Here is a 112,243-nt window from a genome sequence, read left to right on the forward strand (position 1 = left end):
CGTCACCGAGGTGGTCACGGGCGTCCTGCTCATCGCCGGCGCACTCGGCGCCGCCGTCGTCCTCACCCGCCGCCGCGACGCCGACGGCCGCGCCTGACGGCCCGGAGCCGGGGGGCCTGAAACGGCCCCTCCGTCCCGGTGTGACGAGGACCGGGACGGAGGGGCGCCACGAAGCGCGCGGGCTGGGCGGCGCGAGGAGGAGGGCGGACGTGGGGCGACCGGACGCGACGGGACGATGGGGCGACGCGGGGACTTCCGGTACGGGACGGCAGGACAGCGCCGACAGACCCGGCGGGGGCCGGCACGGCGCTTGGGGCGTCATAGCCGTCGTCCTCCTCGTCGGCGTACACCTCGTACGCGGCGGTGCGGAGGAACTCCGGGCCGAGGGCCCGCCGCAGCCCCTCTCCGCGGCAGCCCCCGACGGCAGCCGGGCGGCCGCCGCCGCACTCGCCACCGGCCCCGTACCCGATCCGCTGCCCCCGTCGGCCCCGGTCCGGGTGCGCGTACCGGCCGTCCGGATCGACGCGCCCGTCACGGGCGTCGGGCTCGACACCGACGGCTGGATCGAGGCGCCGCCGCCCGAGGACGACCGGCTCGCGGGCTGGTTCACGGGTGCGGTCACCCCCGGCGAACGCGGCACCGCCGTCGTCGTCGGCCACGTCGACACCCCGAGCGGACGGGCCGTCTTCTACGACCTCGGCGCCCTCGCCAAGGGGCACCGCGTGGAGATGACGCGCCGCGACGGACGGACCGCCGTCTTCGCCGTGTACGGGGTCGAGGTGGTGCCCAAGGAGGGTTTCCCCGCCGAGCGGGTGTACGGCGACGCGGGCGTCCCGGAGCTGCGGCTGATTACCTGCGGCGGCACGTTCACCGAGGAGAACGGCTACGCGGGCAACGTGGTGGTCTCGGCCCGCCTGGTCGAGGTCCGCTGACCACCGCCACCGTGCCGCACCTCTTCTCGCAGCCGACCCTTCTCCCCTCAGCGCCCCGCCTTTGTCCCCATCCGGGAAAAAGTGGGGGTCGATTCATGCGTAACTTCTTCCCAGCCCGGTACGCCGCTGCTACGTTCCCCTCGAAAGCCCGCAGACGAGCGTGTGCGAGAGGGAGGGGCGCGTGAGACGCATGACGGCACGACCTGCCAACCGGCATCAGGCGCGGCTCCTCAGGCTGTTGCGCGACGGAGGACCCAACTCCCGTGCCCAGCTGGGAGATCAGATCGATCTCTCCCGTTCGAAGCTCGCCGTCGAGGTCGACCGGCTCCTGGAGACCGGTCTCGTGGTCGCCGACGGTCTCGCCGCATCCCGTGGCGGCCGTCGCTCGCACAACATCAGGCTCGCGCCCGAACTCCGCTTCCTCGGCATCGACATCGGCGCCACCTCCATCGACGTCGCCGTCACCAACGCCGAGTTGGAGGTGCTCGGGCACCTCAACCACCCCATGGACGTCCGCGAGGGCCCCGTCGCCGTCTTCGAGCAGGCCCTGTCGATGGCGGCGAAGCTCCGCTCCACCGGACTCGCGGAAGGCTTCGACGGCGCCGGCATCGGCGTCCCGGGCCCCGTCCGCTTCCCCGAGGGCGTCCCCGTCGCGCCGCCCATCATGCCCGGCTGGGACGGCTTCCCCGTACGGGAGGCGCTCAGCCAGGAACTCGGCTGCCCCGTCATGGTCGACAACGACGTGAACCTCATGGCCATGGGGGAGCAGCACGCCGGCGTCGCCCGTTCCGTCGGCGACTTCCTCTGCGTCAAGATCGGCACCGGCATCGGCTGCGGCATCGTCGTCGGCGGCGAGGTCTACCGCGGTACGACGGGCAGCGCCGGCGACATCGGGCACATCCAGGTCGAACCCGACGGGCGTCCCTGCGCCTGCGGCAACAACGGCTGCCTGGAAGCCCACTTCAGCGGCGCCGCACTCGCCCGCGACGCCGAGGACGCGGCACGCGCGGGCGGTTCGCAGGAGCTCGCCGCCCGGCTCGCGGCGGCCGGGCACCTCACCGCCGTCGACGTCGCGGCGGCCGCGGCCGCCGGCGACGCCACCTCGCTCGCCCTCATCCGTGCGGGCGGCAACCGGGTCGGGCAGGTCATCGCCGGGCTCGTCAGCTTCTTCAACCCCGGTCTGGTGGTGATCGGCGGCGGTGTCACCGGCCTCGGTCACAACCTCCTCGCCAGTGTCCGCACCCAGGTCTACCGGCAGTCCCTGCCCCTGGCCACCGGCAACCTTCCCATCGTCCTCGGAGAACTGGGCCAGACCGCCGGGGTCACCGGCGCGGCCCGCCTCATCAGCGACCACCTCTTCTCCCCGGCGTAACCCGCCGGCTCAACCCGTCGGCCCGCCCGGCCGTCGTGCGTCGACCCGTTGCTCGTCGGCCGTCCGCTCGACGGTGGTGCGTGGGCATTCGCTCCGCTGGGGGTCCCCCCTGGACGCAGTCCTCGGGGGAGGAACGGGTCGGCACACACCACCCACCGGCCCGCACCGCCGGGCCCACCCAGCCACACCCGCACCCGCCGAGGGGACTTCCGTCATGCCCCAAGAAGAACGGCCCCAGGACCAGCCACCCCTGCTCACCATGGAACGCATCACCAAGTCCTTCCCCGGCGTCCGCGCCCTCGACGGCGTCGACCTGGAGGTCGCACCCGGCGAGGTCCACTGCCTCCTCGGCCAGAACGGCGCCGGCAAATCCACCCTCATCAAGGTCCTCGCCGGCGCCCACCAGCCCGACGACGGCCGCATCACCTGGAACGGCGAACCCGTACGACTCCGCTCCCCGAGCGCCGCCGTCCGCCTCGGCATCGCCACCATCTACCAGGAACTCGACCTCGTCGAAGGCCTCACCGTCGCCGAGAACGTCCACCTCGGCCACGAACCCACCACCGCCGGATTCGTCCGCACCAGGGCCGCACGGGCCACCACCGCCGCACTCCTGAAGCGCCTCGGCCACCCCGAGATCGACCCGGCCCGGCGCGTCGGCGAACTCTCCGCCGCCCAGCGGCAGATCGTCTCCATGGCCCGCGCCCTCTCCCACGACGTACGCCTCATCGTCATGGACGAGCCCTCCGCGGCCCTCGACCCCGACGAGGTCGCCAACCTCTTCCGGATCGTCGACGACCTCACCGCCGACGGCGTCGCCGTCGTCTACATCTCCCACCGGCTGGAGGAGATCCGCCGCATCGGCGACCGCGTCACCGTCCTCAAGGACGGCCGCGCCGTCGCCCGGGGACTGCCCGCCGCCACCACCCCCACCCGCGACGTCGTCGCCCTCATGACCGGCCGGGACGTCCCCTACGTCTTCCCCGAACGGCCCGCCGGCCCACCCGCCGCCGCACCCGTCCTGCACGTCCAAGGACTCGCCAGGAAAGGCGAGTTCGAGGCACTCGACCTCGAACTGCGCCCCGGCGAGATCGTCGGCCTCGCCGGGCTCGTCGGCTCCGGCCGCTCCGAGATCCTGGAGACCGTCTACGGAGCACGCAAGCCCACCGCCGGCCGGGTCCTCGTCGACGGACGGCCCCTGCGCCCCGGCAGCGTCCCGGCCGCCGTCGCCGCCGGGCTCGGCCTCGCCCCCGAGGAACGCAAGGCACAGGGCCTCCTCCTCCTCGAATCCGTCACCCGCAACGTCTCCGTCTCCTCCCTCGCCCGCTTCTCCCGGGCCGGCTGGATCGACCGCGCCACCGAACACGACACCGCGAGGACCGCCACCCGCGCCCTCTCGCTCCGCCCCGACCTCCCCGACGCCCCCGTCCGCACCCTCTCCGGCGGCAACCAGCAGAAGGCCGTCCTCGCCCGCTGGCTGCTGCGCGGCTGCCGCGTCCTCCTCCTCGACGAACCCACCCGCGGAGTCGACGTCGGCGCCCGCGCCGAGCTGTACGCCGTCATCCGCCGCCTCGCCGACGAGGGGCTCGCCGTCCTCCTCGTCTCCAGCGAGGTACCCGAGGTCCTCGGCCTCGCCGACCGCGTCCTGGTCCTCCGCGAGGGCCGGGTCGTCCACCAGGCACCCGCCCGCGACCTCGACGAACACCGCGTACTCGACCTCGTGATGGAAGGGAGCCCGGCCGCATGACACTCACCACACCGGCCAAGGCGCCGGCCGGGGAGGGCCCCCGGCGCGCACTCGGCCTCAGGGCCGACGTCCGCAACCTGTCCCTGCTCGGCGTGCTCGCCGGCCTGGTGCTCGTCGGCGGACTCACCCGGCCCGCCGAGTTCCTCGCCACCTCCAACCTGCAACTCGTCCTGACCCAGGCGTCCGTGATCGGTGTCGTCACCGTCGGCATGACCTTCGTCATCACCAGCGGCGGCATCGACCTCTCCGTCGGCGCCATCGTCGCCCTCGCCTCCGTGTGGGCCACCACCGTCGCCACCCAGGAGTTCGGCTTCACCGGCATCCTCTTCACGGCGGTCGCCGTCGGTCTCGGCTGCGGCCTCGTGAACGGCGTCCTCGTCGCCTACGGCGGAATGGTCCCCTTCATCGCCACCCTGGCCATGCTCGCCTCCGCCCGCGGTCTCGCCCTCCAGATCACCGACGGCAGGACCCAGATCGTCACCGTCCCGTCCGTCCTCGACCTCGGCCTCCCCGACGCCTACGTCCTCGGGATCCCGCCGCTCGTCCTCGTCTTCGCCGCCGTCACCGCCGCCGGATGGCTGCTGCTCAACCGGACCACCTTCGGCCGCCGCACGATCGCCGTCGGCGGCAACCCGGAGGCCGCCCGCCTCGCCGGCATCGACGTACGCCGCCAGCGCCTGTTCCTCTACCTGCTGTCAGGACTGTGCTGCGGCATCGCCGCCTTCCTGCTCGTCGTCCTCGCCGGCTCCGGCCAGAACACCAACGGCAACCTGTACGAGCTCGACGCCATCGCCGCCGCCATCATCGGCGGCACCCTCCTCAGCGGCGGCCGCGGCACCATCGTCGGCTCCGTCCTCGGCGTCCTCGTCTTCACCACCATCACCAACATCTTCGCCCTCAACAACCTGCAGAGCGACGTCCAGCAGATCGCGAAGGGCGCGATCATCGTCGCCGCGGTCCTGGTCCAGCGCCGCACCGCACGCGACGGCTGAGACCCGACGCCCGACACCGGTCGGGACGGCCCGACGGGCCTGCCCGTCCCGTCCCGCCCCGTCCCGTCCCCGAAAGCCCCCCTTCACCACCACCCCCTCGGAAGGGATCCACCGCCATGCCCGAAACCAGCCGCAGACACCTCCTCCTCGGCGGCGCGGCCGTCTCCGCCGGCGCCGTCCTCACCGCCTGCACCAGCAACGAACCGAAGAACGCCGGGAACACGGCCCCCGCCGGGAGCGCCGCCCCCGCCGCCGACGACAAGCCCGGCACGCCCGTCACCATCGGCTTCGCCGGCCCCCAGGCCGACCACGGCTGGCTCAACGCCATCAACGAGAACGCCGAACGGCGCGCCAAGAAGTACTCCGAGGTCACCCTGGAGATCACCGAGGGCTCCAACGACACCGCCACCCAGATCGGCCAGGTCCAGACCCTCATCAACAAGAAGGTCGACGTCCTCGTCATCCTCCCCGCCGACGGCAAGGCCCTCACCCAGATCGGCCTCCAGGCCATGAAGGCCGGCATCCCCGTCATCAACCTCGACCGGATCTTCGCCTCCCCCCAGGCCTACCGCTGCTGGATCGGCGGCGACAACTACGGCATGGGCCTCAACGCCGGCAACTTCATCGGCGAACAGCTCAAGGACAAGCCGAACGCCACCGTCATCGAACTCGCCGGCATGGACAGCCTGGAACTCACCAAGCAGCGCACCCAGGGCTTCGACGACGCCCTCAAGAACTACCCCAACATCCGCAAGGTCGCCCGCCAGGCCGCCGACTTCACCGTCGAGTCCGGCCAGGCCAAGATGGCCCAACTCCTGCAAGCCCAGCCAAAGTTCGACGCACTGTGGAACCACGACGACGACCAGGGCGTCGGCGCCCTGCGCGCCATCGCCCAGGCCGGCCGCAAGGACTTCCTCATGGTCGGCGGCGCCGGAGCCAAGTCCGCCATGGACGCCATCAAGGCCGACACCAGCGTCCTCAAGGCCACCGTCCTCTACCCGCCGACCATGGCCGCCTCCGCGATCGACCTCGCCCGCGCCCTCGGCCAGAAGAAGGGGATCGGCGGCATGTCCGAGCTGGAGATCCCCGCCTCGATCACCCTCTACTCGGCCGTCGTCACCAAGGACAACGTCGACGAGTACCTGCCCACCGGCTTCAGCTGACCGGCCCCGGGGGCCCGACCGGCACCGGGGGCCCGACCGCCCCCGGCCCCGCCCGGTCCCCGGCAGCAGCACCTCGCCGCACCACGAAACGGAGGAACCGTATGGAACAGACGGAGAGCGGGGCCGCACCGCCGACGCTCGGCGTCGGCATGGTCGGCTACGCGTTCATGGGAGCCGCCCACTCACAGGGCTGGCGCACCGCGGGCCGCGTCTTCGACCTGCCGCTGCGGCCCGTCCTCGCCGCCGTCGCCGGCCGTGACGCCACCGCCGTCCGCGCCGCCGCCCGCCGCCACGGCTGGGCCGCCGCCGAGACCGACTGGCGCGCCCTGATCGCCCGCGACGACGTCCAGCTCGTCGACGTCTGCACCCCGGGCGACAGCCATGCGGAGATCGCCGTCGCCGCCCTGGAGGCCGGCAAACACGTGCTGTGCGAGAAGCCGCTCGCCAACTCGGTCGCCGAGGCCGAGACGATGGCGGCCGCCGCCGAAGCGGCCGCGGCCCGCGGCCAGATCTCCATGGTCGGCTTCAACTACCGCCGGGTACCCGCCCTCTCGTACGCGCGCAGCCTCGTCGACGACGGACGGCTCGGCACCCTGCGACACGTCCGCGTCAGCTACCTCCAGGACTGGCTGGTCGACCCCGCCTTCCCGCTGACCTGGCGCCTGGAACGCGAACACGCCGGCTCCGGGGCCCTCGGCGACCTCGGGGCGCACGCCGTCGACCTCGCCCAGTACCTGACAGGCGAACTCCTCGTCGGCGTGTCGGCGCTCACCGAGACCTTCGTACGCGAACGGCCGCTGCTCGCGGGCACGGCGCCCGGCGGTCTCGGCGGGGGAGCGGCATCGGAGGCGTACGGGCAGGTCACGGTCGACGACGCGGCCCTGTTCACCGGGCGGCTCGCCTCCGGGGCGCTCGCCTCCTTCGAGGCCACCCGGATGGCCGCGGGCCGCAAGAACGCGCTGCGCCTGGAGATCAACGGGGAGCGCGGCTCCCTCGCCTTCGACCTGGAGCGGCTCAACGAACTGTCCTTCCACGACCACACCGAACCGGCCGTCTCCGCGGGCTTCCGCCGCATCCTCGTGACCGAACCCGGCCACCCGTACCTGGAGGGCTGGTGGCCGCCCGGCCACGGACTCGGCTACGAGCACACCTTCGCCCACCAGGCCCGCGACCTGGTCCACGCCGTCGCGAGCGGCGTCGCCCCCGCACCCTCCTTCGCCGACGGCCTCCAGGTCCAGCGCGTCCTGGCCGCGGTGGAGGACAGCGCCCGGAACAGCGCCGTCTACACGCCCGTACCCGTACCCGTACCGGCCCCTGTCCCCGTACTCGACTCCGCATACTCCCCCCACTCCGCACCCGATTCCGTACCGCGCTAGGAGGCGCCCGACGTGCCCCGACCCTTCACGCTCTTCACCGGCCAGTGGGCCGACCTCCCGCTGGAGGAGGTCTGCCGGCTCGCCCGCGACTTCGGTTACGACGGCCTCGAACTCGCCTGCTGGGGCGATCACTTCGAGGTGGACAAGGCCCTCGCCGACCCCGCGTACGTCAAGGGCAGGCGCGAACTGCTCGACGCGTACGGCCTGAAGTGCTGGGCGATCTCCAACCACCTGGTGGGGCAGGCGGTCTGCGACCATCCGATCGACGAACGCCACCAGGCGATCGTGCCCGCCCGCATCTGGGGCGACGGCGACGCCGAAGGGGTGCGGCAGCGGGCCGCCCGTGAGCTCGCGGACACCGCGCGGGCCGCGGCCGCGCTCGGCGTCGACACCGTCATCGGCTTCACCGGCTCCTCCATCTGGCATCTGGTGGCGATGTTCCCACCGGTCCCCGAGCGCATGATCGAGCGCGGCTTCGAGGACTTCGCGGAGCGGTGGAACCCGATCCTCGACGTCTTCGACGCCGAAGGCGTGCGCTTCGCCCACGAGGTGCACCCCAGCGAGATCGCGTACGACTACTGGACCACCCAGCGGGCCCTGGAGGCCGTCGGCCGGCGCCCCGCCTTCGGGCTCAACTTCGACCCCAGCCACTTCGTGTGGCAGGACCTCGACCCGGTCGGCTTCCTCTGGGACTTCCGCGACCGGATCTACCACGTGGACTGCAAGGAGGCCCGCAAGCGGCTCGACGGCCGCAACGGGCGGCTCGGCTCCCACCTCCCCTGGGGCGACCCGCGGCGCGGCTGGGACTTCGTCTCCGCAGGGCACGGCGACGTGCCCTGGGAGGACGTCTTCCGGATGCTCCGGTCGATCGGCTACGCCGGGCCCGTCTCCGTGGAGTGGGAGGACGCCGGCATGGACCGGCTGACCGGCGCCCCCGAGGCGCTGTCCTTCCTGAAGCGGTACGACTTTGACCCTCCCGCGACCTCCTTCGACGCCGCCTTCGGGAACGGCGACTGACGGTCCCCCCGCTTCCACCGCGGGAGGGCCTCGGACAGCTTTGTCCTCTCGCGGTGGAAAGTTCGACGGAAGCGTGCACAAGGGCTTCACGGCGTGGACGAACCTCGCTACGGTCCCTGATGTGTGCATGACGTAACTGGCCCGTATGACCAGCGTGACGGCGCACGCCGGTCCCCGGACACCCGCACACCCGGCCCAACTCCGGAGGACAACCGTGCACAGACAACGACTCCGAGCCAGGAACACACTCGCCCTCATCACGGTCGCACTGCTCGCCCTCGGCGCCCCCCAGGGCCTCGCCGCCGACACCGACACCGCCACCGGCTCCGCGGCCGGGACCGGCACCGCGACCGACGCCGCCGCCGAGGAGTTCCAGCAGGTCACCCTCGCCAAGGGCGGCGAAGAAGTCGGCGAACCCATGTCCCTCGCCGTACTCCCCGACCGCAGCGTCCTGCACACCGACCGCGGCGGCGAACTCCGCCGCACCGACGCCGCCGGCAACACCACCGTCATCGGAACCGTCCCCGTCTACTCCCACGACGAGGAAGGCCTCCAGGGCATCGGACTCGACCCGGACTTCGCCCAGAACAAGGCCGTCTACCTCTACTACGCCCCACCGCTCGACACCCCCGCGGGCGACGCCCCCAACGACGGCACCCCCGCCGAACTCGCCCCGTACGAAGGCGTCAACCGCCTCTCCCGCTTCACGCTGAAGGCCGACGGCACCCTCGACAACGCCAGCGAGAAGAAGGTCATCGACATCCCCGCCACCCGCGGCATCTGCTGCCACGTCGGCGGCGACATCGACTTCGACGCCCAGGGCAACCTGTACCTGTCGACCGGCGACGACTCCAACCCCTTCGCCTCCGACGGCTACACCCCCATCGACGAACGCCCCGGCCGCAACCCCGCCTTCGACGCCCGCCGCACCTCCGGCAACACCAACGACCTCCGCGGCAAGATCCTCCGCATCAAGGTCGCCGACGACGGCACCTACACCGTCCCCGAAGGCAACCTCTTCGCCCCCGGCACCGACAGGACCCGCCCCGAGATCTACGCCATGGGCTTCCGCAACCCCTTCCGCTTCAGCGTCGACAAGCCCACCGGCATCCTCTACGTCGGCGACTACGGCCCCGACGCCGGCGCCGCCGACCCCCAGCGCGGCCCCGCAGGACAGGTCGAGTTCGCCCGCGTCACCAAACCCGGCAACTTCGGCTGGCCCTTCTGCACCGGCGACAACGACCCCTACGTCGACTACGACTTCGCCACCAGGACCTCAGGCGCCACCTACGACTGCGGCGCCCTCAAGAACGACTCCCCGCACAACACCGGCCTCGTCGACCTCCCGCCCGCCGAACCCGCCTGGATCCCCTACAACGGCGGCTCCCTCCCCGAGTTCGGCACCGGCTCCGAATCCCCCATGGGCGGCCCCGTCTACCGCCACGACCCCGCCAACACCTCCCCGGTGAAGTTCCCGGAGGCGTACGACGGAGACTTCTTCGCCGGAGAGTTCGGCCGCCGCTGGATCAAGCGCATCGACCACGACGCCACCGGCACCGTCCAGTCCATCAACCCCGTCCCCTGGACCGGCACCCAGATCATGGACATGGCCTTCGGCCCCGACGGAGCCCTCTACGTCCTCGACTACGGCACCGCCTGGTTCGGCGGCGACCACAACGCCGGGCTCTACCGCATCGAGAACGCCACCGGAGGCCGCTCCCCGGTCGCCGAGGCGAGCGCCGCCAAGACCTCCGGCATCGCACCCCTCAAGGTCACCCTCTCCTCGGCCGGCACCACCGACGCCGACGGCGACCCCCTCACCTACAGCTGGGACTTCGGCGACGGCACCCCCGCCTCCACAGCCCCCCACCCCACCCACACCTACCGCCAGAACGGCACCTACACCGCCACCGTCACCGCCAAGGACCCCACCGGCCGCACCGGCTCCGCGTCCGTCCGCATCGTCGTCGGCAACACCGCACCCAAGGTCACCCTCCAACTCCCCGCCGAAGGAGCCCTCTTCGACTTTGGCGACGACATCCCCTTCAAGGTGACCGTCACCGACCCCGAAGACGGCGCCACCGCACCCATCGACTGCGCCAGGATCAAGGTCACCTACGTCCTCGGCCACGACAGCCACGGCCACCCCGTCACCACCGCCAACGGCTGCACCGGCACCATCAAGACCTCCGCCGACGGCGGCCACGACGACGACGCCAACATCTTCGCCGTCTTCAACGCCGAGTACACCGACGCCGGAGGCGGCGGACAGACCGCCCTCACCGGCAACGACCAGGCCAAACTCCAGCCCCGCCACCGCCAGGCCGAACACTTCGACACCCAGCAGGGCGTCACCGTCATCGACAAGACCACAGCCAACGGCGGCCGCACCGTCGGAAACATCGACAACGGCGACTGGATCGCCTTCAAGCCCTACAACCTCACCGGCTCCACCAAACTCACCGCCCGCGTCTCCTCCGCCGGCGCCGGAGGCTTCCTCGAAGTCCGCACCGGCTCACCCACCGGCACCCTCCACGGCTCCGCACCCGTCCCCGTCACCGGAGGCTGGGAGACCTTCCAGGACATCGACGTACCGCTCCGCAACCTCCCGCGCCGCACCACCGAGCTCTACCTCGTCTTCAAGGGCGGCAACGGCGCGCTCTACGACGTCGACGACTTCACCCTCTCCAACACTCCCGTGAACCCCGCCGCCAAGCGCGTCCTCGTCTTCTCGAAGACCGCCGGATTCCGGCACGACTCCATCGGCACCGGCGTCACCGCGCTCAAGGAACTCGGAGCCGGCAGCGACATCACCGTCGACGCCACCGAGGAACCCGGCCAGTTCACCACCGCCAACCTCGCCCGCTACGACGCCGTCGTCTTCCTCTCCACCACCGGCGACGTCCTCAACGCCGAACAGCAGACCGCCTTCGAGAACTACGTCTCCAACGGCGGCGGCTACCTCGGCGTCCACGCCGCCGCCGACACCGAATACGACTGGACCTTCTACGGCGGACTCGTCGGCGCCCACTTCCAGTCCCACCCCCAGATCCAGCCCGCCACCGTCCGCGTCGAGGACCACGACCACCCCGCCACCGCCCACATCGACGGCCCCTGGCAGCGCACCGACGAGTGGTACAACTACCGCACCAACCCCCGCGGCCAGGCCCGCATCCTCGCCACCCTCGACGAGACCACCTACCAGGGCGGCACCATGAAGGGCGACCACCCCATCGCCTGGTGCCAGACCTACGGAGGCGGCCGCTCCTTCTACACCGGCGGCGGCCACACCAAGGAGTCGTACGCCGAACCCGCCTTCCGCCGACACCTGTTGGGCGGCCTCCAGTACGCCACCGGCCAGACCAAGGCCGACTGCCGGCCCCGCACCGGCTACCGCGACCTCTTCAACGGCGTCACCACGGAAGGCTGGAAGCAGGCCGGACCCGGCAGCTTCGACATCACCGACGGCGAACTCCACACCGTCGGCGGCATGGGAATGCTCTGGTACCAGGCCAAGGAATTCCGGTCCTACTCCCTCACCCTCGACTGGAAACTCACCGGCGACGACAACTCCGGCATCTTCGTCGGCTTCCCCGCCTCCGACGACCCCTGGTCGGCCGTGAACAACGGCTACGAGATCCAGATCGACGCCACCGACACCCCCGACCGCACCACCGGAGCCGTCTACGGCTTCAAGTCGGCCGACCTCCAAGCCCGCGACCAGGCCCTCCGGCCCCCTGGCCAGTGGAACACCTACGAACTCCGCGTCCAGGGCGAACGCCTCCAGGTCTTCCTCAACGGCATCAAGATCAACGACTTCACCAACACTGACCCGGCCCGCAGCCTCACCAGCGGCCACATCGGCATCCAGAACCACGGAGCCGGAGACCAGGCCGCCTTCCGCGACATCCGGATCAAGGAACTCCCCTCCTGACGGGAGCCCACCCAGCCGACGGTGGGCGGGGCGGCGCCGTACCCCCCGCCCACCGTCACCCCACCCGCTTTTCCGCTTCACGTACAGGGAGGCCGACGCCATGACCCCCGCACCCCGCACCGGAATCTGGCTCATCGGCGCGAGAGGCTCCGTCGCCACCACCACCGTGGCCGGCTGCGCCGCCCTCGTCGCCGGACTCCACCCGCCCACCGGCATGGCCACCGAGACCCCCGAACTCGCCGACGCCGGCCTTCCCCCACTCGCCTCCCTGGTCTTCGGCGGACACGACACCACCGACTGCCCGCTCCCCAAACGCGCCGAACAGCTCACCACCGCCGGAGTCCTCCCGTACGGCCTCGCCCACGCCGTCACCGCGGAACTCGACGCCGCCGACCGCGAGATCCGCCCCGGCGGCCCGGCCCACGGCGACACCCGCACCGACGAACAACTCGTCACCGCCTTCACCGACGACCTGACGAACTTCCGCAGCCGCATTGGCCTGGACCGCGTCGTAGTCGTCAATGTGGCCTCCACGGAGCCGGCGTCGGGGGGCGCCGGGCTCCCACCCAGCAGCCTCTACGCCGCCGCGGCACTCCGCGCCGGCTGCCCGTACGTCAACTTCACGCCGTCCACCGGCCTGCGGCACCCCGCCCTCACCACGCCGCTCGCCACGAGCGGACTGCCCCACGCAGGCCGCGACGGCAAGACCGGACAGACCCTCCTCCGCGCCGTACTCGCCCCGATGTTCCACCAGCGGGCCCTGACCGTACGCGCCTGGTCCGGCAGCAACCTCCTCGGCGGCGGCGACGGAGCCTCCCTCGCCGACCCTGCGGCCGCCGCCGCCAAGAACGCCGGCAAGGAACGCGTCCTCACCGACACCCTCGGCCCCGGCGTCGAAGGCCAGGTCCACATCGACGACGTCCCCGCACTGGGGGAGTGGAAGACCGCCTGGGACCACATCGCCTTCGACGGCTTCCTCGGCACCCGCATGATCCTCCAGACCCTCTGGCAGGGCTGCGACTCCGCCCTCGCCGCCCCCCTCGTCCTCGACCTGGCCCGCCTCACGGCCCGCGCCCACGAGAGAGGCCTCACGGGCCCCCTCGAAGACCTCGCCTTCTACTTCAAGGACCCGGAAGGCACCCCACCCGCCTCCCTGGCCGACCAGTACACCCGCCTGCTCGCCTTCGGCCGCGCCCTGGGCACGAGGCAGCCCCCGAACCGGACGGCCCCTGACCCGGAGACCCCCCGATGACCGGTGGCCGCGCCGGGAAGGCGCGCGCCTGGGCGGAACTCCTCCGCGTGTCGGCCCTGCTGTCCGTACCCGGCGACGCCCTCGCCGGCGCGGCGGCCGCCGGAGCCCGCCCCGGACGGGGCACGCTCCACGCGCTCGGAGCCTCGCTGTGCCTGTACGAGGCCGGTATGGCCCTCAACGACTGGGCCGACCGCACGGAGGACGCCGTCGAACGCCCGCACCGCCCGCTCCCCTCCGGTCGCATCACCCCCGGGGCCGCCCTCGCCGCCTCGGTGGCCCTGACGGCGACCGGCCTCGGCCTGGCCGCCCGCGCGGGCCGCCCGGCCCTGGCGGTCGCGACGGCCCTCGCCACCACGGTCTGGGCCTACGACCTCGGCCTCAAACACACCCCTGCGGGCCCCGCCACCATGGCCACGGCCCGCGCCCTGGACTTCCTCCTCGGCGCGACGGCCTCGACACCCGGGCCAGTCGGACCGGGCAGATCCCCCGGGGCCGGCACCACCACGGCGACCGGCAGGGTCACCGGGCCGTCCGGCACCACCACGGCGACCGGCAGGGTCACCGGGCCGTCCGGCACCACCACCGCGACAGGCACAGTCACTGCGACCCGCACGGCCCCAGGGGCCACCCCGACCGCACTCCGTGCCGCCCTTCCCTCCGCCGTTCTGCTCGGGGCCCACGCCTACGCCGTCACCGCCGTCTCCCGACACGAGACCCAGGGCGGTTCCACCCGCACCCCCCTCGCCGCCCTCGGCGTGACCCTGGCCGTGGCCGGCGCGGCATCCGGTGCGGCATCCGGTGCGACGCCCAGGGCCATGGCGGGACGCCGGCCAGCCCCCGCCGCCACTTCCTCCCCCTCCGGGGGCCCCGCCCCCCGCCCCCGCCCCGCCCGCCCCTCCCGTGGACCCCACCCCTCCCGTCACCTCGGCCCACTCCTCGCCCTGGCTTATGCCCGTACCCCCGCCACCCTCCTCCTGCACGCCGCGCTCAACCCGTCGGCAGTGCTCACCGAGCGGGCCGTGGGCGGCGGGATCCGGGCCACGATCCCGCTGCAGGCCGCGCTCGCAGCCCGCGCCGGCGCACCGGGAACCGCGCTCGCGCTGCTCGGTCTCGTCCCGGCTGCCCGCGCCCTCGCCCGGAAGGTGAACCCCACATGACCACCGCGGGCCGTGCCACCACTCCCCGCACCACCTCCTCCGACGCCGAACCCGACCACGACCACGACCCCGACCCCGACCAGGACCACGAGCTCCGCACGAGGCGACCCGCCTCCCGGCCCACCGTTCGCCCCCGCCTGGGCTACGGCACCAACGGCCTCACCGATCTCCGGCTCGACGAGGCCCTCGGGCTCCTCGCCGACCTCGGCTACGACGGAGTCGGGCTGACCCTCGACCACATGCACCTCGACCCGCTCGCCCCCGACCTGGCCGCCCGTACCGCCAGGGTCGCCAGACGCCTGCGCGAACTGGGCCTCGGCGTCACCGTCGAGACCGGCGCCCGTTACGTCCTCGACCCGCGCCGCAAGCACGGCCCGTCCCTGCTCGACCCCGACCCCGAGGACCGGGCCGCCCGGGTCCGGCTGCTGCTCCGGGCCGTCCGGGTGGCGGCCGACCTGGGTGCGCACGCCGTGCACTGCTTCAGCGGCACCCTTCCCGCCGGCACCCCGCCCGACGAGGCCTGGAAACGGCTCGCCGCAACCCTCACCCCCGTCCTGGAGGCGGCGGAGGCCGCCCGCGTGCCGCTGGCCTTCGAACCCGAACCCGGCCACCTCCTCGCCACCCTCGACGACTTCCACCACCTGCGCGGACTCCTCGGCGGCCCGCCCCCCGCCGTACTCGGCCTCACCCTCGACATCGGCCACTGCCAGTGCCTCGAACCCCTCCCTCCCGCCGACTGCGTACGCGCCGCCGCCCCCTGGGTGCACCACGTCCAGATCGAGGACATGCGCCGCGGTGTCCACGAGCACCTGCCGTTCGGCGACGGAGAGATCGACTTCCCTCCGGTGCTCGCGGCCCTCGCGGAACTCACCGCCGCGGGCTACCCCGGGCTGACCGTCGTCGAACTGCCCCGGCACTCCCACGCCGGACCCGAACTCGCCCGCACCTCCCTCTCCTTCCTGCGCCGGGAGACTCCGCCATGCTGACCGACACCTCCCGAGCGTGGCTGGACGCCGCACTCAGGGACGCCGCCGACCGCACCCCGGTGTGGGAGGAGCGCTTCGTCACCGCCGGCCGGCACTGCGGCCCGTCGGACGCGGACGAGGCCCGCACCCTTCTCCTGCGGGCGGCCGGCGCCGACCCCGACACCCTCAGCCGCCTCTACCACCACGGCACCACCGCCGAACGGCGTGCCGTCCTCCTGGCCCTCCCCGCCCTCGTCACCGGCCCCGAGGCCGTTCCCCTCGTCGAGGACGCCCTCCGTACCCACGACACCACCCTGATCGCCGCCGCCCTCGGCCCCTACGCCGCCGCCCACCTCCCCCCTCACGCCTGGCGGCACGGACTCCTCAAATGTCTCTTCACCGGTGTCCCCGTCACGGCCGTCGCCGGACTCGCCGAGCGCGCCGCCGGTGACACCGAACTCGCCCGGATGCTCGCCGACCACGCCGCCGAACGCACCGCGGCCGGCCGCCCCGTCCCCGCCGACCTCTCCCGCGTCCTCGCCCTCACCGCCCCCGCCGAGGAGTCCTGATGCGCATCTTCGACCCGCACATCCACATGACCTCGCGCACCACGGACGACTACCGGGCGATGTACGACGCCGGGGTCCGCGCCCTCGTCGAACCGTCCTTCTGGCTCGGTCAGCCGCGCACCTCGCCCGCCTCCTTCCTCGACTACTTCGACGCACTCCTGGGCTGGGAGCCGTTCCGCGCCGCCCAGTACGGCATCGCCCACCACTGCGCCCTCGCCCTCAACCCGAAGGAGGCCAACGACCGCCGCTGCGCCCCCGTCCTCGACGCCCTGCCGCGCTATCTCGCCAAGGACGGGGTGGTCGCCGTCGGCGAGATCGGCTACGACTCCCTGACGCCGGCCGAGGACACCGCTCTCGCCGCGCAGCTCCAGCTCGCCGCCGACCACGGTCTCCCGGCCCTCGTCCACACCCCGCACCGCGACAAGCTCACCGGCCTGCGCCGCACGATCGACGTCGTGCGCGAGTCCGCGCTCGCCCCGGACCGGGTCCTCCTCGACCATCTCAACGAGACGACCGTCAAGGAGGCCGCGGACAGCGGCGCATGGCTCGGCTTCTCCGTCTATCCCGACACCAAGATGGACGAGGACCGGACGGTCGCGATCCTCAAGGAGTACGGAACCGGACGCGTCCTCGTGAACTCGGCCGCCGACTGGGGCAACAGCGACCCCCTCAAGACCCGCGCGGTCGCCGAGGCCATGCTGGCCGCCGGCTTCACCGACGACGACGTCGACCAGGTCCTCTGGCGCAACCCCGTCGCCTTCTACGGCCTCAGCGGACGCCTCCACCTCGAGGTCGCCGCCTTGCCCGACCTGCACGAGGGCAACTCCGTCCGCCGCGGCGGGGAATGAGGCGCCGCCATGCGCTTCCGCCACCCCGACGGATCCACCGTCCACCTCTCCTACTGCACCAACGTGCACCCGGCCGAGACCCTCGACGGCGTCCTCGCCCAGCTCCGCGACCACTGCGAGCCGGTCCGCCGCCGCCTCGGGCGGGACCGCCTCGGCATCGGACTCTGGCTCGCCCGGGACGCCGCCCGCACCCTGACCACCGACGCGGCCTCGCTGCGCGCCCTTCGCGCCGAACTCGACCGTCGCGGCCTCGAAGTGGTCACTCTGAACGGCTTCCCGTACGAGGGCTTCGGCGCCGACGAGGTCAAGTACCGCGTCTACCAGCCGGACTGGACGCACCCGGAACGCCTCGCCCACACCACCGACCTGGCCAGGATCCTGGCCGCGCTGCTCCCCGAGGACGTCACCGAGGGGTCTGTGTCCACCCTGCCGCTCGCCTGGCGCACCCCGTTCGACGCCCGGGCCGCCGCCCTCGCCCGTGCCGCCCTGACCACCCTCTCCGGGCGCCTCGACGCCCTGGAGGACCTCACGGGAAAGAGCGTCCGGATCGGGCTGGAACCGGAGCCCGGCTGCGTCGTCGAGACCGTCGCCGACGCCGTCACGGCGCTCGACCCCCTTCCCGGCCCCCGGATCGGGGTCTGCCTCGACACCTGTCATCTCGCGACTTCCTTCGAGGACCCGCGCACCGCGCTGGACGCCCTCGCCGCCGGCGGTATCCCGGTGCCCAAGGCGCAGCTCTCCGCCGCGCTCCACGCCGAGCACCCCCACCTCCCCGACGTGAGGGCGGCGCTCGCGGCGTTCGCCGAGCCCCGCTTCCTCCACCAGACCCGCACCAGGACAGCCGCCGGCCTCCGCGGCACCGACGACCTGCCCCAGGCCCTCGGCACCGCCGCCCGCGCAACGGCCCCCGGCCTTCCCGAAGCCCTCGCCGCCGCCGGCGGCGGTCACGACGTCGGCCCTGGTCTGCCCGACGGGACTCCGTGGCGCGCCCACTTCCACGTACCCCTGCACGCTCCCCCCGCTCCTCCGCTCACGTCCACACTCCCCGTCCTCCGGGACGCCGTCGCCCTCCTCGTCGGCGGTGCGTGTCCGCGCACCCACCATCTGGAGGTCGAGACGTACACCTGGCAGGCCCTTCCGCCCGACCGGCGTCCTCGCACCCGGGCCCGGCTCGCGGACGGCATCGCCGCCGAACTGATCCTGGCCCGTGACCTGCTGACCGACCTCGGCCTCAAGGAACTGCCATGAGCGACCCCGCACCCGCATCCGCGCCCAACCCCCTCCTGGTCCTCGACGTCGTCGGTCTCACCCCGCGGCTCCTGCCGCACATGCCCCATCTGGCCGCCCTCGCCCGCGACGGCTCCCACGCGCCGCTGTCCACCGTCCTGCCCGCCGTCACCTGCACCGCCCAGACCACCTTCCTCACCGGCACCCTCCCCGCCGAGCACGGCATCGTCGGCAACGGCTGGTACTTCCGGGACCTCGGCGACGTCCTGCTGTGGCGCCAGCACAACGGCCTGGTTTCCGGCGACCGCCTCTGGGACGCCGCCCGCCGCACCCACCCCGGCTACACCGTCGCCAACATCTGCTGGTGGTACGCCATGGGCGCCGACACCGACGTCACCGTCACACCCCGCCCCGTCTACTACGCCGACGGACGCAAGGAACCCGACTGCTACACACGGCCGCCCGCGCTGCACGACGAACTCACCGAGAAGTTCGGCACCTTCCCCCTCTTCCACTTCTGGGGCCCCGGAGCCGACCTCGTCTCCAGCCGCTGGATCGTCGACGCCACCCGTCACATCCTCCGCACCCGCCGTCCCGACCTCGCCCTCTGCTACGTCCCGCACCTCGACTACGACCTGCAGCGCCACGGCCCCGACGACCCGCGGTCCTTCCGTGCCGCCGCGGCGCTCGACACCGTCCTCGCCCCGCTGCTCGCCGAAGCCCGCGCCGAGGGCCGCACGGTCGTCGTGCTGTCCGAGTACGGCATCACCCGGGTCGAGCGGCCCGTCGACATCAACCGCGCTCTTCGCCGGGCCGGGCTCCTGGAGGTCCACACCCAGGACGGCATGGAGTACCTGGACCCCATGACCTCGCGGGCCTTCGCCGTGGCCGATCACCAGATCGCCCACGTCTACGTGAGGCGCCCCACGGACCTGCCGGCCGTCCGGGAGGCCCTCGCGGACCTGCCCGGTCTGGAACGGCTCCTCGACGACGAGGGCAAGAAGGAACACGGCCTCGACCATCCGCGCGCGGGGGAGCTGGTCGCCCTCGCCGAGCCCGACGCCTGGTTCACGTACTACTACTGGCTCGACGACGCGCGCGCCCCCGACTTCGCGCAGCTCGTCGAGATCCACCGCAAGCCCGGCTACGACCCGGCCGAGCTCCTCATGGACCCGCTCGACCCCTACGTACGGCTGAAGGCGGCCAGGGAGGTCGCCCGCAAGAAGCTGGGTATGCGGTACCGGCTCGCGGTCGTTCCCCTCGACCCCTCACCTCTTCGCGGCAGCCATGGCCGCCTTCCCACGAGCGATGACGAAGGTCCGCTCATCCTGTGCTCCACCCCCCGCGCCCTGGACGGCCGCGTCGCGGCCACCGATGTGAAGAACCTGCTGCTCAGGCTGGCCGGAGTCGCGTGAGAGCCCGACTCGATTCCGTCCTGATCCCCCCAGCTGGATCCAGCTGAACCAGCTGAATCCAGTGAAGCAGGCCCCGACGACAGTCAAGGAGTTATCCACAGATGAGTCGCGTCCGCCGTACCGAAGCCGCCACCGATCCCGAACTCGTCCACAGGCTCAGCAGGCGGAACATGCTGGGCGTCGCCGCCGGCGCGACCGCCGCCGCCCTCCTGGGAGCGGCGGCCACCCCGGCCGCCGCCACGGCGGGGGCCTCCGCCGGCACGAGCCCCGAGACGCGGGGCAACGGGCACGGCCGTCCCGTGCTGCCGCCCGGTCGTCTGGGCATCCAGCTCTACTCGCTGCGCGACAAGGTCGCCACCCTCGGCTTCGCCGCCGTCTTCGCCGAACTGCAGAAGTACGGCTACGACGAGGTCGAGTACGCCGGCTACGGCCAGGGGGCCGCGGGCCCCCTCAGCCTCGCCGAGCTCAGGAGCCTCACCCGCGACCACGGGCTGCGCGGCATCGGCAGCCACGTCGGTTACTACTCCGCCGACCCCAAGGCGTACACCTTCGCCCAGAACCTCGACCGCGTCCTCGACGACGCCGCGGCCCTGGGCCTTCCCCACATCGGCACCGCCTCCGGGCCCTGGCGCTACGGCTCCACCGTCGACGGGTGGAAGCGCTGCGCCGAGGAGTTCAACCGGTTCGGCGCCGCGGCGAGGGAGCGCGGCATGAAGTTCTACCAGCACAACCACTCGGAGGAGTTCTCCTTCGCGACCGACCGGCCCGACGTGCGGCTCTACGACGTTCTGCTCGCGGAGACCGATCCCGACCTGGTGCACCTGGAGATGGACGTCTTCTGGGCGTACGTCGGGCAGCACCGCTACTCCACGCGTCCTGACGGCACACCCGCCCCGTTCGACCCCCTCGACTACGTCCTCGCCCAGCCCCACCGGTTCCCGCTCTTCCACGTGAAGGACGGCGACCGCGACGACTCCGTCGTTCCCTACGGGTACCGCATGACCGACGTGGGGGACGGCGACATCGACTACCGGCGCTTCATCTCGGCGGTCAATCGCACGCACCACGGCAGGAACGCCCACCACTGGCAGACCGAGCGCGACAACCCGGTCGACTCCCTGAGCTTCGCCCAGAGGTCCAGCGCCCACCTCCACTCGCTGCGCGAGAAGGGGCACTGAGCCGGCGGCGGCCCCGTCTCCCCACGCCGAGGGGAACGGGGCCGCCGCCCTCCGCTGTACACGGTGCGCACACGGTCCGTACACGTAAGCGGACCCCCTGTATGCCGCTTGTCGACACGCACCCGATCGAGGGAGTCAGAAGGCGGGCGGCACCCCACTGACCACGGGAAACGCTGGTGAAAGGCACCTCTAACCCCTGGTAGAGTTACATCTGTCGCCGCGAGGGAAACCACGAAGCGACAGCACCTTGTCCGGGTGGCGGAATGGCAGACGCGCTAGCTTGAGGTGCTAGTGCCCTTTATCGGGCGTGGGGGTTCAAGTCCCCCCTCGGACACCAGCGAGAATGCCGGTCGATCTTCGGATCGACCGGCATTCTGCGTTGTCCACAGGGCTTCTGCGGGCCGGGGCGGCAGGGTGGCAGAGCGCCTATCCTGGGGAGGTGATCGAGAACCTTCCTGCCTGTCCCCAGTGCTCGAGCGAGTACACCTACGAGATGAACAATCTGGTGGTGTGCCCCGAGTGCGGCCACGAGTGGGTGCCGGCCGCCGACAGCGGCACGAGCGCGGGCGACGAGGCCGGGGAGCGCGTGATCAAGGACGCCGTCGGCAACGTCCTCAGCGACGGCGACACGGTGACCGTCGTCAAGGCCCTCAAGGTCAAGGGCAACCCCTCCGGGATCAAGGCGGGCACCAAGGTGCGCAACATCCGCCTGGTCGACGGCGTCGACGGCCACGACATCGACTGCAGGATCGACGGCTTCGGCGCCATGCAGCTCAAGTCCAGCGTGGTCAAGAAGGCCTGAACCCGTGCGACGGTGGTGATCGCTGCCGGCGCGCGAGCGGCGGAGGCGAGTCATGGCCGAAGGACCCACTCCCGGCCCGTAGCCGGGCGGCCTACTTCTTCCGCGCCAGCACCAGCCTGCAGTTCGGGCTTCCGTCGTCCCTGCGGCCCAGGGTCTCGACCGGGGTGAGGGAGACGTCGAAGCCGGTGTCCTCCAGGCGGCGGCGTACGTCCGCGAGGCGGAAGGTGCGGTAGTACATGACGAAGGGCGGGCGCCAGACCGCGTTGCGGACGCGCATCGCGGCGTCGAAGCCCCAGAGCATCCAGTAGAGGCGGGAGCCGACGCGGGGTGGGGCGCCCACGGGGAAGGCGAAGGTGCCGCCGGGGCGTAGGGAGGCGTGGACCTGGGCGAAGAGGGTGCGCTGGGCGTCCGGCAGGAAGTGGCCGAAGGCTCCGAAGCTGACCGCCAGGTCGAAGACCGGGCCGAAGGGCAGGGCCAGGGCGTCGGCGCGGACCAGGTCGGCGGTGGGGTGGGCGTCGCGGGCCCGGGTCAGCATCCCCGTACTGAAGTCGACCCCGGCGATCCGGCCCGCGCAGACCGCGCGGAGGACGCCGAGGCCGGCCCCGGTGCCGCAGCAGACGTCGAGTCCCGAGTCGAAGGGGCCGAGGGGCTCCAGGGTGCGGGTGACCGCGGTGAGGAGCCGGTCGGAGGTGCGGAAGGGGGTCGCGTCGAAGCTGCTCGCGAGCAGGTCGTAGCCGTGTTCCACGGAGGAGAGGGCCTGGACGGTCAGCTCGCGGAGGCTGGGACCCTGCGGGGTGAACATGCTGCCGACCCTATGCCGTGACGGCCCGTGGGCGTCAGAGCGCGCTGCCCACCGGTGGTGCCGTCCAGGACGGCGCGGTTCCCGTCAGCTGGCAGGCCAGCAGGTACAGGGGGATCGGCGGGGTGTAGGGGGAGGAGCCGTCGGGGTGGTGGATCAGGCGGGGGGCGCGGTCCGGGATCTCGGCGCCGGGTGCGTAGCAGGCGGGCAGCGGCCAGACGACGTCGAGGTCGGAGCCGGCCGGGACCAGCCACCACCACCAGTCGGAGTCGGCGTAGACGCAGCCCTTGGCGGGGAGCCGGGAGAGGATCTTGAAGCCGAAGCGGGCGGGGACTCCGACGGCGTCGCAGCCGAGTCCGGTGTGGAGTCCGACGGGGACGGGGAGGCGGGTGGCGCCCAGTTCCCGGGGGCCCGTGGCGCCGCGGGTGCCTGCGAGGAGTTCCGGGGCGCGGCGGGGCTCCGGCACGCGGCCGGAGGTCCTGCGGGTGCCCGGGAGCAGCGGGATCATGAGGGTGGCGATCGACCTCAGCACGGTTCCCCCATGCCGTGGGCCAGTTCCGCCCAGACGACCTGGGCGGAGCCGAGTCCGGTGCGGTCGGCGCCCCAGGCGGTGCAGAGGGCGTCGACGATGAGGAGTCCGCGGCCGCGTTCGTCCTCGCCGCAGTCGCGTATCCGGGGTCCGGCCGGGCCGCCTTCGTCGCGGACCGCTATGCGGAGTGTCTCCTCGCCCTCGCGGAGTTCGCAGATCACCCGGCCGCTGGCGGTGTGCACGACGGCGTTGGTGACGAGCTCGGAGACGACCAGGGCCACCGTGTCGCGTATGTCGGGGCCGCAGCCCCAGAGGATGAGCCGTTCCTCCGCGAGTCTGCGGGCCCGTGCGACCGAGGCGGTGAGGGCCGGGAGCTCGAAGGCGAAGCGGCGGACGGTGTCCGTATCGGTCTGCGGCTGTGGGCGCTGGGCCATGACCCGTTGGGCTCGAGGGCTCATGAGACCTGAAGGCTGCGCGTTACCAGAAGCCACGACCGGTTCCTCACAACAGTGGGCAGGACTGCCGTACGGCGCTGTCGCCGTGGCTCGGTGGCGCACGGCGGCAGCGTGTACTGGTTCACCGGAACACTGTCCTCCTGAGTCGGACACTTGGCAAGTGGCACTCTGGAAATTGCAGAGTGCTGTGTTCTCTCTGGCCGGGCTTCGTGGCACACTCAGTCAAAACAGTGCGTCGGGGAGGTCTGAGAGTGAGCGAGCCGCGGTCCGCCCCCACGGTGGGACAGGTCGTTCTCGGCAGGCGCCTGCAGGATCTGCGGGAGCGGGCCGGCCTGAAGCGGGAAGAGGCCGCGAAGATCCTCCGCGTGGCCCCGGCCACCGTCCGGCGGATGGAGACCGCCGAAGTCGCACTGAAGATCCCGTACGTACAGCTCCTGTTGAAGGAGTACGGGGTCACGGACTCCGAGGCGGAGGCGTTCATCGCCCTCACCGAGGAGGCCAACCTCCCCGGCTGGTGGCAGCGGTTCCACGACGTGCTGCCCGGCTGGTTCTCCATGTACGTGAGCCTGGAGGGGGCCGCCAGCCTCATCCGGGAGTACGAGCCCCAGTTCGTCCCCGGTCTGCTCCAGACCGAGGGATACGCCCGCGCCATTCTGCGCAGCGGGGCGGTCGGTGGCGGCAGTGATGCCGAGAAGGACGAGGAGACCGAACGGCATGTAGCCCTGCGGATGGAGCGCCAGTCCCTGCTGACCAGGGAGGGCGCCCCGAAGTTGTGGGTGATCATGGACGAGACGGTGTTCCGCCGACCGGTCGGTGACGGGCCCGAAGTGATGCGCGACCAGCTCGACCGGCTGCTGGAAGCGGCCGAGCTGCCGAACGTCACCCTGCAGATCGCGGAGTTCGCGTCCGGCCACCATCCCGGCACCTACGGACCGTTCGTCCTCTTCCGCTTCGCCATGCCGGAACTTCCGGACATGGTGTTCAGCGAGTACCTGACCGGCGCCGTCTATCTCGACGCGCGCCCCGAGGTGGCATCCCACCTCGAGGTCATGGACCGCATGGCGGCTCAGGCCGCGACTGCACAACGCACGAAGGAGATTCTCCGGGATCTCCGCAAGGAGCTGTGAATGGATCGCATATACAACGGCATGCCCGCCGCTGAGCTCGGTGCCGAAGGCTGGCACAAGCCGTGGAGCGGCGGGAACGGGGGCAACTGCGTGGAGGCCATGAAGCTGGCCGACGGCAGGGTCGCCGTGCGACAGTCCGCAGACCCTGAAGGACCCGCGCTCATCTACACCCACGGGGAGATCGCCGCTTTCATCCAGGGGGCCAAATCCGGTCAGGCAGATTTTCTGCTCACCTGACCCTTCCGTCTCACCCCGCACGTCACGTAACTCTTGCTGTAGCGCAGCCCGTTCATCCCGACCAGGAGAGCCGATGACCCAGGACCCCGCAGCCCCGCGGAGTGAGATACGCATCGACACCAGCACGCCGCACCCGGCGCGCATGTACGACTGGTTCCTGGGCGGCAAGGACAACTATCCGGTCGACGAGGCGATGGCCCGCCAGCTGTTGACCGTCGACGCCCGGGGCCGGGACATGGCCCGCGTCAACCGGGCCTTCATGCACCGCGCCATCCGCTGGCTCAGCGCCCACGGCGTCCGCCAGTACCTGGACGTCGGTACGGGCATCCCGACCGAGCCCAACCTGCACCAGATCGCGCAGGAGGCCGCGCCGGAGTCCCGCATCGTCTACTGCGACAACGACCCGATCGTGCTCGCGCACGCGGCCGCCCTGCTGCGCTCGACCCCGGAAGGGGCCACCGAGTACATCCAGGCGGACGCCCGCGACCCCGAGATCATCCTCGAAAGGGCCGGAAAGGTCCTTGACTTCGACCAGCCCATCGCGCTGTCGATGCTCGCCCTGCTGCACTTCGTCGGGGACGAGGACGGCGCGTACGAACTGGTCGCCAAGATCGTCGAGAAGCTCGCGCCGGGCAGCTACCTCGTCCTCTCGCACGTCACCGGGGACTTCGACCCCGAGGGCGCGGCGAAGGCGGCCGCGATGTACAAGGCGCGCGGGCTGACCCTGCGGCCCCGCTCGCGGGACGAACTGGCCGCGTTCTTCGACGGTATGGAGTTCGTCGAGCCCGGGGTCTCGCTCACCGCCGAGTGGCACCCGGAGCTGGGCGAGCCCGTTCCGGTCCAGGGCGACGACCCGATCCCGGGCTGGGCCGGGGTCGCCCGCAAGCCCTGACCCGCCCCGGATCCCCGTACGTGAGGAGGCCCGCCGACCCGTCGGCGGGCCTCCTCACGTACCACGACAGGCTCTAGCCTCCTCACGTTCCACGACAGGCTCTAGCCTCCTCACGTTCCACGGCAGGCTCTAGCCTCCTCACGTTCCACGACAGGCTCTACGGCTCCACCAGCGTCACCAGGAAGCCCCGCGCCGGGCCGATGTTGCCGGCCGCGTCGATCGTGCGGTACTCGATCCGGTGCGTGCCGTAGTCGGGGGTCGCGTCGTCCCACGGCACCGCCCGGCTCCGGCCCAGCTTCCCGTACACGAGGTCGTCGATCACCGTGCCGCCCGGCGTGAAGCGGAACGGCGCCTCCGCGTCCGTCGGCCAGCCGTAGTACGTGTACCAGCCGTCGCCGTCCACCCGGAACTGGCTCACCACCGCGCCCTCCTGGTCGTCCCGCGCGGTCAGCCGCATCGTGAACGGGCCGTCGTAGACGTACTCCACGGGCTGTCCGGGGCGCCGTACCGTGCGCAGCGGTTCCGACAGTTCGTACGCGGCCGTGGCCGGCCGGGCGTCGACCGTCCAGCTCAACTCCTCGACGGAGCCGCCGAGGTGGGCCGTCAGCGTGTGGGTGCCCGGGGTGATCCGCAGGGAACGGAGGTCGAGGTCACGGTCGTTGGGTCCGGTGGACACGGGACGGCCGTCGAGGCGCCACCGTACGTCCGGCGTGCGGTCCACCGGATGCGTGGTGTCCGCGTGGACGACGGTCCTGGCGCCGACGGGCGCACCGAGGGGCGTGTGACCGGTGAAGGCCGCCCGGGTGTCGTCCCGGGCGGTGGTGAGGGAGGGGTCGACCGTCCAGCTGACGGTCCTGGTGAGGGCGGCGGAGGCCCGGACGGCGGGATCGCGGACGAAGGGCGTCGGGTCGGTGACCGTCGCCGTGAGGCTGTGCGGGCCGGGGGAGAGCCGCAGCCTGCGAAGGTCGACCGTGCGGGCGCCGTCCGTGGGCAGGGTCCGGCCGTCGAGGCGCCAGGTCACGGTGAGCGCGCCGCCCACCGGGTGCAGGGTGTCCACCCACACCGTCCGGTCGGCCCCGAGGGGCGCCGTGTTCGGCGTGTGGTCCTGGACGAGGTTCACCTTCGCGGAGATGGCGCGGACCATGACCTCGCGCTCCACCTGGTCGAAGGAGTAGCCGAGGGTCTTCATGAGCGAGTGCCGGCTCGGCCGCCAGACGCCCGCGGTGCTGTACAGGCCGCCCTCGTGACGGCCTATGACCCCGCCCGACTCGCTCTCCTCGCCCAGCCAGCGCCACCACTTGGTCCGCTGCTCCAGCATCTGACGCTCGGTGAGAAGGGTGTGGTGGACGGAGGAGGGCTCGGGGCCCGAGTAGGCGCCGCCCGGCACCCCGCGCGCGTAGTAGTCGTACTCGTCCTGCAGACCGCCGAGGGAATGGCCTATCTCGTGCGGGGTGATGAGCGAGGAGAGCGCGTTGCCGCCGGACGCGGTGGCGTATCCGCCGCCCGCGCCGCCGTAGGTGGAGCTGTGGGCGAGGGCGACCACCTGCCGGTTGGCGCGGCTCGTGCCGGGGACGAGGTCGGCGAGCGCGGCGGCCTTGCGGCTGTCGACGGTGAGCAGCCGCTGCACGCTGTCCGGGTTGCAGCCGCCCCAGAAGCCCATGTCGAGCGCGGTGTCGCGGGCGGGGGCGTCCAGACCGGGGTCGCAGTCCACGCCCGACTCCGCCGAAGGCGTCTCTATGGCCCATACGTTGATGTACGAACGGTACGAGGCGAAGGGCTCGATGCTCCACAGCGTGTTCAGGTGCCGTTCGAGGTCCGCGCGGAACGCCGGCATCTCCGCCGCCGTGTAACCGTCACCCATGAAGACCAGGTTGAACCGCCGGTCGGTGGGCCCGGTGGTCTGGACGGGGACGACGATGGGACCGTCACCGGGCGTCGGTGTCTCCGCCGCCGCCGGCGCGGTACCCACCAGGCCGGCGGCCAGCAGGCAGGCGGTGACGAGGCGGCCCACCTCTCGTCGAACACCCTTGTTCTGTGAGGTCATGGGGCGCGAGCCTAGGCCGCGCCCCCGGTCCCGTAAAGATGTTCGTCAGCCGTACAGGAGGCCGTCGGCTCAGGGGCGTAGGTACGCCAGACCCGGGTGCTCCGCCGTGTAGCCGTCGACGAGCCGGCGGGCCACCGCCACGGAGTCGACCAGCGGATGCAGCGCGAAGGCCTTCACGGCCGTCGTCCGCGAGCCGCTCTCCGCCGCCGCGAGGACCTCCCGTTCCACCGACTTCACCGCCGTCACCAGGCCGACCGCGTGGTACGGCAGCGGGGACACAGACAGCGGATGGGCGCCGTTCGCGTCCACGAGACAGGGCACCTCGATCACCGCGTCGGCGTCGAGCGCGGCGAGTGTCGTGCCGTTGCGCACGTTCAGGACGAGGGTCGCCCGCTCGTCCCGCGCGATGGCCCGCATGAGGGCGAGCGCCACCTTCTCGTAGCCGCCCGACTCCAGGTCCTCCTCGTCACGCTCCCCGATCCCGGCGGCCTCCCGGTTGGCCGCCATGTAGGTGGCCTCCCGGTCGGCGAGCGTGCGGTGCCAGGCGTCCAGGGCGGGGGTGTCCGGCTTCGCCATCTCGGCGTAGAAGCCCGCCTGCTGATCGCGGAGGTAGGCGCCGCGCGTCCGCTCCGCGGTCCGGTAGGCGTGCACCGCCTCCCGGTTGAAGTAGTAGTAGTGCAGGTACTCGTTGGGGATCGCGCCGAGGGAGCGCAGCCACTCGGAGCCGAAGAGCCTGCCCTCCTCGAAGGAGCCGAGCGCCTCGTCGTCCGCGAGCAGTCGCGGCAGCTCGTCACGGCCGCCGATCCGCAACCCCCGCAGCCAGCCGAGGTGGTTGAGGCCCACGTAGTCGATCCAGGCCTCGTCCGGGTCGGCGCCCAGGACGCGGGCGACCCGGCGGCCGAGCCCGACGGGGGAGTCGCAGATGCCGACGACCCGGTCGCCGAGGATCCGGGACATCGCCTCCGTGACCAGGCCCGCCGGGTTGGTGAAGTTGATGACCCAGGCGTCCGGTGCGAGTTCGGCGATGCGGCGGGCGATGCGCACCGCGACGGGAACGGTCCGCAGCCCGTACGCGATGCCGCCCGCGCCCACCGTCTCCTGTCCGAGCACGCCCTCGGCGAGCGCGATCCGTTCGTCGGCCGCCCTGCCCTCCAGGCCGCCGACCCGGATCGCGGAGAACACGAAGTCCGCCCCGCGCAGCGCCTCGTCGAGGTCCGTCGTCGCCGTCACCCCGGGCGCGTCCGGCACTCCCTCGCCCTGCTCGGCGAGGACCCTGGCGATGGCCGAGACCCGCCCCTCGTCGAGGTCGTACAGCGTGACGTGGGTGACCCGTCCCTCGGCGTGGTCGCCGAGGAGCGCCCCGTACACCAGCGGCACCCGGAACCCGCCGCCTCCGAGAATCGTCAGTTTCATGCTCGTACGCTACTCGGAGGGACCCTCTGAGCAGCGGGATTCCCGACCGGCGTCCACCGGGGCGTCCACATGCCGGGCGCCGTCGCGCGTTCCCCGTGGGGGACAATGGCGGCATGTCCCGACGCAAGACCCGCCCCCGTACGACCGCCGCCGCGGCCCCGGCCGTGACCGCGACCTCGCCCTGCCCCTGCGGCCTCGACGCCCCGTACGGCGCGTGCTGCGGCCGGTTCCACGCGGGCACGGGCGGTACGGCGCCCACGGCCGAGCTGCTCATGCGCTCCCGCTACAGCGCCTTCGTCGTCCGCGACGAGGCCTACCTGCTGTGCACCTGGGCGCCGGCGACGCGTCCCGACGGGGTCGACTTCGATCCGGGCATCCGCTGGACCGGCCTGGACATCGTGGAGACCACCGAGGGCACGGCCTTCCACCAGCGCGGCACCGTCACCTTCACGGCGCGTTACGTTCACGCCGGCGAGCCCGGCGAGCAGAGCGAGCGGAGCCGCTTCGCCCGCCACGAGGGGGCCTGGGTGTACGTGGACGGGGACGTGGCGCAGTAACGCGGTGCGGGGCGGTCGTCGAGCGCTGACACCGCCCGCTCAGCGGACCCCCGCCGGGACCGTCTGCCGGCCGGCCGGGAAGCCGCCCGCGAGGTCCTCGGCGACGATCTTCTTCGCGATGGCGTCCGTCGCCACCCGCAGTGCGGGGCCGCTGGGCCTGCCGCCCTCCTGTTCGATCCGGTCGGCGAGCCACGCGCCCCACGCGTGGGTGATGAGGTCGGCCTCGCGTTTGCCGGCGGGCGTGTGGGAGAGCAGGTTGCCGTCCCGGGTCAGGAACCCCTCGTCGACCATCCGGTCGAAGGCCGGAAGCAGTACCTCGGGCGGGATGCGCCGACCCGCCGAGATCAGGCCGAGGCTCGCGTGTCCGACCGCCCGGGTGAAGAGTTCGACCTGCATCACCGCCCAGGCGCCGGCGGTGTCGAGCCGGGTGTCGGACGTGGCGATGATCCGCCGGACGGTGTCGAGGTCGGTGCGGTGCAGGATCCGTCCGACGGCCAGTTCGAGGAGCTTCGCCGAGTCGCCCGCGGTGGTGGGGGAGCCGAAGCCCTCTCCCATGTCGGGGGCGGCAGCGCGCGCCGAGTCGCGGAGCTTCACCTGCTTGAGGAAGAGCGCGACGACGAAGCCGATGGCGGCGACCGGCACGGTCCAGAGGAAGACGGTGTGGAGGGTGTCGGCGTAGGCGTTGACGATCGGCTCCGCGACGGCGTCCGGCAGTCCGTGCACTCCGGCCGGGCTCTGCGCGGCCTCCGCGAGTCCGGCCGGGTCCACGCCGAGGCTGCCGGCGACTACCGCGGCCTCGTCGACCCCGGCGGTCAGGTTGGGGGTGAGGGAGTTGACGTAGATCGTGCCGAAGACGGCGGTGCCGAAGGAGCTGCCGAGGGTGCGGAAGAAGGTGACGCCGGAGGTGGCGGTGCCGAGGTCGGTGTAGTCGACGGTGTTCTGCACGGCGATGGTGAGGACCTGCATGCACAGCCCGATGCCGATGCCGAGCACGAACATGTAGAGCGACGAGAGCCAGGTGCTGGTCTCCGGCCCCATCAGCGACAGCAGGTAGAGACCGAGCCCCATGACCAGGCAGCCGACGATCGGGAAGATCCGGTATTGGCCCGTCTTGCTGACCACGTTGCCGCTGAAGACGGAGGCGATGAGCAGGCCGACGACCATGGGGAGGGTGCGGATGCCGGAGACGGTGGCCGAGTCCCCGTCGACGTACTGGAGGTAGGTCGGCAGGAAGGTCATCGCGCCGAGCATGGCGAAGCCGACGACGAAGCTCAGCACGGAGCAGACGGTGAAGACGGGGTTCCCGAACAGCCGCATGGGCAGCATGGGTTCAGCGGCCCGCGTCTCCACCCAGCAGAACAGGGCGAGGGAGAGCAGACCGCCGGCGAAGAGGCCGATGATGACCCCGGAAGTCCAGGCGTACTCGTTGCCGCCCCAACTCGTGGCCAGGATCAGGGCGCTGGCACCGGCGGCGACGAGCGCGATGCCCGTGTAGTCGATGACGGGTCGGCTCGCCGAACGCACGGAGGGGATCGTGCGGGCGGCGGCGATGACGACGAGGATCGCGATGGGGACGTTGACGTAGAAGGCCCAGCGCCAGCTGGCATGGTCGGTGAACAGGCCGCCGAGCAGCGGGCCGATGACGGTGGAGACGCCGAAAACGGCCCCGATCGCGCCCTGGTACTTGCCCCGTTCGCGCAGCGGGATCACGTCGGCGATCAGCGCCATCGAGGTGACCATCAGGCCGCCGGCGCCGATGCCCTGGAGGCCGCGCCAGACGATCAGCAGCGTCATGTTGGTGGCCAGTCCGCAGAGGAACGAGCCGGTGATGAAGATGACGGCCGAGATCTGGAAGATGACCTTGCGGCCGAAGAGGTCGCCGAACTTGCCGACGAGGACGGTCGCGACGGTCTCGGCGAGCAGGTAGGCGGTGACCACCCACGACATGTGGGCGGCGCCGCCGAGGTCCGAGACGATCGTGGGCAGGGCGGTGCCGACGATCGTCTGGTCGAGGGCGGCGAGGAGGACGCCCAGCATGATCGTGCCGAAGACGATGTTGCGTCGGCGGCGGTCGAGCACGGGCGGCTCGGTGGCGGCCGGGGGCGCGGGCGCTGCGTCGCTGATCGTGGTCACTCTGGCAGCGTCACACCGGCCCCGCGCGGCTGCATGCGGGGGACGGCCGAACGGGCGGGCCGGTCGGGGGTGACGTATGGCGGGCCGGTCAGGGGTGCGACGTACACCGGCCGTCACGCAGGAACGGGAAACGGGTCGTCAGGGGGTGACGGGCAGCTTCGGGTGGTGCTTGGCGAGGACCTTGTTGGCGCGGGCGAGCGCGGCGAGGGCGTGCTCGCGGTCCGCCCGGTCCTCGGCGCACAGCGGTCCCCGGAACCGGTAGACCTCGCGCGCCGCGCAGTCCGCGTCGACCTCGGCCTGGAGGACGTGCAGCGGCAGGCAGGAACCGATCAGCGCGGCCACACGGTCGGGAATCGGGACGGGAACGAGGCGCGAGGGCGAGGTGATCACGGTTCAGTCCTAGCGGGTCGGGGAAGGGTACGGAAGGGTCTGCTCTCCATACGTACCGGATCGTCGTACTGGTTCCGGCACGGCGATGTCCCGACGGAGCAACGACGCGGGGGCGCCGCGGCGCGGCGCACGGGCACCACGGCGGGGGAGCGGGTGAGGACCCCGGACGGTCGCGGGTGCGTTCTCGCAGGTGCGAGGGCGGATGGCCGTCAGGGGATTGCGCACCGTCCCTGCGTATCGCTCGCGCGTGCGGTGAACGCATGCTCGATGCGGGGCTGTTGGGCGCGCGTCGACCCCTGTGGAATGTGAAGCATCTCACTCCCCGGACCGGTGTCTTCCGGCATGCCCCGTGCCAGACCGAGGCGAAGGGTGGTCTAGGCCAGGACCTCTGACAGGTCGTAGGAGACGGGCTCGTCGAGCTGTCCGTACCCGCAGGACTCCGGCGTCCGGTCGGGACGCCACCGCTTGAACTGCGCCGTGTGCCGGAAGCGGTCGCCCTCCATGTGGTCGTACCCGACCTCGCAGACCCGCTCGGGTCGCAGGGCCACCCACGACAGGTCCTTCTTCCCCGACCAGCGGCTCGGCGCGCCCGGCAGTCGTGCTCCCTCGTGCGCGGCCTCCTCCGCCCACGCGGCCCAGGGGTGCCCGTCGGGCGGATCCATCCGGAGCGGCTCCAGCTCCTCGACCAGCTCGGCGCGCCGCTGTGCGGTGAAGGCCGCGCAGACGCCGACGTGCTGGAGGACGCCCCTGTCATCGTGCAGGCCGAGCAGCAGCGAACCGACCACGGGGCCGCTCTTGTGGAAGCGGTAGCCGGCCACCACCACATCGGCCGTCCGCTCGTGCTTGATCTTGTACATGAGGCGGGCGTCCGGCCGGTACGGCAGGTCGAGGGGCTTGGCGATCACCCCGTCGAGGCCCGCGCCCTCGTACTGCTCGAACCAGCGGGCGGCCAGCCCGGCGTCCCGGGTCGCCGGTGCCAGATGGACCGGCGCGTCGACGTCGGCGAGCATCCGCTCCAGCGCCTCCCGGCGTTCGCCGAGGGGGGTGTCGAGCAGCGAGGCGTCGCCGAGGGCGAGCAGGTCGAAGGCGATGAACAGGGCCGGGGTGGTCTCGGCCAGCATGCGGACCCGGGAGTCCGCAGGATGGATCCGCTCGCTGAGCCGGTCGAAGTCGAGCCGCCCGTCGTGCGCGATGACGATCTCCCCGTCGACCACGCACCGCTCGGGCAACCGGGCCGCCAGCGCCTGGGCCAGCTCGGGGAAGTAGCGGGTGAGGGGCTTGCCGGTACGGCTGCCGATGACGAGCTCGGGCCCGTCCCGGTGCACGATCGCGCGGAAGCCGTCCCACTTGGCCTCGTACTGCATCCCGGGCGGGATCCGTTTCACGGACTTGGCGAGCATCGGTTTCACGGGCGGCATCACCGGAAGATCCATGAGCCGATTGTCCGGTATGCGGGAGTTGTCGGCGAGCCCTAGGCTGACCGGCATGGCAGGCAAGGCGGCAGCGGTGGAACTGGAAGTCGGCGACCGGACCGTACGCGTGTCCAATCCGGACAAGGTGTACTTCCCCGAACCGGGCTACACCAAGCTCGACATGGTCAGCTACTACCTCGCCGTCGGCGACGGCATCACCCGCGCCCTGCGCGACCGCCCCACCACCCTGGAGCGCTATCCGGACGGGGTGACCGGCGAGTCCTTCTTCCAGAAGCGTGCCCCCAAATACCTGCCCGACTGGATCCCGACCGCGCACATCACCTTCCCCAGCGGCCGGTCGGCCGACGAGATGTGCCCCACGGAACCGGCGGCCGTGCTCTGGGCGGCCAACCTCGGCGCCGTCACGTTCCACCCGTGGCCGGTACGGCGGGACGACACCGACCACCCCGACGAACTGCGCATCGACCTCGACCCGCAGCCCGGCACGGACTACGCCGACGCCGTCCGCGCCGCCCACGAGCTGCGCTCCGTGCTCGACGAGCACGGACTGCGGGGCTGGCCGAAGACCTCCGGCGGACGCGGGCTGCACGTCTTCGTGCCGATCCTGCCCCGCTGGACCTTCACGCAGGTCAGGCGTGCTGCCATCGCCTGTGGCCGGGAGCTGGAGCGGCGGATGCCGGAACGGGTCACCATCAAGTGGTGGAAGGAGGAGCGCGGCGAGCGGATCTTCGTCGACTACAACCAGACCGCCCGGGACCGCACGATCGCCTCCGCCTACTCCGTACGCCCGCACCCCCATGCCCCCGTCTCGGCGCCGCTGCGGTGGGAGGAGGTCGACGACGCCGTGCCGCAGGACTTCGACATCAAGAAGATGCCGGCCCGGTACGCCGAGGTCGGCGACGTCCACGCCGACATGGACGACGAGCGGTTCAGCCTGGAGTCCCTGCTCGAACTGGCCCGGCGGGACGAGGCGGAGCACGGCCTGGGGGACCTGCCCTATCCGCCGGAGTACCCGAAGATGCCGGGCGAGCCGAAGCGCGTCCAGCCGAGCCGGGCGAAGAAGGAGGAGACCGGCTGAACGGCAGTTCCGGCGGTCCCGTTCAGTCCTCGACGGGAAACCGGGGGCGGGTCCAGAGGGTGAGGTCGCCGCTGGTCGCGACCGCGAGGGTGAGGCCGGTCGGGGAGAAGCCCGCGGCGCGCAGTTCCGAGTGGTCGGAGTGGAAGACGTGCCACCAGGTTCCTCCCGCCGCTCCTCTGTTCGCTCCGCCGTCGGCGGAGAGGATGACGCGGTCGTGGGGCCAGTCGGGACTGACGACGTCGATCGTCCAGCCGTCCGGTGTGGTGGTGTGCAGGCCGCCGCCGAAGAGGCCGGCGATGCGGATCCCGGTGCCGGCGACGGGGCCGAGGCCGGGGCAGGTGAGGTCCGGGTGTGCGTCGGGGGTGCTGGTGGCGGGGTCCGGATCCCGGTCGCGTGCGATCTTCTCGCCGGTGACCGCGTCGAAGAGTCCGTGTCCGGCGCGTGTCCGGTGTCCGGATGGACCGCGAAGCCGATGCCGAGCAGGCCGCCGACGGGGGTCCCGCGGTCCAGGACCGGCCGCCAGGGCGCCGGGGCCGCCGCGACGGGGGCGGCGAGGTACTGAGCGCGCCGGCGCTGCTGGTACTCCGTGATCAAACCTGCCTCCTGGGTGCGTGACCGGGTCAGCCTAGGGGGCCGGGATGCCTTCTCCTCCCCCTGAAACAACACGAACGATCGTGCTAGCATTTTTGCACGCCAGGACGACCGAGGAGATCCGGCATGTACCCCATGGCTCCGCTCATCCGCACCGCCCTCAACGCCACCGCCCGCGTCGCCCCCGGACCCGCCGGGCGCTGGGCCTTCCACCTCTTCGTCCGCCCACTCGGCCGGGCGCGGGTCAGACCCGGGGAGCGGAAGCTCCTCGACGCGGCGCGCACCGGTCACCTGCGGATCCGGGGCAAGGACGTCGTCACCTACGCCTGGGGCGACGGCCGCCGGCCCGTACTGCTCGTCCACGGCTGGTCCTCGCGCGGCTCACGGCTCACCGCCTTCGCCGAGGCGCTCCTCGCCCGCGGCTACAGCCCGGTCGCCTTCGACGCCCCCGGCCACGGCGGCTCCTCGGGGCAGGCCAGTAACATCGTCGAGTACCGCGAGATCATCCGGGAGCTGCACGCCCGGCACGGTGACTTCGACGCGGTCGTCGCCCACTCCTTCGGCGTCCTCGCCGGCCTCTTCGCCCTCCGGGACGGCGTCCGTACCGCCCGCTTCGTCGGCCTCGGCGGAGTCGGCTCCTTCGAGCTGCTGCTCGCGGGCTTCCGGGAGGGTCTCGGCCTCGACGAGCGGGTCATCCGGTGCATGCGCGACCACGTGGAGCGGCGGATCGCTCCGGACGAACCCGGGATCTGGGACCGCTTCGGTGCCGACCGGGCCCCCGGCGAACTCGGCGCGCCCGTCTTGCTGTTCCACGACGAGGGCGACGACATGGTGCCGCCCGCCCAGTCGCGACTGCTCGCGCGGGCCCACGGGGACCGGGCCCGGCTCGTCGTCACCCGGGGGCTCGGCCACCGCCGCATCCTGTCGGATCCGGCGGTCGTGGCCGAGGCGGTGGAGTTCCTGACGGCTCCGGCGGAGGAACGAATGGCGACCGGGTGAGCGGAAACCTGCGAGCCGGCCCACGGGGTGTCCAGGGCCTGTCCGGCGGATCATGGCCGGGTCCGCCGGACACGACCTAGGAAGCGTCGTCGGCCAGGCCCGTCAGACCGCGGTCCGTGGCCGAGGCGCGCAGGCGGGAGACGACGCCCCGCTCGGCGCGGGCGTAGGGCGCGGTGTCGCCGAGCAGGACGGACTGCGCGTTCGCCGCCTCCATCAGTGCGATCACCTCGAACGCCAGCTGCTCCACGTCCAGGTCCTCGACGAAGTCCCCCACCGCCAGGGCCTCCGTCAGGGCCTGTTCCATGTAGGCGGTCCAGTCGAGGCGGGTCCGGGCGACGGCGTCGTGGACCGGCCCCGTACGGGCGTCGAACTCGGCCGAGACCGCGTAGAAGAAGCAGCCGCCCGCGAAGACCCGGTCCGAGGAGTACGTCAGCCAGTTCCGGCACAGTGCGCGCACCCGCCCGGCGCCCGGCGGTACGTCCTTGAGAGGGGTGACGACGCTCTCGGCGAAGACGGCAACGGCGGCCCTGATGGTGGCGAGCTGGAGCTCTTCCTTGGATCCGAAGAGGGCGAAGACGCCGCTCTTGCTCAGCTGCAGCTCGGTCGCGATCCGTCCCAGGGACAGACCTTCGAGCCCCTCGATCGAGGCGATGTCCATGGTCCGGCCGAGCACGAGGCGCCGGGTCTGGTTCCCGCGCTCGACGCGCCCGTCGGTCTTGGTCCCGGTGCCGCTTCCGGTGCTGCCGTTCATCCGCCCATGGTACTGACCGCACGACCGTACGGAAATCTTCGCCACCCGCCCTGGAGTCTTCGCTAACCGGCCTGGACCCCGGGCGCGCGCCGTTCCCCCGGGGCGAGCAGCAGCACTTCCAGGGCGAGGGCACAGGACCGCGCCTGCGCCAGGAACCAGTCGAGCCGCGCGTCGGTGATGAGCTCAGGGGCCGCGCGGACCGCGAGCGCGAACCGTGTGTGGCCGGCCCGCTCCAGGACCGGTACGGCCACGGTCCGCACCCCGACGCCCGGCTCTCCTTCGTCGAGCGCGTACCCCGCCTCCCGTACGCGCGCCAGCTCGGCGGGCGAAGTGGAGGGATCGGCGACGGCCCGCTCGGTCACCGCGTGCTGCGGCGGCGCGTGCGGGCCGCCGTCATCGGCGCGGGGCCACGCGAGCAGAACCATGCCGAGCGCGGTGGAGTGCAGGGGGCGGCGCAGTCCCACCTTCGGTGTCACCGGCCCACCTGCCACGACCACCGCGTGCGGTCCGCTGCGCAGCGCCAGCTCGGCGGTCGCTCCGGTCCGCTCGGCCAGATCGGACAGCTCCGGCGCGGCCAGGTGGAGCCCCCGCTGGTGGTACGCGAGCCGACCCAGCTCCGTCATCGCCGGACCGAGCCGGTAGCGGGCGGTCCGGGCGTCCTGCTCCAGGAAGCCCGCGCCGAACAGGGTCCGGGCGAGGCGGTGTGCCGTGGAAGCGGAGAGCCCGAGGCGCCGAGCGAGGTCGGAGGCGCTCAGATCGGGCCCGTTGTCGTGGAAACAGTGCAGTACGTCCAGAGCGCGGCGGACCGCCTGGGCGCCCGCCGGGGGTCGGACGATGCCGGCCTCGGTCGTCATGGGTTCGCTCCCCGTGGGTGATCGGGTTCCCACGTTCCCACGTGACGGGACCCGAATGAGCGGTCCCGTGAGGTCGGAAACAGTCCGTTCACAACCGGTCCCACGGGGTGGGAGGCGAAGGCGGGGGCGGGACCGGCAGCCGCACCGTGTGTCGGGTATCCGCCATTGATCGAACGTTGATGGCGCGTTTACGGCAGTGCGGCAGCGTGTCGGTCATGCAGATGGACATGCAGATGGACATGCGGACGGACATGCGGATGAACATGCAGAGGGATGCCGACGTGCTGACCGCCCCCGCCCCCGGCCTCGTTCCCCGCCTCGCCGCCGAGCTCGCTCCCGACCTCTCCTGGCGTGAGGACGCGCTGTGCGCCCAGGCGGGACCGGAGTTCTTCTTCCCGGCACCCGGGTCGTCGACGCGCGAGGCGAAGCAGCTCTGCGGGGCGTGCGAGGGGCGCGTGGCGTGCCTGGAGTACGCGCTGCGTCACGACGAGAGGTTCGGGGTGTGGGGCGGCCTCTCCGAGAAGGAGCGTGTGCGGCTCAAGCGGCAGAGCCGCTGAGCCGCCGGGTCCGCCCGCCCCCGGTCGGTCGGGCTCAGCCGGCCGCGCGCGCGGCCATCCGGGCCTTGCGGGCCGCGAGCCTCTCGTCGAACTTGCTCGCCTCGGAGTCCAGGCCGTTCATGTACAGGCCGAGCTCCTCCTGGGCGCGCAGGCCGTCCGGGCCGAGGCCCTCGATCTGGAGGACCTTGAGGAAGCGCAGGACGGGCTGGAGGACGTCGTCGTGGTGGATGCGCATGTTGTAGATCTCGCCGATCGCCATCTGCGCCGCCGCCCGCTCGAAGCCGGGCATGCCGTGGCCGGGCATCCGGAAGTTGACCACGACGTCCCGCACGGCCTGCATGGTCAGGTCGGGAGCGAGCTCGAAGGCCGCGCCCAGCAGGTTGCGGTAGAAGACCATGTGCAGGTTCTCGTCGGTGGCGATGCGGGCGAGCATCCGGTCGCAGACCGGGTCGCCGGACTGGTGGCCGGTGTTGCGGTGCGAGATGCGGGTCGCGAGCTCCTGGAAGGCGACGTACGCCACCGAGTGCAGCATCGAGTGCCGGTTGTCGGACTCGAAGCCCTCGCTCATGTGCGACATCCGGAACTGCTCCAGCTTGTCCGGGTCGACGGCGCGGGAGGCGAGCAGGTAGTCGCGCATCACGATGCCGTGGCGGCCCTCCTCGGCGGTCCAGCGGTGCACCCAGGTGCCCCAGGCGCCGTCGCGGCCGAAGAGGCTGGCGATCTCGTGGTGGTAGCTCGGGAGGTTGTCCTCGGTGAGCAGGTTGACGACGAGGGCGATCTTGCCGATGTCGGTCACCTTGGACTGGGACGGGTCCCAGGCCTCGCCGTCCTCGAAGAAGCCGGGGAAGTTCCGGCCGTCGGACCATGGCACGTACTCGTGCGGCATCCAGTCCTTGGTGACCTTGAGGTGCCGGTTGAGCTCCTGCTCCACGACCTCTTCGAGCGCGTGGAGCAGGCGCGCGTCGGTCCACTCCGCCGAGCTGCCGAGGTGGGGAGAGGTGAGTGTCACGGGAACTCCTGGGGACGGAGAGAAGGGCATACGGGATTACCTACGGATTCGTAGGTTACGAGACCGTAGGTTAAGGCTCCGTAAGGCGTCGGCCAAGCCCGTCCCGGCGATGTCCGGTTACGTTCCGTTATGTGTGCTGCTCGGTGGGGGGCCGGAGATGCAGGTCACGTCCCGCCCGCTCGGACCGGTTCGCCCGGGCGACTACTCAGAGCAGATGGTCGGCCTCGCCGGCCTTCACCGCGGAGATCAGGGCGCGGAGCGCCTCCACCGAGTCGCTGACGTACACCCCTGGGGCGAGCGTCGAGCCGATGTAGGCCTGCCCGGCGTCGTCGACGCCGAACCGGAAGCAGTTGGCGCCCTCGCTGCAGAAGGCCTCGCTCCAGTCGATCTCGACGGTGGGGGCGGACGGGGCGACGGCGGTGCCGGTGCCGGTCGTGACGTTCATGTGGGGGTCCCTCACAGATCCTCGGCGATGGTGCGGACGAAGGCGCGTGACGCGTCCACGGGCAGGGCCAGCCCGCGCAGTCGGTCCAGCAGCCCCCGGTAGCGGCGCAGTTGCATGTCGGCGTCGAGGAGCAGGGAGCCGTGGGAGGAGTCGAGCTGCACGGTGTCGAGCTGCGCCACGGGCGCGGTCACATAGGTGAACGACTGGCCCGCCCCGGGGAAACCCCCGGCGGCGAAGGGTATGACCCGCACGGACACGGTGTCGCGTTCGGAGCGGGCCAAGATGTGTTCCAGCTGCGCCCGTGCGACCTTCGGGCCGCCGAACTGCATGCGGAGCGCCGCCTCGTGGATCACGGCCTCGTATCCGACGGGCCGGTCGCGCTCCAGGACTTCCTGGCGGCGCAGGCGCAGGGCGAGCCGGGCCTCCAGGTCGGGGCCGGGCAGTGGGGGGACGGCGGTGTCGAAGACGGCCCGCGCGTGTTCCTCGGTCTGCAGGAGTCCGGGGATGTGGGTGGTGACGGCCGTGTGCAACTCGGACGCGTGGTACTCGAGTTCGGCGATGTCGATGAGTGCGGGCGGCAGGAGCCCGCGGTGCTCCTCCCACCAGCCGCGGTCCCGCTCGTGGGCCATGCCGGCCAGCAGGTCGACGAGGCCGGTGTCCGGGCAGCCGTAGTTGAAGGCCAGGGTGCGGACGCGTTCGGCGCTGATCCCGAAGCGGCCCGACTCGATGTTGGGGATGCGGGTGCGGTCGACGCCCAGGAGGGCGGCGGCCTGCTGGGCCGACATCCCCGACTGTTCGCGCAGTTTGCGCAGTTCGCTCCCCAGCCGCTGCTGGCGCGCGGTCGGGCTGCTCCTGGGTGGCACGCGTCGTCTCTCCTTCAGTCCGGGACGTCGATATGGCCGGAATGGCACGAGTACCCGCAAGTAGTAGCACTGTGCTCCACTCGTGCGCTACGTTCGGTAGCGCAAGTCTCACACGGCGCTACCGGTCGTGTGGAGCTACCCCCCTGCACAGGAAATGTGAGCAACCCGATGAAGGGCGCCCTGCGTTGCCTCCCGTCCGCTGTCGCGGCCGGGCCCATACCCCCTGCCACGGAGAACCTCAGCTACTCGATGCTCCTGCCCGGAGGCGCCTACTGTGCCGGACTCGCCCGTCAGGCGGTCGAGTCGCTCCTCACTCGGCACGGGCTCTCCGAGCTCTGCGAGACCGCCACCCTCGCCGCCTCCGAGCTGGTCTCCGCCGCCTACCGGTTCACCCCCGACCGGGAGATGATCCTGCGCGTCCGCTGGCAGTACGAGGCGCTGCGGATCGTGCTCTACGACCAGCATCCGGCCCACACCTCACCCGCCGCGGCCGAGGAGTGCCGCGACCGCCGCAGCCGCAGCATGTGGCTGCTGGCCGCGGCGGTCGACGGGCACGGCGGGGACTGGGGACTCGCCCCCGTCCTCACCCCGGGCGGGGGCACCAAATCCTGGGCGTTACTGCATCGCTAGGAAAGCCCCGGTGGTGTCGGGGAGGTCCCGGTGGTGTCGGTGAGGCCCCGGTGGTGCCCGACGGCGCGCTAGCGCGAGCTCGCCGTCGTCCCGCGCACCTCCTCCACGGTCGTCGGCCGCAGCTCACCGTCGAGCAGCAGCCAGCGGGTGATCCCCAGCGACTCCAGGAACGTCACGTCGTGGCTCGCCACGATCAGCGCCCCCTCGTACGCGTCGAGGGCCGCCGTCAGCTTCCGTACCGACGCCATGTCCAGGTTGTTCGTCGGCTCGTCCAGCATCAGCAGTTGCGGAGCCGGCTCCGCGAGGAGCAGCGCCGCCAGCGTCGCCCGGAACCGCTCCCCGCCCGACAGGGTGCCCGCGGGCTGATCGGCCCGCGCCCCCCGGAACAGGAACCGTGCCAGTCGCGCCCTGATCGCGTTCGCCGTCGCGGTGGGCGCGAACCCGGCCACGTTCGCCACCACGCTCAGCTCGTCGTCGAGGACGTCGAGCCGCTGCGGCAGGAAGCGCAGCGGCACCCGTGTCTCCACCTCGCCCGACAGCGGCGGCAGCTCCCCGGCGATCGTCCGCAGCAGCGTCGTCTTCCCGGCGCCGTTCCGGCCGACCAGCGCGATCCGCTCCGGGCCGCGCAGCTCGAACCCGCCGGCGACCCGGGCCCCGTACCGCAGCTCCAGATCCCGCAGGAACAGCACCTCGCGGCCCGGTGGCACCGAGGTGCGCGGCAGTTCGACGCGGATCTCGTCGTCGTCCCGCACCGCCTCCACGGCCGCGTCGAGCCGCTCCCTGGCCTCCGAGAGGCGCTCCGCGTGCAGCGCGCGGTGCTTTCCCGCGGCGACCTGAGCGTTGCTCCTGAGCCCGTTCGCCACGATCTTCGGGACGACCTTGTTCTCGAAGCTCTTCTGCGCGTACCGCTTCCGGCGCGCCAACTTCGCCTGAGCGTCGCCGAGTTCGCGTTTCTGCCGCTGGACGTCAGCTTCGGCGACCCGCACCATCCGCTCCGCCGCCTCCTGTTCGGCCGCGAGCGCCTCCTCGTAGTCCGACCAGGCGCCGCCGTACCAGGTGACGGAGCCGTCCCGCAGATCGGCGATCTGGTCGACACGCTCCAGGAGTTCACGGTCGTGGCTGACCACGACCAGGACGCCGGACCAGTTCTCCACCGCCTCGTACAGACGGGCGCGGGCCTGCCGGTCCAGGTTGTTGGTCGGCTCGTCGAGCAGCAGGACGTCGGGCCGGGCGAGCAGCAGTGCCGCGAGCCGCAGCAGCACGGACTCGCCGCCCGAGACCTCGCCGACGGTCCGGTCGAGACCGACGCCGCCGAGACCGAGCTGGTCGAGGGTGGCGCGGGCCCGCTCCTCCACGTCCCAGTCGTCGGCGAGGGCGGTGAAGTGCTCCTCCGCCGGGTCTCCCGCCTCGATGGCGTGCAGCGCGGCGCGCTTCCCGGCGATCCCGAGGATCTCGTCCACCCGCCGCGAGGTGTCCAGGACCAGATTCTGCGGGAGGTAGCCGAGTTCGCCCGTGACCCGGACGGTGCCGGAGGCCGGGGTGAGTTCGCCCGCGATCAGCTTGAGGAGCGTGGACTTGCCGGACCCGTTGAGCCCGACGAGACCGGTGCGGCCGGGGCCGACAGTGAGCCGGAAGTCGTCGAGGACCTCGGTGCCGTCCGGCCATGAGAAGGAAAGGGAAGTGCAGGTGATGAAGGTGGGGTGATGCGCCATAGGGGCCTCCCGGTCGCGCGAGCGTGAAATGGAGCAACGCGTGAGACACCGGGGCGCGGGCAGTCGAGAGAACGGCTCGTACGCCGAGGTCGAGAACGGCACACGCGGCTCAGGGGCACGCGCGGCTCGGTGTCTCGCAACCTCAGACGAGCAACGTCCTTCTCCGATCAGGTGACGACAAGGTCGGTGACGACGGTACGACGGGGCCCGCGGAGCGGCAAACGATTTACCGGGCGACCCGCCTCGCCGGGTGCCCCGCCGGGGCACGGGTCACGGACGGTCGCGCAGCAGCTTCGCCAGGTTCTGGTCCCAGTCCAGGTACTGGTGCTCGCGTCCCTCGGGCACCAGGTGCTGCGAGCGCTCCAGGAAACGGCGCAGCTCGGAGGTGCGGACGTGGACCATGGCCACCCCCTCGGGGGCGTGGAACTCGACCACCGTGCGGTCGTACCCGTACGGACGCAGACGGACGTCCCCGACCCCGGCCGGGCGCTCGACGCCCTGGACGAGCAGCTCACGCGCGAACGCCCAGGAGACCTCGACGCCTTCCAGGGTCGCGGGTGGAGGGAAGGCCATGCTCACGGCGTACGGATCCTCACGGTCATACCTCAGGGTGGCGGGGACGGTCTCCATCCGAGGAGCGGATGCGACCAGACGGGCCTGGACGGCTTGCTCGATGACGGCGGACAAGACCGGCTCCTCTCACGCGGGTTTCGGATCCTGTGCGTCTCCCCGACACCAGGGCCCCTGACACCTCGCAAGACGAGCGAGACGGCCGGAACGTGCACTCGGGACCCACGTGAGCTACGTCACCGAATCCGAGGGACGGTGTGTCCCGGCGGGCTCGGCGCAGGTCAGCGTCGTTCGGGGACGTCGTCGTCGTCCTCGGCGCACGGCCCGGAGCGGGCGCGGTACGGCTGGTGCCGAGGGGGACGCACCCTGGACGGGGAGCCGCCCGGGGGACTAGCTTCCGGCGCCATGACGTCCATGGGGAAGACGAGACGAATGATGTCGGTGGGGCTGGTCGGGGCGGCGTTGGCGCTGACCCTGGCCGCTCCGGCGCGGGCCGGGGAGACCCCCACGGCCGCGCACGACCGGCGGGCGACACCGAAGGACACGGCGGCGACCGCGAGCCGTCACGACGGAGGGACCGACACGACGGCGACCACGAACCTTCGCGAACCAGAAGCCGAAGCGACCGGAGTCGGCTGGCAGTTGACCCCGACCGGTACCGACGCCCGCTTCCGGGGCCTCGCCGCGGTCGACCGCCGCACCGCCTGGGCCGCCGGCTCCAGGGGCACGGTGCTGCGCACCACCGACGGCGGCCGGAGCTGGCGCAACGTCTCGCCGCCCGGCGCGGCCGAGCTGGAGTTCCGTGACGTGGAGGCCTTCGACGCCCGCCGGGCCGTCGTCCTCGCCATCGGAGAGGGCGAGGCCTCGCGCGTGCTGCGGACCGAGGACGGCGGAGCCACCTGGACCGAGTCCTTCCGCAACACCGACCCGCGCGCCTTCTACGACTGCATGACGTTCTTCGACCGCCGTCACGGACTCGCCATGAGCGACCCCGTCGACGGGAAGTACCGCATCCTCTCCACCCGCGACGGCGGCCGTTCCTGGCAGGTGCTGCCGAGCGCCGGGATGCCGGACGCCCTCCCCGGGGAGGCGGGCTTCGCGGCGAGCGGCCAGTGCCTGGTCTCGGCCGGTCCCCGTGACGTGTGGCTGGCGACGGGCGGCGGGGCCACCGCGCGCGTGCTCCACTCCGGCGACCGCGGGCTGACCTGGACCGCCACCGTCACGCCCGTCCCCGCAGGCGACCTGGCGCGCGGAGTCTTCGGGCTCGCCTTCCGTGACCGGGCGCACGGCATCGCCGTCGGCGGCGACTACCGCAAGGACCAACCGTCCCCGCAGGCCGCGGCGGTCACCGGCGACGGGGGCCGCACCTGGCGCGCCTCGGCCACGCCCCCGCCCGCGTACCGCTCGGGCGTCGCCTGGCTCCCGCACAGCAGGAGCGCGGCACTCGCCGTCGGGCCGACCGGCACGGACCTCACCACCGACGGCGGCAACACCTGGCGCACGGTCGACACCGGCTCGTACGACACCGTGGACTGCACACCCGACGGCTCCTGCTGGGCCTCGGGAGAGAAGGGCCGGATCGCCGTGGCGCCGCGACGGTAGAGCCGTCCGGGTCACGGACTAGGAAGGCAACTGCTCCCGGTACGGGGCGAGTTCCTCGGCCGTCTTGGTCGCGTAGAACTCCGTGATCCGGTACGCGCACACGCCCTCGACGCTGAACGGGTCGGCCGCCGCGATCCTCTCGATCTCCGCGCGGTCGACCCCGGCGGCCAGGATCACCCCGCCGTCGCGCGGGTTCTTGCGACCCGAGGCGATGAACACACCGGCGGCGTACTGCGCGTCGAGCCACTCGACATGGGCGGCGAGCAGGGCGTCGGCCCGCTCGACGGGCGCGGTGTAGGTCAATTCCAGTACGAACATGATCGCCAGGCTACCCGGTGCCCCCGCCCCGGGCCGGGGGCGTCCCGACCCCTGGGACCGCCGCACTCCCCGCGCGGTCCCCGATTTCCGCGACCCGGGGCTGGGAGCCCCTCCACGGGCGACCGTAGGGTGGCCCGCATCATGACGATCATCGAGATTCCGGCGGGCTGGCCCGTCGACGAGACCGCCGCCCGGGCCGTCCAGCAGGAGCTGCGCGGGCGCCTCGTACGCGACGAGGAGGGGCCCGAGGCCGGCGAGGGACACGTCACGGGGCTCGACGTGGCCTACGACGACGAGCGCGATCTCGTCGCGGCGGCGGCCGTCGTCCTCGACGCGCGGACCCTGCGGGTGGTGCAGGAGGCCACGGCGGTCGGCAGGGTCTCCTTCCCCTACGTGCCCGGGCTCCTCGCCTTCCGTGAGATCCCGACGGTCCTCGCCGCGCTCGACCGCCTGACCGTCGACCCCGGCCTTCTCGTCTGCGACGGCTACGGCCTCGCCCACCCCCGCCGCTTCGGCCTCGCCAGCCACCTCGGGGTGCTCACCGGCCGGCCCTCCATCGGCGTCGCGAAGAACCCCTTCACCTTCACGTACGAGCAACCCGGCTCCGCGCGCGGCGACTTCGCCCCGCTCCTGGCCGGCGGCGAGGAGGTCGGTCGGGCGCTGCGCACCCGCGACGGGGTGAAGCCGGTGTTCGTCTCCGTCGGCCACCGGGTCTCCCTCGCCAACGCCTGCGCCCACACCCTCCACCTCACCCCGCGCTACCGCCTCCCCGAAACCACCCGCCACGCCGACTCCCTGTGCCGCCGCGCGCTGAACAGGGCGCTAGGGGGTGTCTTGTAGGTCGGGCCAGACCCCGCGAGCCCGGCCTGATCGACAAGACACCCCCTAGGGGAGGAGTGAGCGTCCCGGGCGGGGCGAGGGCGGCGCCCGGACGGCGGGGGCAAGCTGAGTATCTGTACGGATACCGGGCCGTGCTCCCGCTTGGAAAGGTGGGGCCCATGACAACACCCCTCTCCGCTCCGGCACGTTCCCACGGGCGTGGCCTGAACCTGGTCCTCGCCGGGGCCGGGCTGCTCGCCCTGGGCTGGGTCTGCGCCATGTCCTACGTCCTCCTCGTCTGGACCCTGTCGTGATCGGGCGGCTGCGCTGCCTCGTCCTCGACTGCCCGGACGCCGAGCGACTCGCCCAGTTCTACCGGCAGTTGATCGGCGGAGAGGTGGAGAGCCCCGACCCCCGGTGGGCCGTCGGCGAGGGTTCCGCCGTGCTGCGCGGGGACGGCGGCCAGGCCCTCGCCTTCCAGGGCGTGGCCGACCACCGTCCGCCCGTCTGGGGCGCGCCCGAGCAGCAGTTCCATCTCGACGTGCGGGTCGACGACCTGGACGTCGCCCACGAGTCCGTCCTGGCGCTCGGGGCCGTACCGCTGGGCAGCGGAGGGGTCGACGACGGGGGAGGCGACCCGGCCTGGCGCGTCTACGCGGACCCGGCCGGGCACCCGTTCCGTCTCGTACGGCCCTGATCCGTCACATCCGTCACACCGCCATATCCGTCACGTCGCCGCCCGACCGCCCCGCTCGCCGAGCCCCGCTCAGCCCCGGTCAGCCGCGGTGCGCCACCCTGAAGCGGATGCCCGCCGCCGTCAGCCGGGTCGTGAGCGCGTCGCCCATCGCCACCGCCGTCGTCACCTGCCCTGCCGTCTTCGGCAGCGGGTCGAACGCGAGGCAGAGGGCCGACTCGGCAAGCATCTTGGCCGTCTCGTCGTACCCCGGGTCACCGCCCGAGACCTCGGTGAAGACCCGGCGTCCGCCGCCCTCGCCGACGAAGCGCACCGAGAACCAGCTGCGGGCGCGCCGCTCGGCGGAGGGCCCCTGGCCGGCCCGGTAACGCTCCATCAGCCACCCCCGTACGGGCGGGACTTGGGCCGCCGCCACGCTGGCGCCGACGGCCGCCGCGCCCCCGACCGCCATCGGGAGCGTCTTCACGGAGGCGTAGTGCCGGTAGCGGAAGTCAGGTCCGTACCGTTCGAGGGCCGCGGCCGAGCGGGCCACCACCTGCGGGTCGAGCGTCGGCAGCGGCAGCGCCCAGGTCCCGGTCTCCCGGCTGAACCTCGGCACGCCCAGCGGTGCGCGGGCGCGTCGGCCCACCAACCGCGGTTCGTGCAGGCGCCGTTCGTGCGCGGCCCGGAGGATCTCCCGGCCCCGGCCGAGCGCGGTCAGGGCGGAGGCGAAGGTGCCGCCGGAGAAGGTCGCACCGGCCCGCACGAAGCCGTCCACGGTGAGCGGTACGCCCTCCGGGAGCTGCCGCACGGTGAAGTACACGCCCAGGTCGTGCGGGACGGAGTCGAAGCCGCAGGCGTGCACGATACGGGCACCGGTCTCCCGGGCGCGGGCGTCGTGCCGGACGTACGTCAGGTCGACGAACTCCGCCTCACCGGTGAGGTCGACACAGTCCGTGCCCGCCTCGGCGCAGGCGGCGACGAGCCCGTCGCCGTACCAGACGTACGGGCCGACGGTGGTGGCCACGACCCGGGTGGACTCGGCGAGTTCGCGCAGCGAGCCGGGGTCGGCGGCGTCGGCGACGACGAGCGGGAGCGTGGCGCAGTGCGGCCAGCGGGCGGCGAGGCGTTCGCGCAGGGAGCCGAGCCCGGCCGCGTTGCGGCCGGCGAGCGCCCAGCGGCACCCGGCGGGGGCGTGCTGGGCCAGGTACGCGGCGGTGAGTTCCCCCACGAAGCCGGTCGCCCCGAACAGGACCAGGTCGTACGGCCTGCCGCTCGGGTCGCGACGGGCCTCGGTCACGGCCTCGGCCCCACTCGCAGCCTCGGGCCCGACCCCGCCTCCCGCCCCGGGTCCCGTACCCGCGCCGCTGTCGCCGCCGCGCCCCATGCCCGCCCCTGTGTCCATCCAGCCCCTCGTTTCGGCCGTACCGCGCCGCCGCGCGCGGTTGTCGTCGTCGGCGGAGGATAGCGGGTCCCGGCCCGGTCCCCGCCCCACCCCGGCCGCCGTAATTTCCAAGCGCTTGCTCGGCCGGGGGGCTTGTGCCGAGTGGAACACGTTCCTAGCATCTCCGGTGTTACATCATTGGTGTCACACACGCCTGGGGGCTCGATGACCACGACGCACACCGCCGGGAACGGCCCGCTCACCGGGGTACGCGTGGTGGAACTCGCCGGCATCGGCCCCGGCCCGTTCGCCGCGATGCTCCTCGCCGATCTCGGCGCCGACGTCGTCCGCGTCGACCGCCCGGGCGGTCCCGGCCTCGGCATCGACCCGGCCCGCGACCTCACCAACCGCAACAAGCGCTCCGTCCTCGTCGACCTCAAGGCCGACGGCGGCCCGGCCACCGTCCTCGACCTGGTCGAGCGTGCCGACATCCTGATCGAGGGCTACCGGCCCGGCGTCGCCGAGCGCCTCGGCGTCGGACCCGGCGCCTGCCTCGCCCGCAACCCGCGCCTCGTCTACGGACGGATGACCGGCTGGGGCCAGGACGGTCCGCTCGCCGCGACCGCGGGACACGACATCGGCTACATCGCGATCACCGGCGCCCTCGGCATGATCGGCCCGGATCCGGACGGCCCGCCCACCGTCCCCGCCAATCTCGTCGGCGACTACGCGGGCGGCTCCCTCTACCTCGTCATCGGCGCCCTCGCCGCCCTCCAGCACGCCCGCGCGCACGGCGAGGGCCAGGTCGTGGACGCCGCCATCGTCGACGGCACCGCGCACCTCACCACCATGATCCACGGCATGCTCGCGGCCGGCGGCTGGCAGGACCGGCGGGGCGTCAACCTCCTCGACGGCGGCTGCCCGTTCTACGGGGTCTACGAGACCTCCGACGGCGGCCACATGGCGGTCGGGGCGCTCGAGGAGCAGTTCTACGCGGAGTTCGTCCGCCTCCTCGGCGTCGAGGAGGCCGCCCCCGCCCGCCGTGACCTTGCGCGCTGGCCGGAACTGCGCAAGGCCGTCGCGGACCGTTTCCGGAGCCGTACCCGCGAGGAGTGGACCGCCGTCTTCGACGGCAGCGACGCCTGCGTCGCGCCCGTCCTCTCCCTGAGCGAGGCCCCGTCCCACCCGCACCTCGCCGCCCGCGGCACCTTCACCGAGCGGGACGGGATCGCCCAGCCCGCCCCCGCACCCCGTTTCTCCGCCACCCCCGGCACCCTGCGGACGGGCCCCGCCCGGCCCGGCGCCCACACCGCCGCCGTCGCCCGCGACTGGGCGGTACCCGCTCTGGAGAGCCGGCAGAAGACCCAGGAGACCGAAGTATGAAGCGTCAGCTCTACACCGCCGACCACGAGGCCTTCCGGTCCACGGTCCGCACCTTCCTGGAGAAGGAGGTGCTGCCCCACTACGAGCAGTGGGAGAAGGACGGCATCGTCTCCCGTGAGGTCTGGCTCGCCGCGGGACGCCAGGGGCTGCTCGGCCTCGCCGTCGACGAGGAGTACGGGGGCGGCGGCAACGCCGACTTCCGTTACAGCGCCGTCCTCGCCGAGGAGTTCACCCGGGCCGGCGCCCCCGGGCTCGCCATCGGCCTGCACAACGACATCATCGGCCCCTACCTCACCTCGCTCGGCACCGAGGAGCAGAAGCGGCGCTGGCTGCCCGGCTTCTGCTCGGGCGAGACCGTCACCGCCATCGCCATGACCGAACCCGGGGCGGGCTCCGACCTCCAGGGCATCCGTACGACGGCCGAGGACCACGGCGACCACTGGATCCTCAATGGCTCCAAGACCTTCATCTCCAACGGCATCCTCGCCGACCTCGTGGTCGTCGTCGCCCGCACCACCCCCGAGGGCGGCGCGCACGGCCTCTCCCTGCTCGTCGTCGAGCGCGGCGCGGAGGGATTCGAGCGCGGCCGGAACCTGGACAAGATCGGCCAGAAGTCCCAGGACACCGCCGAGCTGTTCTTCAAGGACGTCCGCGTCCCCAAGGAGAACCTCCTCGGCGAGCTCAACGGCGCCTTCGTCCACCTCATGACCAACCTCGCCCAGGAACGCCTCGCCATCGCCGTCGCCGGCATCGCGGGCGCCGAGCACCTCCTGGAGATCACCACCCGGTACGTCAAGGAGCGCGAGGCCTTCGGCCGCCCGCTCGCGCGGCTCCAGCACATCCGCTTCGAGATCGCCGAGATGGCCACCGAGTGCGCCGTCACCCGGACCTTCGTCGACCGGTGCGTCAGCGAGCACGACGACGGAGGGCTCGACGCCGTCCACGCCTCCATGGCCAAGTGGTGGGCGACCGAACTCCAGAAGCGGGTCGCCGACCGGTGCCTGCAACTGCACGGCGGATACGGCTACATGAGCGAATTCCCGGTCGCGCGCGCCTACACCGACGGCCGGATCCAGACCATCTACGGCGGTACCACCGAGATCATGAAGGAGATCATCGGCCGATCCCTCCTCGGCTGACCTCCCGCCGCCCCACGAACACCACCCTCATCGCGAAAGGCTTTCCGTGAGCACCGAAGCGTACGTGTACGACGCGATCCGCACCCCGCGCGGACGCGGCAAGGCCAACGGCTCCCTGCACGGCACCAAGCCGATCGACCTGGTCGTCGGCCTCATCAGGGAGATCCAGGCCCGCAACCCCGGCCTCGACCCGGCGGCCATCGACGACATCGTCCTCGGCGTCGTCGGCCCGGTCGGCGACCAGGGCTCCGACATCGCCCGCATCGCGGCCATCGCCGCCGGGCTTCCCGACACCGTCGCGGGCGTCCAGGAGAACCGCTTCTGCGCCTCCGGCCTCGAAGCGGTCAACATGGCCGCGATGAAGATCCGCTCCGGCTGGGAGGACCTCGTCCTCGCCGGTGGAGTCGAGTCCATGTCCCGCGTCCCGATGGCCTCCGACGGCGGCGCCTGGTTCGCCGACCCGATGACCAACCTGGAGACCAACTTCGTCCCCCAGGGCATCGGCGCCGACCTCATCGCCACGATCGAGGGCTTCAGCCGCCGGGATGTCGACGAGTACGCCGCCCTCTCCCAGGAGCGCGCCGCCGCCGCCGTCAAGGACGGCCGCTTCGCCCGCTCGATCGTGCCCGTCAAGGACCGTGCGGGCCTCACCGTCCTCGACCACGACGAGTTCCTGCGCCCCGGCACCACCGCCGACTCCCTCGCCCGCCTCAAGCCCTCCTTCGCCGACATCGGCGAACTCGGCGGCTTCGACGCCGTCGCGCTGCAGAAGTACCACTGGGTCGAGGAGATCGACCACGTCCACCACGCGGGCAACTCCTCCGGCATCGTCGACGGCGCCTCGCTCGTCGCCATCGGCTCCAAGGAGGTCGGCGAGCGCAACGGCCTGACCCCCCGCGCGCGGATCGTGGCGGCCGCCGTCTCCGGCTCCGAGCCGACGATCATGCTCACCGGCCCCGCCCCCGCGGCCCGCAAGGCGCTGGCCAAGGCCGGCCTCACCATCGACGACATCGACCTGATCGAGATCAACGAGGCGTTCGCCGCGGTCGTGCTGCGCTTCGTCAAGGACATGGGGATCACCCTGGACAAGGTCAACGTCAACGGCGGCGCCATCGCGCTCGGCCACCCGCTCGGCGCCACCGGCGCGATGATCCTCGGCACCCTCGTCGACGAGCTGGAGCGGCAGGACAAGCGCTACGGCCTGGCCACCCTCTGCGTGGGCGGCGGCATGGGCATCGCCACCGTCGTCGAGCGCGTCTGACCGTCCCGTCCGCACCCCTCTTACGGAGAAGCAGCAGCCATGAGCGAGAGCACCACCATCCGCTGGGAACAGGACGAGACCGGGATCGTCACCCTCGTCCTCGACGACCCCAACCAGTCCGCCAACACCATGAACCAGGCCTTCCGGGCCTCCATCAGCGCCGTCGCCGACCGCGTGGAGGCCGAGAAGGACTCCATCCGCGGCATCATCTACACCTCCGCCAAGAAGACCTTCTTCGCGGGCGGCGACCTCAAGGACATGATCCAGGCGGGCCCCGAGCACGCCCGGGACATCTTCGAGGCCGGCCGGGAGATGAAGAACGCGCTGCGCCGCATCGAGACCCTCGGCAAGCCGGTCGTCGCCGCGATCAACGGCGCCGCGCTCGGCGGCGGCTACGAGATCGCCCTCTCCTCCCACCACCGGGTCGCGCTCGACGCCCCCGGCTCCAAGATCGGCCTGCCCGAGGTCACCCTCGGCCTGCTCCCCGGCGGCGGCGGTATCGCCCGTACCGTACGCCTCATGGGCATCACCGACGCCCTGCTCAAGGTGCTGCTCCAGGGCACCCAGTACGCGCCGAAGCGCGCCCTGGACAGCGGCCTCGTCCACGAGGTGGCCGCCACCCCCGAGGAGATGATGGCCAAGGCCATCGCCTTCATCGACGCGCACCCCGAGTCCCGCCAGCCCTGGGACGTCCCCGGGTACAAGATCCCCGGCGGCACGCCGTCGAACCCCAAGTTCGCCGCCAACCTGCCCGCCTTCCCGGCCAACCTGCGCAAGCAGCTGAACGGCGCGCCCTACCCGGCGCCCCGCGCCATCATGGCCGCCGCCGTCGAGGGCTCCCAGGTCGACTTCGAGACCGCCCTGACCATCGAGTCCCGCTACTTCACCGAGCTGGTCATCGGCCAGACCGCGAAGAACATGATCCAGGCGTTCTTCTTCGACCTCCAGGCCGTCAACTCCGGCGCCAGCCGCCCCCAGGGCGTCGAGGCCCGGCCGGTCCGCAGGGTCGCCGTCCTCGGTGCCGGAATGATGGGCGCCGGCATCGCGTACTCCTGCGCCCGCGCCGGCATCGACGTCGTCCTCAAGGACGTCTCCGCCGAGTCCGCCGCCAAGGGCAAGGCGTACTCCGAGGCGCTCTGCGCCAAGGCCGTCTCCCGCGGCCGCACCACCCAGGCCAAGGCCGACGCGCTCCTCGCCCGGATCACCCCGACCTCCGAGGCGGCGGACCTGGCGGGCTGCGACGCCGTCATCGAGGCGGTCTTCGAGGACACCGCGCTCAAGCACAAGGTGTTCCAGGAGATCCAGGGCGTCGTCGCGCCCGACGCGCTGCTCTGCTCCAACACCTCCACCCTGCCGATCTCCGTCCTCGCCGAGGGCGTGGAGCGCCAGAGCGACTTCATCGGCCTGCACTTCTTCTCGCCCGTCGACAAGATGCCGCTCGTCGAGATCATCAAGGGCGAGCGGACCGGCGACGCGGCCCTGGCCCGCGCCTTCGACCTCGTCCGGCAGATCAACAAGACGCCGATCGTCGTCAACGACTCGCGCGGCTTCTTCACCTCCCGGGTGATCGGCCACTTCATCAACGAGGGCGTCGCCATGCTCGGCGAGGGCATCGAGCCCGCCTCGATCGAGCAGGCCGCCGCCCAGGCCGGCTACCCCGCCAAGGTCCTCTCCCTCATGGACGAGCTGACCCTCACCCTCCCGCGCAAGATCCGCAACGAGAGCAAGCGGGCCGTCGAGGAGGCCGGCGGGACCTGGACCACGCACCCGGGCGAGGCCGTCATCGACCGCATGGTCGACGAGTTCGGGCGCCCCGGACGGAGTGGCGGCGCGGGCTTCTACGAGTACGGGGAGGACGGCAGGCGCGGCAAGCTCTGGCCCGGTCTGCGCGAGCACTTCGCCAAGCCCGGGTACGAGATCCCGTTCCGGGACATGCAGGAGCGGATGCTCTTCGCCGAGGCCCTGGACACCGTCCGGCTCCTGGAGGAAGGCGTCCTGACCTCGGTCGCCGACGCCAACATCGGCTCCATCATGGGCATCGGCTTCCCGGCCTGGACCGGCGGCGTGCTGCAGTACGTCAACGGATACGAGGGTGGTGTCGCCGGATTCGCGGCACGCGCGCGTGAGCTGGCGCAGACATACGGCGAGCGCTTCACTCCGCCGGCCCTCCTGGTGGAGAAGGCCGAGCGGGGCGAGGTCTTCACCGGCTCCTGAACGCCGTCCTCAGCTCCTCGCTCAGCGAGCGCTGGAAGGCCGTGAGGAGGGCCTGGACCACCATCGGCTGCATGTGGGCCGAGAGCGACTTCATCGCGCTCAGGTGGTCCGGGTCCTCCCCGCTCTCCCGGTACGGGCTCCACACCTCGTCCCGGAAGAGCCGGGACAGCTCCTGGGCGGCAGCGCGCGCGTGCTCCAGGAGAACGGTGCGGGAGGCGAGGATCGTCTCGTGCTCGATGGGCACGTCGAGCAGCTCGACGCCGAGCCGCAGCAGCGCCCCGTCGAGGCGGTACGTGTCCTCGTCGGCGGTCCGGTCGAGCACCCCCATGGCGGCCAGCCGGTCCACGTCCCGCTCGGTCAGCGCCCGCCCGGCCCGCCGCTCCAGCTCGCGCCGCGTGATGGACTCGGCGGACTCGGGCGCCCAGGAGGCCACCAGGGCGCGGTGGACCGCGAGGTCCTGGGCGCTGAGGTCGGCCGGCAGCTGCTCGAAGTACCGCTCGATCGCCGCGAGCGTCATCCCCTGCCGCTGGAGCTCCTCGATCAGCGCCAGCCGGGAGAGGTGGTCCTGTCCGTAGTGCCCGACCCGCCGCGCGCCGATCACGGGCGGCGGCAGCAGCCCCCGGGTCCCGTAGAACCGCACGGTCCGCACCGTGACCCCGGCCCGCGCGGCCAGCTCGTCGACGGTGAGACTGGTCCCGTCCCCCTCGCCACTCCCGACGCCCATCCGAGGTGCCTCACTTCCCTGCCACCGACCCGCCGGTCCGGATCGCTTGAACAGTATTGCTGTCTCACCAGCCGTGTAAAAGAGTGGCGGTGTTGTCGGTGGCGGCGCGTAGCGTGATCGACATGAACGGGATCACCTACGTCCAGGGGGACGCGACCTCGCCGCGCGGCAAGGGTGTCAAGATCATCGCGCATGTCTGCAACGACCTCGGCGGCTGGGGCAAGGGGTTCGTCGTGGCGGTCTCCCGCCGCTGGCCCGAGCCGGAGGCGGCCTACCGCCGCTGGCACCGGGAGCGGGCGCGCAACGACTTCGGCCTCGGGGCCGTCCAGCTGGTGCGGGTCGAGCCGTACGTCTGGGTGGCCAACCTGGTGGGGCAGCGGGGCATGCGCACCGGGCGGAGCTCCGGAGTGCCCGTGCGGTACGAGGCGATCGACGCCGCGCTCGGGCTGCTCGCCGACAGGGCGACCGGACTGGGGGCCTCCGTGCACATGCCGCGCATCGGCTGCGGGCTCGCGGGAGGGCGCTGGGACCGGGTCGAGCCCCTGGTCGTCGGGCGCCTGGTGGACCGGGGGATACCGGTCACCGTGTACGACTTCGGCGCGTAAGGGGCGCAGGGGTGGGGTGTGGTGGGGCCCGCGGAGGGCTGGAGCTAGAGTCTGCCGCTGTTCGGAGCGGGGCAGGGGAACAGGGGAGTCAGATGTACACGCAACTCAGGGAGACGGCCACGGAATTGGCCCGACTCCTGTGGCGGGAGCACACCGTCTACCGGGAGCGGGGCGGCGGTGTGGTGATCCGCGGCGAGCACGTGGGCCGCTGGATCAGTCTCGGTCCCACCGGGGGCAAGGACCAGGCGCTGCTGCGCGCCGGGCGGCTCCTCGACGGCGGGACCACCGCCCCGGCCAGGACCGAGGTGGTCGTCGACCTGACCGCGGGGACGACCGAGCTGGCGGCGGTCTGCCGCAGCCTCCTCGCCGATGTGGCCGCGGCCGCCGAGCCGGCCCCCGCACCGTCGGGGCGGCGGCAGGTGGCCGGGAGGAAGCAGGAGAGGCCGGACCGGGCGGCGCGTGCCGCCCGACCCGGCCGGCCCCGTAAGGAGCGGCACACGAGCCTGGGCTCCTTCGTCGTGCTGCTCTGTGTCGCCGGGGTGTTCGGTGTCTGGCTCTACAGCCTCTTCGGCAGGTCCGGGTACTGAGCCGCGCCCGCCGCCGCCCGGCTAGAAACCGGTGACGGGGTAGTGGTCGGAGAGGTTGGTGTACGTGTAGCGCGTGCCCCAGCTGGAGACCGACCAGGGAGCGCTCTGCTCCAGGACCACGTGGTTGGTCCAGCCGGCGGGGCGGGCGTTCCCGGCCCGGAAGAGGACGTAGTCGAGGTCCTCGCGCGGGTCGTCCGGGTAGCGCTCGGAGGCGATCGAGTTCAGCTCGGTGTCGAAGGAGTACGGGTGGCCGGTGCGGGCGTCGGCCCCGGCCAGGCCCGCGTCGGCGAGCATCGTGGCGTACTCGGCCGTGCGCGAGTCGACGTTCATGTCGCCGGCGACGATCACCTGCTCGTTCGCCGGGATGTTCTTGGCGTCGAGGAAGGCGTCCATCGCCTTGAACTGGCGGCTGCGCATCTGCGCCGCCTCGCCCGCCGAGCAGCCCGGGTCGGTGGACTGGGCGTGGGTGCCGACGACGTGGACCCGGCTGCCGTTCACGTCCAGGACGCTGTAGACGAAGCCCTTGTTCGAGTACCAGTCGGCGCCGCAGGCGTCCTTGTAGACGTACTGCTCCTTGCGGACGATCGGCCACTTGCTGAGGATCGTCACGCCGCCGTCCTCGGGCGTGGTCGCGGAGTAGGCGCCGCCGGTGGCGTCCCAGCCCGTCTTGCTGCGGCCCATGACCGGGGTCTGGTGCGGGTACTGCGCGGCGGCGTTCGCCTTGAGCGCCTCGGAGGAGGAGTTGTCGAAGGCCTCCTGGAGGACGACCACGTCCTGACCCTGGAAGAAGGAGGCGGCGGGGATCGCCCGGGCCCGGTGGTCCTGGCCCCAGTTCGGGTAGAGCGTCTTGGAGAACAGGAACGTGTTGTACGCGAGGACCTTCAGCCGCGGGGTCTCGGCGGCCGTGCTGGAGGCGGCGGTCGCGCCCGGCGCGGTCGCGGCCAGGGTGGCGGCGGCGAGCGCGAGCGAAAGGACGGCGCCGGGGGTACGGCGGAGCGCGGCGAACGGCACGTGAACTCCCATGAGGGTGTGGGGGGTTGACCTGGCGCCGCACATACAATCAGCCGTGGTTACCTTCCGGTAGCCTTTGGGTGCCGGGAATCTTGCCGGGTCCGCACAAGCGCGCCAACTCTCTTCCCGCTGTCTGATTTGGATCGTTTTGATCCAGGTAGAATGCGCGCATGACCCTCGCGAGCAACTCAACGATCTTCAAGATGGACCTCGGTCCGCTCAACCCCGTCTGGGCCGAGCTCATCCTCGGCCTGGTGCTGTTCGGACTCACCTTCCTCATCATGGCGAAGGGCATCCTGCCGAAGATCCGTCGCACCCTCGACGAGCGCGAGGACGCCATCGACGGTGGCACCGGGCGCGCCGACGACCTGCGCGCCGAGGCCACCCAGATCCGTGAGCAGTACGAGGCCGAGCTCGCCGAGGCGCGTCACGAGGCCGCCCGTATCCGCTCCAAGGCCGTCGAGGAGGGCTCGGTCGCCATCGCCGCCGCCCGCGCCGAGGGCAACGCCGAGCGGGAGGCCATCCTCGCGGCCGGTGCCGAGAAGATCGCCACCGAGCGCGCCGCCGCCGAGCGCGAGCTCACCGCGGACGTCGACGCCTGGGCCCACGCCCTCGCCGCCCGCATCGTCGGCGAGCCGGTCGGCGCCGACCGCGCCTGACCCGTACTCCCCGGAAGGGGCCGTCACCAGGGCCGCAGCGCCCGGGTGACGGCCCCTTCGTCGTGGGTGGCAGCCTGGAGTGTGAGGAGAAGCCCCATGGAACGCGTGAACCCGGTGAACCCAGTGGATCCCGTCGATCCCGTCGAGGCGGTCGACCGCGCCGATCCGGTGCCGCCGCCCGTCGGCGGAGTGCTGTGGACCGTCGCCGGCGACATCCGGGCGCTCCTGATGCTGCCCGCCGCCCTCACGATGCAGGTCGCCCATCCCGCGATCGGCGCCGGCGTGGACGCGCACTCCGTCTTCAGGACCGACCCCTGGGGCCGCGGCGAACGCTCTCTGCGCTCGCTCCAGCTGTGGATCTACGGCGGCGAGGAGGCCGCAAGCGAAGGACGCCGTCTGCGGGAACTGCACCGCACCATCCAGGGCACCGACGCCCACGGCCGCCGCTACCACGCCCTCACCCCCGCCTACTACTCCTGGGTGCACGCGACCGGCTTCCCCGTGTACACCTGGGGCCTGCGCCTCCTCGCCCGCCCCCTCACCGAGGCGCAGGAGCGGCAGCTGTACGCCGAGTGGCTCCAGGTCGGACGGATCCTCGGCATCCACGACCGGGACATGCCCCCGACGATCGAGGAGTTCTGGCCGTACTACCGCAAGGTCCTCGCCGAGGAGCTGGAGGCGACCGTCGTCGTCCGGGAGCTGCTCGACCCCGACCAGCCGGTGCCGGCCCCCGACCGGGGCCCGCTGGCGCTGCGGCTCGCCCTCCGGCTGCTCTGGCCCGTCCTGCGCCGGCCGTTCCTGCGGCTGCGCGCGTTCCTCACCGTGGGCCTGATGCCGCCGGACGCCCGGGAGGCCATCGGGCTGGAGTGGACGGACGCGCAGGAGCGCACCCTGCGCCGGTTCGCCCGGGTGGTCAGGGTCGTGGTTCCGGTCCTGCCGGAGCGGCTGCGCTATCTGCCGCTCGCCCGGAAGGCCCGCGAGGCCGCCCGCCGCGCGAAGCGCTGACGGACGGCCCCGGTCACCGGACCGCTCAGTGCGTGTGGCCGTGCTCCCCGGTCTCGTGGACCGTGTTGGTCGCCGCGATCTTCTTCCACGACTTGGGCTGCACCTGCTTCGACCGCGCGCCCTTCGGCTGCGTGGTCTTCGGCGCGGCCGCCGTGCCCGCGGCGGCCGCGGCTCCGGCCTCGGCCGCCGCCACCGTCGGCGCGGACGGCTTCGAGGGCTGGTACAGCCAGGTGTCGAAGAGCCCGGCCAGAGGCTTGCCGGAGACCCGCTCCGCGTACCGGACGAAGTCGGCGACCCGCGCGTTGCCATAGGCGAACTCCTGCGGCCAGCCCTTCAGGATCGCGAAGAAGTCCTCGTCGCCGATCTCGTTGCGCAACGCCTGGAGCGCCAGCGCGCCCCGGTCGTAGACGGCGATGTGGAACTGGTTCTCGGCACCCGGGTCACCCGGCTTCACCGTCCAGAACGGGTCCTCGGCCGCCCGGGTGGCGTACACGTAGTCCGCCAGCTCCTGTGCGGTGCCCTCGCCCTCCTTCTCCGACCAGAGCCACTGGCTGTAGCGGGCGAAGCCCTCGTTGACCCAGATGTCCTTCCAGTCCTGCACGGACACGCTGTCGCCGTACCACTGGTGCGCCAGCTCGTGGACGACGACGGACACGTTCGCGCCGTTGGCGAACTGCCGCGGGCTGTAGAACGGCCGGGTCTGCGTCTCCAGGGCGAAACCGCTGGTCACGTTGGGCACGTAGCCGCCGAGCGAGTCGAAGGGGTAGGGCCCGAAGATCGACTCCAGCCACTCCGCGACCTCGGTCGTGCGCTCGATCGAGGCGCGCGCGGCACCCGCGTTGTCGCCGAGGTCCTTGCTGTACGCGTTGAGGACCGGCAGCCCGTTCGCCGTCTTGTCCGTCGTGATGTCGAACCTGCCGACGGCGAGCGTGGCCAGATAGGTCGCCTGCGGCCTGTTGGAGCGCCAGTTGAAGCGGGTCCAGCCCAGGCGCGAGGACTGCGACTGCAACACGCCGTTGCTGATGGCCTGGTGGCCGTCCGGCACCGACACCGAGACGTCGAAGGTGGCCTTGTCGAGCGGGTGGTCGTTGGACGGGAACCACCAGACGGCCGAATCCGGTTCCTGCGCGGCGACGCCGCCGTCCGGGGTACGGGCCCAGGCGGTCCAGCCGTCGACCTTCACCTCGGAGGGCTTGCCCGCGTAACGGACGACGACCGAGATCGGCTTGTTCCTCTCCAGCGGGGTGGCCGGGGTGACCTCCAGCTCGTGGTCGCCCGTGGCGGTGAACTTCGCGAGCCGGCCGTTGACCCGTACCTCACTGACCTTCAGACCGAGGTCGAGGTTGAACCGGGACAGGTTCTGCTTCGTCGTGGCGAGGATCGTCGCCGTGCCTTCGAGCAGGTCGGTGGCGGGCTGGTACTTCAGACGCAGGTCGTAGTGGGAGACGTCGTAGCCGCCGTTGCCGCTGGTGGGGTAGTAGGAGTCGCCGATGCCGGGGGCCCCGGGCACGAAGTCGGCCGCCGATGCCGGGATCGCCAGCAGCAGGGAGGCCGCGAGGGCGCTCGGAACGATGATTCTGCGGTGCACAGGAACTCCCCAAGTCATGAGACACGTAGGACAGGTAAGACGCGCGGGTGGTCGTCGGTCCTTAGTTCGGACCCTATTCAGCACCCGACGCACCGTCACGTCCAGAGGACCCCCTGTCACACGATCGCCATTCGGCCGACACGAACCCGTCCGTCCCTGGGATCACCCCGAATCACCCCTGATTCCCTCCGGCGCTCTTTTGCACCGGAGTTGACCGGGGTACGTTCCCGCCCATGCCGATGCGAACGCGGAGAACCCGCGGAGCCCGACTGCCGTACGGAACCCTCCTGGCCGCGGCCACCGCCGCCCTGCTCGCGACCCTGGTCCCGCCCGCCGTCGGACAGCCGGAACCGGCCGCGCCGTCACGGGCCGCCGCACCCGCCACCGCCGCCGCGCGGGAGTCCCTGCCCGTCCACTCGTACGCCGGCGCCATCCGCGAGTCCGTCTGGGTCGACACCGGTCTCGACGGTGACGGCGACGGGCGCACGGACCGGGTCGCCGTCGACATCGTGCGCCCGCGGGAGACCGCCGCGGCCGGGCGGAGGATCCCGGTCGTCATGGACGCCAGTCCGTACTACGCCTGCTGCGGACGCGGCAACGAAGGACAGAAGAAGACCTACGACGCCGAAGGGAACCCCGTCCAGTTCCCGCTGTTCTACGACAACTTCTTCGTCCCGCGCGGCTACGCCTTCGTCGCCGTCGACCTCGCCGGCACCAACCGCTCCGACGGCTGCGACGACGTCGGCGGCCGCTCCGACGTCCAGTCGGCCAAGGCCGTCGTCGACTGGCTGAACGGCCGCGCCCGGGGCTACACCTCCCGTACGGGCAGCGCCCCGTCCCGCGCCACCACCTGGAGCACGGGGAACGTCGGCATGATCGGCAAGAGCTGGGACGGCACCGTCGCCAACGGCGTCGCCGCCACCGGCGTCGAGGGCCTGAAGACCATCGTCCCCATTGGCGCCATCTCCTCCTGGTACGACTACTTCCACTCCCAGGGCGCGCCGCTCTACGACGCCGACCCGAGCTGGCTCTCCGACTACGTCAACAGCACCGAGGCGCGGGCCCGCTGCGGCGCCGTCCAGGACCGCATCACCGCGGGCACCCCGTACAGCGGCGACCGGACCGCGGCCTGGACCGAGCGCGACCACGTGCGGAACGCGGCCAAGGTCAGGGCGAGCGTCTTCGTCGTGCACGGTCAGCAGGACCTCAACGTGCGCGCCAACCACTTCGGCCAGTGGTGGGACGCCCTCGCCGCCCACGGCGTCGAGCGGAAGATCTGGCTCTCCCAGACCGGCCACGTCGACCCCTTCGACTTCCGGCGCGCCGACTGGGTACGTACCCTGCACCGCTGGTTCGACCACTACCTCCTCGGCTACGACAACGGCATCGACCGCGAGCCGGTCGCCGACATCGAGCGCGCCCCGAACCGCTGGACCACCGACCGGCACTGGCCGCCGGCCACCACAGCGACCACCACCCTGCGCCCCGCCCCCGGGGCCGCGGCGGGACCCGGCGTCCTCGGCCGCGCCCCGGCGGCGCCCGGCTCCACCGCGACCTTCGCCGACGACCCGGGCCTCGGCGAGCTCGACTGGGCGGCCCGGATCGACAGCGCCACCCCGGAGAAGGCCGGGTTCGTCACCCGCCCCCTCTCCCGTGATCTGCGGATCTCCGGCTCCTCGAAGGTGACCGTGACCGCCACCCCGACGACCGCCACCGCACATCTCTCCGCCGTCCTCGTCGACCTCGGACCCGACACGATCCGCGACTACGGCGCACCCGGCGAAGGCATCACCACCCTCACCGACCGCAGCTGCTGGGGTGCGAGCACGCCAGGGGACAGCGCCTGCTTCAAGGAGACCGAGGCCCGCACGACCGCCGTCGGACACACGGTCGTCAGCCGGGGCTGGGCCGATCTCGGCACCTGGGCCGACCCGGGCCGGGAGCGCCCGCTGACCCCCGGCAGGGCGTACACGATGACCCTCGACCTGGCCGCCACCGACCACGTCGTCCCCGCCGGGCACCGGCTCGCCCTGATCGTCGGCGGTACGGACAAGGACCTGCTCGACCCTCCCTCGACCACCCCGACCCTGACCCTCGACCTCACCAGGACCTGGGCGCGGGTGCCGCTGGTCGGCGGCGGCGCCGCCTTCGGCAAGGCCACATCGGGCCACTACCCGGCCCTGCCGCCCACCACCGCCGTGCCGTCCCTGAACGGCGCCGCACCGCCGGCCGGCGTCGCAGGCCCCCGCCTCCCCGGATCAGGAGCAGCCCGATGAGCCGCCCGTCGACTCCCCGTACCGCGCACCGCGGTTCGCGCCGCGCCCTCGCCCTCGTGGCGGGTGCCGCCGCCCTCGCCCTGCCGCTCGTGGCCGTCCCCGCCGGGGCGGCAGGCAGCGCCCCCGTGAAGCCCCTCCCGCGCACCGGATTCGAGGTGAGCGGGGGCGCCCGGTGGACCACCGAGACCGAGGAGCGGGACTTCCTCGCGGCCGTCGACCGGGCGAGCGAGCGGGTGTCGCTGCGGGTCATCGGCACCACCGCGCAAGGCCGTCCGCTGCGCCTCGCCACACTCGGGACGGGCCGCACCACCGTGCTGCTCGTCTGCAGCCAGCACGGGGACGAGCCCGCGGGCCGTGAGGCCTGTCTGAGCGTGCTGCGGGACCTCGCCCACGCCCAGGACCCGGAGACCCGGCACTTCCTCGCCCGGACCACCGTGCTCGTCGTTCCCACCGCCAACCCCGACGGCCGGGAGGCCGACACCCGGGGCAACGGCGACGGCGTCGACGTCAACCGCGACCACATCGCCCTGCGGACCGCCGAGGCGCGGGCGGTCGCCGCCGTCATCCGTGACCAGCGGCCCGAACTCGTCTACGACCTGCACGAGTACGGTGCCACACCCCGCTACTACGACAAGGACCTGCTCGCCCTCTGGCCGCGCACCCTCGACGCCGACCCGCACGTCCACGACGAGTCCCGGACCCTCTCCGAGACCTACGTCCGCCCCACCGCCGCGCTCGCCGGCTACAGCAGCGGCATCTACGGCATCTGGACCGATCCCCTCACCGGCCGCCCCCTCAAGCAGGTCGCGGGCGACGGCCAGGAGCGGATCCTGCGCAACACGGCGGGGATCAAGCACTCCGCCGGCCTGCTCGTCGAGACCCGGGTGGACGCGCTCGACGAGGCCGAGCAGAACGATCCCGCACGCAACCACCGGCGCCGGGTCGCCACCCAGCGGGCCGCCCTGGAAGGCGCCTTCGCCTACGTCGAGGAGCGCCGCGGCCCCCTCACGGCGGCCACCGCAGCGGCCAGGAGCGCCGGATTCGCCGACCGGGGACCGGTGTTCCTCGGCGGCGCCGACAACGATCCGCCGGAGCCCGGGGAGATCATCGCCGACCCGCCGTGCGGCTACCGTCTGGACGCGGCGCAGTACGCCGAGACGGCGGACGAACTGGCCCTGCACGGCGTCACCGTCCGGCGGGAGGGCGCGGGTGCGTTCGTACCGCTGGGCCAGTCACGGCGCGCGCTCGTCGCGCTGCTCCTGGACGCGCGGGCCACCTATCACCTCGTCAGTGGGAGTCCTGTGAAGGAGTGTTGACGCCCCCGTGCCGTGGGGGCCGCTTGGCGGGAAGCAGTGGTTTGCCGGTGTAAAGTTACCCACTGGTACTGACCATGCCTCGAACAGGTCCCCACGGCCTGGAAGTTGGAGAACCACCATGCGCCACACGAAGTCCGTACGCCGCGTCCTGCCGGCCCTGATCGCCACCACGCTGCTTGCCGGAAGCGTGCTGATCGGCCAGACGGTGACCGCCGAACCGGCGGCCGCCGGCACCATCACCTGCAACATCGAGAAGCTCCGGAGCGACGCCCACAAGGAGCGCAACCGGGCCGCCCAGCTCAAGCGCCTCGGTGCCACGACGGAGGCGCGCAAGGCCCTCGCCCGCGCCGACGCCCTGGAGCGGCGCGCCCGCCAGTGCGCCGACGCGGACAACAACAACCGCCCGCCGCTCTGGAAGTAGCCACACGTGCGGGGCGGGTGCGGTCCGAAAGGGACCACACCCGCCCCGCGGCGTCCCGCCCCGTTCGTCCCCCTGGGCCCCACCCGCGGTTCAGCAGGCCTCCACCAGCTCCGCCGCCCGTGCCGCGCAGCCCCAGGCCACCGTCACCCCCGCGCCCCCGTGCCCGTAGTGGTGCACCAGGCGCCCGCCGCCCGGCAGCGGCACCGCCTCGATCCGCACCCCGCCCACCCGCGCGGGCCGCAGCCCCACCCGGTGCCCGAGCACCCGCGCCCGCGCTATCTCGGGACGCACCCGCGCGCACCGCGCCACGATCGCCGCCGCCGTCGCCTCATCGGGCGCGAGCCGTTCGTCGTCCTCCTCGGCCGTCCCGCCGAGCACCAGCCGCCCCGGCTGCGGGAAGAAGTACGTCGTCTCGCTCGACCCGGCGTCCGCCGAGGTGAACCACTCCTCGATCCCCGGGTTCTCCACGATCACCAACTGCCCCCGCACCGGCCGGAGGCCGGGATCCGGTACGAGCTCCCGGGCAGCCGCACCGGTGCAGTCGACGACCACCCGCGCCAGGGCCGCCGCAGCGTCGAAGCCGGTGACCGTCCGGCGCTCGAAGACCCCGCCCGCCGCCAGGAACCGTTCCCGCAGCCACGCCAGATGGACCGGCATGTCGATCAGCGGCAGGCGCGCCGCCAAACCCACGTCGTAGGGGCCCGGCACCTCATCCGCCGCCAGCTGCCGAAGGCCCGGCACCTCCCGGGCCCAGGAGCCCAGACGATCCAGGGCGGTGTCCGCGTGGATCCCGGCCACCCACCGCACCCCCGTCCGCTCCGGCTCGGCGGCCAGCTCCCCGTACACGCGCAGCGAGGCCAGCGCCCACGTCCCGGCGTCGGCCTCCGGCTCGATCCGGTACGGCCACCACAGCGCCCCCGCCACGGCCGAGGTCGTCGCCGTCACCTCGTCCCGCGACCAGACCCGTACCCGCAGCCCTCGCTCCGCGAGGGTCACCGCCGTCGTCAGACCGACGACCCCGCCACCCACCACGATCACGTCGCTCCCCATGCGAGGACCGTACCGGGACCGGGACATATCCGGTACGGCTCAGCCATGGAACAGGGCCCCTGACCGGGGAATGCTTGGCTGCATGCCGGCCGCGTACACGACTCTCGACCTCGCCCCCGCCGCCCTCCCCGGCGGCACCCCGCCAGGGGGCCTCGCCCATCCCCGCTCCGGCGCCCTCGACCTCGTCGTCGACGGCAGGCCGTTGCTCCACCGGCTCGACGAGGCCGACGGCGCCGACGTGGTCTCGCCCCTGGCGGCCGACCTGCCGCCCGCCCTGCGCGCCGCGCACGTCCGCCGGCTCCTCGACCCGGCGCCCTCGCTCGCGGACGGCCGCCAGGTGATCTACTCCTGCCCCGACTGCGACGACCTCGGCTGCGGAGCCGTCACGGCCGTCGTCGAGCGCGACGACGAGAACGGGAGCGGAGGCGAGGACGGTGACGACGGCGGGAGCATCGTCTGGCGCGACTTCGCCTGGCAGACCGGCCCCACCGCGGACCCGTCCCGCGAGGGCTACCCCGGCGTCGGTCCGTACCGCTTCCACGGCCCCGCCTACCGCGCCGTCCTGCTGCGCCTCGCCGCGGGTTCCTGACGCCACGCGACCGGAGCTCCGGCTGAGGCCCGGCCCCCCACCCGGCCCCCGCCCGGCCCCGGCCCCGCGCCCCGCGCCCCGGGCCCGTGGGCAGGTCCTCCCGTCGCCTAGGATTCGTACCCTGATGACTGCAACCCTCGTCGCCAAGGACCTCGCCGCCGGCCACGGCGAACGCACCCTCTTCGCCGGGCTCGACCTGGTCGTCGCCCCCGGCGACGTCATCGGCCTCGTCGGCGTCAACGGCGCCGGCAAGTCGACACTGCTGCGGCTGCTCGCCGGCATCGACGCCCCGGAGGAGGGAGAGCTCCGGCTCTCCCCGCCCACCGCCGCCGTCGGCCACCTCCCGCAGGAGCCGGAGCGCCGCGCGGGCGAGACCGTGCGCGAGTTCCTCGCCCGCAGGACCGGTGTCGCCGCCGCGCAGGCGGCCATGGACGAGGCCACCCAGGGCCTCGTCGACGGCACCCCCGGCGCCGACGACGCGTACGCCCTCACCCTGGAGAGCTGGCTCAACCTCGGCGGCGCCGACCTGGACGAGCGCGCCGAGGAGGTCGCCGACTCCCTCGGCCTCACCGTCGGCCTCGACCAGCCGATGACCTCCCTCTCCGGCGGCCAGGCCGCCCGCGCCGGTCTCGCCTCGCTCCTCCTCTCCCGCTACGACGTCTTCCTGCTCGACGAGCCCACGAACGACCTGGACCTCGAAGGCCTGGAACGCCTCGAATCCTTCGTGAAGGGACTGCGGGCCGGGACGGTCGTCATCAGCCACGACCGCGAGTTCCTCACCCGTACCGTCACCAAGGTCCTCGAACTCGACCTCGCCCAGCAGCAGATCACCCTGTACGGCGGCGGTTACGACGCGTACCTGGAGGAGCGGGACAGGGCCAGGCGGCACGCCCGCGAGGACTTCGAGGAGTTCGCGGGCAAGAAGGCGGCCCTCGAAGCGCGCGGCCACATGCAGCGGTCCTGGATGGACAAGGGCGTCAAGAACGCCCGCCGCAAGGCCACCGACGGGGACAAGCTCGGACGCAACGCGCGCAGCGAGGCCAGCGAGAAGCAGGCCGCGAAGGCCCGCCAGACCCAGCGCATGATCGAACGCCTCGACGTCGTCGACGAACCCCGCAAGGAGTGGGAGCTGCGCATGGAGATCGCCGCCGCGCCGCGCTCCGGCTCGGTCGTCGCGACCCTGCGCGAGGCCGCGGTGCGCCGCGGCGACTTCTCCTTCGGCCCCGCCACCCTCCAGATCGACTGGGCCGACCGGGTCGCCGTCACCGGTGCCAACGGTGCGGGCAAGTCGACGCTGCTCGCCGCCCTGCTCGGCCGGCTGCCGCTGGACTCCGGTGACGCGTTCCTCGGCTCGGGCGTCGTCGTCGGCGAGGTCGACCAGGCCCGCAAGCTCTTCCACGGCACGGAGACGCTCCTGGAGGCGTTCTGCGCGGCCGTGCCCGAGACGGAGCCCGCCGAGGTCCGCACCCTGCTCGCCAAGTTCGGCCTCAAGGCCGTCCACGTGATGCGGCCCGCGACCACGCTGTCCCCGGGAGAGCGGACCCGCGCCGCACTCGCCCTGCTCCAGGGCCGCGGCGTGAACCTGCTCGTGCTCGACGAGCCGACCAACCACCTGGACCTGCCGGCCATCGAGCAGCTGGAGTCCGCGCTCGACTCGTACACCGGCACGCTGCTGCTCGTCACCCACGACCGGCGGATGCTGGACGCGGTCCGCACCACCCGCCGCATCGAGGTCGCGGACGGAAAGGTGACCGAACTCTGATGACGGTCTCCTTCGGCTGGGGCCCCGTGGAGGCGGAGGTCCTCGCCGCGCGGGCCGCCTGCGTGGTCGTGGTGGACGTGCTGTCCTTCACCACGGCAGTGGGCGTCGCCGTCGAGGCCGGCGCGGCCGTGCACCCGTACCGGTGGCGGGACGCGACGGCCCTCGCGTACGCGGAGAGCGTCGGAGCCGTACTCGCCGTGGGCCGCCGTGAGGCGACCCCCGAGCATCCCTGGACGCTCTCCCCGGCCGCGCTGCGCACCGCCCCGATGCCGGAGCGACTGGTCCTGCCGTCCCCGAACGGCTCCACGATCGCGGCCGGGGCCGCCTCGTACGGCGCGACCGTCGTCGCGGCCTCCCTGCGCAACCACACGGCCGTCACCCGGCTGCTTGCCGACCGGGGCTACGGCACGGCGGACCGCCCGCTCGCCGTCGTCGCCTCCGGCGAGCGGTGGCCCGACGGATCGCTGCGCCCGGCCCTCGAAGACCTGCTGGGCGCGGGAGCGGTGCTGTCCGCCCTCGCCGGGACGCACACCCTGACCCCGGAGGCGACCGCGGCGGCCACGCTGTGGACGGCGACCGAGGACCCGGTCGCCGCCTTGCACGGCTGTGACTCGGGCCGTGAACTGTACGAGTACGGCTTTCCCCAGGACGTGACCGTGGCCGCCGAGGTCGACAGCTCGACGACCGTCCCCGTTCTCGTGGACGGCGCTTTCCAGGAGGCACCATGACCGACCTACTGACCCGGCTGACCGAGATGCTCGACGATCTCGACGCGGACGTCGACGAGACGATCGACCTCGCCGACGAGATCGCGGCCTCGGGCGACGCCGGTCTCCTGCCCCGCCTCCAGGCCGAGCTGGACCGCGCCCTCACCGAACGGAACGCCTACGCCAGGGAGCTCCTCGGCGGGGTCGTCGCCGCCATCGGCGGCCCGGACGCCCTCCCCACCCTGATCCGCGCCTCCGCCGTCGATCTCGGTGACGACCAGGACGGCCTGGCGGCCGAGATCGTCGACCTGGTCCAGGCGGACCCCGGGACGGCCCGCGGCCTCCTCCAGCCGCTCACGGAGGACGACGACCTCTCCGTCGCCAACCGGGCCGACTGGGCGCTGCGCTTCCTGCCGTAGCCGGTACGTACGCGAAGAGGCCGACGCGAAGAGGCCACGGCCCGGTGGGCTGTGGCCTCGTTCACGCGGACGCGGGGTCGGCGGTCTACCAGAAGGTGCTGCAGTCGACGTGGTTCGTACCGGAGTCCTTGATGCAGACGCGGTAGTAGTAGCTGCTGCCGCCGAGCATGTTCGACCAGTCGCTGCCCGGGTTGGGGAAGGTGACACTGAGGCTGCGTATGAAGCCGGTGCCGGCGCCTGACCACTTCTCGATGTAGCCGTACTTGGGCCACCACTGGCCGCCGGACGAGTCGGTGACGCGGACCCAGCCGGCCTGGCACGTGGAGGACCAGCGCAGCTCGGCCTTGAGGCCGCCGTCGGCGGTGGCGGTCCGATACGTCACGGCGCCGGCGTCGCAGCCCTGCGAGACGGGGCCGAGGTTGTCGCAGCCGGAGCCGGAGCAGCCGGCGGCGTACGAGGTGCCCGCGAGCGGGACCAGGGCCATGGTCATCGCGGCGGCCGAGACCGTGGCCATCTTCGCGATCATGCGCTTCATCTGGTGTCTCTCTTCTTCCGGGGGTGAGAAGTGGCTACGCGGACGCGGGGTCGGCGGTCTACCAGAAGGTGCTGCAGTCGACGTGGTTCGTACCGGAGTCCTTGATGCAGACGCGGTAGTAGTAGCTGCTGCCGCCGAGCATGTTCGACCAGTCGCTGCCCGGGTCGGGGAAGGTGACACTGAGGCTGCGTATGAAGCCGCTGCCGGCGCCCGACCACTTCTCGATGTAGCCGTACTTGGGCCACCAGGCGTTGGGGCCCGACGGGTCGGTGACGCGTACCCAGGCCGCCTGACACGCGGGCGACCAGCGCAGCTCGGCCTTGAGGCTGCCGTCGGCGTAGGCGGTCGCCTTGGTGACGGCGTCGCCGTCGCAGCTCTGGGAGACGGGGCCGAGGTTGTCGCAGCCGGCGCCGTAGCAGCCGGCGGCGTACGAGGTGCCCGCGAGCGGGACGAGGGCGATGGTCATGGCGGCGGCCGAGACCGTCGCCATCTTTGCGAGGGCGCGCTTCATGGTTGCTGGAACCTCCAGGAGCAGGAACACCGTGCGCCTCCCCCGTGGAGGCCGAAGATGATCATGGTGGCTTGTCCTGTGCGCGTCAATGGGTAAAACGGGCGACTCCGCGCGATGACCCGTTCACAGCAAGTCGTCCCCGTCGCCCTGTCGGGGCGTACGGGGACGACTCAGGCAGTCCGGTCGGATGTCGCCTCCGACCCGTGCGTCCTTATCGGCGCTTGCCCCCGCCCTCGCCCAGCAGGCCGGCCTTGCGCAGGGCGTCGGCCATCGCGCTGTTGGCGGGCGCGGCGGCGGGGGAGCGGTCCCGGCCGCCCCGGTCGGACTGCCCGCCCCGGCCGGCGCCGGCGCCCTGGCCGGCACGGTCGCCCCGGCCGCTCTGTCCACCCTGGCCGCCCTGGCTGTTCCGTCCGCCCTGGCTGTTCTGGCCACCCCGGCCGGCACCGCCCTGGCGCTGCTGCGGCGGCCGCCCGGAGCGGTCGCCGCCCCGCTCGCCCCGCTCGCGCTTGGGCACGCCGCCCTGGCCGTCGGCGCCCGTCTCGTCGTCGAGCCGCAGCGTCAGCGAGATCCGCTTGCGCGGGATGTCCACCTCCTGGACCTTCACCCTGACCACGTCGCCGGGCTTCACCACGTCGCGCGGGTCCTTGACGAACGTCCTGGACATCGCCGACACGTGCACCAGGCCGTCCTGGTGCACGCCGATGTCCACGAAAGCCCCGAAGGCGGCCACGTTGGTGACGACCCCTTCGAGGATCATGCCGGGCTCCAGGTCGCCGATCTTCTCGACGCCCTCCTTGAAGGTGGCCGTCCTGAACGCGGGACGCGGGTCACGGCCCGGCTTCTCCAGCTCGCGCAGGATGTCCGTCACCGTCGGCAGGCCGAAGGTCTCGTCGACGAAGTCGTCCGCCCGCAGCGAGCGCAGCCTGCCCGTGTCGCCGATCAGCGCCGCGACCTCGCCGCCCGTCGCCTTCACCATCCGGCGCACCACCGGGTACGCCTCCGGGTGCACCGACGAGGAGTCGAGCGGGTCGTCGCCGTCCCGGATGCGCAGGAAGCCCGCGCACTGCTCGTACGCCTTCGGACCGAGCCGGGCCACGTCCTTGAGCGCCCGGCGGGAACGGAAGGGGCCGTTGGCGTCCCGGTGCGCGACGATGTTCTCCGCGAGACCGGAGCTGATGCCGGAGACCCGGGACAGCAGCGGCGTGGAGGCCGTGTTGACGTCGACGCCGACGCCGTTCACACAGTCCTCGACGACCGCGTCGAGGGAGCGCGAGAGCTTCACCTCGGCCAGGTCGTGCTGGTACTGGCCGACGCCGATGGACTTCGGGTCGATCTTCACCAGCTCCGCGAGCGGGTCCTGGAGCCGCCGGGCGATGGACACGGCGCCGCGCAACGACACGTCGAGGTCCGGGAGTTCCTGCGAGGCGAAGGCGGAGGCCGAGTAGACCGAGGCGCCCGCCTCCGAGACCATCACCTTGGTCAGGTTCAACTCGGGATGCCTGGCCAGGAGCTCGGCCGCCAGCTTGTCGGTCTCGCGGGAGGCCGTGCCGTTGCCGATCGCGACCAGCTCGACCGCGTGCTCCTTCGCCAGCCGCGCCAGCTTCTCCAGCGCCTGGTCCCACTTGTTGGCCGGCACGTGCGGATAGATCGTGTCGGTGGCCACGACCTTGCCGGTCGCGTCGACCACAGCGACCTTCACGCCCGTACGGAAGCCGGGGTCGAGGCCCAGCGTCGCCCGGGTGCCGGCCGGCGCGGCGAGCAGCAGATCGCGCAGGTTCGCCGCGAAGACCCGGACCGCCTCGTCCTCCGCCGCCGTCCGCAGCCGCAGCCGCAGGTCGATCCCGAGGTGGACGAGGATGCGGGTCCGCCAGGCCCAGCGGACCGTGTCCTGGAGCCACTTGTCGCCGGGGCGCCCCCGGTCCGCGACCCCGAAGCGGTGCGCGACGATCCCCTCGTACGAGGAAGGCCCCTCGGTGGGTTCCTCCGGCTCCAGATCCAGGCTGAGCACGTCCTCCTTCTCGCCGCGCAGCATGGCGAGCACCCGGTGGGAGGGCAGGGCGGTGAAGGGCTCGGCGAAGTCGAAGTAGTCGGCGAACTTCGACCCCGCCTCCTCCTGGCCGTCCCGCACCTTGGCCACCAGCCGGCCCCTGTCCCACATGCGCTCACGCAGGTCGCCGATGAGGTCGGCGTCCTCGGAGAACTTCTCGGCGAGGATCGCCCGCGCGCCCTCAAGCGCCGCGGCGGCGTCCGCGACGCCCCTGTCCGCGGACACGAAGGCCGCGGCGGCGGCCGCGGGCTCCACCGACGGGTCGGCGAGCAGCCCCTCGGCCAGCGGTTCGAGACCGGCCTCGCGGGCGATCTGGGCCTTGGTCCGCCGCTTCGGCTTGAAGGGCAGGTAGATGTCCTCGAGGCGCGCCTTGGTGTCGGCGGCCCGGATCCGGGCTTCCAGCTCCTCCGTCAGCTTTCCCTGCTCGCGTACGGAGTCGAGGACCGCCGACCGGCGGTCCTCCAGCTCTCGCAGATAGCGCAGCCGCTCCTCGAGCGTGCGCAGCTGCGCGTCGTCGAGCATCTCCGTCGCTTCCTTGCGGTAGCGCGCGATGAACGGCACGGTCGAACCGCCGTCGAGCAGCTCGACGGCTGCCTTCACCTGTCGCTCGCGTACGCCGAGTTCCTCGGCGATCCTTGCTTCGATGGACGTCGTCACGGTGTCCCGACTCGCCTTCTCGTGCCTCAAGCTTGCGAGTGCATTGTGCCGGGTCGGTCACCCGTACGCGGTAACCGACCCGTCCCGCGCGCGTCCCCGGGCGTTCGCCGCCGGTTGCCGCGCGCCCCGGCTCGCGCCGGTCGGCTCGGCTCAGCCCTTGCTGATCAGGTCCGCGGGGAAGGCGCCCGCGCCGGCCGCCGAGACGGCGAAGTCGCGCGCCAGCCCGGTGAGCCGCTCGACCCCCGCCGCTCCGAGGTGCTCGTACGGGGTGGTGTCCAGCCGGTCCGTGATCTCCTCCAGCTCCTCCCGCAGCCGGGTGCCCGCCTCCGTCAGCTCGCCCTCGGCGTCGAGCAGGCCGCGCTCGCGCAGCCGTCCTGCCGCCGCGTCCCAGTCGGCGCGCCGCCAGCCGCGGCTGCTCAGGAACCAGCGCGGGCTCATGGCCTTGCCGGTCGCCGTGTGCGAGACGACCGCCTCGACCGGGTCGAGGCCCAGCGAGAGCAGGGCCGTGAGGTGGCCGTCGCCCCGGTGTTCGCGCAGCAGGGTCGCGGCGTGCCAGTAGGCGAGGTGGGGGGCGTCCGGCACGGGCAGGTCGGCGTTGGCCGAGTAGAGGGGGCGGGCGTGCCGGGTGCAGGCCTCGGCGGCGCGCAGGGCGAGCTCGGCGGCCTCGGCCATCTCCGCGGAGGCGACCGTCTCCTCGCCGAGCAGCCGGCGCAGGGTCGCGTCGACGGCGCGCAGCCGCGCGTCGAGGACGGCGCCGGGGGAGGCGGTCTCCCAGACGGCGGGGAGGTGCCGGGCGAGCAGCTCGTGGTTGTAGTTGTAGAAGGTCGCGGCGACGGTGCCGGCGCCGACCGCGCCGAGGGCGGCGCTGCGCGCGGAGAGTCGCGCCGCGGTGGGGTCGGTGATGCCGAGGGCGCCGAACTCGCGGTCGAGGTCGGGCGAGAAGTAGAGCGTGGAGTGCACCGTGTTGACGACGTTGTGGCAACGGCGTCCGGCGCGCGGGGGGAGAGAGGTCGTCATGGGCCCGAACGTTACCGACTGGTCGGTACGACGGGAACAGGAGGGTCCTCGACGGCCGGCCGCGATGGCAGGAAAGGTGGGTTCCCCGTCATTGCGGACGCCCCCGCCGCCGCGAAGGATGGAGGCATGACGCAGCGACCCGTTCTCGTCGTCCTCTTCGACGACGTCCAGAGCCTCGACGTCACCGGCCCCTTCGAGGTGTTCGCCGGTGCCGCCCGTGCCGCGGGGGATCCGTCCGCGTACCGGCTCCGCACCGCCTCCCTGGACGGCGGGCCGGTCCGTACGCACAGCGGGCTGCGCCTCCTCCCCGACACCACGCTCGCCGAAGCCGTCGCCGACGGCGCCCCGCACACCCTCGTCGTGCCCGGCGGCGAGGGCACCCGCCGGCCCGACCCCGCCCTGATCGACTGGCTGCGCGCCCACGCCCCGCGCGCCGAGCGCCTGGTCTCCGTCTGCACCGGCGCGCTGCTCCTCGCCGAGGCGGGGCTCCTCGACGGGCACCGGGCCACGACCCACTGGGCCGCCTGCGAGCACCTCGCCCGCCGCCACCCCGAGGTCGAGGTGGACCCGGACCCCATCTTCGTGCGGGAAGGACGGCTCTCCACCTCCGCCGGGGTCACGTCGGGCATCGACCTGGCACTCGCCCTCGTCGAGGAGGACCTCGGCCGGGACGTGGCCCTCACCGTCGCCCGCCACCTGGTCGTCTTCCTGCGCCGCCCCGGCAACCAAGCCCAGTTCAGCGCCCAGCTGTCCGCCCAGACCGCCCGCCGGGAGCCGCTGCGCGACCTCCAGCAGTGGATCAACGAGCACCCCGGGGCGGACCTCTCCGTCGAGGCGCTCGCCGCCCGCGCACGGCTCTCGCCCCGCCACTTCGCCCGCGCCTTCCACGAGGAGACCGGCACCCCGCCCGGCCGCTACGTCGACCTGGTCAGGCTCGAACACGCCCGCCGGCTCCTGGAGGAGACCTCGCGGGGTGTCGAGGAGGTCGCCCGCGCCTCGGGCTACGGCACCCCAGAGGCGATGCGCCGCGCCTTCCTCAGAGCCCTGGGGACCGCCCCGGCGGAGTACCGCCGCCGCTTCCACTCACCCGTCAAGCGAAACGACTGAAAGGGACCACCGTGCAGATCGCCGTCCTCCTCTATCCGGGCTTCACCACGCTCGACGCCGTCGGGCCGTACGAGCTCCTCGCCCGCATCCCGGGAGCCGAGACCGTCTTCGTGGCCAAGGAGACCGGGCCGGTCCGCAACGACCAGGGCAGCCTCGCCCTTGTCGCGGACAAGACCCTCGCCGAGGTCCCGCGCCCGGACATCGTCCTGGTGCCCGGCGGGCCCGACTCCCGGCAGGCCATGAACGACCCGGAGATCCAGGCCTGGCTCCGTACCGCCGACGGGACCAGCACCTGGACCACCTCGGTCTGCACGGGTTCCCTGCTGCTGGCCGCCGCCGGAGTCCTCGACGGCCGTCGCGCCACCACCCACTGGCTGGCCTACGAGGAGCTCAGGGCGCTCGGCGTCGAGCCCACCGGCGAGCGGGTCGTCTTCGACGGCAAGTACGTCACGGCGGCCGGGGTCTCCTCCGGCATCGACATGGCACTGCACCTGATCGGCCGGATCGCCGGCGACGAGGCCGCCCAGACGATCCAGCTGCTCACCGAGTACGACCCGCAGCCCCCGTACGACGCGGGCTCCCCGGAGAAGGCCCCGGCCGAGATCGTCGCACGGTGGCGTGGACGGCCCACCGAGTCGCTCGTCCGGGAGGACTGACGCTCAGAGCCCGTACGTGAAGCGGGGCGCGCGGCGTTCCAGGAAGGCGGCGACCCCCTCCGCGGTGTCGCCGCTGCCGCGTGCCTGTTCGGCCCAGTGGGCGTCCCGGTCCAGGCGCCCGTCGGCGAACTCCTTGGCCGCGGCCTGGGTGAGCAGGGAGCGGGAGGCCAGCACCCGGGCGAACGCGGCCACCCGCTCGTCCAGTGCGCCCACCGGGTGCAGCTCGTCCACGAACCCGGTCCGCAGCGCCCGCTCGGCGTCGATCAACTCGCCGGAGAAGAGCAGGTACTTGGCGGCCGAGGGCCCCACGAGGGCGGTGAGCCTGCGGGTCGAGGAGGACGGGTAGACGATGCCGAGCTTCGAGGGGGTGATCCCGAAGCGGGCACCCTCCTCGGCGAACCGCAGGTCGCAGGCGGCGGCGAGCTGGCTGCCGCCTCCGACGCAGAAGCCCCGGACGGCCGCCAGGGTCGGCTTGGGGAAGGCGGCGAGGGCCTCCTCGGCCCGTACCGCGAGCGCCTGCTGCTCGTCCCCGGGCTCCCGCAGGGCCGAGATGTCCGCCCCGGCGCAGAAGGTGTCGCCCTCGCCCGTCAGGACCAGGACCCGCACCGCGGGGTCGGCGGCGAGCCGGTCCAGTACGCCGGGCAGGTCGCGCCACATGCCGGCGCTCATCGCGTTGCGCTTGGCCGGGTTGGCGATGACGACGGTGGCGATCCCGTCCTTGACGCCGTCCTTCAGCTGGGGCTCCATGGGCCGGATGCTATCCGTGGTACCCGCACGTACGATCAGGAGGGGGCCGCCCCGAGGAGGCACCGCATGGCCAGGGACAGCCGCGAGACGCACGAGGACCCGGACCCGCTCCGGGACATGGCACGCGAGGGGAAGCGGCTCAACCGCAGCTTCGGCTGGCTGGCCGCGCTCGGCATCCTGCTCGTGATCGGCGGTGTCGTCGGTCTGGTCTACACGGGCCTCGCCACCCTGACCTCGATGCTGCTCTTCGGCTGGCTGCTGCTGCAGTGTCGTGGTGCGGGGGCCGCAGTTCGGCTGGACCCTCCTGCAGGGGGCCTTCGGCCTGCTGCTCGGTCTGCTCGTCCTCTTCGACTGGCCGGACAGCAGTCGGTACGTGCTCGGGGTCTTCTTCTCGCTCGCGCTGCTCTTCGACGGCCTGGGCCTGATCGCGATCGGCGTGGGCGGGCGACGGATCGTCAGCATGGTGACACCGGAGCCGGGTTCCGGGATGCCCCCGGAGTCGTCAGAAAGCGCGCTGGATCAGTCGAACAACTGACATGGGCATAATCAACCGATCAGAAAGCGGCCGATACGTGTCGACTTCTGGTCAGTAGGCCGGTCCGCCCCTGTGCATTGCCAAGACTCGATCCGTGGCGAGAATCGAGCACGAGGGTGGGAACCGTACCGTGGACACCCACGGAGGTGGCCCCGCCCGGCAACCGTCCTACGAAGGAGTCTGGCGCTTCACCGCTGCCGCGGTCGACGTCTCCGTCCCGCAGGCCCGGCACGCCGTACGCGACCTGCTGGTCCGCCAGGGCGTCCCCCTCCATGAGGAGATCATGGACGGCCTGCTGCTGATCGTCTCCGAACTGGTCACCAACGCCGTGCGGCACGCGGCGCTGCTGTCCCCGGAGATAGCGGTGGAGGTGGCCATCGGCCCCGAGTGGATCCGCGTGTCCGTCGAGGACAATCACCCGTACCGCCCCAAGGCCCTTGAGGCGGACTACGGGCAGACGGGCGGCCGGGGACTGCTCCTGGTCCGCGAGATCGCCCAGGAGGCCGGCGGCGCCTGCGACGTCGAGCACACCGCGAGCGGCGGAAAAATCATTTGGGCGGCGCTGCCCCTGGCCCCGATGGCACCGGGGCCGGGGGGCGCGCCCACGCTGCCGGCGATCACCAGCCCCCGGACGGACCCGTCAGCTCCCTGATCGCCGGGCGCGCCGCGTCGAGCACCGTCATGAACCAGGCGGAGAAGGGTGCGGCGGCGTGGCGCTCGGCGAGCTCGTCGGCGGTCACGAAGGCGGTGTCCCCGATCTCCTCCGGGTCGGGGCGCGGTTCGCCCTGCACGAGGCCGACGAAGAGGTGGTTGAACTCCTGCTCCACCAGGCCCGAGGCCGGGTCCGGGTGGTTGTAGCGGACGGTGCCCGCCTCCGCGAGCAGGGTGGGGGAGACGCCCAGCTCCTCGAACGTCCGCCGGGCCGCCGCCGCGAACGGCGCCTCGTCCGGGTAGGGGTGGCCGCAGCAGGTGTTCGACCAGACGCCGGGGGAGTGGTACTTGCCGAGCGCCCGGCGCTGGAGCAGCAGGCGGCCCGACTCGTCGAAGAGGAAGACGGAGAAGGCGCGGTGGAGCAGGCCGGGCGCCTGGTGGGCGGCGAGCTTCTCGGCCGTCCCGATCGTCGTCCCGTCCTCGTCGACCAGTTCGAGCATGATCGGCGCCGCGATTCCGGACGGCTGGACACCGTTCGACATGATCTCCGGCGAGATCTGAGCCGCGGTGGCTGGTGTGATCGGCATACCCATCCTTCGCATCGGTCCTCGGCCCGGTGGGGCCACCTCAGTCTGCCGCACGAAACCGGCTTGTCCGTACTTCGGCGGCCGGACGTGGCCGCTCCCGCCGCACCGGAGTACACCGGCGCGGCGGGAGCGGAGGGACGACGCGAGGAGAACCGGGGTACGCCTAGACCCCGAAAGCCGCCGGATAGACGAGCGTGCCCGGCGGAACGGGGACGGAGTCGTCGAGGACGAGCGCCATCATCGCCTCGTCCGGAGCCTCGAAACCTGGCTTGATTCCGTACGCGGACGCACGTACGAACCCGAACCTCGGGTAGTACTCCGGATGGCCCAGGACCAGGACGAGCGGCTCACCCCGAAGCCGGGCCGCGTCGAGCACCGCCCGGACGACGGCCTGCCCGGCCCCCGTCCGCTGGTACGCGGGCGCGACCGACACCGGGGCGAGCGCCGCCGCGGGGGCGTCGCCGACCCGGCAGCGGGTGATCAGGGCGTGCGCGGCGATCGTGCCGTCCGGTGCCTCGGCCACGTACGAGAGGCCGGGCAGCCAGGCGTCGGGGTCACGGCGGAGCGCGTCGACCAGATCCGCCTCGCTCTCGGAGACCGCGGCCTCCGAACCGAAGGCCGTCGCCACGACCCGCCGGATCGCCTCGGCGTCCCCGGGAGTCTCCGGACGGGTGTGCCAGCGCGGATCGGCCGGACGCAGCGCGAAACCGGCGTATCCGTAGTCGGAGCCGTGCTCGTGCCGGAGCGCGATCTCGGTGCGCGCGCCCGCCACCGCCTCGGCCATGCCGGGCACGGTGGTGTCGGCCGCGTCGGCGTGGGCGGCGAGCGGACCGTAGTACTCGTTCCAGTCGCTCTCCGGCTGCGGGACGGTACCGAGGACGTGGTAGCCGGCCCCGACGGCCGCCGCCGCGTTCCCGGCGACGGTACGGAGCGGGTAGTGCTCCTCCCAGAAGGCGCGGGGCACCGGGCCCGGCTCCTCGGTGGTCCAGACGCACTCGGTGAGCACCAGCGTGCCCCCGGGTGCGAGGAGCCTGCGCCATTCGGCGAGCGCCCGGTCGAAGCCGAGGACGAAGACCGAACTCTCGGCCCAGACCAGGTCGAAGGAGCCGTCGGGGAACGGCAGTGCGCCCATGTCGGCGCGGAGGGTGTGGATCGAGCCGTCGAGCCCGCGGTCGGCGGCGGACCGCCGCAGTTCCGCGAGGAACGGCTCGTGGGTGTCGACCGCGGTCACCTCCGCGCCCGCCTCGGCGGCCAGGAGCAGCGCGGAACGGCCGGGGCCGCAGCCCAGGTCGAGGACGCGCGGACGCTCCGGCAGCTTCCCCGCGAGCGCGAGGAGCCGCCGGGTGGTGGTGTCGGAGCCGGGGCCCTGCCGCGGAAGACCGTGGTGCAGGGCGAAGAAGGAGTCGTGCAAGGCGTTGTCGGACAACGTGGGAAACCCTTTGTGAGAGGGCTCCGGCCGACGACGTGAAGGACCGGTGGGAAGACCGGGATCAGGTCAGCCGGAGACCCGGAGGCTGAGGGACGACCGGGCGCTGCCGCTGCGGGCAGCCTCCATCGCGACGGTCATCAACCTCAGCTCCTCTCTCCACACGTTCGTACGAAGAGATTAACAGCCCCCCGGTGATCAGAGGCAGAGTTTCGCCTCGTGCTCCGCGTGCCCGGCGGGCTCCAGCTGGAAGGTGCAGTGCTCCACGTCGAAGTGGGAGCCCAGGCATCCCTGGAGGGCGTGCAGCATCTTCTCGTGGCCGACCGAGTCCAGCGCGCCCTGGTCCACGACCACGTGCGCCGAGAGCACCGGCATCCCCGAGGTGATCGTCCAGGCGTGCAGGTCGTGCACGTCCTCGACCCCCGGCAGGGCAAGGATGTGTGCCCGTACCTCCGCCATGTCGACGCCCTTGGGGGCCGCCTCCAGGAGCACGTCCAGGGTCTCGCGCAGCAGCTTGACCGTACGGGGGACGATCATCAGGCCGATCACGATCGAGGCGATCGGGTCGGCGTACTGCCAGCCCGTGGTCAGGATGACGCCGGCCGCGATGATCACGGTGACCGACCCCAGGGCGTCCGCGAGGACCTCCAGATACGCCCCGCGCACGTTGAGGCTGTCCTTCTGGCCGCGCATGAGCAGCGAGAGCGAGATCACGTTGGCGACGAGGCCGATGACCGCGAACGTGATCGTCAGGCCGCCCTTGGTCTCGGCGGGTTCCATGAACCGCTGGATCGCCTCGTACAGCACGTAGCCGCCGACGCCGAGCAGCAGCAGACAGTTGGCGAGCGCGGCCAGGATCTCGGCCCGCGCGAACCCGAAGGTGCGGTTCCCCGAGGGCGGCCGGTTGGCGAAGTGGATCGCGAGCAGCGCCATCGCGAGGCCGACCGCGTCGGTCGCCATGTGCGCGGCGTCGGCGATCAGGGCGAGCGAGTCGGCGAGCAGGCCGCCGACGATCTCGATCACCATCACGGAGAGCGTGATGCCGAGCGCGATCCGCAACCGGTTCTTGTACGCGGCCCCGGCGGTGCCGGTCGGCGGCGGGCCGCCGTGGCTGTGCCCGTGGTCGTGTCCAGCCCCCATGGAATGGCCTCCAGATCGAGTCGCGTGTGTCCGCCCGGTGGTCGCCGACGGGGCAAGTGAACTACGGGTGGGGGGTATGCGCAACACGGTACTGAACACCGTTGTCATATGCTCTGACCTGCGGTGATTACATCAGGACCGGCCGTGGCCAGAAGTCGGCCGCGCGGGCTGCGGCGGCCGGCTGCGGACGGGGTTTGTGGGGCGGGCCGACGATCGCCCATGATGATCACCGTCAGGACGAGGCGCACCCATGAGGACACGGGTGGGCCCGGGGGAGTCCTGCCCGCGAAGCCTCGGTGAACTCGCACTTCCGTTCATCCGATAGCCTCAGCCGACGTGTCGCCGCCCCGTGCCGGGCCGCACCGCCGCGCCCGGGGCCGCCATGGGCCCCGCCGGCCCCTCCGTCAGCTCCAAGGAGTGAGTTCGCCTGTCGACCGCCATCCTCACCGGCCCGCCGGCACCCGGATCCTCGCTCGACGGAGATCTGAGGTCGCTCGGTTTCGACGTCCGGACCGCCTCGGACGCCGATGAGGCCGGAGCCCTCCTTGCCACCGTCCCGGCGGGGGAGCGCGTCGCGCTCGTCGACCCCCGGTTCGTCGGTCACCTGCACGCACTGCGCCTCACCCTCACCGACCCGCGGTTCCCCGCGGCCGCCGCACCCGGCGCGCTCACCGCGCAGAGCGGGGCCCGCCCCGCGCTCGTCCGCGCCCTGACCGCCGCAGGGGCCGACGGCGCCGACGACCTCACCGGCACCGTCGCCGACGCCCTCGACGCCGACGGCGTCGCCGTGCACCGGCCCCAGCTCGGCACGCTCGTCGCCGCCGTGCCCACCGACGCCGAGGCCCGCCACCGGGCGCGCGCCGCCGTCGACGCCGTCGACGACGAGGCCGTACGCCTGCGCTCGGCCGTCAAGGCCCACGACGGCTTCTTCACCACCTTCTTCGTCAGCCCGTACTCGCGCTACATCGCCCGCTGGTGCGCGCGCCGCGGACTGACCCCCAACCAGGTCACCACCGCCTCGCTGCTCACCGCCCTGGTCGCGGCCGGCTGCGCGGCGACCGGCGAGCGCGGCGGCTACATCGCCGCCGGCGTCCTCCTCCTCGTCTCCTTCGTCCTGGACTGCACCGACGGGCAGCTCGCCCGGTACGCGCTGAAGTACTCGACGATGGGCGCCTGGCTCGACGCCACCTTCGACCGCGCCAAGGAGTACGCCTTCTACGCGGGCCTCGCCCTCGGCGCCGCCCGCAACGGCGACGACGTCTGGGCCCTGGCGCTCGGTGCGATGGTCCTCATGACCTGCCGGCACGTCGTGGACTTCTCGTTCAACGAGGCGAACGCCGAAAGCACGGGCGCCACCGCCAAGACCGGCCTCGCCCTCTCCGACCGGCTCGACAGCCTCGGCTGGACCGTCTGGGCCCGCCGCATGATCATCCTGCCGATCGGCGAGCGCTGGGCGATGATCGCCGTCCTCACCGCCCTCACCGACCCCCGGATCGTCTTCTGGGCGCTGATCATCGGCTGCGCGTTCGGCGCCTGCTACACCACGGCGGGCCGCGTCCTGCGCTCCCTGACCCGCAAGGCGAAGCGCACCGACCGGGCCGCCCAGGCCCTCGCCGACCTCGCGGACTCCGGCCCGCTCGCCGGCGTCGTCGGCCGCGCGCTCGGCCGTACCGGCCGGCTCGCCCCCGGCGTCGTCCTCGCCGCCATCGCGACCGGCGCGCTGCTCGCCGGCGTCCTGGCCCGACCCTTCGGGGACCGGCAGACCGTCGTCGTCGCGGTCCTCTACGTGGTCCTCGCGGGCGCGGCCGTCGCCCGCCCCCTCAAGGGCGCCCTCGACTGGCTCGTACCCCCGCTCTTCCGCGCCGCCGAGTACACCACCATCCTCGTCCTCGCGGCCCGCTCCGACTCCCCGCACGCCCTCCCCGCCGCATTCGGGCTGGTGGCGGCGGTCGCCTACCATCACTACGACACGGTGTACCGCATCCGCGGCGGCACCGGCGCGCCGCCCGCGTGGCTGGTGCGCGTCACCGGCGGACACGAGGGGCGCACGCTCCTGGTGACCGTCCTCGCCGCCCTGCTGGCGGACCGCGGTGACGACTTCACCCTGGCACTGACCGCGCTGGCGGTCGCCGTCGCGCTGGTGGTGCTCGTGGAGTCCATCCGCTTCTGGGTCTCCTCCGGAGCACCCGCCGTTCACGACGAAGGAGAAACAGCATGATCGGCCTCGTACTGGCAGCCGGTGCCGGACGCCGTCTGCGCCCCTACACCGACACCCTTCCGAAGGCCCTCGTGCCTGTGGACGGCGAGACCACGATCCTCGACGGAACGCTGAAGAACTTCGCCGAGATCGGCCTCACCGAGGTCGCGATCGTCGTCGGCTACCGCAAGGAGGCCGTCTACGACCGCAAGGACGCCCTGGAGGCCAAGTACGGCCTCAAGATCACCCTCGTCGACAACGACAAGGCCGAGGAGTGGAACAACGCCTACTCCCTCTGGTGCGCCCGTGAGGTCCTCAAGCGCGGTGTGATCCTCGCCAACGGCGACACCGTCCACCCGGTCTCCGTCGAGAAGACCCTGCTCGCCGCCCGCGGCAAGGGCCAGAAGATCATCCTCGCCCTCGACACGGTGAAGAACCTCGCCGACGAGGAGATGAAGGTCATCACCGCCGAGGACAAGGGCGTCCAGCGCATCACCAAGCTCATGGACCCGGCCACCGCCACCGGCGAGTACATCGGCGTCACGCTGATCGAGCCCGAGGCCGCCGAGGCCCTCGCCGACGCCCTCAAGGCCACCTTCGAGCGCGACCCCGACCTGTACTACGAGGACGGCTACCAGAAGCTCGTCGACGACGGCTTCACGATCGACGTGGCCCCCATCGGCGACGTCAAGTGGGTCGAGATCGACAACCACGACGACCTCGCGAAGGGCCGTGAGATCGCGTGCCAGTACTGACCCGGCTGATCCCCTCGCCGGTCGTCGTCGACATCCGCAGGGGAGCGCTGGACGACCTGTCCGCGCTCCTCGCGGACCAGCGGATCTCCAGCAACGGCAAGATCGCCGTCGCCATCAGCGGCGGCTCGGGCCTCAAGCTGCGTGACCACTTCGCCCCCGAGCTGCCGGGTGCCGACTGGTACCCGGTCGCGGGCGGCACCATCGACGAGGCCGTGAAGCTCGCCGACGCCATGCGCGGCAAGCGGTACGACGCCGTGGTCGCCCTCGGCGGCGGCAAGATCATCGACGTGACCAAGTACGCGGCGGCCCGGGTCGGGCTGCCGCTGGTGGCCATCGCCACCAACCTGTCGCACGACGGCATCTGCTCGCCGATCTCCACCCTGGACAACGACAACGGCCGGGGCTCCTACGGTGTCCCCACCCCGATCGCCCTGGTCGTCGACCTGGACGTGATCAGGGAGGCGCCGGTCCGCTTCGTCCGCTCCGGCATCGGCGACGCGATCTCCAACCTCTCCGCCATCGCCGACTGGGAGCTCTCCCACCAGGTGACGGGCGAGCCCGTCGACGGCCTCGCGGCCGCCATGGCCCGCAGCGCCGGAGAGGCCGTGCTCCGCCACCCCGGCGGCGTCGGCGACGACGACTTCCTCGTCACCCTCTCCGAGGGCCTGGTGATGTCCGGCATCGCCATGTCGATCAGCGGCGACAGCCGCCCCTCCTCGGGCGCCTGCCACGAGATCAGCCACGCCTTCGACCTGCTCTTCCCGGCCCGCGCCGCCAGCCACGGCGAGCAGTGCGGCGTCGGCGCGGCCTTCGCGATGCACCTGCGCGGCGCCCACGACGGGTCCGCGCAGATGGTCGAGACGCTGCGCCGGCACGGTCTGCCCGTCCGGCCGGAGGAGATGGGCTTCACCGTGGACGAGTTCGTCCAGGCGGTGTCCTTCGCCCCGCAGACCCGGCCGGGCCGCTTCACCATCCTCGAACACCTCGACCTGTCCGACGACGAGATCAGGGACGCGTACGCCGACTATGCCAAAGCCATCCGTAGCTGAGCTCCGCCCGGTCGTCCACCCCCCGGGCGTCAAGGACCGGCGCAGCGGAGAGCACTGGGGCGGCCGCCTGTACATGCGGGAGATCTCCCTCAGGATCACCCGGCAGCTCGTCGGCACCAGGATCACGCCGAACCAGCTCACGTACGTCATGACCGTCGCGGGCGTCCTCGCGGCCCCCGCCCTGCTGGTGCCCGGGATCCCCGGGGCGCTGCTCGGCGCGCTCATGGTCCAGCTCTACCTGCTGCTCGACTGCGTCGACGGCGAGGTGGCCCGCTGGAAGAAGCAGTTCTCCCTGGGCGGGGTGTACCTGGACCGGGTCGGCGCCTACCTCTGCGACGCGGCCGTCCTCGTCGGCTTCGGCCTGCGCGCCGCCGACCTGTGGGGCACGGGCCGGATCGACTGGCTGTGGGCCTTCCTCGGCACGCTCGCCGCGCTCGGCGCCATCCTGATCAAGGCCGAGACCGACCTCGTCGGCGTCGCCCGCCACCAGGGCGGACTGCCGCCGGTCAAGGAGGCGGCGTCCGAGCCGCGCTCCTCCGGCATGGCGCTGGCCCGCAGGGCCGCCGCGGCGCTCAAGTTCCACCGGCTCGTCCTCGGCATCGAGGCCTCGCTGCTCATCGTGGTCCTGGCGATCGTCGACCAGGTCCGCGGCGACCTGTTCTACACCCGGGTCGGTGTCGCGGTCCTCGCCGGCATCGCGCTGCTCCAGACCGTGCTGCACCTGGTGTCGATCATGGTCTCCAGCAGGCTGAAGTGAGGCCGGCCGTGAGTTCGCCGCTCAAGGTGGGAGCCGTCGTCATCACGATGGGCAACCGCCCCGACGACCTGCGCGCGCTGATCGACTCGGTCGCCAAGCAGGAGGGTGACCCCGTCGAGGTCGTCGTCGTCGGACAGGGCACCCCGGTCACCGGGGTGCCCGCCTGGGTGCGGACCGTGGACCTCCCGGAGAACGTCGGCATCCCCGCCGGCCGGAACGTCGGCATCGAGGCCTTCGGCCCCGGCGGCACCGACGTCGACGTCCTGCTCTTCCTCGACGACGACGGACTGCTCGCCCACGCGGACACCGCCGAACTCGTCCGCCAGGCCTTCACCGCGGACCCGCGCCTCGGCATCATCACCTTCCGGATCGCCGACCCGGACACCGGGGCCACCCAGCGCCGGCACGTGCCGAGGCTGCGCGCCTCCGATCCGATGCGCTCCTCCCGGGTGACCACCTTCCTCGGCGGCGCCAACGCGGTACGCACCAAGGTCTTCGCCGAAGTGGGTCTCCTGCCGGGCGAGTTCTTCTACGCGCACGAGGAGACCGACCTCGCCTGGCGCGCGCTCGACGCCGACTGGATGATCGACTACCGTTCCGACATGGTGCTGTTGCACCCCACCACAGCCCCGTCCCGGCACGCCTCGTACCACTTCAACGTGGCCCGCAACCGAGTGTGGCTCGCACGTCGCAATCTGCCCGCGCCCCTGGTGCCGGTCTATCTCGGCGTCTGGCTCCTGCTCACCCTGGTCCGGCGGCCCTCGCTCCCCGCGCTGAAGGCGTGGTTCGGCGGATTCCGCGAGGGCTGGACGACCCCCTGCGGACCGCGCCGCCCCATGAGGTGGCGTACGGTGTGGCGGCTGACCCGGCTGGGTCGCCCCCCGGTCGTCTGACATCGTGGTACCGACGTGCCGCGCATCTTGAACACGAAAGTTTCGACTTGTGAGTGACACACAGCAGGGCGGGGCGGTCGCGACGAGCGCGCCCCCGTCCGTCGACGAGGGCCTGACGCCGGCCGCGCTGGCCGCGAAGTACGGCCTCTCGGTCAGCGGCGCCAGGCCCGGCCTCGTCGAGTACGTCCGTGAGCTGTGGAGCCGCCGCCACTTCATCCTGGCCTTCTCCTCGGCGAAGCTGACCGCCCAGTACAGCCAGGCGAAGCTGGGCCAGGTGTGGCAGGTGGCGACCCCGCTCCTGAACGCCCTCGTCTACTACCTGATCTTCGGGCTCATCCTGGACGCCGGCCGCGGCATGACCAAGGGGGTCTACATCCCCTTCCTGGTCACCGGCATCTTCGTGTTCACCTTCACCCAGAGCTCCGTCATGGCCGGCGTCCGGGCGATCTCGGGCAACCTCGGCCTCGTCCGGGCCCTGCACTTCCCCCGGGCCACGCTGCCCATCTCGTTCTCCCTGCAGCAGCTCCAGCAGCTGATGTTCTCGATGATCGTGCTCGTGGCGGTCGCGATCGCCTTCGGCAGCTACCCCTCGCTCCGCTGGCTGCTGCTGATCCCGGCGCTTTTCCTGCAGTTCGTCTTCAACGTCGGACTCGCCATGATCGTGGCGAGGATGGGCTCCAAGACGCCCGACCTCGCCCAGCTGATGCCGTTCGTCATGCGCACCTGGATGTACGCCTCCGGCGTGATGTTCTCGATCCCGGTGATGCTCGCCGACAAGCCGGCCTGGATCGCCGACGTCCTCATGTACAACCCGGCGGCCGTCTACATGGACCTGATCCGCTTCTCCCTCATCGAGGGCTACGGCGCGGAGAACCTGCCGGCGCACGTCTGGATGACCGCGCTCGGCTGGGCGCTGGCGTTCGGCATCGGCGGCTTCGTCTACTTCTGGAAGGCCGAGGAGAGGTACGGCCGTGGCTGATACGAACACGAACACCGACCGGTCCGACGTTCCCACCGTCATCTGCGACGACGTCCACATCGTCTACCGGGTCAACGCCGGAGGCGGCGGCAAGGGCAGCGCCACGGCGGCGCTCAGCCGGATCGTCGGCCGCGGCAAGGCCGAGGTCACCCGGGGCGTCCGCAAGGTCCACGCGGTCCGCGGCGTCACCTTCACCGCCTACCGGGGCGAGGCCATCGGCCTCATCGGCTCCAACGGCTCCGGCAAGTCCACCCTGCTCCGCGCCGTCGCCGGTCTGCTCCCCACCGAGAGCGGCAAGGTCTACACCGACGGGCAGCCCTCGCTCCTGGGCGTCAACGCGGCGCTCATGAACGACCTCACCGGTGAGCGCAACGTGATCCTGGGCGGCCTCGCCATGGGCATGAGCCGCGAGGAGGTCCGCTCGCGGTACGAGGGGATCGTCGAGTTCTCCGGCATCAACGAGAAGGGCGACTTCATCAGCCTGCCCATGCGCACGTACTCCTCCGGCATGGGCGCCCGGCTCCGCTTCGCCATCGCGGCCGCCAAGAACCACGACGTCCTCCTCATCGACGAGGCGCTCGCGACCGGCGACCGCAAGTTCCAGATCCGCTCCGAGGAGCGCATCCGCGAGCTCCGCAAGGAGGCCGGCACGGTCTTCCTGGTGAGCCACAGCAACAAGTCCATCCGGGACACCTGCGACCGGGTGCTCTGGCTGGAGAAGGGGCAGCTCCTGATGGACGGCCCCACGGACGAGGTGCTCAAGGCGTACGAGCGCGAGACCGCTCGCTAGGTCGTGTCGTCCGGTCCCGCGAGGAGCCCCTGCCGGAATCATCCGGTAGGGGCTCTTCCTTTTTCGCGCGTCGCGCCGCCACCTGGAATGTTCATGCGGTCAACATCGGGCAGGATGAGTCCATGGCAGCGATCCCGGGGGGAAACACCTATCATCACGGCGATCTGCGCAACGCGCTGATCTGCGCGGCCGTCGCCCTCGCCACCGAGGGCGGCCCCGAGCGGGTCGTCCTGCGCGAGGCGGCCCGCCGGGTCGGCGTCTCGCCCACCGCCGCCTACCGGCACTTCGACGGACGCGGCGAACTGCTGCGCACCGTCAGGACCCACGCCCGGCGCGAACTCGCCGACTCCATGGAGCGGGCCGCCGCCCGCGAGCCGGGCGCCGACGCCCCCGCCCTGGCGGCCGAGCGCCGGGTCGCCGCCCTCTGCCGGGGGTACGTCGGCTTCGCCGTGGAGCAGCCCGGCCTCTACCGGGCCGCGTTCTGCGTCCCCCGCCCCGCCACCATGGAAGAACCGGCGCAGGAGCGTCCGCAGACCGAGCCCGAGATCCGTGCCTTCACCCTGCTGAGGGAGGCGCTGGAGACGCTCGCCCGGTCCGGCGCCGCCCGGCCCGGCACCCGCCCCGCCACCGGGGCCGCCGCGTGGTCGGCCGTGCACGGACTGTCACTCCTCCTGGTCGACGGGCCCCTCCGCCGCCTTCCCGTGCAGCGCAGGAACGCCGTCGTCGAGACGACCCTCGCCATGGTGGTCTCGGGCGCGCGCGCCCTCTGAGCCCGCCTCAGGTCGAACTTCCTTGCCCCGCTGGCGGGTTGATGACCCGTACGGGTGAGGTTGCCGCCGCCCGGCACCCCGTAACGCCGACGGACGTCGTACAACGTAAGCTGGAGCGGTCTGTTTCGCGGCAAGTAGGGCGATACCCCACGGCCAATGAGCCCCCAGGCGGCAGCCCTATGGGCGGGGGTCGGCGGCGTGTCCGAAATGGGATGGATTGGATCGGCAGTGTAGAACGGGAGACGTGACGGCCATGACGCAGAATCTCCAGCTCCACGAGGGTGTCGCCGTCCCTCCGGCGGGCAGTGACCTGTGACGGACACCAGGCAGGCGCGCCCCGACGCCTCCTCGCACGCCACACTCGGCAAGGCCGCGGACGAGAACTTCCCCGTGGCCCCCTTCTTCCTGCCCCGTGCCTGGCGCGACGACCTGATGGCCGTCTACGGCTTCGCCCGCCTCGTCGACGACATCGGCGACGGCGACCTCGCCCCCGGCGGCGCCGACGCCATCCACCTCGGCCTCGACCCGGAGACCGCCGAGGACCGGCTCGCCTTCCTCGACGCCTTCGAGGCCGACCTCCGCCGCGTCTTCGACGGCAGCCCGCGCCACCCCCTGCTGCGGGACCTCCAGCCGACCGTCCGGCGGTGCGGTCTCACCCCCGAGCCCTTCCTCGGCCTCGTCGCCGCCAACCGCCAGGACCAGCGGGTCGGCCGCTACGAGACGTACGACGACCTCCTCGCGTACTGCGAACTCTCGGCCAACCCCGTCGGCCGGCTCGTCCTCGGGATCACCGGCACCGACACCCCCGAGCGGATCAGGCGCTCCGACGAGATCTGCACCGCCCTGCAGATCGTCGAGCACCTCCAGGACGTCGCCGAGGACCTCGGACGCGACCGGATCTACCTCCCCGCCGAGGACCTGAAGCGGTTCCACGTCACCGAGGCCGACCTCGCCGAGCCCACCGCCGGCGCCTCCGTCCGCGCCCTGATCGCCTTCGAGGCCGAGCGGGCCCGCGCACTGCTGCACGCGGGCATCCCGCTCGTCGGCAGCGTCCACGGCCGGCTCCGCCTCCTCCTCGCGGGATTCACCGCCGGAGGACTCGCGGCGCTCGACGCGATCACCGACGCCGGGTTCGACGTACTGACCGGCCCACCGAAGTCCACCAAGCCGAACCTGATGCGCCAGGCGGGAGCGGTTCTGCTCCGCGCGCGGAGAGAGGGGTGAGCGCGACCGTGGAGGGACACCCCCAGTCGTCCGCACCGGTACAGGCCGCCTACAGCTACTGCGAGGCGGTCACCGGACAGCAGGCGCGCAACTTCGCCTACGGGATCCGGCTGCTGCCGGCCGAGAAGCGCCAGGCGATGTCCGCCCTGTACGCCTTCTCCCGGCGCGTCGACGACATCGGCGACGGCACGCTCGCGCCCGAGGTCAAGCGGGAGCGCCTGGAGGCCACCCGCGCCCTGCTCGGCCGGATCCGCGCCGGAGGGGTCGAGGAGGACGACACCGACCCCGTCGCCGTCGCCCTCGCCGACTCGGCCCGCCGCTTCCCGATCCCGCTCGACGGCCTCGACGAACTCATCGACGGCGTCCTCATGGACGTCCACGGCGCCACCTTCGAGACCTGGGACGACCTCAAGGTCTACTGCCGCTGCGTCGCCGGGGCGATCGGCAGGCTCTCCCTCGGCGTCTTCGGCACCGCACCCGGCGCCCACGGCGCCGACCGCGCCCCCGAGTACGCCGACACCCTGGGCCTCGCGCTCCAACTCACCAACATCCTCAGGGACGTACGCGAGGACGCGGAGAACGGCCGGACCTACCTGCCGGCCGACGACCTCGCCAAGTTCGGCTGCGGCGAGGGCTTCGGCGCCGAGACCCCGCCCGCCGGCGCCGACTTCGACGGCCTCGTCCACTTCGAAGTGCGGCGCGCCCGCGCCCTGTTCGCCGAGGGCTACCGGCTGCTGCCCATGCTCGACCGGCGCAGCGGCGCCTGCGTCGCCGCCATGGCCGGCATCTACCGCCGCCTCCTGGACCGGATCGAACGCGACCCCGGGGCCGTGCTGCGCGGCCGGGTCTCGCTGCCGGGCCGCGAGAAGGCGTACGTCGCGGTGCGCGGCCTCTCCGGCCTCGACACCCGCCACATCGCCCGCCGTACGGTCAGGAGGCGTGCATGATCGTTCCGTCCGCCCCCGCCCGCCGGGCAACCCCGGACGCCGTCCCGGCGTCCCTGCCCGCGACGACCCGAACGGAGGCCGCGTGACCCACGAAGGAACCGAGCGCGACGCCCGGCAGCCCCACGCCGTCGTCGTCGGCGGCGGGCTCGCCGGGATCACCGCCGCGCTCCAGCTCGCCGAGGCCGGCGTCGGCGTCACCCTGCTCGAAGGCAGGCCCCGGCTCGGAGGCCTCGCCTTCTCCTTCCGCCGGGGCGACCTCACCGTCGACAACGGCCAGCACGTCTACCTGCGCTGCTGCACCGCCTACCGCTGGTTCCTCGACCGGATCGACGCCGCCCGGCTCGCCCCCGTCCAGGACCGCCTCGACGTGCCCGTCCTCGACGTCGGCCACCCCCGCGGACCCCGGCTCGGCCGCATCCGCCGCGACAACCTCCCCGTACCGCTGCACCTCGCGCGCAGCCTCGCCACGTACCCGCACCTCTCGCTCGCCGAGCGTGCCTCCGTCGGCCGGGCCGCGCTCGCCCTGAAGAAGCTCGACCCCGCAGACCCGGCGCTCGACGGCGTCGACTTCGCCACCTGGCTCGGCCGCCACGGGCAGTCCCCGCGGGCCGTCGAGGCCCTCTGGGACCTCGTCGGCATCCCCACCCTCAACGCCCCCGCCCCGCAGGCCTCCATGGGCCTCGCCGCGATGGTCTTCAAGACCGGTCTGCTCTCCGAGCCCGGTGCCGCCGACATCGGCTGGGCCCACGTCCCGCTCGGCGAACTCCACGACACCCGGGCCGGGAAGGAGCTCGACGCCCTCGGCGTCCGCACCCTGCTCCGCACCAAGGCCGACCGGATCTCCCGTACGGACGAAGGTCGTTGGGCCGTCGAGGTGGCGGGGGAGACGCTCGACGCCGACGCCGTCGTCCTCGCCGTACCGCAGCAGGAGACCCACGGACTGCTGCCCGAGGGCGCCCTCGACGACCCCGACCGGCTCCTCGACATCGCGACCGCGCCCATTCTCAACCTGCACGTCGTCTACGACCGCAAGGTCCTGAAGCGGCCCTTCTTCACCACTCTCGGCTCCCCGGTGCAGTGGGTCTTCGACCGCACCGACTCATCCGGGCTCACCGGCGGCGGCCAGTACCTCGCCGTCTCCCAGTCCGCCGCCCAGGACGAGATCGACGAACCCGTCGCCGCCCTGCGCGCGAAGTACCTCCCCGAGCTGGAGCGGCTGCTGCCCGCCGCCCGCGGCGCCGGGATCCGCGACTTCTTCGTCACCAGGGAGCGGACGGCGACGTTCGCCCCCACCCCGGGCGTCGGCCGGCTGCGCCCCGGCGCCCGCACCCGGGCCCCGGGGCTGTATCTGGCCGGGGCCTGGACCGCCACAGGCTGGCCCGCGACCATGGAGGGTGCCGTCCGCAGCGGTTTCAGCGCCGCGGGCGCCGTGCTCTCCACCCTCGGCCGCCGCCATGACCATCCGCTGCAGGAGGCGGTATGAGTGTGAGTACCGGAACAAGAGGAGAGACCGTGCCGACTGCGCCGCCGGGTAATCCGGCCGTCGACACCGCGGACGTGTCCGCACTGCTGGAGCGGGGGCGGACCCTGTCCACCCCCGTACTGCGGGCGGCCGTCGACCGCCTCGCGCCGCCCATGGACACCGTGGCCGCCTACCACTTCGGCTGGATCGACGCCCACGGCAGGCCCGCGGACGGCGACGGCGGCAAGGCCGTCCGCCCCGCGCTCGCCCTGCTGTCGGCCGAGGCCGCGGGCGCCGCGCCCGAGGTCGGAATCCCCGGCGCCGTCGCCGTGGAACTCGTCCACAACTTCTCGCTGCTCCACGACGACCTGATGGACGGCGACGAGCAGCGCCGCCACCGCGACACCGTGTGGAAGGTGCACGGCCCCGCGCAGGCCATCCTCGTCGGCGACGCCCTGTTCGCGCTCGCCAACGAGATCCTCCTCGAACTCGGCACGGTCGAGGCGGGCCGCGCGACCCGCAGGCTCACCACCGCCAGCCGGAAGCTCATCGACGGGCAGGCCCAGGACATCTCCTACGAGCACCGCGAGCGGGTCACCGTCGAGGAGTGCCTGGAGATGGAGGGCAACAAGACGGGCGCCCTGCTCGCCTGCGCCGTCTCCATCGGCGCCGTGCTCGGCGGGGCCGACGACCGCACCGCCGACAAGCTGGAGGAGTACGGGTACCACCTGGGCCTGGCCTTCCAGGCCGTGGACGACCTGCTCGGCATCTGGGGCGACCCGGAGGCCACCGGCAAGCAGACCTGGAGCGACCTGCGCCAGCGCAAGAAGTCCCTGCCGGTCGTCGCGGCCCTCGCCGCCGGCGGCGACGCCTCCGAGCGGCTCGGCGAGCTGCTCGCGGCGGACGCCAAGTCCAACGACCTCGACGGCTTCTCCGAGGAGGAGTTCGCCTTCCGGGCGGCCCTCATCGAGGAGGCCGGAGGACGCGAGTGGACCTCCCAGGAGGCCCGCCGCCAGCACGCCGTCGCGATCGCGGCCCTGGACGAGGTGGACATGCCCGCCCGCGTACGGGCGCAGCTCACCGCGCTCGCCGACTTCGTGGTCGTACGGAAGAGATGATCACCATCACCCTGATATGAGTTCGCGGTCGCCGGCCGGTGCCCTCCGGCGCCGGCCGACGGCAGACCCGCAGAAGCAGAAGACACCGACTGCCAAAGGGGAAGCCATGACAGCGACGACCGACGGGAACCCCGGGGCCGCGAGCCCCGGGGCAGCCGCGGCCAGCACGACGCACGAGCCCAGACGTGGTGGCGCCATCGCGTCGGACCTCGACGGGACCGCCGCGCGCGCCGCGGAACGGGCCGTCGAGCACCTGCTCGCCCGACAGGATCCCGAGGGCTGGTGGAAGGGCGACCTGGAGACCAACGTCACCATGGACGCCGAGGACCTCCTCCTCCGCCAGTTCCTGGGCATCCTCGACGCCGACACCACCCGCGCCGCCGCCCTCCACATCCGCCGCGAACAGCGCGAGGACGGCGCCTGGGCCACCTTCTACGGCGGGCCCGGCGAGGTCTCCGCCACCGTCGAGGCCTATGTGGCCCTGCGGCTCGCCGGAGACCTGCCCGAGGCCCCGCACATGGCACGCGCCGCCGCCTGGGTCCGTGCCAGGGGCGGCATCGCCGCCGCCCGGGTCTTCACCAGGATCTGGCTCGCCCTCTTCGGCTGGTGGCGCTGGGAGGACCTGCCGGAACTGCCCCCGGAACTGATCTTCCTGCCGAAGTGGTTCCCGCTCAACATCTACGACTTCGGCTGCTGGGCCCGGCAGACGATCGTGCCGCTCACCGTCGTCTCCGCGAAGCGCCCGGTCCGCCCCGCGCCCTTCCCGCTCGACGAGCTGCACACCGACCCGGCCCGGCCGAACCCGCCCCGGCCCCTCGCCCCGGCGACCGGCTGGGACGGGATCTTCCAGCGTCTCGACAAGGCGCTGCACGCCTATCACCGGGTGGCGCCCCGCGCCCTGCGCAGGACCGCCATGAACGTCGCCGCGCGCTGGATCGTCGAACGCCAGGAGAACGACGGCTGCTGGGGCGGCATCCAGCCCCCCGCCGTCTACTCCGTCATCGCCCTCCACCTCCTCGGCTACGACCTCGGGCACCCCGTGATGCGCGCCGGTCTCGCCTCGCTCGACCGGTTCGCCGTGTGGCGCGACGACGGCTCCCGGATGATCGAGGCCTGTCAGTCGCCCGTCTGGGACACCTGCCTCGCCACGATCGCGCTCGCCGACGCGGGACTCCCGCCGGACCACCCGGCCCTGGTGAAGGCCGTCGACTGGATGCTCGACGAGGAGATCACCAGGACCGGCGACTGGGCCGTGCGGCGGCCCGAACTGCCGCCGGGCGGCTGGGCGTTCGAGTTCCACAACGACAACTACCCCGACATCGACGACACCGCGGAGGTGGTGCTCGCCCTGCGCAGGGTCCGGCACCCAGAGCCCGCACGGGTGGAGGCGGCCGTCGCCCGGGGCACCCGCTGGACGCTCGGCATGCAGTCACGGGGTGGCGCCTGGGGCGCGTTCGACGCCGACAACACCAGTGTCTTCCCGAACAAGCTGCCGTTCTGCGACTTCGGCGAGGTGATCGACCCGCCCTCCGCCGACGTCACCGCCCACGTGGTGGAGATGCTGGCGTACGAGGGCCTCGCCCAGGACCCCCGTACCCGCAGGGGAGTCGAGTGGCTGCTCGCCGAACAGGAGCCGAACGGCGCCTGGTTCGGCCGCTGGGGCGTCAACCACGTGTACGGCACGGGCTCCGTGCTGCCCGCGCTGACCGCCGCGGGACTGCCCGTCTCCCATCCCGCCGTCCGCCGGGCCGTCGGCTGGCTCGGGTCCGTGCAGAACGAGGACGGCGGCTGGGGCGAGGACCTCCGCTCCTACAGCGACCCGGGGTGGATCGGGCGCGGCGCCTCCACCGCCTCCCAGACCGGCTGGGCGCTGATCGCCCTCCTCGCGGCCGGCGAGCGCGACTCCGAGCCGGTGCGGCGGGGCGTCGCCTGGCTCGCCGCGACCCAGCGCGAGGACGGCTCCTGGGACGAGTCGTACTTCACCGGCACCGGCTTCCCCTGGGACTTCTCCATCAACTACCACCTCTACCGGCAGGTCTTCCCCCTCACGGCGCTCGGACGCTACGTGTACGGGGAACCCTCGCCCGGCAAGGAGCGCTGATGGGCCGCGAGCCGGACCCCGCCGCCCCGCCGCCGCTGCTCATCGCCTGCGCGCTCGGCATCGAGCAGCTCGCTTTGCGCAGCGGCGACCGTGGCGGCGCCCCCGGGGCGGTCACCGTGCTCCGTACGGGCATGGGACCCGACCGGGCCCGCCGGGCGGTCACCCGGACGCTCGGCGAGGAGCGGTGGCGGGACGCCGCCGTCATCGCCTCCGGCTTCTGCGCGGGGCTCGCCCCCGGCATGCACCCGGGGGACCTGGTCGTCGCGGACGAGACCCGCGGCCCCGACGGCACGACCTCCTGCAGCGGCACGGAGCTCCTGGTGAAGGCCCTGGTCAAGGCGGTACCGGGGCGGGCCGTCCACACCGGGCCGCTGACCGGCTCCGACCACGTGGTGCGCGGCCCCGAGCGGGCCGCCCTGCGGGCCACCGGGGCGATCGCCGTCGACATGGAGTCCGCGGCGACACTGCGCACGGCACGGGGAGCCCTCCCGGGCGCCGGCGCGGGGCCGGATGCCCGCCCGGTTGCGGCCGTCCGGGTGGTCGTGGACGCTCCAGAACATGAGCTGGTCCGGATCGGCACGGTACGCGGGGGAATATCGGCCTTCCGTGTCCTTCGTGCCGTCCTTCCCGCATTCTTCGAATGGCACCGTTCTTTGCTGCTCCCCAGGAGGTGAACGAGTTATGGCCATGCCGCTCCGTCAGTCCATCCGGGTCGGGACCTATCTCTTCGAACAGAAGCTCCGCAAGCGGGAGAAGTTCCCGCTGATCGTCGAGCTCGAACCGCTCTTCGCCTGCAACCTCAAGTGCGAGGGCTGCGGCAAGATCCAGCACCCCGCGGGTGTCCTCAAGCAGCGCATGCCGGTCGCCCAGGCGGTCGGCGCCGTCCTGGAGTCCGGCGCCCCCATGGTGTCCATCGCCGGCGGCGAGCCGTTGATGCACCCGCAGATCGACGAGATCGTGCGCCAGTTGGTCGCCAAGCGCAAGTACGTCTTCCTCTGCACCAACGCCATGCTGCTCCGCAAGAAGCTGGCGGACTTCACCCCGTCCCCGTACTTCGCCTTCGCCGTGCACATCGACGGCCTGCGCGAGCGGCACGACGAATCCGTCGCCAAGGAAGGCGTGTTCGACGAGGCGGTGGCGGCCATCAAGGAGGCCAAGCGACGCGGCTTCCGCGTCACCACCAATTCCACCTTCTTCAACACCGACACCCCGCAGACCATCATCGAGGTGCTCAATTTCCTCAACGACGACCTCCAGGTCGACGAGATGATGATCTCGCCCGCGTACGCGTACGAGAAGGCCCCCGACCAGGAGCACTTCCTCGGCGTCGAACAGACCCGCGAACTGTTCAGGAAGGCCTTCGCCGGCGGAAACCGGCGCCGCTGGCGGCTCAACCACTCGCCGCTCTTCCTGGACTTCCTGGAAGGAAAGGCGGACTTCCCGTGCACCGCCTGGGCCATTCCGAACTACTCGCTCTTCGGCTGGCAGCGCCCCTGCTATCTGATGAGCGACGGATACGTGCCCACGTACCGCGAACTCATCGAGGAGACCGACTGGGACAAGTACGGCCGCGGCAAGGACCCCCGCTGCGCCAACTGCATGGCGCACTGCGGCTACGAGCCCACCGCCGTCCTCGCCACCATGGGCTCCCTCAAGGAATCCCTGCGCGCGGTCAGGGAGACCGTCTCGGGGAACAACGGGTGAGTGCCTCGTGAAGGGTGAGGACGGGCGTCTCGTGAAGGGTGAGTTCGACGTGCGGGCGCTGCTCGCCGAGCGCGGCGGCGAGCGGTACGAGCTGCACGCCAGGTACCTCAACCACCAGCTGCCGCGCATGCTCCATACCATCGGTTTCGACAAGGTGTACGAGCGGGCCGAGGGTGCCCACTTCTGGGACGCCGACGGCGTCGACCACCTCGACATGCTCGCCGGCTTCGGCGTGATGGGCCTCGGACGGCACCACCCTGTCGTCCGCAAGGCCCTCCACGACGTCCTCGACGCCCAGCTCGCCGACCTCACCCGCTTCGACTGCCAGCCGCTGCCCGGACTCCTCGCGGAGCGGCTCCTCGCCCACAGCCCGCACCTCGACCGGGTCTTCTTCGGCAACAGCGGCACGGAGGCCGTGGAGACCGCCCTCAAGTTCGCCCGGTACGCCACCGGGCGGCCCAGGGTCCTCTACTGCTCCCACGCGTTCCACGGCCTGACCACCGGCTCCCTCTCGGTCAACGGCGAGAAGGGCTTCCGGGACGGCTTCGCCCCGCTGCTGCCCGACACGGCGATCGAGCTCGGCGACCTCGACGCCCTGGAGCGGGAGCTGCGCGGGGGCGACGTGGCCGCCTTCGTCGTCGAACCCATCCAGGGCAAGGGGGTCCACGAGGCCCCGCCGGGCTTCCTGCGCGCCGCCCAGGAGCTGCTGCACCGGCACGGGGCGCTGCTGATCGCCGACGAGGTGCAGACCGGGCTCGGCAGGACCGGCGACTTCTACGCGTACCAGCACGAGGAGGGTGTCGAACCGGACCTGGTCTGCGTCGCCAAGGCGCTCTCCGGCGGGTACGTGCCGGTCGGCGCCACCCTCGGCAAGGACTGGATCTTCAAGAAGGTCTACTCGTCGATGGACCGGGTGCTCGTCCACTCGGCGAGCTTCGGCGCCAACGCCCAGGCCATGACCGCGGGACTCGCCGTCCTGTCGGTCATGGAGAACGAGGGGACGGTCGCACACGCCCGCCGGATCGGCGACCTGCTCTCGGACCGGCTGAAGGAGCTCGTGCCCCGGTACGAACTCCTGCACGAGATCCGCGGCCGCGGCCTGATGATCGGCATCGAGTTCGGCCGGCCGTCCTCGCTGGGGCTCCGCGGGCGCTGGACGATGCTCCAGGCGGCCCGCAAGGGTCTCTTCGCCCAGATGGTCGTGGTGCCGCTGCTCCAGCGGCACCACATCCTCACCCAGGTCTCCGGGGACCACCTGGAGGTCATCAAGCTGATCCCGCCGCTGATCATCGACGAGGCGGACGTGGACCGTTTCGTCACCGCCTTCACCGCGGTCATGGACGAGGCCCACGGCGGCGGCGGGCTGATGTGGGACTTCGGGAGGACACTGGTCAAGCAGGCGGTCGCGCAGCGCTGACCGCTTTTCCGACGGCTTTTGCCTCTGAGGCAAGAAACTTGCCTCAGAGGCACGAAGCTGGCGGAATGGACGCATGGACCACGTCCCCGGGGCCCTTTCCCCGGACCCTGCCACCCCCGCCGACCTGCCCGACGTCGCCCCGCAGCTGCGGGCCCTGCGCCGGCGGCGGGGACTCACCCTGGAGGCCGCGGCCCAGCGGGCCGGCCTCTCGCCGGCCCATCTGTCGCGGCTTGAGACCGGGAACCGCCAGCCCTCGCTGCCCATGCTGCTCGGCCTCGCCCGCGTCTACGGTACGACGGTCTCCGAGCTGCTCGGCGAGGCGCTCCCCGAGCGCGACCCCGTCGTCCGGGCCGGCCGCTCCGAACCCGTCGAGGCCGACGGCTGGATCTACCGCCAGGTGGGCGGCGCGGGGCGCGCCCTTCAGTGCCTGCGGGTCCACGTGCCGCACGCCACCCGGGCCGACATCGTGCGCGTCCACCCGGGGGAGGAGTGGATCCATGTCCTGGAGGGCCGGGTGCGGCTCGCGCTCGGCGAGACCGTCCACGTCCTCGACCCCGGCGACAGCGCGCACTTCGACTCGCTCACCCCGCACCGGATCGGCGCCGCCACCCCGGGCGGGGCGGAGCTGCTGTTCGTGCACACCCTGATGCAGAGTCCCGCGGCTGAGCTGTGCCTCGGCGACGGGACCCCGCACCGGCGCTGAGCCCCGTGGCCCTGCATTCCTTCGAAAGGATCGATATGTCCGAGATCTCCGACAAGTCGCGACCGGCCACCGGTGAGGAGCGCGGGGAGGGCAAGTTCCCCAGGGGGCTGGTGCTCCGGCTGTTCGCCTACCTGGTCGCAGGGCACCTCTTCGCCGGGTTCCTCTACCTGCTCTTCATGCTGGGCGGGCAGAACCAGTAGGACGGGGAGGGGGGCGGGCCGGGCGGAGCCGTAGGGGCGCCCGGCCCGGAGGGCGACCTGGTGGGCGGCCCGCTCACGCCTCGGTGAGCAGGCGCTCCCGGAGGCGCTCAAGGGTCTCGGGGGCCAGCTTCAGGCCCTCCGCGAGGTAGGTGTCCACCGAGCCCCAGGTCGCCTCGATCGTCTCGAAGGCGCCCCGCAGGTACTCGACCCGCGCGTCGAAGAGCGGGCTCAGCAGCTCCATCACCTCGGGCGACATCGCGTCCGGCGCGGTGGAGCTGCGGCGCACCTTGTAGCGGCGGTGCGGGTCGTTCGACTTCACGTAGTCGGCCTCGATCGCCTCCCGCTCGACCCCGAGGGCGAGCAGGGTGATCGCTATGGAGAGCCCGGCGCGGTCCTTGCCGGCCGCGCAGTGCATCAGGGCGGGCAGGCTGTCCTCCGCCATGGAGTGCAGGATCCGGCTGTGCTCCGCGGTCCGCTCGACCACCATCTTCCGGTACGAGTCGGACATCCGGGCCGCGGCCTTGCCGTCGCCGAGGATCCCCCGCAGCTGCTCGATGTCGCCGTCGCGGACCAGCTTCCAGAACTCCTTGCCGTCGGCCGGATCGTTGAGCGGGATGTTCACGTTCCGCACGCCGGGCAGCTCGACGTCGGGGCCCTCGATCCTGCGGTCGGCCGCGTTCCGGAAGTCGAAGACGGTGTGCAGGCCGAGCGAGTCCAGGAAGGCGGCGTCCGTCTCGGTCGCGTGGGCGAGGTGGCCGCTGCGGAAGAGGCGTCCGGGGCGCACGGCGCGCCCGTCCGTCGTCGGCAGGCCGCCCACGTCCCGGAAGTTGCGGACCTCGGCGAGCTCGGGTTCGTTCAGTTCGACGGGCGGCAGCTGCTGCGTCACGGATGCTCCTGGGTGGTCGACGTTCGGGTGTCCCGACGTGAGATCGGTTCCGGGGGCAATCATCCAGGCGGGGCGGCGACGGCGCACCCCCCTGGACGGGAATGGGCGATCTGTCCGTATTGAGGCCTTGGGTATAACGCGCCCTGTTTACAGGCGAGATGAGCCCCGGCGCGTGAGCAGGGTCATAAAGGTGACGGATCGTGGCCGAAGGCCCGGACCAATTGCCGTGCGGAAAAGGGAAATCGAAGGACCGTCATCCACGGAGGGTGACCGGAATTCGGGGCGAAAGTCGGGGCGGGGAAAGCCGGTGGAAAACAGCGGCTTGTTCGTGCCGACCCCGCTCGTCTAGCGTCACCGTCAATCCGGTCGGACCGCCGAATCCTGCCACCGTCCGGAATTCCACTCATCCCATGCGTGGCAGGAGCGGGGGACCCACGGAAGTACGCCGGTCCCGCGACGCAGGACGGCTCGGGGTGAAGCCGCGTGAGAACGCGGCCGGGCATCTCCAGTCCGAACCCGACAGCTCACCTCGCAGGCGCCGGAGAGGAATTCGCCATGCCCGCGAAGGGTAAGCACCGCCGCACCACGTCCAACCGTCTGACCCGCGGAATCGCCGCCGCCGGTACGGGAGGCGCCGTCGTCGCCCTCCCGCTCCTCGGTGCCACCGGGGCCCACGCCGCCCCGGCCGCCACTCCCGGCCAGGCCGTCACCGCCGCCGTCCAGGTCGCGGCCCCCGCCGCCGTCCAGGCCGCGCCCGCCGCCGCGAAGGCCGCGCCGAAGACGTACTCCGTCGTGCCCGGCGACTACCTGTCGAAGATCGCCGCCGAGCACGACGTCACCGGCGGCTGGCAGAAGCTGTACGCCGACAACCGCCAGGTCGTCGGCGATGACCCCTCGCTCATCCTGCCGGGCATGAAGCTCACGCTCGGCGCCAAGAGCACCGCCGCCCCGAAGAACGCCGCGCCCAAGAAGGCCGCCGCTCCGAAGAGCACCCAGAAGAGCTCCGCCGGGTCCTCCGCCAAGAACGGCGACACCCCGCGCGCCTCCCGCGGCAGCGAGCGCCCCGCCGCCCCCGCCGCCACCACGGAGTCCTCGGCCCCCGCCGCCTCGACCTCCTCCGGCTCCGCCGGCGAGTCGACCTCCTCCGGCTGGGTCGCCCCGGTCAGCGGCGGCGTCTCCACCCCGTACCGCGCCTCCGGCTCCATGTGGTCCTCCGGCTACCACACCGGTGCCGACTTCATCGCCTCCTCCGGCACCACCGTCCGCGCCGTCGGCGCCGGCACGGTCGTCTCGGCCGGCTGGAGCGGCGCCTACGGCAACGAGGTCGTCATCCAGCACGCCGACGGCAACTACTCCCAGTACGCCCACCTCTCCTCCCTCGCCGTCTCGTCCGGCCAGGCCGTGACCGGTGGACAGCAGATCGGCCTCTCCGGCTCGACCGGCAACTCCACCGGCCCGCACCTGCACTTCGAGATCCGCACCTCGCCGAGCTACGGCTCGGACATCGACCCGCTGGGCTACCTCCGCCAGCACGGCGTCTCCATCTGACGCCGACGGGTCCTCCCGACGCGCGCGCGTCAACTCCCGTGTGGCCCGGCACTCCTGTGCCGGGCCACCGGTGTGTTCCCGTCCCCCTTCTATTCCGGCTTGGCAAATTCTTTATCGGTGGCATATATCACCCGTCGTCAACCCCTCCTTACGGTCGCGTAGGTCACATCCGAAAGGGAAGGATGTGCTCCCGTGGCAGACGATTCGAGATCAAGAGACAAGAACGCATTCGGGTCGTACGCGGCGATCGGTGACAGCTTCACCGAAGGTGTCGGAGACCCCGGGCCCGACGGGGCGTACGTCGGCTGGGCGGACCGTTTCGCGGTCCTGCTCGCCGACCAGCTGCCGGAGCAGGACGCCTTCCGCTACGCCAACCTGGCCGTACGCGGGCGCCTCCTCGACCAGATCGTGGCGGAACAGGTCCCCCGGGCGAAGGAACTCGCCCCCGACCTGGTGACCTTCTGCGCCGGCGGCAACGACATCATCCGCCCCGGCACGGACCCCGACGACGTGGCCGAGCGCTTCGAGCGCGCCGTCGCCGAACTGACCTCCGCCGTCGGCACCGTCATGGTGACCACCGGCTTCGACACCCGCGACGTGCCCGTGCTCCGGCACCTCCGCGGCAAGATCGCCACCTACACCGCCCACGTCCGGGCCATCGCGGACCGCTACGACTGCCCGGTCCTCGACCTGTGGTCCCTGAAGTCCGTGCAGGACCGGCGCGCCTGGGACGACGACCGGCTGCACCTCTCGGCCGAGGGACACACCCGGGTGGCCCTGCGCGCCGCCCAGGTCCTCGGCCTGCCGGTGCCCGCCGACCCGGACCAGACCTGGCCGCCGGTTCCCCCGCGGGGCACCCTGGAGGTGCGCCGCGACGACATCCAGTGGGCGAGGGAGTACCTGGTGCCCTGGATCGGGCGACGGCTGCGCGGCGAGAGCTCGGGCGACCACGTCGAGGCCAAGCGCCCCGACCTCATGCCCCTCTGAGCCTCAGGGGCACGGACGTACCGCCGGCCGGGATCCGCTCCAGGACCCCGCCGGCGAACACGTCGTACAGCGGAAGCGTCTCCAGATGGACGTAGCCGATGTGGCAGTCGCAGAGGGCGAGGGGACAGGCGCGGGGACGCAGGGCGGCGCGGTACGAACCGTCGTACAGGTTCCCCAGCTCGGCCTTGACGAAGTGGCAGCGCCGTACCGTCCCCTCGCCGTCCACCGAGATCACCGACTCCCCGGTCCTGCAGGGCAGCCCCGCCGAGCGGTGCGGGTGGCGGCTGTACGGGAAGAGCGGGTCGATCCGCGTCCACTCCTCGGCCTCCGCGTCGGTGTACGTGTGCCCGTCCGCCGCGTTCACCCACAGGTAGACGTGCGCCGGCAGCGCGGCCCGCAGCCTGCGGGCGTGCTCCGCGTGCTCCGGCAGACCGACCACACCGACACTGAACCGGACGCCCCGCTCCGTAAGCTCCCCGCACTTGGCGAGGAAGCGCTCGTACGGAGTCTGCCCGGGGTGGTACGTGCACCAGAGCGCCACGCGCTCCGGATCCGCCTCCGCCAGCCAGTCGGTCCGGCAGCTCAGATTGGTCTGGATCGCCACCCGCTCGACGTGCGGCAGCCGGGAGAGCTCGACCAGGGCGCGCCGGTACCAGGAGCGCACCAGGCCCTCGCCCCACGGGGTGAACAGGATCCGCAGCCGGTCGCCGGTCTGCCCGGCGGCCCACCCGGTGAACCGTTCGAGCGCCGCCCGGTCCGCGCGCAGCTGCTCACGGCTGTCCCGGCGCTTGGCGAAGGGGCAGTACGGGCAGTCGAAGTCGCAGGAGGAGAGCGGCCCCCGGTAGAGCAGCGTCAGGTCCATGCCCTGTCTCAGGTCCATGGCTACCCCCTACTTCGGCTCGTACGCGGCCATCGCGGCCCGTACCGAGGGGGAGAACAGCTCGGGGCCGAGGCCGTCCGAGTGGGCGAGCCCCTCCGGCGACAGCCTCAGCAGGTCCGCCGGGGCGTCCCCGTCCAGCCAGCCGAGGGCCTCGAACCGGCCCAGTTCCTCGGAGAAGTCCGCGAACGGAGAGGAACCGAACCGCTCCTCGTACCCGGCGAGCGGCATGCCGGCGGCCTGCAGGAGCGACTGGAGCAGATGGCGCCGCCGGGCTTCGTCCTCGTCCACCGCGCGGCCCACCTCGGCGCGTGAGAAGTCCTCGGTCTCCGTGTACGTGTCGATGATCGAGCGGATCTCCCGCATGTCGACCGCGTAGTCGAAGGAGTAGTGGAGGGCCGAGGTGTACGAGCGGGCCCCACAGCCCAGGCCGATCATCCCGTCCGTCTGGCAGGCGTGGTCGTCGGGGCCGAGCGGGACGGCGTCCGCCCGCCGGAACATCCGCATCGACACCTGCTCGTAGCCCTGTCCGAGGAGGTGGTCACGGCCGTACCGGTACAGCCGCAGCCGTAGCTCGTCCCACTCCCGGTCGGCCCGCCGCCGCTCGGCGGGGGAGATCCGGCCGAGACCGGTGAGCGGGCGGACGTACAGCGGGTAGAGGTACAGCTCCTCCGGGCGCCAGGCCAGGGCCGCGTCGAGCGAGGAGCGCCACGAGTCCTCGGTCTGGCCGTCGATCCCGTAGATCAGGTCGATGTTGAGCACGGGGACGCCAGTGTCCCGGATCCGGCCGAGCGCGGCCTCGACGTCCGCGCGGCGCTGCGGCCGGACGGCCGCCCGCGCCTCGGCCTCCACGAAGCTCTGCACGCCGATGCTCAGCCGGGTCGCGCCCCGCTCGGCGAGGAGCGCGAGCCGGTCGGCGGTCGCCGTCGCCGGCGAGGTCTCCACGGAGAGCGGCACCGCCCGCAGATCCACCCCCATCCGCTTCTCGGCGATGTCGCAGAGCCGCTCCAGCTCGGCCGCCGTGAGGAACGTCGGCGTGCCACCGCCGAACGCGGCCGTCGCGAACCGCACCGGCTCCTCGTCCCCGAGGGCCTCGCGGACGGCCGTCGCCTGGCGGTCGAGGGCGTCGAGGTAGCGGCTGGTCAGCTCGTCGGGGGCGCCGATCCGGGTGAAGAGGTTGCAGAAGCCGCAGCGGACCTCGCAGAACGGTATGTGCGCGTACAGGGAAAGCGCGTCCTTCGGCTCGTTCCTCCAGAGCCCGGCCAGCGTCGGCGCCGGGTCGGGGAGCGGCCGGTACGCCGTCTTGTGCGGGTACGCGTAGACGTAGCTGCGGTACGGGCGGGGCGTGCCGTCGCTCATGCCGCGGCCTCCCGCTCCGGGCCCGTGAGGACGAACTGCGCGTACGGGACGGTCCAGACGACCTCGTGGCCGAGCCGGTGCCCGGTGTGGCCGTCCTCCCCGTACGCCGTGCCATGGTCCGAACAGACGATCGCGAAGCAAGGGCGGCGGCTGCTCATCGCGGCGAAGAGCCGCCCGATCTGCCGGTCGACGTACTCCAGGGCCGCCGCGTGGGTGGCCCGGGAGTCCCCCGTCTCGCGGGTGGCACCCGGCAGATGGAACCAGTTGGGCTGGTGCAGCGCCGACACGTTGACGAAGAGGAAGAGCCGCCGCTCGCGGGGGAGTCCGGCGACGACCTCCTCGGCGCGCGCGACCTGGGACTCGAAGGAGGTCGGGGAGGCGACGCCGAAGGCGGGCTCCCAGTGGCTCTCCTGGAACAGGCCGGGGAGCACGGTGCCGAGGGGCGGCCGCCGGTTGAAGAAGCCGACACCGCCGACGCAGACCGTGCGGTAGCCCTCGCCCGCGAGCGCGGACACCAAGTCGGGGGTGTCATGGACGTAGGTGCCGTCGGCCGTCGACTCGCTGCCCGCGAAGCGGGCCGCGAACAGACGCGGGTGCGGCCCCGGTGCGGCCGGGGTCGGCAGGAAGCCCGCGAACATCGCCTGGTGAGAGGCGTACGTGAAGCTCCCGGGCGCGTGGCGCCGCTCCCAGACACCGCCGGGCAGATGCCGCGCCAGGTTCGGGATGCGGCCGGCGGCGGCGAGCTCCACCGCCACGTCGTACCGCAGCGTGTCGAGCGTGACCAGGAGCAGGTCGTGGCTGCCGACGATCGCGTTCATGTCGGGCTGGTTCACGTGGTGCTCGTTCCTGTGGTGCGGGGGGAGTCGTGGTGATGCTTCCGGGCTTCGGGGAACTGCGCGGCGACCTGGGCCCCGTACGTGTCGAGGCCTTCCGCGCCACTCCCCGGTAGGCCCATGAGGCCGGGCAGCAGATCGCCGAAGGCGTTGACCTCGCCGACCGCGAAGCGGCGCCAGCCGGCGGCCGGCAGCAGGTCGACGCCCACACAACGGGTGCCGGGGAAGGCGGCGGCGGCCCGCTCGCACACGTCGAGCGCGTCCCTCCACCGCCCGCCGGACGCGGCGATCGCGGCGCGGGCCGCGTCCAGATCGCCCCGGGCGCCGCCCAGATGGAGATTGGTCATGGGGGAGCGGCTGGTGCGCAGCACGGCGTGGGTGGCCCGGCCGTCGATCACCACCACCCTCAGGTCGGCGGCCCTGCCGTCCTGGGTGGCCTTCGGCAGCCACCGCTCGACGTGCAGGCCGTCGGGGGCGAGGACGTCCACGAGCGCGGCGACCTCCCGCTCGCTCGTGTAGCGCCGCACCCGCAGGGAGTTGAAGAGACGCCCGTCGGGCCCGCGCTCCACCGACGTGGTCGCCTGAACCCGGCCGGCGCCGTTGGTCTCCAGAGCGAGCACCCCCGAGGCGGAGGAGCCGTGCGCCGGCTTCACGAAGACCCGGCGCATGCCGGCCTCCGCCATCAGCGCCCAGAGGTGCTCCCACCCGCGCACCACTGGGGCGGAAGGACCGGAGGTCGGCGACGGGGGCACCGGCACCCCGGCCGCGTGCAGCAGGCCGTGGCTCAGCCGCTTGTCGAACAGGCCCGCCAGCTCGGCCGGGTCGTCGACGAGGGAGGCTCCCGCCTCGGCCACGGACCGGGCGAGACCCGCCACGGCGCCGGTGAACCGCTCGTACCAGAGGCCCGTCCCCTCGACCCTGGCGGGGTCGTCGACGTCCCGCAGCAGCCGGTCGGCCTCGGCGTCCTCGCCGGGCGAGTCGATCCGTACGGTCTCGCCCGACGCGAACCGCGCGCTCCCGCGCAGCACTTCGGGCCAGGACACCACCCGCGCCCCGGGCAGCCCGGCGGTCCGCAGCGCGTCCTGGAAGAACGCGACGCGGCGGCCCGCCGGATCGCCGACGACCGCGAGACGCGGGGCGGGTGTCATTCGGCGACCGCGACGAACCGGTAGACCACGCCGTTGTACTCCTCCGGCTCCTGCGCGTCGTCCAGGACGACGGTCACACCGTGCGGGGCGAGCGCGGCGAGGACCCGCTCCCGCATCGCCTCCGACAGGAAGTGGTGGGAGAGGTCGAGGTGGGCGAGATGCGTCAGCGGCTGACCGTCGAGCAGGGCGGCGGCCCCCTCGTCGGTGAGCACGCCCATCGACAGGTTCAGCCGCTCGATCCGGGCGACGACGGGGGCGCTCGCCACGGCGGCGGCGATCTCGTCCTGGATCACGCTGTTGCACAGGCCGAGGCTGCGCAGCGCGGGGAAGGACGCCCCGGAGAGCAGCGGAGCCAGGTCCTCCGGCGTGCTGTCCGCGCCGTAGGTGTCGGTGCCGAGCCAGAGTTCCAGGTTCTCCAGGGCGGGCAGGTCACTGCCCGCGATCCCGCGTACGACGTCGGCACCGAGACCGCCCGTCTCCACGACCAGGGTCTCGAGGCCCGTGTGCCGGATGGAGGGGAAGGCGAGCTGGGAGCCTCCGCGCACACCGAACTCCCGCAGCGCCGGGTAGGCGGCCAGCAGCGGTGTCACATCGGACTGGATGATCCAGGAGATCTCGCAGTCCTCGGAGTCCATGTCCCCGAGGAAGACCGCCTCCAGGCCGGTGAGCCGGTTGTTGGCGCCGATGAGCGCCGTGACGATGTCGGCCGACGAGTTCTCGTACGCCTCGTCCCAGCCGCCGACGACCACGGCGCGCACCCGCCCCGTGTCGACCGTCTTCAGGAACCGCTCGAAGAGCGGCTCCCACAGCTCGTCCTCGGGCTCGGAGTACGTCGGCGCGGAGAGCCGCCAGGCGACGGCCGCCGCGTCGGGCAGCTCCACGCGGGCGTCCTCGGCCGGGAACTCGAACACGGGCAGGTCGTGGAACTCCCGCATGTGGTGGCCAACGGTCATGACTGCGCTCCCGGACGACGAACGGCGTTGATCGGCTGATGCCAAGAGTTCTACCAAGCGGCACCGACAGCGCACCGCGCCGGGTCGGTCCCCGAGGTGCCGGAGGCCGATTGTCAGACCCGCCCCCTAGCGTCGTTCCTGTTCGGCCGTACCGCGCCGAACGGGAAGGGGAGAGCCATGTACCGGCAGGGAGACGTACTGATCGCGCCCGTCGAGGAGACGGCCGTTCCGGCGCGGGCGAAGACGGCGGCGGGGGAGCCGAGGGACGCCAGGGGACGCCTGGTCCTCGCCCTCGGCGAGGTCACCGGGCACGCCCACGCGATCCCGGGGCCCGGCCGGCTCGTGCGGGAGCCGGGTCCCTTCGGCCCGTTCCTGCTCGAACTCCCCGAGGGCGGCCGGGTGGTGCACGAGGAGCACGCCCCGATACCGCTGCCCAAGGGCTGGTACCGGGTGGTGCGCCAGCGGGAGTACCTGCCGGGCGCGTACCGGATCGTCGCGGACTGACCGAGAGAGACCTGGGGGACAGCTGATGAACCACGCCGACACGAAGCACGCCGACACGGGTCGGGCCGATACGGTCCGGGCTGATTCGGGCCGGGCCGATTCGGGCCGGGTCATGAAAGAGACCACCGCGCAGGAGAAGTGGCGGTCCGTCGCCGCGGCCACCGGGCCCGCCGACCGTACCGCTGCCGAGGAGGGCGTCCGGCTCGCCTACCGCGAGGCCGGTCTCGCCGAACCCGGGCGCGTGCTCTGGACCGACTCGCCGCTCTCGGCCGTCACAGTCGTACGGGGCCTGAAGGACCAGGGGCGTTCGGTACGGGACGCGGTGCGCACCCGGCCGTGGGCCGACGAGCGCCGCCGCCTCCACGACGCCCTCGGGCCCGCGGGCTGGGCGGCCCACTGGCAGTCGACGGGGGCCCACCTCTGGGACCTCACCCGGAGCCTCGCCTACCGGATACGGGCCGGGGTGACGGAGGCCGTGACGGGAACGGGGGACGGTGCCGGTCCCGAGGCGACCGCCGTGCGGCTCGTGCTGCTCGACGCGGTGCTCGGCCAGCACGACGCCGCCTGGCTGGCCGCGTTCGACGGCCACGGCGACCGGCTGGCCGGTCTCTCCGCCGTGGCCGAGCACGCCGGCTGGTGGTGGCCGTACGAGAACGTCGTGGTGGTCTGCGAGCGGCCGGTCGAGCTCCACCGGGACGAGGCGGGGCGGCTCGACCGGGGGGACGGTCCCGCGCTCGCCTTCGCCGACGGATTCGCCCTGCACGCCTGGCGGGGCATGCCCGTGCCCGCCGACTTCCTCGCCGGTCTCGCCGGCCTCACCCCGGAGCGGATCCGGGACGAGGAGAACGCCGAACTGCGGCGCGTGATGCTGGAGTACTACGGCTACGAGCGCTATCTCGCCGCCTCGGGAGCCCGGCACGAGCACCGTGACGAGACGGGTGTGCTCTGGCGCATCGAGCTGGCCGACGACGAGGACGTGGTGATGGTCGAGGTCGTCAACTCCACGCCCGAGCCGGACGGCACCCACCGCACGTACTGGCTCCGGGTGCCCCCGGGGACCAGCACCGCGCGGGAGGGCGTCGCCTGGACCTTCGGGCTGCACCCCGACGCGTACGAACCGCTCGTCCAGACCTGAGCGACGGGCCCGAGGGGCCTCGGGGCGCCCGGAGCGGCGGCCGGGATGGTACGGAGAGGTGAAGGGAGCCGCCGGTCAGGAGTGGCGTACGGGAGGCGGCTGCGACGGGTGCTGGGATGTGCCCGCCGGAGCCCCGGCACCCAGCACCGAAGGGACCGCCTGTGACGATCCGCCGGCCCAGCGCCGCCCGCACCGCCCGTCTGCTCGCCGCCACCGCCCTGCTCGGCGGCCTCCTCGCCGGCACGGCGGCCCCCGCCCTGGCCGCCGCGCCTGAGCGGGTCGCCCTGCGCGGTGCCGTCCTGGCGGAGGCGCCCGCGACGGTCACCGTCAGCGGCAACGGCCGGGCCGCCGCCGCGCCCGATCTCGCGATCCTCTCCGTCGGGGTCGAGGCCACCCGCAAGACCGCCAAGGAGGCGATGGCCGCGCAGAACACCGCCGCCGAGGCCCTCCTCGCGGTCCTGAACAAGCAGGGCATCGCCGAACGCGACATCCGTACGGACAGCCTCTCGCTCTCGCCGGTCTACACCCAGAACGCCCAGGGAGAGAGCAAGGTGAACGGGTATCAGGCCGGGCAGTCCTTCTCGGTCAAGGTCAGGGACATCGACAGGACCGGGCAGGTCATCGGTGGCGTCAACGACGCCACGGGAGACGCGGGCCGGATCAACGGCGTCGTCTTCGACGTCGCCGACCCATCGGCCCTGCGGGTGCAGGCGCGGGAGGGCGCCTACCGGGACGCGTACGACAAGGCGGCGCAGCACGCCCGGCTCAGCGGCCACCGTCTGGGCCGGCTCGTCTCGCTCAGCGAGGGGGAGTCCGTGCGCCCCGGCCCCGGTGCCGCCCCGGGCGTCTCCGCCGACGGGGCGAGCGTCCCGCTGGCTCCGGGCGAGATCGAGGAGCAGGTCACGGTCTCGGCGGTGTTCGAACTGCTCTGAGGGGTCGCGCGGGACGGTCTCGCTCCGACCGGTGGGCGGGGTCAGCCCTGACCCGGCTCCCGGCCCTCGCCTTCGCGGCCGTCTTCGCCGTCGTCCTCGTCTCCGTCGCCGTCGCCGGTCTCATTCGGCAGGTTCAGCTCCCGGACGAGGGCGGCGTCCGCCCAGCGCAGCATCGCGGTACGGGAGAGGGATCCGGCGTAGGCGGTCGTCTGGACCGCGAGACCGTCGAGGAAGGCGGTGAGGCGCCATGCCGCCCCGGCCGGGTCCGCGCAGCGGAACTCGCCGGCGGCGGCCCCCTCCGCGATCACCCGGGCCAGCGCGGTCTTCCACTCCTGGTCGAGGGAGGCGGCGACCCGGCGCAGTTCTGGGTCGCGCAGGGAGGCCGCCCAGCCCTCGATCCACAGCCGCCAGCCCTTGGCCCGCCCGGTCGGCGCGTACCAGCGCACCGCCGCGCGCAGCCGTCGCACCGCTGTGGAGCGGCGCCCGAGGATCCGTCGCAGCCGGTTGAGGTCGGCCTCGGCGGCGTGCGCGAAGGCCGCGGCGACCAGCTGTTCCTTGGTGGAGAAGTGGTAGAGCACCAGGGCGTTGCTCACCCCGAGGGCGGCGGCCACGTCGGAGATCCGGACAGCCGCCACACCGCGCGCCTCGATCTGTTCGACGGCGGCCCGCAGCAGGTGCTCCCGCCGCTCGGCCACACTCAACCGCACTCTCGCCACGCCGTGCAGCCTACACAGCACATGACAAGGGCATGATCGTCACAGGTCGCGGTCTACGGCGGGCCTGCTCAGTACCAGCCGTGACGCTCCGCGATCAGCGGCAGCCGCTCCGCCACCAGCGCGTGCGCCGCGGCGCGCGGGCTTGTACCGTCCGCCT

The 112,243-nt window shown here is 72.5% G+C and carries 108 protein-coding genes, 1 tRNA gene, 2 pseudogenes and 1 riboswitch (2 of these 112 cut by a window edge); of the genes and pseudogenes, 73 read left to right on the top strand and 38 right to left on the bottom strand.

Features of this window, described 5'->3' with window-relative positions:
* The 19 genes from ACIA8N_RS11535 to ACIA8N_RS11625 form a co-directional block, all read left to right on the top strand.
* Window positions 1-97 carry the 3' portion of a hypothetical protein gene (locus ACIA8N_RS11535; protein ID WP_365780112.1) on the top strand. Its footprint begins 473 nt before the window's first position, so the window shows 97 of its 570 coding nt (coding positions 474-570); its start codon lies beyond the left edge, outside the window; the stop codon is at window positions 95-97.
* A gap of 112 nt (window positions 98-209) precedes the next feature.
* Window positions 210-932, top strand: coding sequence for a class F sortase (locus ACIA8N_RS11540; protein ID WP_399416167.1), 723 nt, complete (start codon window positions 210-212; stop codon window positions 930-932).
* Between the two features lie 190 nt (window positions 933-1,122).
* Window positions 1,123-2,304, top strand: a complete 1,182-nt coding sequence (locus tag ACIA8N_RS11545) for an ROK family transcriptional regulator (protein ID WP_365780113.1) — start codon at window positions 1,123-1,125, stop codon at window positions 2,302-2,304.
* Window positions 2,305-2,563: 259 nt separating this feature from the next.
* Window positions 2,564-4,051: a sugar ABC transporter ATP-binding protein gene (locus ACIA8N_RS11550; protein ID WP_365780141.1), complete on the top strand. Its 1,488-nt coding sequence runs from the start codon at window positions 2,564-2,566 to the stop codon at window positions 4,049-4,051.
* Window positions 4,048-5,043, top strand: coding sequence for an ABC transporter permease (locus tag ACIA8N_RS11555; protein ID WP_365780114.1), 996 nt, complete (start codon window positions 4,048-4,050; stop codon window positions 5,041-5,043). Before ACIA8N_RS11550 ends, ACIA8N_RS11555 begins: the two co-directional genes overlap by 4 nt.
* A 116-nt stretch (window positions 5,044-5,159) precedes the next feature.
* Complete coding sequence (locus tag ACIA8N_RS11560) at window positions 5,160-6,206, top strand: substrate-binding domain-containing protein (RefSeq protein ID WP_365780115.1); 1,047 nt, start codon at window positions 5,160-5,162, stop codon at window positions 6,204-6,206.
* Between the two features lie 101 nt (window positions 6,207-6,307).
* A complete protein-coding gene (locus ACIA8N_RS11565; RefSeq protein WP_365780116.1) occupies window positions 6,308-7,582 on the top strand; it encodes a Gfo/Idh/MocA family oxidoreductase in 1,275 nt (424 codons plus the stop codon).
* Window positions 7,583-7,594: 12 nt separating this feature from the next.
* Window positions 7,595-8,599: a sugar phosphate isomerase/epimerase gene (locus ACIA8N_RS11570; RefSeq protein WP_030551363.1), complete on the top strand. Its 1,005-nt coding sequence runs from the start codon at window positions 7,595-7,597 to the stop codon at window positions 8,597-8,599.
* Window positions 8,600-8,813: 214 nt separating this feature from the next.
* Window positions 8,814-12,533: a ThuA domain-containing protein gene (locus tag ACIA8N_RS11575; protein WP_365780117.1), complete on the top strand. Its 3,720-nt coding sequence runs from the start codon at window positions 8,814-8,816 to the stop codon at window positions 12,531-12,533.
* Between the two features lie 100 nt (window positions 12,534-12,633).
* A complete protein-coding gene (locus ACIA8N_RS11580) occupies window positions 12,634-13,785 on the top strand; it encodes an inositol-3-phosphate synthase (RefSeq protein ID WP_365780118.1) in 1,152 nt (383 codons plus the stop codon).
* Window positions 13,782-14,942, top strand: a complete 1,161-nt coding sequence (locus ACIA8N_RS11585) for an SCO3242 family prenyltransferase (protein ID WP_365780119.1) — start codon at window positions 13,782-13,784, stop codon at window positions 14,940-14,942. Before ACIA8N_RS11580 ends, ACIA8N_RS11585 begins: the two co-directional genes overlap by 4 nt.
* Entirely contained in the window at window positions 14,939-15,928 is a 990-nt protein-coding gene (locus ACIA8N_RS11590) for a sugar phosphate isomerase/epimerase family protein (RefSeq protein ID WP_365780120.1), read from the top strand. The genes ACIA8N_RS11585 and ACIA8N_RS11590 overlap by 4 nt, the downstream gene beginning before the upstream one ends.
* Window positions 15,922-16,476: an EboA domain-containing protein gene (locus tag ACIA8N_RS11595; protein WP_365780121.1), complete on the top strand. Its 555-nt coding sequence runs from the start codon at window positions 15,922-15,924 to the stop codon at window positions 16,474-16,476. The genes ACIA8N_RS11590 and ACIA8N_RS11595 overlap by 7 nt, the downstream gene beginning before the upstream one ends.
* The gene (locus tag ACIA8N_RS11600; RefSeq protein WP_365780122.1) at window positions 16,476-17,324 is read left to right on the top strand and encodes a TatD family hydrolase; all 849 of its coding nucleotides are present in this window, start codon (window positions 16,476-16,478) and stop codon (window positions 17,322-17,324) included. Before ACIA8N_RS11595 ends, ACIA8N_RS11600 begins: the two co-directional genes overlap by 1 nt.
* A gap of 9 nt (window positions 17,325-17,333) precedes the next feature.
* Window positions 17,334-18,572, top strand: a complete 1,239-nt coding sequence (gene eboE, locus ACIA8N_RS11605) for a metabolite traffic protein EboE (RefSeq protein WP_365780123.1) — start codon at window positions 17,334-17,336, stop codon at window positions 18,570-18,572.
* On the top strand, window positions 18,569-19,966 hold the full coding sequence (locus tag ACIA8N_RS11610) for a nucleotide pyrophosphatase/phosphodiesterase family protein (protein ID WP_365780124.1): 1,398 nt from the start codon (window positions 18,569-18,571) through the stop codon (window positions 19,964-19,966). The genes eboE and ACIA8N_RS11610 overlap by 4 nt, the downstream gene beginning before the upstream one ends.
* A gap of 101 nt (window positions 19,967-20,067) precedes the next feature.
* Entirely contained in the window at window positions 20,068-21,144 is a 1,077-nt protein-coding gene (locus ACIA8N_RS11615) for a sugar phosphate isomerase/epimerase (RefSeq protein ID WP_365780125.1), read from the top strand.
* 249 nt (window positions 21,145-21,393) lie between these two features.
* A tRNA-Leu gene (locus tag ACIA8N_RS11620) sits at window positions 21,394-21,481 on the top strand.
* A gap of 102 nt (window positions 21,482-21,583) precedes the next feature.
* Window positions 21,584-21,946, top strand: a complete 363-nt coding sequence (locus ACIA8N_RS11625; RefSeq protein ID WP_365784365.1) for a zinc ribbon domain-containing protein YjdM — start codon at window positions 21,584-21,586, stop codon at window positions 21,944-21,946.
* Window positions 21,947-22,037: 91 nt separating this feature from the next.
* Here ACIA8N_RS11625 and ACIA8N_RS11630 read toward each other — a convergent pair whose 3' ends face one another.
* The 3 genes from ACIA8N_RS11630 to ACIA8N_RS11640 are packed head-to-tail and all read right to left on the bottom strand — an operon-like array spanning window position 22,038 to window position 23,708.
* Window positions 22,038-22,748, bottom strand: a complete 711-nt coding sequence (locus tag ACIA8N_RS11630) for a methyltransferase domain-containing protein (protein WP_365784367.1) — start codon at window positions 22,746-22,748, stop codon at window positions 22,038-22,040.
* A gap of 34 nt (window positions 22,749-22,782) precedes the next feature.
* Window positions 22,783-23,277, bottom strand: coding sequence for a hypothetical protein (locus tag ACIA8N_RS11635; protein WP_365784369.1), 495 nt, complete (start codon window positions 23,275-23,277; stop codon window positions 22,783-22,785).
* Window positions 23,271-23,708, bottom strand: coding sequence for an ATP-binding protein (locus ACIA8N_RS11640; RefSeq protein ID WP_365784371.1), 438 nt, complete (start codon window positions 23,706-23,708; stop codon window positions 23,271-23,273). The genes ACIA8N_RS11635 and ACIA8N_RS11640 overlap by 7 nt, the downstream gene beginning before the upstream one ends.
* A 272-nt stretch (window positions 23,709-23,980) precedes the next feature.
* Here ACIA8N_RS11640 and ACIA8N_RS11645 point away from each other — a divergent pair, with 272 nt between their 5' ends.
* From ACIA8N_RS11645 to ACIA8N_RS11655, 3 genes are all read left to right on the top strand, one after another.
* The gene (locus tag ACIA8N_RS11645; protein WP_365784373.1) at window positions 23,981-24,856 is read left to right on the top strand and encodes a helix-turn-helix transcriptional regulator; all 876 of its coding nucleotides are present in this window, start codon (window positions 23,981-23,983) and stop codon (window positions 24,854-24,856) included.
* Entirely contained in the window at window positions 24,857-25,093 is a 237-nt protein-coding gene (locus tag ACIA8N_RS11650; RefSeq protein ID WP_015037566.1) for a DUF397 domain-containing protein, read from the top strand.
* Window positions 25,094-25,166: 73 nt separating this feature from the next.
* A complete protein-coding gene (locus tag ACIA8N_RS11655; protein WP_365784375.1) occupies window positions 25,167-25,985 on the top strand; it encodes an SAM-dependent methyltransferase in 819 nt (272 codons plus the stop codon).
* Window positions 25,986-26,142: 157 nt separating this feature from the next.
* Here the strand turns inward: ACIA8N_RS11655 and ACIA8N_RS11660 are convergent, their stop codons facing one another.
* Window positions 26,143-28,029, bottom strand: a complete 1,887-nt coding sequence (locus ACIA8N_RS11660; RefSeq protein WP_365784377.1) for a M64 family metallopeptidase — start codon at window positions 28,027-28,029, stop codon at window positions 26,143-26,145.
* A 69-nt stretch (window positions 28,030-28,098) separates the two neighbouring features.
* The gene (locus tag ACIA8N_RS11665; RefSeq protein WP_365784379.1) at window positions 28,099-29,442 is read right to left on the bottom strand and encodes a 6-phospho-beta-glucosidase; all 1,344 of its coding nucleotides are present in this window, start codon (window positions 29,440-29,442) and stop codon (window positions 28,099-28,101) included.
* 113 nt (window positions 29,443-29,555) lie between these two features.
* On the opposite strand from ACIA8N_RS11665, the gene ACIA8N_RS11670 reads away from it, so the two are divergent.
* Window positions 29,556-29,999 carry a YchJ family metal-binding protein gene (locus ACIA8N_RS11670; protein WP_365784381.1) on the top strand — a complete coding sequence of 148 codons (444 nt, stop codon included), beginning with the start codon at window positions 29,556-29,558 and terminating at the stop codon, window positions 29,997-29,999.
* Window positions 30,000-30,038: 39 nt separating this feature from the next.
* Here the strand turns inward: ACIA8N_RS11670 and ACIA8N_RS11675 are convergent, their stop codons facing one another.
* The 3 genes from ACIA8N_RS11675 to ACIA8N_RS11685 form a co-directional block, all read right to left on the bottom strand.
* Window positions 30,039-32,132, bottom strand: coding sequence for an MDR family MFS transporter (locus ACIA8N_RS11675; RefSeq protein WP_365784383.1), 2,094 nt, complete (start codon window positions 32,130-32,132; stop codon window positions 30,039-30,041).
* A gap of 138 nt (window positions 32,133-32,270) precedes the next feature.
* Window positions 32,271-32,522, bottom strand: coding sequence for a hypothetical protein (locus ACIA8N_RS11680; protein ID WP_037631047.1), 252 nt, complete (start codon window positions 32,520-32,522; stop codon window positions 32,271-32,273).
* 374 nt (window positions 32,523-32,896) lie between these two features.
* Window positions 32,897-33,955, bottom strand: a complete 1,059-nt coding sequence (locus tag ACIA8N_RS11685) for an ATP-dependent DNA ligase (protein WP_365784385.1) — start codon at window positions 33,953-33,955, stop codon at window positions 32,897-32,899.
* Between the two features lie 52 nt (window positions 33,956-34,007).
* Between ACIA8N_RS11685 and ligD the strand changes: the two genes are divergently transcribed.
* Entirely contained in the window at window positions 34,008-35,033 is a 1,026-nt protein-coding gene (ligD, locus tag ACIA8N_RS11690; protein ID WP_365784387.1) for a non-homologous end-joining DNA ligase, read from the top strand.
* 22 nt (window positions 35,034-35,055) lie between these two features.
* Here the strand turns inward: ligD and ACIA8N_RS11695 are convergent.
* Window positions 35,056-35,627, bottom strand: a pseudogene (locus ACIA8N_RS11695) (hypothetical protein).
* Between the two features lie 123 nt (window positions 35,628-35,750).
* Here ACIA8N_RS11695 and ACIA8N_RS11700 point away from each other — a divergent pair.
* Window positions 35,751-36,623 (top strand): alpha/beta hydrolase, encoded by an 873-nt coding sequence (locus ACIA8N_RS11700; RefSeq protein ID WP_365784389.1) that lies wholly within the window; start codon window positions 35,751-35,753, stop codon window positions 36,621-36,623.
* A 76-nt stretch (window positions 36,624-36,699) separates the two neighbouring features.
* Here the strand turns inward: ACIA8N_RS11700 and ACIA8N_RS11705 are convergent, their stop codons facing one another.
* Together ACIA8N_RS11705 and ACIA8N_RS11710 are read right to left on the bottom strand one after the other, a co-directional pair.
* Window positions 36,700-37,374 carry a TetR/AcrR family transcriptional regulator gene (locus ACIA8N_RS11705; protein WP_365784391.1) on the bottom strand — a complete coding sequence of 225 codons (675 nt, stop codon included), beginning with the start codon at window positions 37,372-37,374 and terminating at the stop codon, window positions 36,700-36,702.
* Window positions 37,375-37,436: 62 nt separating this feature from the next.
* A complete protein-coding gene (locus ACIA8N_RS11710) occupies window positions 37,437-38,228 on the bottom strand; it encodes an IclR family transcriptional regulator (RefSeq protein WP_365784393.1) in 792 nt (263 codons plus the stop codon).
* 263 nt (window positions 38,229-38,491) lie between these two features.
* Between ACIA8N_RS11710 and ACIA8N_RS11715 the strand changes: the two genes are divergently transcribed.
* A complete protein-coding gene (locus ACIA8N_RS11715) occupies window positions 38,492-38,785 on the top strand; it encodes a WhiB family transcriptional regulator (protein ID WP_365784520.1) in 294 nt (97 codons plus the stop codon).
* Window positions 38,786-38,819: 34 nt separating this feature from the next.
* On the opposite strand, the gene ACIA8N_RS11720 is transcribed toward ACIA8N_RS11715, so the two are convergent.
* The 3 genes from ACIA8N_RS11720 to ACIA8N_RS11730 form a co-directional block, all read right to left on the bottom strand.
* A complete protein-coding gene (locus tag ACIA8N_RS11720; RefSeq protein ID WP_365784395.1) occupies window positions 38,820-39,794 on the bottom strand; it encodes an acyl-ACP desaturase in 975 nt (324 codons plus the stop codon).
* 205 nt (window positions 39,795-39,999) lie between these two features.
* Window positions 40,000-40,239: a hypothetical protein gene (locus ACIA8N_RS11725; RefSeq protein WP_365784397.1), complete on the bottom strand. Its 240-nt coding sequence runs from the start codon at window positions 40,237-40,239 to the stop codon at window positions 40,000-40,002.
* Between the two features lie 11 nt (window positions 40,240-40,250).
* Window positions 40,251-41,102 carry a helix-turn-helix transcriptional regulator gene (locus ACIA8N_RS11730; protein WP_365784399.1) on the bottom strand — a complete coding sequence of 284 codons (852 nt, stop codon included), beginning with the start codon at window positions 41,100-41,102 and terminating at the stop codon, window positions 40,251-40,253.
* A 156-nt stretch (window positions 41,103-41,258) separates the two neighbouring features.
* Between ACIA8N_RS11730 and ACIA8N_RS11735 the strand changes: the two genes are divergently transcribed.
* Window positions 41,259-41,732: an ATP-binding protein gene (locus ACIA8N_RS11735; protein WP_365784401.1), complete on the top strand. Its 474-nt coding sequence runs from the start codon at window positions 41,259-41,261 to the stop codon at window positions 41,730-41,732.
* A 68-nt stretch (window positions 41,733-41,800) separates the two neighbouring features.
* Here ACIA8N_RS11735 and ACIA8N_RS11740 read toward each other — a convergent pair whose 3' ends face one another.
* Both ACIA8N_RS11740 and ACIA8N_RS11745 read right to left on the bottom strand, forming a co-directional pair.
* Window positions 41,801-43,444 (bottom strand): ABC-F family ATP-binding cassette domain-containing protein, encoded by a 1,644-nt coding sequence (locus ACIA8N_RS11740; protein ID WP_365784403.1) that lies wholly within the window; start codon window positions 43,442-43,444, stop codon window positions 41,801-41,803.
* Window positions 43,445-43,714: 270 nt separating this feature from the next.
* Complete coding sequence (locus ACIA8N_RS11745; protein ID WP_365784405.1) at window positions 43,715-44,131, bottom strand: SsgA family sporulation/cell division regulator; 417 nt, start codon at window positions 44,129-44,131, stop codon at window positions 43,715-43,717.
* A 288-nt stretch (window positions 44,132-44,419) separates the two neighbouring features.
* Here ACIA8N_RS11745 and ACIA8N_RS11750 point away from each other — a divergent pair, with 288 nt between their 5' ends.
* The gene (locus ACIA8N_RS11750) at window positions 44,420-45,616 is read left to right on the top strand and encodes a WD40/YVTN/BNR-like repeat-containing protein (protein WP_399416181.1); all 1,197 of its coding nucleotides are present in this window, start codon (window positions 44,420-44,422) and stop codon (window positions 45,614-45,616) included.
* 18 nt (window positions 45,617-45,634) lie between these two features.
* Here the strand turns inward: ACIA8N_RS11750 and ACIA8N_RS11755 are convergent, their stop codons facing one another.
* Window positions 45,635-45,934, bottom strand: a complete 300-nt coding sequence (locus tag ACIA8N_RS11755) for a YciI family protein (protein ID WP_365784407.1) — start codon at window positions 45,932-45,934, stop codon at window positions 45,635-45,637.
* A gap of 141 nt (window positions 45,935-46,075) precedes the next feature.
* Between ACIA8N_RS11755 and ACIA8N_RS11760 the strand changes: the two genes are divergently transcribed.
* The 3 genes from ACIA8N_RS11760 (at window position 46,076) to ACIA8N_RS11770 (ending at window position 47,450) form a co-directional block, all read left to right on the top strand.
* Window positions 46,076-46,774 carry an endonuclease V gene (locus tag ACIA8N_RS11760; RefSeq protein ID WP_365784409.1) on the top strand — a complete coding sequence of 233 codons (699 nt, stop codon included), beginning with the start codon at window positions 46,076-46,078 and terminating at the stop codon, window positions 46,772-46,774.
* A 158-nt stretch (window positions 46,775-46,932) separates the two neighbouring features.
* Window positions 46,933-47,067 (top strand): morphogenic membrane protein MmpA, encoded by a 135-nt coding sequence (mmpA, locus tag ACIA8N_RS11765; protein WP_365784411.1) that lies wholly within the window; start codon window positions 46,933-46,935, stop codon window positions 47,065-47,067.
* Window positions 47,064-47,450: a VOC family protein gene (locus ACIA8N_RS11770; protein WP_365784413.1), complete on the top strand. Its 387-nt coding sequence runs from the start codon at window positions 47,064-47,066 to the stop codon at window positions 47,448-47,450. The genes mmpA and ACIA8N_RS11770 overlap by 4 nt, the downstream gene beginning before the upstream one ends.
* 79 nt (window positions 47,451-47,529) lie before the next feature.
* Here the strand turns inward: ACIA8N_RS11770 and ACIA8N_RS11775 are convergent, their stop codons facing one another.
* Window positions 47,530-48,831: a saccharopine dehydrogenase family protein gene (locus ACIA8N_RS11775; protein WP_399416185.1), complete on the bottom strand. Its 1,302-nt coding sequence runs from the start codon at window positions 48,829-48,831 to the stop codon at window positions 47,530-47,532.
* Between the two features lie 204 nt (window positions 48,832-49,035).
* Between ACIA8N_RS11775 and ACIA8N_RS11780 the strand changes: the two genes are divergently transcribed.
* The 4 genes from ACIA8N_RS11780 to ACIA8N_RS11795 are packed head-to-tail and all read left to right on the top strand — an operon-like array spanning window position 49,036 to window position 54,807.
* Window positions 49,036-50,193, top strand: coding sequence for a CaiB/BaiF CoA-transferase family protein (locus ACIA8N_RS11780; RefSeq protein WP_365784417.1), 1,158 nt, complete (start codon window positions 49,036-49,038; stop codon window positions 50,191-50,193).
* Window positions 50,190-51,332, top strand: a complete 1,143-nt coding sequence (locus tag ACIA8N_RS11785) for an acyl-CoA dehydrogenase family protein (protein WP_365784419.1) — start codon at window positions 50,190-50,192, stop codon at window positions 51,330-51,332. The genes ACIA8N_RS11780 and ACIA8N_RS11785 overlap by 4 nt, the downstream gene beginning before the upstream one ends.
* A gap of 46 nt (window positions 51,333-51,378) precedes the next feature.
* Complete coding sequence (locus ACIA8N_RS11790) at window positions 51,379-52,593, top strand: acetyl-CoA C-acetyltransferase (protein ID WP_365784421.1); 1,215 nt, start codon at window positions 51,379-51,381, stop codon at window positions 52,591-52,593.
* Window positions 52,594-52,632: 39 nt separating this feature from the next.
* Window positions 52,633-54,807 (top strand): 3-hydroxyacyl-CoA dehydrogenase NAD-binding domain-containing protein, encoded by a 2,175-nt coding sequence (locus ACIA8N_RS11795; RefSeq protein ID WP_365784423.1) that lies wholly within the window; start codon window positions 52,633-52,635, stop codon window positions 54,805-54,807.
* Here ACIA8N_RS11795 and ACIA8N_RS11800 read toward each other — a convergent pair.
* On the bottom strand, window positions 54,794-55,531 hold the full coding sequence (locus ACIA8N_RS11800; protein ID WP_359204736.1) for a MerR family transcriptional regulator: 738 nt from the start codon (window positions 55,529-55,531) through the stop codon (window positions 54,794-54,796). The genes ACIA8N_RS11795 and ACIA8N_RS11800 overlap by 14 nt on opposite strands.
* A gap of 122 nt (window positions 55,532-55,653) precedes the next feature.
* Between ACIA8N_RS11800 and ACIA8N_RS11805 the strand changes: the two genes are divergently transcribed.
* Both ACIA8N_RS11805 and ACIA8N_RS11810 read left to right on the top strand, forming a co-directional pair.
* Window positions 55,654-56,136 carry a macro domain-containing protein gene (locus tag ACIA8N_RS11805; protein WP_365784426.1) on the top strand — a complete coding sequence of 161 codons (483 nt, stop codon included), beginning with the start codon at window positions 55,654-55,656 and terminating at the stop codon, window positions 56,134-56,136.
* 92 nt (window positions 56,137-56,228) lie between these two features.
* On the top strand, window positions 56,229-56,723 hold the full coding sequence (locus tag ACIA8N_RS11810) for a hypothetical protein (RefSeq protein ID WP_365784428.1): 495 nt from the start codon (window positions 56,229-56,231) through the stop codon (window positions 56,721-56,723).
* A gap of 21 nt (window positions 56,724-56,744) precedes the next feature.
* On the opposite strand, the gene sph is transcribed toward ACIA8N_RS11810, so the two are convergent.
* Window positions 56,745-57,734 (bottom strand): sphingomyelin phosphodiesterase, encoded by a 990-nt coding sequence (sph, locus tag ACIA8N_RS11815; protein WP_399416187.1) that lies wholly within the window; start codon window positions 57,732-57,734, stop codon window positions 56,745-56,747.
* Window positions 57,735-57,904: 170 nt separating this feature from the next.
* Between sph and ACIA8N_RS11820 the strand changes: the two genes are divergently transcribed.
* Window positions 57,905-58,393: a hypothetical protein gene (locus tag ACIA8N_RS11820; RefSeq protein WP_365784432.1), complete on the top strand. Its 489-nt coding sequence runs from the start codon at window positions 57,905-57,907 to the stop codon at window positions 58,391-58,393.
* Between the two features lie 96 nt (window positions 58,394-58,489).
* The gene (locus ACIA8N_RS11825) at window positions 58,490-59,398 is read left to right on the top strand and encodes an oxygenase MpaB family protein (protein WP_365784434.1); all 909 of its coding nucleotides are present in this window, start codon (window positions 58,490-58,492) and stop codon (window positions 59,396-59,398) included.
* Between the two features lie 25 nt (window positions 59,399-59,423).
* On the opposite strand, the gene ACIA8N_RS11830 is transcribed toward ACIA8N_RS11825, so the two are convergent.
* Window positions 59,424-60,986, bottom strand: coding sequence for a M1 family metallopeptidase (locus ACIA8N_RS11830; RefSeq protein ID WP_365784436.1), 1,563 nt, complete (start codon window positions 60,984-60,986; stop codon window positions 59,424-59,426).
* Window positions 60,987-61,225: 239 nt separating this feature from the next.
* Here ACIA8N_RS11830 and ACIA8N_RS11835 point away from each other — a divergent pair, with 239 nt between their 5' ends.
* The 3 genes from ACIA8N_RS11835 to ACIA8N_RS11845 all read left to right on the top strand — a co-directional run bounded on the left by ACIA8N_RS11835 (window position 61,226) and on the right by ACIA8N_RS11845 (window position 64,999).
* Window positions 61,226-63,262: a Xaa-Pro dipeptidyl-peptidase gene (locus tag ACIA8N_RS11835; RefSeq protein WP_365784524.1), complete on the top strand. Its 2,037-nt coding sequence runs from the start codon at window positions 61,226-61,228 to the stop codon at window positions 63,260-63,262.
* Window positions 63,259-64,578 carry a M14 family metallocarboxypeptidase gene (locus ACIA8N_RS11840; RefSeq protein WP_365784438.1) on the top strand — a complete coding sequence of 440 codons (1,320 nt, stop codon included), beginning with the start codon at window positions 63,259-63,261 and terminating at the stop codon, window positions 64,576-64,578. Before ACIA8N_RS11835 ends, ACIA8N_RS11840 begins: the two co-directional genes overlap by 4 nt.
* A 118-nt stretch (window positions 64,579-64,696) precedes the next feature.
* Window positions 64,697-64,999, top strand: a complete 303-nt coding sequence (locus ACIA8N_RS11845) for a hypothetical protein (RefSeq protein ID WP_365784440.1) — start codon at window positions 64,697-64,699, stop codon at window positions 64,997-64,999.
* A gap of 90 nt (window positions 65,000-65,089) precedes the next feature.
* Here the strand turns inward: ACIA8N_RS11845 and ACIA8N_RS11850 are convergent, their stop codons facing one another.
* Entirely contained in the window at window positions 65,090-66,049 is a 960-nt protein-coding gene (locus ACIA8N_RS11850; RefSeq protein WP_365784442.1) for an FAD-dependent oxidoreductase, read from the bottom strand.
* 82 nt (window positions 66,050-66,131) lie between these two features.
* On the opposite strand from ACIA8N_RS11850, the gene ACIA8N_RS11855 reads away from it, so the two are divergent.
* The 4 genes from ACIA8N_RS11855 (at window position 66,132) to ACIA8N_RS11870 (ending at window position 69,526) form a co-directional block, all read left to right on the top strand.
* Complete coding sequence (locus ACIA8N_RS11855) at window positions 66,132-66,638, top strand: hypothetical protein (RefSeq protein ID WP_365784444.1); 507 nt, start codon at window positions 66,132-66,134, stop codon at window positions 66,636-66,638.
* A 124-nt stretch (window positions 66,639-66,762) separates the two neighbouring features.
* Window positions 66,763-68,400, top strand: coding sequence for an ABC-F family ATP-binding cassette domain-containing protein (locus ACIA8N_RS11860; RefSeq protein WP_365784446.1), 1,638 nt, complete (start codon window positions 66,763-66,765; stop codon window positions 68,398-68,400).
* Window positions 68,400-69,128, top strand: a complete 729-nt coding sequence (locus ACIA8N_RS11865) for a 2-phosphosulfolactate phosphatase (RefSeq protein WP_365784448.1) — start codon at window positions 68,400-68,402, stop codon at window positions 69,126-69,128. The genes ACIA8N_RS11860 and ACIA8N_RS11865 overlap by 1 nt, the downstream gene beginning before the upstream one ends.
* Complete coding sequence (locus ACIA8N_RS11870; protein WP_030216119.1) at window positions 69,125-69,526, top strand: hypothetical protein; 402 nt, start codon at window positions 69,125-69,127, stop codon at window positions 69,524-69,526. The genes ACIA8N_RS11865 and ACIA8N_RS11870 overlap by 4 nt, the downstream gene beginning before the upstream one ends.
* 85 nt (window positions 69,527-69,611) lie before the next feature.
* Here ACIA8N_RS11870 and ACIA8N_RS11875 read toward each other — a convergent pair whose 3' ends face one another.
* From ACIA8N_RS11875 to ACIA8N_RS11890, 4 genes are all read right to left on the bottom strand, one after another.
* Window positions 69,612-70,061: a DUF2690 domain-containing protein gene (locus ACIA8N_RS11875; RefSeq protein WP_365784451.1), complete on the bottom strand. Its 450-nt coding sequence runs from the start codon at window positions 70,059-70,061 to the stop codon at window positions 69,612-69,614.
* Between the two features lie 58 nt (window positions 70,062-70,119).
* Entirely contained in the window at window positions 70,120-70,572 is a 453-nt protein-coding gene (locus ACIA8N_RS11880; RefSeq protein ID WP_365784453.1) for a DUF2690 domain-containing protein, read from the bottom strand.
* A gap of 211 nt (window positions 70,573-70,783) precedes the next feature.
* Window positions 70,784-73,276, bottom strand: a complete 2,493-nt coding sequence (locus tag ACIA8N_RS11885) for a Tex family protein (protein WP_365784456.1) — start codon at window positions 73,274-73,276, stop codon at window positions 70,784-70,786.
* Between the two features lie 150 nt (window positions 73,277-73,426).
* Window positions 73,427-74,293 carry a hypothetical protein gene (locus ACIA8N_RS11890; protein ID WP_365784458.1) on the bottom strand — a complete coding sequence of 289 codons (867 nt, stop codon included), beginning with the start codon at window positions 74,291-74,293 and terminating at the stop codon, window positions 73,427-73,429.
* 126 nt (window positions 74,294-74,419) lie between these two features.
* Between ACIA8N_RS11890 and ACIA8N_RS11895 the strand changes: the two genes are divergently transcribed.
* Together ACIA8N_RS11895 and ACIA8N_RS11900 are read left to right on the top strand one after the other, a co-directional pair.
* Window positions 74,420-75,400 carry a DJ-1/PfpI family protein gene (locus ACIA8N_RS11895; RefSeq protein WP_365784460.1) on the top strand — a complete coding sequence of 327 codons (981 nt, stop codon included), beginning with the start codon at window positions 74,420-74,422 and terminating at the stop codon, window positions 75,398-75,400.
* Between the two features lie 11 nt (window positions 75,401-75,411).
* Window positions 75,412-76,056 carry a DJ-1/PfpI family protein gene (locus ACIA8N_RS11900; RefSeq protein WP_365784462.1) on the top strand — a complete coding sequence of 215 codons (645 nt, stop codon included), beginning with the start codon at window positions 75,412-75,414 and terminating at the stop codon, window positions 76,054-76,056.
* A gap of 3 nt (window positions 76,057-76,059) precedes the next feature.
* Here ACIA8N_RS11900 and ACIA8N_RS11905 read toward each other — a convergent pair whose 3' ends face one another.
* On the bottom strand, window positions 76,060-76,803 hold the full coding sequence (locus ACIA8N_RS11905; protein WP_365784464.1) for an enoyl-CoA hydratase/isomerase family protein: 744 nt from the start codon (window positions 76,801-76,803) through the stop codon (window positions 76,060-76,062).
* A 66-nt stretch (window positions 76,804-76,869) separates the two neighbouring features.
* On the opposite strand from ACIA8N_RS11905, the pseudogene ACIA8N_RS11910 reads away from it, so the two are divergent.
* Together ACIA8N_RS11910 and ACIA8N_RS11915 are read left to right on the top strand one after the other, a co-directional pair.
* Window positions 76,870-77,338: pseudogene (locus ACIA8N_RS11910) on the top strand (HdeD family acid-resistance protein).
* 130 nt (window positions 77,339-77,468) lie between these two features.
* Window positions 77,469-77,990: an ATP-binding protein gene (locus ACIA8N_RS11915; protein ID WP_365784526.1), complete on the top strand. Its 522-nt coding sequence runs from the start codon at window positions 77,469-77,471 to the stop codon at window positions 77,988-77,990.
* Here the strand turns inward: ACIA8N_RS11915 and idi are convergent.
* From idi to ACIA8N_RS11930, 3 genes are all read right to left on the bottom strand, one after another.
* Complete coding sequence (gene idi, locus ACIA8N_RS11920) at window positions 77,956-78,576, bottom strand: isopentenyl-diphosphate Delta-isomerase (RefSeq protein ID WP_399416194.1); 621 nt, start codon at window positions 78,574-78,576, stop codon at window positions 77,956-77,958. The genes ACIA8N_RS11915 and idi overlap by 35 nt on opposite strands.
* 163 nt (window positions 78,577-78,739) lie before the next feature.
* Window positions 78,740-80,002 carry a bifunctional class I SAM-dependent methyltransferase/N-acetyltransferase gene (locus ACIA8N_RS11925; protein ID WP_365784466.1) on the bottom strand — a complete coding sequence of 421 codons (1,263 nt, stop codon included), beginning with the start codon at window positions 80,000-80,002 and terminating at the stop codon, window positions 78,740-78,742.
* A 198-nt stretch (window positions 80,003-80,200) separates the two neighbouring features.
* Window positions 80,201-81,142 carry a cation diffusion facilitator family transporter gene (locus ACIA8N_RS11930; RefSeq protein WP_365784467.1) on the bottom strand — a complete coding sequence of 314 codons (942 nt, stop codon included), beginning with the start codon at window positions 81,140-81,142 and terminating at the stop codon, window positions 80,201-80,203.
* Window positions 81,143-81,569: 427 nt separating this feature from the next.
* On the opposite strand from ACIA8N_RS11930, the gene ACIA8N_RS11935 reads away from it, so the two are divergent.
* The 18 genes from ACIA8N_RS11935 to ACIA8N_RS12020 all read left to right on the top strand — a co-directional run bounded on the left by ACIA8N_RS11935 (window position 81,570) and on the right by ACIA8N_RS12020 (window position 100,208).
* A complete protein-coding gene (locus tag ACIA8N_RS11935) occupies window positions 81,570-83,360 on the top strand; it encodes a DUF5941 domain-containing protein (protein WP_365784530.1) in 1,791 nt (596 codons plus the stop codon).
* Window positions 83,357-84,094: a phosphocholine cytidylyltransferase family protein gene (locus ACIA8N_RS11940; protein ID WP_365784469.1), complete on the top strand. Its 738-nt coding sequence runs from the start codon at window positions 83,357-83,359 to the stop codon at window positions 84,092-84,094. Before ACIA8N_RS11935 ends, ACIA8N_RS11940 begins: the two co-directional genes overlap by 4 nt.
* Window positions 84,082-85,143 (top strand): iron-containing alcohol dehydrogenase family protein, encoded by a 1,062-nt coding sequence (locus ACIA8N_RS11945; RefSeq protein ID WP_365784471.1) that lies wholly within the window; start codon window positions 84,082-84,084, stop codon window positions 85,141-85,143. Before ACIA8N_RS11940 ends, ACIA8N_RS11945 begins: the two co-directional genes overlap by 13 nt.
* A complete protein-coding gene (locus ACIA8N_RS11950) occupies window positions 85,121-85,900 on the top strand; it encodes a CDP-alcohol phosphatidyltransferase family protein (RefSeq protein ID WP_365784473.1) in 780 nt (259 codons plus the stop codon). The genes ACIA8N_RS11945 and ACIA8N_RS11950 overlap by 23 nt, the downstream gene beginning before the upstream one ends.
* Before the next feature lie 47 nt (window positions 85,901-85,947).
* The gene (locus tag ACIA8N_RS11955) at window positions 85,948-86,793 is read left to right on the top strand and encodes a glycosyltransferase (RefSeq protein ID WP_365784532.1); all 846 of its coding nucleotides are present in this window, start codon (window positions 85,948-85,950) and stop codon (window positions 86,791-86,793) included.
* 49 nt (window positions 86,794-86,842) lie between these two features.
* Complete coding sequence (locus tag ACIA8N_RS11960) at window positions 86,843-87,772, top strand: ABC transporter permease (protein ID WP_030216081.1); 930 nt, start codon at window positions 86,843-86,845, stop codon at window positions 87,770-87,772.
* Window positions 87,765-88,562, top strand: a complete 798-nt coding sequence (locus ACIA8N_RS11965; RefSeq protein ID WP_365784476.1) for an ABC transporter ATP-binding protein — start codon at window positions 87,765-87,767, stop codon at window positions 88,560-88,562. Before ACIA8N_RS11960 ends, ACIA8N_RS11965 begins: the two co-directional genes overlap by 8 nt.
* Before the next feature lie 122 nt (window positions 88,563-88,684).
* Window positions 88,685-89,332 carry a TetR/AcrR family transcriptional regulator gene (locus ACIA8N_RS11970; protein ID WP_365784478.1) on the top strand — a complete coding sequence of 216 codons (648 nt, stop codon included), beginning with the start codon at window positions 88,685-88,687 and terminating at the stop codon, window positions 89,330-89,332.
* Window positions 89,333-89,644: 312 nt separating this feature from the next.
* Entirely contained in the window at window positions 89,645-90,556 is a 912-nt protein-coding gene (gene hpnC, locus ACIA8N_RS11975) for a squalene synthase HpnC (protein WP_365784480.1), read from the top strand.
* Entirely contained in the window at window positions 90,553-91,503 is a 951-nt protein-coding gene (gene hpnD, locus ACIA8N_RS11980; protein WP_365784482.1) for a presqualene diphosphate synthase HpnD, read from the top strand. Before hpnC ends, hpnD begins: the two co-directional genes overlap by 4 nt.
* Before the next feature lie 82 nt (window positions 91,504-91,585).
* On the top strand, window positions 91,586-92,986 hold the full coding sequence (gene hpnE / locus ACIA8N_RS11985) for a hydroxysqualene dehydroxylase HpnE (protein WP_365784484.1): 1,401 nt from the start codon (window positions 91,586-91,588) through the stop codon (window positions 92,984-92,986).
* On the top strand, window positions 92,983-94,083 hold the full coding sequence (locus ACIA8N_RS11990) for a polyprenyl synthetase family protein (protein WP_365784486.1): 1,101 nt from the start codon (window positions 92,983-92,985) through the stop codon (window positions 94,081-94,083). Before hpnE ends, ACIA8N_RS11990 begins: the two co-directional genes overlap by 4 nt.
* Window positions 94,084-94,189: 106 nt before the next feature.
* Window positions 94,190-96,184, top strand: a complete 1,995-nt coding sequence (gene shc / locus ACIA8N_RS11995; protein ID WP_365784488.1) for a squalene--hopene cyclase — start codon at window positions 94,190-94,192, stop codon at window positions 96,182-96,184.
* Complete coding sequence (locus tag ACIA8N_RS12000) at window positions 96,184-96,858, top strand: hypothetical protein (RefSeq protein ID WP_030216064.1); 675 nt, start codon at window positions 96,184-96,186, stop codon at window positions 96,856-96,858. The genes shc and ACIA8N_RS12000 overlap by 1 nt, the downstream gene beginning before the upstream one ends.
* Before the next feature lie 7 nt (window positions 96,859-96,865).
* A complete protein-coding gene (hpnH, locus tag ACIA8N_RS12005) occupies window positions 96,866-97,888 on the top strand; it encodes an adenosyl-hopene transferase HpnH (protein ID WP_365784490.1) in 1,023 nt (340 codons plus the stop codon).
* 31 nt (window positions 97,889-97,919) lie between these two features.
* Window positions 97,920-99,305, top strand: a complete 1,386-nt coding sequence (locus ACIA8N_RS12010; protein ID WP_365784492.1) for an aspartate aminotransferase family protein — start codon at window positions 97,920-97,922, stop codon at window positions 99,303-99,305.
* A gap of 73 nt (window positions 99,306-99,378) precedes the next feature.
* Complete coding sequence (locus ACIA8N_RS12015; protein WP_365784494.1) at window positions 99,379-100,008, top strand: helix-turn-helix domain-containing protein; 630 nt, start codon at window positions 99,379-99,381, stop codon at window positions 100,006-100,008.
* 35 nt (window positions 100,009-100,043) lie between these two features.
* Window positions 100,044-100,208, top strand: coding sequence for a DUF6126 family protein (locus tag ACIA8N_RS12020; RefSeq protein ID WP_365784496.1), 165 nt, complete (start codon window positions 100,044-100,046; stop codon window positions 100,206-100,208).
* 73 nt (window positions 100,209-100,281) lie between these two features.
* Here the strand turns inward: ACIA8N_RS12020 and ACIA8N_RS12025 are convergent, their stop codons facing one another.
* On the bottom strand, window positions 100,282-101,094 hold the full coding sequence (locus ACIA8N_RS12025; protein ID WP_365784498.1) for a tyrosine-protein phosphatase: 813 nt from the start codon (window positions 101,092-101,094) through the stop codon (window positions 100,282-100,284).
* A 362-nt stretch (window positions 101,095-101,456) separates the two neighbouring features.
* Window positions 101,457-101,645, top strand: a riboswitch (cyclic di-AMP (ydaO/yuaA leader).
* A gap of 4 nt (window positions 101,646-101,649) precedes the next feature.
* On the opposite strand from ACIA8N_RS12025, the gene ACIA8N_RS12030 reads away from it, so the two are divergent.
* The gene (locus ACIA8N_RS12030; RefSeq protein ID WP_365784500.1) at window positions 101,650-102,642 is read left to right on the top strand and encodes a LysM peptidoglycan-binding domain-containing M23 family metallopeptidase; all 993 of its coding nucleotides are present in this window, start codon (window positions 101,650-101,652) and stop codon (window positions 102,640-102,642) included.
* Window positions 102,643-102,834: 192 nt separating this feature from the next.
* Window positions 102,835-103,629: an SGNH/GDSL hydrolase family protein gene (locus tag ACIA8N_RS12035; protein ID WP_365784502.1), complete on the top strand. Its 795-nt coding sequence runs from the start codon at window positions 102,835-102,837 to the stop codon at window positions 103,627-103,629.
* Here ACIA8N_RS12035 and ACIA8N_RS12040 read toward each other — a convergent pair.
* Genes ACIA8N_RS12040 through ACIA8N_RS12060 form a run of 5 tightly spaced genes read right to left on the bottom strand, consistent with a single transcriptional unit; the run spans window position 103,616 to window position 108,799 of the window.
* A complete protein-coding gene (locus ACIA8N_RS12040; RefSeq protein WP_365784534.1) occupies window positions 103,616-104,491 on the bottom strand; it encodes an STM4011 family radical SAM protein in 876 nt (291 codons plus the stop codon). The two genes, ACIA8N_RS12035 and ACIA8N_RS12040, sit on opposite strands and share 14 nt — an antisense overlap.
* 27 nt (window positions 104,492-104,518) lie before the next feature.
* Entirely contained in the window at window positions 104,519-105,865 is a 1,347-nt protein-coding gene (locus tag ACIA8N_RS12045; protein ID WP_365784503.1) for an STM4012 family radical SAM protein, read from the bottom strand.
* The gene (locus tag ACIA8N_RS12050) at window positions 105,862-106,683 is read right to left on the bottom strand and encodes an STM4013/SEN3800 family hydrolase (protein ID WP_365784536.1); all 822 of its coding nucleotides are present in this window, start codon (window positions 106,681-106,683) and stop codon (window positions 105,862-105,864) included. The genes ACIA8N_RS12045 and ACIA8N_RS12050 overlap by 4 nt, the downstream gene beginning before the upstream one ends.
* A gap of 11 nt (window positions 106,684-106,694) precedes the next feature.
* A complete protein-coding gene (locus ACIA8N_RS12055) occupies window positions 106,695-107,846 on the bottom strand; it encodes an STM4014 family protein (protein ID WP_365784505.1) in 1,152 nt (383 codons plus the stop codon).
* Window positions 107,843-108,799, bottom strand: a complete 957-nt coding sequence (locus ACIA8N_RS12060) for an STM4015 family protein (protein ID WP_365784507.1) — start codon at window positions 108,797-108,799, stop codon at window positions 107,843-107,845. The genes ACIA8N_RS12055 and ACIA8N_RS12060 overlap by 4 nt, the downstream gene beginning before the upstream one ends.
* 177 nt (window positions 108,800-108,976) lie before the next feature.
* Between ACIA8N_RS12060 and ACIA8N_RS12065 the strand changes: the two genes are divergently transcribed.
* From ACIA8N_RS12065 to ACIA8N_RS12075, 3 genes are all read left to right on the top strand, one after another.
* Window positions 108,977-109,303 (top strand): hypothetical protein, encoded by a 327-nt coding sequence (locus tag ACIA8N_RS12065; protein WP_030216036.1) that lies wholly within the window; start codon window positions 108,977-108,979, stop codon window positions 109,301-109,303.
* A gap of 112 nt (window positions 109,304-109,415) precedes the next feature.
* On the top strand, window positions 109,416-110,438 hold the full coding sequence (locus tag ACIA8N_RS12070; RefSeq protein WP_365784509.1) for a DUF6745 domain-containing protein: 1,023 nt from the start codon (window positions 109,416-109,418) through the stop codon (window positions 110,436-110,438).
* A gap of 161 nt (window positions 110,439-110,599) precedes the next feature.
* Window positions 110,600-111,370: an SIMPL domain-containing protein gene (locus ACIA8N_RS12075; protein WP_365784511.1), complete on the top strand. Its 771-nt coding sequence runs from the start codon at window positions 110,600-110,602 to the stop codon at window positions 111,368-111,370.
* A 41-nt stretch (window positions 111,371-111,411) separates the two neighbouring features.
* Here the strand turns inward: ACIA8N_RS12075 and ACIA8N_RS12080 are convergent, their stop codons facing one another.
* A complete protein-coding gene (locus ACIA8N_RS12080) occupies window positions 111,412-112,086 on the bottom strand; it encodes a TetR/AcrR family transcriptional regulator (protein ID WP_365784513.1) in 675 nt (224 codons plus the stop codon).
* Between the two features lie 68 nt (window positions 112,087-112,154).
* A protein-coding gene (locus ACIA8N_RS12085) for a Glu/Leu/Phe/Val dehydrogenase dimerization domain-containing protein (protein ID WP_365784516.1) crosses the window boundary here: on the bottom strand, window positions 112,155-112,243 show its 3' portion. It continues 1,093 nt past the right edge of the window; the window shows 89 of its 1,182 coding nt (coding positions 1,094-1,182); the start codon falls outside the window, past its right edge; the stop codon is at window positions 112,155-112,157.

The sequence above is a fragment of the Streptomyces sp. NPDC051822 genome, from assembly GCF_044452745.1.
GTDB lineage: Bacteria > Actinomycetota > Actinomycetes > Streptomycetales > Streptomycetaceae > Streptomyces.

Bases quoted from the DNA above. Each gene is read 5' to 3' on its own strand.
- ACIA8N_RS11545 (WP_365780113.1), top strand. From the start codon at position 1,123: ATGACGGCACGACCTGCCAACCGGCATCAGGCGCGGCTCCTCAGGCTG.
- ACIA8N_RS11550 (WP_365780141.1), top strand. From the start codon at position 2,564: ATGGAACGCATCACCAAGTCCTTCCCCGGCGTCCGCGCCCTCGACGGC.
- ACIA8N_RS11555 (WP_365780114.1), top strand. From the start codon at position 4,048: ATGACACTCACCACACCGGCCAAGGCGCCGGCCGGGGAGGGCCCCCGG.
- ACIA8N_RS11560 (WP_365780115.1), top strand. From the start codon at position 5,160: ATGCCCGAAACCAGCCGCAGACACCTCCTCCTCGGCGGCGCGGCCGTC.
- ACIA8N_RS11565 (WP_365780116.1), top strand. From the start codon at position 6,308: ATGGAACAGACGGAGAGCGGGGCCGCACCGCCGACGCTCGGCGTCGGC.
- ACIA8N_RS11580 (WP_365780118.1), top strand. From the start codon at position 12,634: ATGACCCCCGCACCCCGCACCGGAATCTGGCTCATCGGCGCGAGAGGC.
- ACIA8N_RS11585 (WP_365780119.1), top strand. From the start codon at position 13,782: ATGACCGGTGGCCGCGCCGGGAAGGCGCGCGCCTGGGCGGAACTCCTC.
- ACIA8N_RS11590 (WP_365780120.1), top strand. From the start codon at position 14,939: ATGACCACCGCGGGCCGTGCCACCACTCCCCGCACCACCTCCTCCGAC.
- ACIA8N_RS11595 (WP_365780121.1), top strand. From the start codon at position 15,922: ATGCTGACCGACACCTCCCGAGCGTGGCTGGACGCCGCACTCAGGGAC.
- ACIA8N_RS11600 (WP_365780122.1), top strand. From the start codon at position 16,476: ATGCGCATCTTCGACCCGCACATCCACATGACCTCGCGCACCACGGAC.
- eboE (WP_365780123.1), top strand. From the start codon at position 17,334: ATGCGCTTCCGCCACCCCGACGGATCCACCGTCCACCTCTCCTACTGC.
- ACIA8N_RS11610 (WP_365780124.1), top strand. From the start codon at position 18,569: ATGAGCGACCCCGCACCCGCATCCGCGCCCAACCCCCTCCTGGTCCTC.
- ACIA8N_RS11615 (WP_365780125.1), top strand. From the start codon at position 20,068: ATGAGTCGCGTCCGCCGTACCGAAGCCGCCACCGATCCCGAACTCGTC.
- ACIA8N_RS11630 (WP_365784367.1), bottom strand. From the start codon at position 22,748: ATGTTCACCCCGCAGGGTCCCAGCCTCCGCGAGCTGACCGTCCAGGCC.
- ACIA8N_RS11640 (WP_365784371.1), bottom strand. From the start codon at position 23,708: ATGGCCCAGCGCCCACAGCCGCAGACCGATACGGACACCGTCCGCCGC.
- ACIA8N_RS11650 (WP_015037566.1), top strand. From the start codon at position 24,857: ATGGATCGCATATACAACGGCATGCCCGCCGCTGAGCTCGGTGCCGAA.
- ACIA8N_RS11655 (WP_365784375.1), top strand. From the start codon at position 25,167: ATGACCCAGGACCCCGCAGCCCCGCGGAGTGAGATACGCATCGACACC.
- ACIA8N_RS11660 (WP_365784377.1), bottom strand. From the start codon at position 28,029: ATGACCTCACAGAACAAGGGTGTTCGACGAGAGGTGGGCCGCCTCGTC.
- ACIA8N_RS11665 (WP_365784379.1), bottom strand. From the start codon at position 29,442: ATGAAACTGACGATTCTCGGAGGCGGCGGGTTCCGGGTGCCGCTGGTG.
- ACIA8N_RS11670 (WP_365784381.1), top strand. From the start codon at position 29,556: ATGTCCCGACGCAAGACCCGCCCCCGTACGACCGCCGCCGCGGCCCCG.
- ACIA8N_RS11685 (WP_365784385.1), bottom strand. From the start codon at position 33,955: ATGGATCTTCCGGTGATGCCGCCCGTGAAACCGATGCTCGCCAAGTCC.
- ligD (WP_365784387.1), top strand. From the start codon at position 34,008: ATGGCAGGCAAGGCGGCAGCGGTGGAACTGGAAGTCGGCGACCGGACC.
- ACIA8N_RS11700 (WP_365784389.1), top strand. From the start codon at position 35,751: ATGTACCCCATGGCTCCGCTCATCCGCACCGCCCTCAACGCCACCGCC.
- ACIA8N_RS11705 (WP_365784391.1), bottom strand. From the start codon at position 37,374: ATGAACGGCAGCACCGGAAGCGGCACCGGGACCAAGACCGACGGGCGC.
- ACIA8N_RS11710 (WP_365784393.1), bottom strand. From the start codon at position 38,228: ATGACGACCGAGGCCGGCATCGTCCGACCCCCGGCGGGCGCCCAGGCG.
- ACIA8N_RS11715 (WP_365784520.1), top strand. From the start codon at position 38,492: ATGCAGAGGGATGCCGACGTGCTGACCGCCCCCGCCCCCGGCCTCGTT.
- ACIA8N_RS11725 (WP_365784397.1), bottom strand. From the start codon at position 40,239: ATGAACGTCACGACCGGCACCGGCACCGCCGTCGCCCCGTCCGCCCCC.
- ACIA8N_RS11740 (WP_365784403.1), bottom strand. From the start codon at position 43,444: ATGGCGCATCACCCCACCTTCATCACCTGCACTTCCCTTTCCTTCTCA.
- ACIA8N_RS11750 (WP_399416181.1), top strand. From the start codon at position 44,420: ATGACGTCCATGGGGAAGACGAGACGAATGATGTCGGTGGGGCTGGTC.
- ACIA8N_RS11755 (WP_365784407.1), bottom strand. From the start codon at position 45,934: ATGTTCGTACTGGAATTGACCTACACCGCGCCCGTCGAGCGGGCCGAC.
- ACIA8N_RS11760 (WP_365784409.1), top strand. From the start codon at position 46,076: ATGACGATCATCGAGATTCCGGCGGGCTGGCCCGTCGACGAGACCGCC.
- mmpA (WP_365784411.1), top strand. From the start codon at position 46,933: ATGACAACACCCCTCTCCGCTCCGGCACGTTCCCACGGGCGTGGCCTG.
- ACIA8N_RS11775 (WP_399416185.1), bottom strand. From the start codon at position 48,831: ATGGACACAGGGGCGGGCATGGGGCGCGGCGGCGACAGCGGCGCGGGT.
- ACIA8N_RS11780 (WP_365784417.1), top strand. From the start codon at position 49,036: ATGACCACGACGCACACCGCCGGGAACGGCCCGCTCACCGGGGTACGC.
- ACIA8N_RS11785 (WP_365784419.1), top strand. From the start codon at position 50,190: ATGAAGCGTCAGCTCTACACCGCCGACCACGAGGCCTTCCGGTCCACG.
- ACIA8N_RS11795 (WP_365784423.1), top strand. From the start codon at position 52,633: ATGAGCGAGAGCACCACCATCCGCTGGGAACAGGACGAGACCGGGATC.
- ACIA8N_RS11800 (WP_359204736.1), bottom strand. From the start codon at position 55,531: ATGGGCGTCGGGAGTGGCGAGGGGGACGGGACCAGTCTCACCGTCGAC.
- ACIA8N_RS11805 (WP_365784426.1), top strand. From the start codon at position 55,654: ATGAACGGGATCACCTACGTCCAGGGGGACGCGACCTCGCCGCGCGGC.
- ACIA8N_RS11810 (WP_365784428.1), top strand. From the start codon at position 56,229: ATGTACACGCAACTCAGGGAGACGGCCACGGAATTGGCCCGACTCCTG.
- ACIA8N_RS11820 (WP_365784432.1), top strand. From the start codon at position 57,905: ATGACCCTCGCGAGCAACTCAACGATCTTCAAGATGGACCTCGGTCCG.
- ACIA8N_RS11825 (WP_365784434.1), top strand. From the start codon at position 58,490: ATGGAACGCGTGAACCCGGTGAACCCAGTGGATCCCGTCGATCCCGTC.
- ACIA8N_RS11835 (WP_365784524.1), top strand. From the start codon at position 61,226: ATGCGAACGCGGAGAACCCGCGGAGCCCGACTGCCGTACGGAACCCTC.
- ACIA8N_RS11840 (WP_365784438.1), top strand. From the start codon at position 63,259: ATGAGCCGCCCGTCGACTCCCCGTACCGCGCACCGCGGTTCGCGCCGC.
- ACIA8N_RS11845 (WP_365784440.1), top strand. From the start codon at position 64,697: ATGCGCCACACGAAGTCCGTACGCCGCGTCCTGCCGGCCCTGATCGCC.
- ACIA8N_RS11850 (WP_365784442.1), bottom strand. From the start codon at position 66,049: ATGGGGAGCGACGTGATCGTGGTGGGTGGCGGGGTCGTCGGTCTGACG.
- ACIA8N_RS11855 (WP_365784444.1), top strand. From the start codon at position 66,132: ATGCCGGCCGCGTACACGACTCTCGACCTCGCCCCCGCCGCCCTCCCC.
- ACIA8N_RS11860 (WP_365784446.1), top strand. From the start codon at position 66,763: ATGACTGCAACCCTCGTCGCCAAGGACCTCGCCGCCGGCCACGGCGAA.
- ACIA8N_RS11865 (WP_365784448.1), top strand. From the start codon at position 68,400: ATGACGGTCTCCTTCGGCTGGGGCCCCGTGGAGGCGGAGGTCCTCGCC.
- ACIA8N_RS11870 (WP_030216119.1), top strand. From the start codon at position 69,125: ATGACCGACCTACTGACCCGGCTGACCGAGATGCTCGACGATCTCGAC.
- ACIA8N_RS11875 (WP_365784451.1), bottom strand. From the start codon at position 70,061: ATGAAGCGCATGATCGCGAAGATGGCCACGGTCTCGGCCGCCGCGATG.
- ACIA8N_RS11880 (WP_365784453.1), bottom strand. From the start codon at position 70,572: ATGAAGCGCGCCCTCGCAAAGATGGCGACGGTCTCGGCCGCCGCCATG.
- ACIA8N_RS11890 (WP_365784458.1), bottom strand. From the start codon at position 74,293: ATGACGACCTCTCTCCCCCCGCGCGCCGGACGCCGTTGCCACAACGTC.
- ACIA8N_RS11895 (WP_365784460.1), top strand. From the start codon at position 74,420: ATGACGCAGCGACCCGTTCTCGTCGTCCTCTTCGACGACGTCCAGAGC.
- ACIA8N_RS11905 (WP_365784464.1), bottom strand. From the start codon at position 76,803: ATGGAGCCCCAGCTGAAGGACGGCGTCAAGGACGGGATCGCCACCGTC.
- idi (WP_399416194.1), bottom strand. From the start codon at position 78,576: ATGCCGATCACACCAGCCACCGCGGCTCAGATCTCGCCGGAGATCATG.
- ACIA8N_RS11930 (WP_365784467.1), bottom strand. From the start codon at position 81,142: ATGGGGGCTGGACACGACCACGGGCACAGCCACGGCGGCCCGCCGCCG.
- ACIA8N_RS11940 (WP_365784469.1), top strand. From the start codon at position 83,357: ATGATCGGCCTCGTACTGGCAGCCGGTGCCGGACGCCGTCTGCGCCCC.
- ACIA8N_RS11950 (WP_365784473.1), top strand. From the start codon at position 85,121: ATGCCAAAGCCATCCGTAGCTGAGCTCCGCCCGGTCGTCCACCCCCCG.
- ACIA8N_RS11955 (WP_365784532.1), top strand. From the start codon at position 85,948: ATGGGCAACCGCCCCGACGACCTGCGCGCGCTGATCGACTCGGTCGCC.
- ACIA8N_RS11970 (WP_365784478.1), top strand. From the start codon at position 88,685: ATGGCAGCGATCCCGGGGGGAAACACCTATCATCACGGCGATCTGCGC.
- ACIA8N_RS11990 (WP_365784486.1), top strand. From the start codon at position 92,983: ATGAGTGTGAGTACCGGAACAAGAGGAGAGACCGTGCCGACTGCGCCG.
- shc (WP_365784488.1), top strand. From the start codon at position 94,190: ATGACAGCGACGACCGACGGGAACCCCGGGGCCGCGAGCCCCGGGGCA.
- ACIA8N_RS12000 (WP_030216064.1), top strand. From the start codon at position 96,184: ATGGGCCGCGAGCCGGACCCCGCCGCCCCGCCGCCGCTGCTCATCGCC.
- hpnH (WP_365784490.1), top strand. From the start codon at position 96,866: ATGGCCATGCCGCTCCGTCAGTCCATCCGGGTCGGGACCTATCTCTTC.
- ACIA8N_RS12015 (WP_365784494.1), top strand. From the start codon at position 99,379: ATGGACCACGTCCCCGGGGCCCTTTCCCCGGACCCTGCCACCCCCGCC.
- ACIA8N_RS12020 (WP_365784496.1), top strand. From the start codon at position 100,044: ATGTCCGAGATCTCCGACAAGTCGCGACCGGCCACCGGTGAGGAGCGC.
- ACIA8N_RS12030 (WP_365784500.1), top strand. From the start codon at position 101,650: ATGCCCGCGAAGGGTAAGCACCGCCGCACCACGTCCAACCGTCTGACC.
- ACIA8N_RS12040 (WP_365784534.1), bottom strand. From the start codon at position 104,491: ATGGACCTGACGCTGCTCTACCGGGGGCCGCTCTCCTCCTGCGACTTC.
- ACIA8N_RS12045 (WP_365784503.1), bottom strand. From the start codon at position 105,865: ATGAGCGACGGCACGCCCCGCCCGTACCGCAGCTACGTCTACGCGTAC.
- ACIA8N_RS12050 (WP_365784536.1), bottom strand. From the start codon at position 106,683: ATGAACGCGATCGTCGGCAGCCACGACCTGCTCCTGGTCACGCTCGAC.
- ACIA8N_RS12055 (WP_365784505.1), bottom strand. From the start codon at position 107,846: ATGACACCCGCCCCGCGTCTCGCGGTCGTCGGCGATCCGGCGGGCCGC.
- ACIA8N_RS12060 (WP_365784507.1), bottom strand. From the start codon at position 108,799: ATGACCGTTGGCCACCACATGCGGGAGTTCCACGACCTGCCCGTGTTC.
- ACIA8N_RS12065 (WP_030216036.1), top strand. From the start codon at position 108,977: ATGTACCGGCAGGGAGACGTACTGATCGCGCCCGTCGAGGAGACGGCC.
- ACIA8N_RS12070 (WP_365784509.1), top strand. From the start codon at position 109,416: ATGAAAGAGACCACCGCGCAGGAGAAGTGGCGGTCCGTCGCCGCGGCC.